Source organism: Paenarthrobacter sp. GQ52 (assembly GCF_059759005.1).
In genome coordinates, this window is sequence record NZ_JCAXEJ010000001.1 from 688,942 (window position 1) to 802,617 (window position 113,676).

The following is a 113,676-nucleotide window of genomic DNA, read 5'->3' on the forward strand; positions in this document are numbered from 1 at the left end:
CGTTCATCAATGGGGTTGTCGCAAACAGCCTGTCCTGTGAGGTGGTTGGCGATCGCATGGACGGTCAGCTGGTGCTTTTCCAGGATGTCCAGCTTGCCTTGCAGGTAGTTGTCGTCGGTGATGACGCGTTCGGGATCGAGGTGATCGCCCCAGCAGGCGATCTCCAATCCGTCGAAGCCCCACTCTCCAGCAAGCCGTGCCACTTCCTCGAACGGAAGGTCTGCCCACTGACCAGTGAACAGGGTGATGGGTCGAGTCATGTTGCTTCCTTTCACACGTTCTGCCAGCGGCTTGAGTTATCCGCGCTGGCCTCGACGGCGGCCAGGACCTTTTGCACCTGTAAGGCGTCAGCGAACGACGGCGTGGGCTGCTCGCCGGCGCCGATTGCAGTCACGAGGTCCACCACCTGATGCGTGAAGCCGTGCTCATAGCCGAGGCCGTGGCCGGTGGGCCACCAGTTGCCGGTGTAGGGGTGGGAGGGTTCGGTGACCATGATTTTTCGGAAGCCTGCGTCGGGTTCCAACGCGGAATCGTAGAACTGCAGGGAGTTCATATCCTCGAAGTCGAAGGAAATGGACCCCGTGGTGCCGTTGAGTTCCAGGCGCATGGCGTTCTTGCGTCCCAAAGCGAAACGGGTGGCTTCAAAAATGCCGATGGGGCCGGAGGCGCCTCTGTAGCGTGAGCCGGCGACAGCGCCGTCGTCGTGCTTGGCTTCAAAGCGGGCGGTGAACAGCGCTGCGTCGTCCACGGTCACCGGCCCTCGAGGACCATCTCCGCCGCCATGACCCCCAAGGCCAACAAAGTCGCCACCTACCGGGCGCTCCTTCACGAACGTCTCCAGTAGCGCCGAGACTCCGGTGATGTTGAGTCCGGTGATCCATTGCGCGGCGTCGATGCTGTGCGCGCCGATGTCACCCAGGGATCCGGACCCGGACTTGGACTTGTCCAGCCGCCACGTCAGCGGAGCATCCGCATCGCTGAGCCAGTCCTGAAGGTACTGGGCACGGACATGGCGGATCTCGCCCAAGCGACCGTCATCCACCATCCGCTTGGCCAATGCCAGGGCAGGCGTGCGTCGGTAACTGAAGCCGCACATGGAGAACACCCCGCGTTCGGCAGCTGCCTGGGCTACCAGGGTCATCTTTTCGGCTTCCTCCACTGAGTTGGCCAATGGCTTTTCGCACAGGACGTGCTTGCCGGCTTCGAGCGCTGCGATCGCTATCTCCGCATGGGTGTTGCCCGGAGTGCAGATGTCAATCAGATCGATATCGTCGCGCTCAATGAGGCGGCGCCAATCTGTCTCGGCGGAGGCCCAGCCGTATTTGTTGGCCGCTGCCCGTACACCTTCCTCGTTCCGGCCCGCCACGGCGGTCAGTTCCGGCGCGAGCGGGAGGTCGAAGAAGCGGGGCGCGGTCCTCCATGCATGGGAGTGGGCGGCGCCCATGAACGCATAGCCCACCATGCCCACACGCAGGGGTTGAAGGTCTGTCATCGGAAATCCTTTCTACTTGCTGAAGCCCGCGGTCAGGCCGCTGACCAGCTGGCGGCGTCCCAGGACGTAGATCACCAGGATGGGCAGGGTGCTCAGGACCACCGAAGCGAGGACGGCGGGGATGTTGACGCTGAATTCGCCTTGGAACGTCCACAGTCCCAAGGGGAGGACCCGCAGCTCCGGGCTCTGGGTCAGGACCAACGGAAGGAGGAAGCCGTTCCAGACGTGCAGGCCGTTGTAGATGGCTACGGTCACTATCGCCGGCCGCGTCAGGGGGAGTGCCAACCGCCACATGGTTTGCCAGTCGCTGCAGCCATCCAGCCGCATTGACTCGAAGAGTTCGTTCGGAACGTCCCGTATGAAGTTAGACAGGATCAGGACCGTCAATGGTATGGCGAACGCAATGGACGGAAGCATGATGGCCAGGAGGCTGTCGTACAGGTTCAATCGGATGATCATCAGGTAAATGGGAATGATGGTTGCTTGCAGCGGAATCGCCAGGCCCATGAGGAACACGCCGTTCACAAACTTCAAGTACCTGCCGCGGCCACGGACGATCGCGAACGCGGCCATGAAGGAGATCAGTACGGTAGGGATAACCGAGCCCAGCGTGACCATCACGCTGTTCATGAAGTAGGTGGAGAAATTGGCTTCAAGAACAAGCTGGTAGTTCTCCAGCGTCGGCGAGGTTGGCAGGGCCATCGGATTCTGCCCGAAGTAGCCCTCGGAGGTCTTCAAGCTGGTGATGACGATGTAGTAGATCGGAATGATGATGATGGCCAGCCAGATCCAGCCGCCCAGACCGCCGGGGACGTTGAGTCGCTTGAGGCTTGTGCCGAGGCTCTGCTTGGCCTTAGCCGAAGAGTCCGGGGAATTGGCTGATTCGATGGCCGAATCGCCCTTCAGGAGAGTGCTCACCTTACATACCTTCCAATTGGCTGCCCTGTTTGTCCTTGCCTCCGAGGCGTTGGAGGAACAAAGCAAGTGCAAGTCCGATGACGACGAGGATGACCGCAATGACGCTGGCGGGTCCCATGAGGTTGGCCCGGAAGCCGCGCAAGTACATGTCGAGCGCCAGGATGCGTGTGGAGTTGCCCGGACCGCCGCCAGTGAGGACGAAGATGAGGTCAAAGTAAGTCAAGGACCCCACCACCATGAGTGTTGACGAAGTGATGATGGTGTATTTCAGCTGAGGAAGGGTGATGTGGAAGAACTGCTTGATGATCCCGGCACCATCGATTTGGGCCGCTTCGTAGAGGGACTTGGGGATTTGCCGGACGCCACCTTGGTAAATGAGGGTATGAAAAGGCACGAACTGCCAGGCGATCACGAAAACGATCAAGCCCAGCGCCAACTGCGGGACCCCCAACCAGTCCTGAGCCAGGAAAGGGAGCCCCAAGCCCATGGCCAGCCCAAAGTTGGGGTCCAGCAAAGCTTTGTAGGCGATGGCCACGGCGGCCGAGGAAAGTAGCAGCGGTAGGAAGTACAGCACAGCCAAAGCTGCCCGGTAGCGTTGCGTTCCCGCTGTAAAGACTCCGAGCAACAGGCTGATGGGGGTCTGAACGAGCCAGGAAACAATCATGATCAGGAATGTCAGGCCCAGGGAGTTATAGAGATCGGGATCGGCCAGAACCGAGTTCCAATTCTCCATCCCGGCTGCGCCGATCGCGCCAATGCCGTCCCAGTTGGCGAAACTCAGGATCAGTACGCCTATCAGTGGTATGACCGCAAAGACGACAAAGAAGAACAATGCCGGCAGCGTCAGCCAAGCCAGTGCAGACTGCTGCTGCCGTGGCTGCTCGCTTTTCGGCGTGCCGGTCTCCGCCCGATGAGTGGTTGTGATGCTCATTTGCCCAGGGTGGCGTTCATGTTTTCAGCGAATTGCTGCGGGGTGATGGACTTGAGGAAGAGCTGATCGATGTTGTTCAGGAGGGCCTCTGCAGCGGTCGGACTGAGGGCCTGGTCCCAGGATTGCTGGAAATTGGGGGCGTTCTTGCCGAGGTCGTAAACGAAATTCAGGAAGTCCTTGTCCTCGGACGAGGCCAGCTTGTCCTCGATGCCGTTCACGATGGGCACCGAGCCGGAGTTGATGTAGGCGTCGATGACTGTCTCGGTCATGATCCCGTCCTTGAAGAACTTTTTGGCAGTCTCCTTCTCTGCATCCGAGGCCTTGGATGAGATGGACATGTACTGGGCAGGGTTGCCTACGCCGTTCTTGGGATCGCCCTTGCCTCCCGGGACCGTGGGGAAGTTGGCAAAGCCGAGTTTCCCGTCCTGTACGAAGTTCTGTCCGTCCTTTTTCATGGAGCCGTATGTCCAGGAACCTTGGAGCATCATGGCCGCTTTGCCGGTGAACAGCAGGGCCTGATCAGCTTTCGAATCAGCAGTGATGGAGGAGAAGCCCTTGATGAAACCGTCCGCGGAGACGAGTTCCTGGACCTTGGTGCCGGTTTCGATCACTGCCGGATCCATCCAAGCATTGGGTTTGCCTTCGAAAATGGCCTTGAACACCTCGGGCCCGCCAATGCGGTCCAGGAGATACTGCAGCCACATCATGGAAGTCCAACGCGACTGTCCGCCCAGCGAGAAGGGAGCTACGCCCATGTCGTTGAATGTCTTCACGAGGGACATGACGTCGTCCCACGTCTTCGGCGGCTGGGCGCCGGCCTTCTCGAAGAGGTCTTTGTTATAGAACAGCACGATCGGGGCAATGTACTGGTTGGGGAGGGCGTAGATCTTGCCGTTGACCGTGGCTGCTCCGAAGGACGACGGGAAGAACTTGTTCTTAAGCTCCGGGTTGGCCTCGAACCAACTGGTCAAATCCTCTACTTGTTCCGCTTCGGCATACGTCTTCAACGTTCCACCGCCCCAGCCGTAGACAATCGTGGGGGCCTGGCCAGCGCCGATGGCTGTCTTGATCTTCGTCTTGAACGCGTCGTTTTGGAAATACGTCACAGCGATCTTGCTGTCCGGATTGGACGAGCCGAAGGCGTCGACGGCTTTCTGGATGGTGGTCTGATTCGGTTCTCCGGAGAGGAACCACATGCTGGCTCCTCCGCCCGCGCCGCCGGGCCCGGAGGTGCCACAGGCGCTGGTTGCCATTACTGCAAAGGGCGTCACGGCCGCGAGGGCGAGGAAAGAACGCCGGGATGATTGGAACTGCTTCATTGCTTCTCCAGGGGTAGTCGCACTGCTGAGCAAGCTTCGGTGCTCACTTCCGAAACGTGCCTAGCTCCGAAAAATGTCGAAATATTTCGCCAACATGATTTAGGTCACGGTCCAAACTAAAGGGTGTCCGGCAGTCCGTCAAGCGATTTTCCACGGCAAGTTTGTGCTCATCTATGAGCAAGAAATTGAAGTTTAGATGGAGTCGAGTCATACTCAAGAGACATCGAAATATTTCGAAAGCAGGAGTGCCGTGGATCGTGACGCCCGCCCATCCAAACTGACCCTTGCGGCCGTCGCTGCCGAAGTGGGTGTTTCGGCACCCACCGTGTCCAAGGTCGTCAACGGCCGAGAGGATGTGGCTGAAGCTACTCGTGCCCGGGTGATGGCGGCGCTTCAGCGCACGGGTTACAAGTCACCGCTGCAGCGCAAGAGCGCCCCGGTGCACCGTGCGGTTGAAGTAGTCTTCGACTCCTTGAATTCGGCCTACGGGGTGGAAATCCTGAACGGCCTGATGGAGCAGGCCGCGGTGTCCGACATGGAGGTGATCCTCTCCATCACCGGACGGCAGGCTGCTTCGTCCTTGGGCCCCGAAGCGCGGGCCCAGCGTATGCTCGACGAAGGCCGTGCCGGCATGATCGTGGTGACCTCCGCATTCGGCTCCGCCCAACTTGAGGCCTTCAACCGCAGGCAGATTCCCATCGTGGTGGTTGATCCGCTGAATCCACCGCCTGCTGACGTCTTCAGCGTGGGCGCGAGCAACTGGGCTGGAGGTAAGGCGGCGGCATCTCACCTGCTGGAGCTGGGGCACAGAAAGATCGCCTATATCGGCGGCCCGTCCGCCGCGGAGTGCAGCCAGGCCAGGCTGCACGGCTACATGGCTGCCCTGATGGCCGCCGGAATATCGGTAGACGACGAGTACGTTTCCGCCGGCCCCTTCAAACCGGAGAACGGAGTCCGCGGCATGAAGGCACTGCTGGCCTTGGAAAATCCGCCCACTGCCATATTTGCTGCCAGCGACAGCATCGCGCTGGGCATCCTCGCCGAGGCACGGCGGCAGAACGTGCGGATTCCTGAAGAAATGAGCTTGGTGGGCTTTGACGGAACGCCCCAGGCGGAGGAATCAGTGCCTCCGTTGACGTCCGTATCGCAGCCGCTGCAGGAGATGGGGCGCTCCGCCCTGAGTTTCATCCTTCGGCAGATGCGTGGTGAAGACATCGATTCCCGCAGGGTTGAACTGGCCACCCACCTAGTGGTTCGCGAGTCCACGGCCCCGCCGCGATAGTCGCACCGGCATCAGGCGGGCGTCGAACGCTAGGGCAGCCGCCGCCGTCGAGGACTAAGCGAGAGCGGCGGGATCGCGTCATAGAGCAGCACCCGAACCCAACGCTCGCCCGTCTCGCGGAACTCCGCGCGGCTGGCGAAACGGTAGAGGTAGCTGCGCGCCCTCACCCAGTGGGGGCGTTCGCCGTCGAACGGGTCATGGCGCAGCAGTCCAAGCGTGGGCTTGTCGGACTCCAATAATCTGTGCAGGAACATATAAAACCAGTCCTCGTGGACGGTCCGCAGCGGCAGGAACCACATCAGCCAATCCAAGCGCAGGTGGTACGGCGCCCATTGCCGGGGGAGTCGCCGCACGTCGCCGGGCTTGCCCTTGAAGCCGTACTCAAGCCAGTGCTCGTCCGGTGCGTCCGGCTCCTCAGCCAAGGTGCCCTCCACTACGATCTCGATCCGTTGCTTGGTCACCGTCCCAAAAGCCCCGTAGGCGTTCACCAAGCGCCACCGGTTGAAACTGGCGTTCATTAACTGATGACTGGAGAACAGGTTGAGGAGCGGCCGGTAGCTGAACACCAGCAACAGAACAGTGACAAGCACGACGACGGCGAGCCACCACGCCGGGGTAGCGGCACCTTGGTGCCACTCCAGCGGGATGAACGGAAAAACCGCATGGGCCACGGGATCACTGACGGCCGCGAAAGCCAGGACGATCGCCACCCAGTTCAGCCAGGCAAAGTTTCCGGTACCCACCAACCACAGCTGCGTCACGATGATGATGCCGACGGCAATGCTCGCCAGCGGTTGAGGCGCGAACAGGAAGAACGGCACTACCAACTGCGCGAAATGGTTGCCCACCACTTCCACCTTGTGCAGCGGACGCGGCAAAAGGTGCGCCTGCCTGCTGAGCGGGCCTGGCATTGGCTGTGTTTCATGGTGATAGAACATCGCCGTCAGGTCGCGCCACTCGCGGCCGCCCCGGATTTTGATCATTCCAGCACCGAATTCAAGCCGGAATACCAACCACAGAATGAGAATGAGGATGGTTGTGGGCGGCGGAGTCTGGTCCGAGCCAAGGAATGCCACCGTGAATCCGGCCTCAAGGAGAAGAATCTCCCAACCAAACCCATAGAACGTTTGGCCGACGTTAACGATCGACATGTAAAGGAACCAGAGGGCGAGGAAAGCGAGCATAGGCAGCCACGGAGGACCCATTTGGGGGAGGCCGGCCACCAGCAGGATGGAAACGCTGATCCCCGTCCAGCACACGGCCTTGAGCAGCGCGTCGGAGTAACGCCACTGGAACAGTGTGGGCCTGGCCAGCTTGCGGGCCATGTCCAGGAAAGCCGGTACAGGCAACAGACCGCGCTCGCCGAGGAGTGCCGGGAACTGGTTCAACGTCGAGAGGAACGCAACTGCAAAGAGCGCGGCGGTGCCGCGCTGCAAGACCTGCCGGGCGAACTCGTAGTCCCGCGCATCAAACCAGGACATCCATTCCACGATTCCACGGTACGCGCGGGCGTGCGGGGGTCAAGCGGTACCGGTTTTCCACTTATGCCCGCTTCCGTTCGCGGCCCCCGGTGGCGACTGGGATACTTAAGTAATGCAGCCGCGCAAGATCGTCATCCTCGGGTCCACCGGTTCCATCGGCACACAAGCAATTGACGTCGTCGATGCCGCCCCACACCGTTTCGAGGTGGTGGCCCTCAGCGCCGGCGGAGGAAACCTTGAACTCATTGCGCAGCAGGCCGTCCACACCAGGGCGCAAGCCGTGGGCATTGCGCAAGGGGATCCAGGAGAGCTTCGGCGACTGATCGACGCCCAGGCCGCCATTGCTGGTGTGCAGGACTTTGCTCCGGAGATTTTTGTTGGTCCTGACGCTTCGTCGGTCATTGCAGCCATTGAGTGTGACGTGGTCCTCAACGGCATCACCGGGTCCATCGGACTGGCCCCAACCCTGGCCGCGCTCGGCACGGGGGCCACCCTGGCACTTGCGAACAAGGAATCGCTGATTGTCGGCGGTGCCCTGGTCAAAGCCGCTGCCGGCCCCGGCCAGATAGTGCCCGTCGACTCCGAGCACTCCGCCATCGCCCAATGCCTCCGTTCGGGCACGGACAGGGAAGTTGAAAAGCTGATCCTGACCGCGTCAGGCGGCCCTTTCCGCGGCCGCACACGGGAACAACTGCACAACGTCACACCGCAGGAGGCGCTCGCCCACCCCACCTGGGACATGGGCCTCATGGTCACCACAAACTCAGCCAGCCTGGTCAACAAGGGCCTTGAAGTCATTGAGGCCCACCTGCTGTTCGACGTTCCCTTGGACAGGATCGATGTGGTGGTCCACCCACAGTCGGTGGTCCACTCCATGGTCCAGTTCGTGGACGGATCCATCATTGCCCAGGCATCGCCCCCGGACATGCGGCTGCCGATTGCGCTCGGGCTGGGCTGGCCGGACCGTGTTCCCCACGCTGCCCAGGCATGCGATTGGACCCAGGCGACCAGTTGGACCTTCGAACCGCTGGATACCGTGGCCTTCCCAGCAGTGGACCTCGCCAAGGACGCTGCCAAGCAGGGCAGTACGTTCCCCGCGGTGTTCAACGCGGCCAACGAGGAAGCCGTAGAGGCCTTCCACTCCGGTCGCATCCGCTTCACGGACATTGTGGATACCGTTGAATCCGTCCTCAGCGAACATTCAGGCTCTTTTGAGCTAACAGTGGAGTCCGTGCTGGATGCTGAGAAGTGGGCACGCGCCCGTACCCTTGATCGTTTAGCCAGCAGCGCCCTGTAGCTCACAACCCTTATGGAAGCAGTCCCACCGGCATGAGTCCCGTCCTTCTCTTCATTCTCGGAGTCGTCTTCGTCGCGATAGGCGTAGCTGTTTCCATTGCGCTTCACGAGGTGGGCCACCTGGTGCCTGCCAAGTTGTTCAAAGTGCGCGTCACCAAGTACATGATTGGTTTCGGACCCACCTTGTGGTCCAAGAAGAAGGGCGAGACCGAGTACGGCTTCAAAGCGCTTCCGTTGGGCGGCTACGTGTCCATGATCGGCATGTACCCGCCGAACAAGGAAGACGGCGCTGTCCGCCCCTCCAGCACAGGCATGTTCCAGACGCTCGCCACTGAGGCGCGCTCCATGGCGCACGAGGAAGTGGGACCCGGGGACGAAAACCGCGTCTTCTACAAGCTTCCTGTGTGGAAAAAGATCATCGTCATGCTCGGCGGTCCTGCCATGAACATGCTGATCGGGTTGATTTTGCTGGCTGTCCTGCTCATGGGCTTCGGCATGGCCACAGCAACCACCACCATCGCGGACGTTTCCAAGTGCCAGGTGGCCGCAGGGGAGACCGTGGACCCCGACTCGGCCGATTGCAAGCTGACTCCCGCCGCGGCTGCGGGCCTCCAGCCGAACGACACCATTACTTCCTTCGACGGAAAAGCCGTCACCAGCTGGGACGAACTCACCAGCTGGATCCGTGCGTCCGCCGGAAAAGACGTGCCCATCACCGTGGAGCGCAACGGATCAACGGTCGAAACCACAGTGACGCCCGTACTCTCCTCGCGGCCTGTGGTCGGTGCCGACGGCCGGCCTGAGCAGGACTCCAATGGGGTGCTGAAATACCAGGAAGTCGGATTCCTTGGGATCGGGGCCCAAAGCGAACTGGTTCCCCAGCCGGCGTCGGCCGTTCTGCCCATGGCTGGAGAGAACATCAAGCAGATATCCGGTGTGATCTTCAACCTGCCGGCCAGGGTGGTTGGTGTGGCGAAAGCGGCCTTCAGCGAAGAGCCCCGCGACCCGAACGGACCCATCAGCGTGGTGGGTGTAGGCCGGGTTGCCGGTGAAGTCGCGGCCATGGAACAGGTACCCATGCAAGCCCGCATTGGCACCCTGATCGGGTTGCTCGCCGGGCTCAACTTTGCCCTGGCGATCTTCAATCTCATCCCCCTCCTGCCCCTCGACGGCGGCCATGTAGCAGGCGCGCTCTACGAAGGGGCCCGACGCCGGGTGGCCAAGCTCCTGGGTAAACCGGACCCGGGCGCGTTCGATATCGCCAAGCTGCTGCCAGCCACTTATGTGGTCGCAGCGCTGCTGATGGCCATGGGCGCCCTCCTGATCTATGCGGACATCGTGAAGCCCGTGAACATTTTCGGCTGAGTAGGCGGGATAGGCTAGCTCCATGACTGTTTTCGCTGTTGAGTATGTATACGTCGCCGAATCCGACGCCCTCCGCGATGAAGCCCGCCCCGCACACCGTGCCTGGCTCGGCGACCTGGCCGAGGAAGGCAAACTGCTTGCCAGTGGCCCTTACGGTGACGGTGCAGGCGCCCTGCTGATCTTCAAGTCCGCGGACGAAGCCGAACTCAATGACCTCCTCAAGCAGGATCCGTTCGCCGAAGCCGGAGTTGTCGCCGGCATCCGCACCACGGAATGGGCGCCTAACACCGGCGTCCTGGCTGCCTACGCGTCCTAGTCCGGACGTTCTCCACCACAACGATCCACCCCAACCCAAGGAGTCCACGTGACCTCGGTCAGCCTGGGAATGCCAGCAGCCCCACCGCCCGTTCTTGCCCCGCGCCGTAAGACGCGGCAGATCAAGGTAGGGTCCGTTGGCGTCGGTTCTGACTCGCCCATCAGCGTGCAGTCCATGACCACCACGCCCACCACGGATATCAACGCCACGCTGCAGCAGATTGCTGAGCTGACGGCTTCAGGCTGCGACATTGTGCGTGTTGCCTGCCCGTCAGCCGACGATGCCGAGGCTTTGCCGATCATTGCCCGCAAGTCCCAGATTCCCGTGATTGCGGATATCCACTTCCAGCCGAAGTACGTATTCGCCGCAATCGAAGCCGGATGCGCCGCGGTTCGCGTTAACCCTGGCAATATCCGCAAGTTCGATGACCAGGTCAAAGAAATCGCTGCAGCCGCGCGTGACCATGGAACATCCATTCGGATCGGCGTTAACGCGGGCTCCCTTGAACCCGGGATCATGAAGAAGTACGGCAAGGCCACCCCGGAGGCACTTGTTGAGTCCGCAGTCTGGGAAGCCTCGCTGTTCGAAGAGCACGGTTTCCATGACTTCAAGATCTCCGTTAAGCACAACGATCCTGTGATCATGGTGGCCGCGTACGAGATGCTGGCCGAGAAGGGCGACTGGCCCTTGCACCTTGGCGTGACCGAGGCCGGACCGGCATTCCAGGGCACTATCAAGTCGGCAACGGCTTTCGGTGCGCTCCTGTCCCGCGGCATTGGCGACACCATCCGTGTTTCCCTCTCGGCTCCGCCAGTGGAGGAAATCAAGGTGGGCAACCAGATCCTGCAATCCCTGAACCTTCGCCCGCGCAAGCTCGAAATCGTCTCCTGCCCGTCCTGTGGTCGCGCGCAGGTGGACGTGTACACGCTGGCCGAGCAGGTAACCGCAGGTTTGGAAGGCATGGAGATCCCGTTGCGCGTAGCCGTCATGGGTTGCGTCGTTAACGGACCCGGCGAGGCCCGTGAAGCGGACCTCGGTGTGGCCTCCGGAAACGGCAAGGGCCAGATTTTCGTGAAGGGCGAAGTCATCAAGACTGTGCCTGAGAGCGAAATTGTTGAGACACTGATCGAAGAGGCCATGCGCATCGCCGAAGAGATGGGGGAGGCCGATGGCGAAGATGCTGTCAAGGGTAGCCCCGTGGTTAGCGTCTCGTAACGAGAACGGGTTGGGAGTCAGGGTGCTCGGCAGTGCCGACACCCTGGCTCTTCGCGCCCTGGCCAGGGAAGACGTGGTAGCCAACGTTTTCATCCTCGCCCACTTGGAAAGCACCGGAACAGCGGCGCCCACCAGCGGCGGTGCCTGTATATTCGGAGTCTTCGACGGCGGTACGCTCCTTGGCGCGTGTTGGGCGGGAGCCAACCTGGTGCCTGTGCAACTCGATCCCGGCCTGGCGGGGTACGTGGCCAGTGCGGCCCACGACACAGGCCGCCGCTACGCGTCCATTTTTGGTCCGGCGGAAACTGTTTTGGCCCTCTATGCGCGGTTCGAGCAATTGGGGCACGGTGCCCACGAAGTTCGCTCCCAGCAACCGCTACTCACCATTTCCAGCCCACCGGTTATCGGCGCCAATCCTGCCCTGACCTTCGGCACCATGACGGACTTTGATCGCATCCTGCCCGCCTGCGCAGCCATGTTCGAAGAAGAAGTCGGCTACTCGCCTTTCCTGGGAGGGCAGGAGTTCTACAGCAGGCGCGTCGCAGGCCTTATTCGTGAGGGCCATTCCTTGGTCCACATCGATGCCAACGGCACTGTGGTCTTCAAAGCCGAGTTGGGTGCAGTCACGCGGGACGTCACTCAGGTTCAAGGCGTGTGGATGAACCCCGAATTGCGGGGCCGCGGCCAAAGCGGTGGCTACATGGCCGCCGTCGTGAATCTCTCCCGAACCTTCGCCCCGGTGACGAGCCTCTACGTGAATGACTACAACGCCAAAGCCCGCGCCACGTATGAGCGCGTCGGCTTCGAACAAGTGGGCACCTTCGCGACGGTCCTGTTCTAGCCACAACTGACAGCTACTTGGACGAGTCAAGGTCTCCTGTGAGGTAGCGCTGGATGTTTGGTGCGACGAAGCGGACCACGTCTTCCTGATCCGCCGAGGCCAGGGGCTCGAGCCGGATCACGTAGCGGACCAGCATGAGCCCCACAACTTGCGTGGCCACAAGATTGCCGCGCACGCGTACTTCTTCGGGCGAACCGGGCAGCCCCGCCATGATCCTGGACAGAATGGTGCGGTTCACCATTTCGCGCATGAGTGCCGTCTTGGCCTTGGAGCCGATGGTTCCCCGGACAAAGGCAACCAGGCCATGCTGGGCCGGGCTTTCCCACAGCCGCAGCACTGCCCGGACAATCGCTTCCGCCCTTACGGCCGGGTCCAGGGTTTCGACGCCGGCAAGAACCTCGGCCGGGTCGGCGGGCAGTTCCACGCTGGCGGCAAAAAGCTCGTCCTTGCCCCCGAAAAAGTGGTGGACCATGGCCGGATCCACCGACGACTCGCGGGCTACTTGCCGCAGGCTCGTTCCCTCGAACCCCTGTTCAGCGAACAGTTTCCGTGCAGCTGCGAGGATGGCTTCCCGCGAATGATCTCCTGCATTTCGGCGGCCCCGACGCGCCTGCGGGAGGCTCATCGGGTTTGCCGCCGAAGTGTTAGTGATGCCAGGACCAGGACTCCAACAACAATCCCGCCCATGATCAGGGCGTCTTGCCACATTACCGACGTGGCGTCGGCATTTCCGGCGATCTCCTTCAGGGCATCCACGGAGAACGTGAGCGGCAAAACACCGGCGATTGCTTCCAGGACCTCGTTCATATCGTCCCGGGCCACGAACAAGCCGCACAACAGGATCTGGGGCACCACCACCACCGGCATGAACTGCACGGCTTGGAACTCGGTGCGGGCGAACGCTGAACACAACAACCCCAATGCGACGCCCAGGACGGCGTTGATGACAGCGATCATCACCACCAGGCCGGGACTTCCTTTGATGTCCAGATCGAAAATCCAGTAAGCCACCGCTGTCGCCACCAAGGACTGCAGGGCGGCCATGATGGAGAAGGCCACGGCATAGCCGAACAGCAGGTCCGCCTTGTGGATCGGGGTGGTCAGAAGGCGTTCGAGGGTCCCGGAGGTGCGTTCCCGAAGCATGGTGATGGACGTGACCAGGAACATGACCACGAAGGGGAAGATCGCCAACATCATCAGGCCCACGCGATCGAAGGTGCGGGGGAACCCTGGTGGAAGGGTTTCGTTCTCGAAGAGGAAATAGACCGCGGTCAGGAGCAGCGCCGGGACCACGAGGATCAATGCGACGCTCCGGTGGTCGTGCCTCAGTTGTCGCAGGACCCGGGTGGCGGTGGCAAATGTCATGCGGAGATTCACGGGGTCACCTGGCTCTCTTCCTGGCCACGATCGGCGGCTTTGATGATGGTAAGAAACGCCCGCTCAAGATCTTCGCTCCTGCCGCGTTCGGCCAGCTCTGCGGGAGTCAGTTGCGCCAGGAGCAGGCCATCGCGCAGCAGCAGCAGTGACGAGCAGTGGGATGCTTCCTCCATGACGTGGCTGGACACCAGCAGGGTGGTTCCGCCAGCAGCCATGGCGGCGAAACGCTCCCACAACTCGGCACGGAGTACGGGATCCAGCCCCACAGTGGGCTCGTCCAGGATCAGGAGCCGCGGATGGGCCACCAGCGCACAAGCAAGGGACACCCGGCTGAATTGCCCGCCGGACAGGTCCGCCGCCTTCTGGCGGGCAAACTCCTGAAGCCCGACGGCGGCAATTGCCTCCGCGGCGTCAGCCGCCGTTGCGCCGTGCATGGCTCCGAAGTACCGGACGTTCGCTTCGACGCTGAGGTCTCCATAAACGCTCGCGCCTTGGGTGACGTATCCGACGTCGTGCCTGAGCGGTGCGCTGCCTGCCGGCTGGCCGAGGACGGTAACGGTTCCCCGAGTGATCCGCTGGACGCCGACGATTGCCCTCATGAGCGTCGTTTTGCCGCTGCCGGAAGGGCCCAGAAGCCCGGTGATGCGACCGGCGTCAACCGTGAAGTCCAGGCCTCGCAGGATCTTGGTGCGTGAACGGGCGACATGAAGTCCGGTCGCCTCGACGGCCGATGGTGCGTGTGTCATGAGGGCCTCCGATGGCTCCATTAATTCACCAACTGATGAATTAAAATTAGATCCAGCGAAGATGCAGGTCAAGGGGCCCGCCAGAGAAGGCAGTCCTTGAAAATGTGTCTGCTATCACATAGGTTCTTCCCAAGCCGTGTCGTTGGGGTGCGGGTGGTACAGGGGGAGTCATGACCAAGACCTTGAAGGGCGCCATTGGCGGCCGTGCCATCCGTGTTTTCGGCAGTGACCAATACCTCCCAGCCGCAGGCGATCCCGTTCCGCTGGAGGGAACGGCGATCTAGTCCCAGGACAGAGTCTGCGGCCGGCCGGCCGCTGAGCCACGCCATCGCAGGATGACCAGCCGGTTGCGGCCAGGGGCTTCCAAACGCGACGGCGTGGCTCTTCTGTGTTCAGGCTGCCCGAACGTCATGCGGCCCGGTTCAAGCGGCCCCGCCGTCAGCCGGTAGATTAGTAGGCAGTTGTTTTTGCCACATCTGCCATAGAAACGGATACGTACCCGTGGTCCTTCGCCTTTCCCAGCTGTTCCTGCGCACCCTGCGTGAAGATCCCGTCGACGCCGAGGTCGCAAGCCACAAGCTCCTGGTGCGCGCCGGCTACATCCGCCGCGCTGCACCCGGTATCTACACGTGGCTGCCGCTGGGGCTGAGCGTCCTGCGGAAGGTGGAGGAGATCATCCGCCAGGAGATGTCCGCCATTGGTGCCCAGGAAGTCCACTTCCCTGCGCTGCTTCCCCGCGAGCCCTATGAGGCCACGAACCGTTGGACCGAATACGGCGAAGGCCTGTTCCGCCTCCAGGACCGCAAGGGCGCGGACTACCTCCTTGCCCCCACGCACGAGGAAATGTTCACGCTCTTGGTCAAGGATCTGTACTCCTCGTACAAGGACCTGCCGCTGAGCCTCTACCAGATCCAGAACAAGTACCGCGATGAAGCACGTCCGCGGGCAGGACTCCTCCGTGGCCGCGAGTTCATCATGAAGGACTCCTACTCCTTCGACATTGACGACGCCGGCTTGGACGCAAGCTACGCCGCCCACCGCGGTGCTTACCTGAAGATCTTTGCGCGCCTGGGCCTGGAAGTCATTCCTGTTGCCGCCACCGCTGGTGCCATGGGTGGCTCCAAGAGCGAGGAATTCCTGTTCCCCACCGAGATCGGCGAGGACACGTTCGTACGCTCGGCCGGCGGCTACTACGCCAACGTTGAAGCCGTGACCACCGTGGTTCCGGACGATATCGACTTCACCAACGCTCCGGCCGCTGAGGTCCTGGACACCCCGAACACCCCCACCATCGATACTCTGGTGGACGCCGCCAACCAACTCGCTCCCCGAAGCGAGGCCGACGGCGGCGCCTGGACTGCCGCTGACACGCTCAAGAATGTTGTCCTGGCCGTCACGCTGCCCACGGGTGAGCGCCAGATCGTGGTTATTGGCGTTCCTGGCGACCGCGGCGTAGACCTCAAGCGCGTGGAAGCCAACATCGGATCCCACCTGCCCATCGCCGGTGAAATCGGCCTCGAGGCTGCCAACGAAGAGGACCTCAAGAAGCTGCCGTGGCTGGTCAAGGGCTACATCGGACCGGGACTGTCCCTCGACGAACCCGTCCTTGGCCTTGAAGGGTCCTCCAAGGTGCTCTTCCTTGTGGATCCCCGCGTTGTCTCCGGCACCAGCTGGGTGACCGGTGCCAACGCTGACGGCAAGCACGTCTTCGGGTTGGTCGCCGGCCGCGACTTCACATGGGACGGCGTCATTGAGAGCACTGACGTGCGTGCGGGCGATCCCGCCCCGGACGGTTCCGGACCGCTGGAAACCGCGCGTGGCATCGAAATGGGCCACATCTTCCAGCTCGGTCGTAAGTATGCCGAGGCCCTGGACCTGAAGGTCCTGGATCAGAACGGCAAGCAGCAGGTTGTCACCATGGGCTCCTACGGCGTTGGCGTGACGCGTGCTGTCGCGGCGCTGGCCGAAGCAAACCATGACGACCGCGGCCTCGTGTGGCCGCGCTCCGTGGCTCCGGCAGATGTGCATGTCGTGGCAGTCGGCCGTGGCGATGAGATCTTCGATACCGCTGAAAGGCTCTCGGCTGAGCTCGAAGCTGCCGGCTTGGACGTCATTTTCGACGACCGCCCGAAGGTATCTCCCGGCGTGAAGTTCGGTGACGCCGAACTCGTAGGTGTGCCCACCATCCTGGCCGTTGGCCGCGGGCTGGTAGACGGTGTGGTTGAAATCAAGGACCGCCGCAGCGGCGAAGCCGAGAACATTTCGGTGGACAAAGCCGTGGATTACGTGGTCAACGCTGTACGAACCCGGTGATTTCCGGCTTCGAATCGATCCAGCTCACCACACTCATCCTGATTGTGGTGGCCGGATTCGCGGCAGGCTGGGTTGACGCCGTAGTTGGGGGCGGGGGACTGATACAGCTCCCCGCCCTGCTGCTGGTCCCCGGCATCACGCCGGTCCAGGCCTTGGCCACGAATAAGATGGGCTCCATCTTCGGGACCACCACAAGCGCGGTCACCTACTATCGCCGCGTCGGCCCGGATCTCAAGACCGCGATTCCCATGGCGGTCATCGCACTCGCCGGGAGCTTCGGTGGGGCCATCCTTGCTGCGTCTCTTCCGGCCAGCGTCTTCAAACCGATCATTGTGGTGGCGCTGATCGCCGTCGCTGTTTTCACGGCCTTGCGTCCCGGCGCCGGTGAACTGACAGCCCTACGCCACGATGGCCATAAGCACTACGTGGTGGCCTGCCTTATTGGCGGCGTCATCGGCTTTTATGACGGCCTGATCGGCCCCGGTACTGGCTCGTTCCTGGTGATTGCCCTCGTTTCGGCGATGGGCTACGCCTTCCTCGAGGCCAGCGCCAAAGCAAAAATCGTCAACATGGCAACCAACGCCGGAGCCTTGATCTTCTTCCTGCCGCACGGCTCATTGCTCTGGGGCGTGGGACTGGTCCTGGGCCTGGCAAACATGGCGGGGGGCTATCTCGGGGCCAGAACCGCCGTTGCGAAGGGAAGTAAATTCGTGCGCCTCGTTTTCCTGGTGGTGGTGGCGGCGCTGATCATCAAACTTGGCATGGACGTCTGGAATGAGAACTTCGCAGCGTAGCAGCGCTGCGCATGGCAGGACCTTGGGATCAGGCCGCTTCGCCGGGATCGGGGAGATCATGGGCCGATGGCAAGGTGTCCAGTGTGCTGCCGGCGAGGGTGCTGGCGACCCATAGGGAGCGGGCAAGGTCACCGCCGTGAGGTACAGAACGCTTGGCGGCATACCACAGAGCGTTTTGCACCTCTCGGGCGATGCTCCATTGCCGGGCAACCTCAGGGTCCAATCCAGCCGCTTGGCTGAAGTCATGGCACCGCTCCAGCAACCCGGCCTCCGGGTCGGTCCGCGGAAAGTCCTGGATGCGGTTCCACAGGATGGGGGCGACGGCGAACTCCGCTTCGCCTATCTGTGGCTGGGGATCTATGGCCAGATAATCTCCGCGGAGGGACAGTCTTTCGGCAGTTGTGGTGGCAAGGATATTCATGAAGTGAAGGTCGGTGTGCACCAGGACATCAGTGCCGGAACGGCGTCCCACGGCTCCACGCGTCTGGCACACCTCCAGTGCCGCTTCAAGGAGCCACCTCGGGAAGGGGCGGTCAAGGCGCTCCCATTCTGCAGGGAGCTCATCGCTCCACCGCTCGGCGGTTGCCGCAACATGGTCGAAAGCCCGCCACTCAAGTCGGTCATCGGGCTGGATGGAGAGCTCGCGCATGATGGTGCCCCATACGTCCCTGGCTTCGTCCAACGGGGCGTCCTGGAGCCAGCGTGAGGCGTCCAGGCGTTCAAGCAACATGGAGCAACTTGCGTCGTCGGACGCCAGGAGGCGAACCGCGCCGCGGCCATTCCAAAGCGCCAGCGCGTGGCGCTCCACCAGAGCTTCTTCATGGGGGAAAGCGATCTTCAGTGCTGCGGGTGCGCCGCTCTGAAGAACAGGCACCACCAAGGCTCCGTGACCGTTCCAGGGCTCAGTGCCTGGCGCCAGGTCCACTGATAGCTGCCAGCGGTCCAAAGCGGCCGCGATAAGCCCCGGGAGGCTGGCCAGCCAATCCCTGCCCGCGGAGTCGCGGTTGTACCGGGCGTGGAGGTCGCCTGGAATGGGAATAATCGCGTGAAGGGTCACGCCAACAGCCTAACTCCGAGTCAACGCGAGCCTCCTAGAAAACGCCGCTCGCGCCCAACAGGGTTCCGATCGAGTATGTAGCGGCCAGCGCCAAAGCACCGCCGAGCACTACCCGGACTGCCGCGCGGAAGCGGGAAGCGCTGCCTATCCAAGCACCAACGGCGCCGGTGATTGCCAAGGCCAGGAGAACTGCGATGAACGTCAAAGGGACCCGCAACTCCGGGGGAGGAAGCAGGATGGCCAGCAGAGGTAGCACCGCTCCCAAGATGAATGCCACGGCAGAAGCCAGGGCTGCGTTCCAAGGACTGACGATGTCGTCCTCATTGATATTCAGCTCGGCCGAGAGGTGGGCGGCCAACGCGTCGTGTTCGGTCAGTTCCTGCGCAACGGCCCGGGCTGTCTTGGTGCTGAGCCCCTTGGCCTCGTAGATCGCGGCCAGCTCTTCGAGTTCATCCTCCGGTTGCTCCGCCAGTTCTCGTTTTTCTTTTTCGATCAACGCTTTTTGGGTGTCGCTTTGGCTGCTGACTGACACGTATTCACCCAAAGCCATGGAGATGGCGCCACCCACCAAGCCGGCCGTGCCTGCGGCGAGGATGCTGCCAGTGCTGGTCGTGGCGCCTGCTACACCCACCACAATCGCGGCGACGGACACGATGCCGTCATTGGCACCCAGGACTCCTGCCCGCAACCAGTTCAACCGGTGGGCCAGATCGTCCCGGTGAGGTTCGTTCTCGTGTGTGGTGGCAGTTTCTGTGGAAGCCATGCATCAAGCCAAGCACTGGCAATCCGCCCTGACCAGCATGGCTAGGCTGGCCTATCCGCCGTTGGAAGAGGAAGTGGGTGTAGTGGTGGGCTTGGGCAGGGAAGGCAGCTCGCCGGCGTCGAGCATGAGTCCTGGCAACGCAGGCAGGGGCGCGCCCCAGGCAGCGCTCCTCCGGGCAGCGGCCAGGAGGCCGTCAACGGCCCACGTCCGGGTCTCGTCCGTAGACAGGGCAACCAGGTCACCGAGGCGAGGCAGGGAAGCAAGTTCAACGGAACCCAGGAAAGCGGCCGGGTCTTGGGCGAATTGTTCCGGCAGCTGGTAGCCCGCCTCGCCTGGAGGTGCGTCCGCGCAGTTGGCGCTGGTCAGCGATTCTGCCTGCTGGAGCAATACCTCGTGCATTTGCAAGTACTTGGCAGCAGCCGCCGAGTTCGAAGCGTCCAGCCGCTTCAGCGCCACCTGGTAAACGTAGATCGCTTCCTGCTGCGAGCGAACCACCGCAGCCAGGGCGGTGTCGGTAGTGGCGGAGGTCGGCTCCGGGGTGGGGCTGGCTGACGGACAGGAGGCCGCAAGGGGCGTTGCCGCAGGAGCTTTGGTGCCTGCTGCTGTTGGCTGCTGTGGCATCGGTAGCTGCCACTTCGCAGCCAGCCTTTCCGCCTGAAGCAGTTGCGCGGTTCCGACGGCGGCGAGCAGGCGGGCGATCCCGCCGTCGGCTTCGCGGGCGTCGTCGAGTCGCTTCCGGCCGCTGCCGGCCAACCCGGCCAGGAAAGAGGTGCGGCTGGTTGGTGTGGCTGCAGTTTCCTGACCAGCAATGGCCGAACTGCCGGATGACGTGGCGCGCGGCGCAGCGGCGTGAGGGCCCTGCAAGGCCTGCGCATGGGTTGTCAGCAAAGTCACAGCGTTGCCGAGCGTCGAATTTCCGGCATCAGGAGCCGGCATGTCCGCCAGCTTGGCGGCCGATTCCCGCAGCAGGAGCGTGTCCTCCAGCGCCACGACGCGGGCCTTTTCGGAGAAGGGAACCGCCGGGGGAGTGCCGGAATCACGCGGAATAAGTACCATTCCGGTGCCCGCAACAAGCAGCGCCACCACGGCAACCAGCAAAACCCGGCCCCAGGGTGGTGTTCGTCTTTTTTCGCTTGTCTGCCCGTTCACAACAGACCATGGTGTCACGTGGGCAGGGAAGTCCGTGCACCATGTTCCCGGGAAAATCGTTAGGCTAGTAGTCACAACAACATCTAAAGGGAGGCGGCGGGCAACGTGAGTGACTCGGAAGCCACGACTTCAACAGACCGTTCTGAATCGAACTCAGCGGCCACCATCCACAACCCGGAAGAGAGCAGGCTTAGGGCGCTGCTTGAACCGGCCGTCCTTGCCAGCAGGCTCTACCTCGAGGATGTTTCCATCCACGTTGCCGGTTCACACCGCACGGTCCACGTCGTCGTGGACCTTCCGCAGGAAGAGACCGGCGGCGTCAGCCTTGACGCCATCGCTGAAGTCTCCCGCGGCCTGTCCGATATTCTGGACAACGATCCCCATGACGACGGCCGTCCGTACGACCTTGAGGTTTCTTCCCCGGGAGTAGGCCGTCCCCTGACAGAGCCGCGTCACTGGCATCGCGCCCGCGGCCGCATGGTCAGGGTCAACGTCATCCAAGGGGATAACCTCCTGGGCCGTATCGCATCGGTTGGGGATGATGCCGTGACGCTCATCCCCGAGCATGAGGTCAAAAAGGGCATGAAGCCCAAGCAGGGCGAACCCATCACTATTCCTTTCGACAGGATCCGCCAAGGAAAAGTCGAGATTGAATTCAGCCACCTCCACGAGGCTGCGCTGGAAGACGAGCACAACGGACCTTCCGAGGAGGCCTAATGGATATTGACATGAGCGCACTGAGACTCCTGGAGCGTGAGCGTGAAATCCCGCTGGATCTCCTGATTCCCACCATCGAGCAGGCGCTGTTGGTGGCGTACCACAAGACGCCCGGCGCCTTCGAAAAGGCCCGCGCTGAACTGGACCGCAAGAGCGGTCACGTGACTATCTGGGCGACGGAAATCGACGACGACGGCGAGCCCATCGGCGAGTTCGAGGACACCCCGGCCGGTTTCGGCCGCATCGCCGCAAGCACCGCGCGCCAGATCATCCTGCAGCGCCTTCGCGACGTGGAAGACGATAACGTGCTGGGCGAATTCAAGGGCCGTGAAGGCGAGCTTGTAGCCGGCATGATCCAGCAGGGCAACAACCCGCACATGATTCAGGTCAACCTGGGAGCTGTGGAAGCGTTGCTGCCGCCGCCCGAGCAGGTTCCGGGTGAGAAGTACCTCCATGGAAGCCGCTTGCGTGCCTTTGTGGTGGATGTACACCGCGGGGCCAAGGGACCATCCATCACGTTGTCCCGCTCGCACCCCGGCCTGGTCCGGAAGCTGTTCGAAATGGAAGTTCCGGAAATTGCGGACCACTCCGTGGAGATCGTGGCCCTGGCCCGCGAAGCCGGTCACCGCACCAAGATCGCAGTGAAGGCAAACACTCCCGGCGTCAACGCCAAGGGTGCCTGCATCGGTGAAATGGGTTCCCGTGTCCGGGCTGTCATGACCGAATTGAACGACGAGAAGATCGACATCGTGGACTTCAGTGATGACCCCGCGACGTTCATTGCCAACTCGTTGTCGCCGTCGCGAGTGAATTCCGTCACTATCACGGACGAAGCCACCCGCTCCGCCCGCGTGGTTGTGCCTGATTACCAGCTTTCACTGGCGATCGGGAAGGAAGGCCAGAACGCCCGACTCGCAGCCAAGCTGACGGGCTGGCGCATTGATATCGTCTCGGACGCGGCTCCGGCCAAGACGGACTAGCGGTTCAACCGGCGGCCGTGCCGCCGGTTCTGCGCCGCGCTGGTGGCTTACTTGGTTTCGGGAGACCGGGGCCGGGGGGCTAGACTAGATGGAACCGGGCTTACGTCCGGTATCCGCGCGCTTTGGCGTGCCTCAGCTGCATGCGCAGGACCGGGGCCCGTCGGGTGCCAGTAGCGTAAGGCAGGTTGGACACGTCGTGGCTGAACTGCTTGAACATGGCCACGGGCCTGTTCGCACGTGCATCGGATGCCGGAAGCAAGGCTCCCGGTCCGAGCTTGTCCGGCTAGTCGCCCAAGGCAGCGGTTCGTCCGCCGTCCTGGTGGATGAACGACGCCGGATGGCCGGCAGGGGTGCGTGGCTGCACCCCAGCGAAAAGTGCTTGGCATTGGCGATCAAGCGGCGAGCTTTCGGAAGGGCCCTTGCGGGTGCATCCGATACACGCGCCGTAGAGAGATACCTGATGTCCGGTACGCCACTTGTGGAGGCCCAGGCCGCCGCAGGAAAACCGTCCAAACCTGAAAGCGGGTCAGAAAACTGATGGAAACCCGATGAGTTCCCAGCGATGAGTGCGTAACGATGACAACTTTGTTGCGCTCTGCAATGGGCCTTTCAATCGCGCAAGCGGCGAAGGCCCGCAGTAAGAAGTAGACGGTTCGTGCCTGGCTCGGTGCGGACCGAGACAGGAGAAATGTGGCCAAGGTCCGCGTACATGAGCTCGCCAAAGAGCTCGGTATTACTTCCAAAGATGCAGTAACCAAACTGCAGGAATTGGGCGAATTCGTTCGCTCCGCCTCTTCAACAATTGAGGCCCCCGTCGTGAAGAAGCTTCGCGACGCCTACCCGGGTGCCGGCGCTGCCAAAGCCGCCGCGCCCGCTGCAGCCCCCAAAGCTCCCGCAGCATCCCGTCCGGCAGCTCCGGCACCGGGTCCTGCAGCGCCGAAGGCTCCGGCCCCGGCACCTGCAGCCCCCGCTCCGGCAGCTCCGGCCGCCACTACACCGGCAGCTCCTGCTGCCACTGCTCCGGCAGCACCCGCGCCGGCAGCCCCTGCGGCTCCTGCCGCATCCACCCCGGTTTCGGCCAAGCCCGGCGCCCGTCCTGCTCCCAAGGCAGAGACTCCGGCTCCGGCACGTCAAGGTGGCCAGGCTCCGCGTCCCGGCGGACCCCGTCCGGGCAACAACCCGTTTGCTACGTCCCAGGGCATGCCCCGGGGCCGTGGTGGCGACGGAGACCGTCCGCCGCGTCCGGGTAACAACCCGTTTGCACCGTCCCAGGGCATGCCCCGGGGCGAACGCCGCAACGATGGCGAACGCCCCGGTGGTCCGCGTCCCGCGGCTGGCGCAGGCGGCCCCCGTCCCGCAGCAGGTACCGGTGGACCCCGTCCGGGCGCTCCGCGTCCCGGTGCACCCCGTCCGGGCGCTCCGCGTCCCGCCGGCGGTCCGGGTGCCGGAAACCGTCCTACCCCGGGCATGATGCCCAACCGCACTGAGCGTCCGGCTCCCGGTGGCGCAGGCCGTCCGGGTGGCGCAGGCCGTCCCGGTGGCGGACCCGGTCGTCCCGGTGGCGCACCTGGTGCAGGCACTGGTGGCGGAGCTCCCGCCGGCGGTGGCTTCGGCAAGGGTGGCCGCGGTCGCGGTGGTACCCAGGGTGCCTTCGGCAAGGGCGGCGCCGGTCGTGGCAAGCAGCGCAAGTCGAAGCGTGCGAAGCGCCAGGAACTGGAGCAGATGAGTGCTCCGTCACTGGGCGGCGTATCAGTACCCCGCGGTGATGGCGAGACCATCATCCGCCTGCGTCGTGGTTCGTCCATCACGGACTTTGCCGAGAAGATTGACGCGAACCCCGCATCGCTGGTGACCGTTCTGTTCCACCTCGGTGAGATGGCAACGGCTACGCAGTCCTTGGACGAAGACACCTTTGGCCTGCTTGGCGCCGAACTCGGCTACAAGCTCCAGGTTGTTTCCCCCGAGGATGAAGAACGCGAGCTGCTGGACCAGTTCGACATCAACATCCAGGACGAACTCGACGCCGAAGGCGACGACGTCCTCGAGGCCCGCGCACCGGTTGTCACCGTCATGGGTCACGTTGACCACGGTAAGACCCGCCTGTTGGATGCCATCCGCAACTCGAACGTTGTGGCCGGCGAGCATGGTGGCATCACCCAGCACATTGGTGCTTACCAGATCAGCCACGTCCACGAGGGCACGGCCCGCGATATCACCTTCATTGACACCCCCGGTCACGAGGCCTTCACGGCCATGCGTGCACGTGGTGCCAAGGTCACCGACATCGCGATCCTGGTTGTCGCAGCCGACGACGGCGTTATGCCGCAGACGGTGGAAGCACTCAACCACGCCCAGGCAGCAAACGTGCCGATCGTCGTCGCCGTGAACAAGATCGACAAGGAAGGCGCCAACCCTGACAAGGTCAAGGGCCAGCTGACCGAGTACGGCCTGGTTCCCGAAGAATACGGTGGCGACACCATGTTCGTTGAGGTCTCTGCCCGCCAGAACCTCAACATCGACGAACTGATCGACGCCGTCCTGCTGACGGCCGATGCCGCACTGGATCTGCGCGCCAACCCGGACAAGGACGCTCGAGGCATTGCCATCGAAGCGAACCTCGACAAGGGCCGCGGTGCCGTTGCTACCGTCCTGGTGCAGTCCGGAACCCTGGCAGTGGGCGACACGATCGTGGCCGGTACGGCTCACGGCCGCGTCCGCGCCATGTTCGACGAGAACGGCGAGGCACTCGATGTCGCACTGCCGTCCCGCCCGGTCCAGGTCCTCGGCCTGTCCAACGTGCCGCGCGCAGGTGACACCTTCCTGGTGACCCCTGACGAGCGTACGGCCCGCCAGATCGCTGAGAAGCGTGAAGCTGCCGACCGCAACGCTGCACTGGCCAAGCGTCGCAAGCGCATCAGCCTGGAAGACTTCGACCAGGCCGTTGCCGAAGGCAAGATCGACACCCTCAACCTCATCCTCAAGGGTGACGTGTCCGGTGCCGTGGAAGCCCTCGAAGACGCCTTGCTCAAGATCGACGTCGGAGACGACGACGTTCAGCTTCGTGTCATCCACCGCGGTGTGGGTGCCATCACGCAGAACGACGTCAACCTCGCCACGGTGGACAACGCCATCATCATCGGCTTCAACGTCAAGCCGGCCGAGCGTGTTGCTGAACTGGCTGACCGTGAAGGCGTGGACATGCGCTTCTACTCGGTTATCTACGCAGCAATCGATGACATCGAGATGGCCCTCAAGGGCATGCTCAAGCCGGAATACGAAGAAGTCCAGCTCGGTACTGCCGAGGTTCGCGAAGTCTTCCGTTCTTCCAAGTTCGGAAACATCGCCGGCTCGATCGTCCGCACGGGCATCATCCGCCGTAACACCAAGGCACGTGTCAGCCGCGACGGCAAGGTCATCGGTGACAACCTCACCGTTGAGACGCTCAAGCGCTTCAAGGATGACGCCACCGAAGTCCGCACCGACTTCGAGTGTGGTATCGGTCTTGGCTCCTTCAATGACATCACTGAAGGCGACATCATCGAGACCTTCGAAATGCGCGAAAAGCCGCGTAGCTAGGTTCCGTTTGGAACGGGTCCGTCGGGTAGCCCCGGCGGACCCGTTCCTTCCCCTTTTCTACTTACCAGGAGGAAGTCATGGCTGATCCCGCACGCGCTGCCAAGCTGGCACAGCGGATAAAGGTCGTCGTCGCTGAGGCCCTCGGACGCCGGGTCAAGGATCCGCGCGTCGAGTCCATCACGGTCACGGACGCCCGCGTCACCAACGACCTTCAGCACGCCACCATCTATTACACCGTTTTTGGTGACGATGTAGCCCAGGCAGATGCTGCCAGGGCGCTGGAGAAGGCCAAGGGTGTGCTGCGCCAGGAAGTCGGCCGCAACATCACTGTTCGCCTCACTCCGACACTCGAGTTCGTGGCTGACCAGATTCCGGTCAATGCCTCCAACCTTGAGGAGCTCCTCCGTGAAGCCAAGCGTCGCGACGCAGAGGTAGCGGCTTTGGCTGCCAGTGCCAAGCACGCAGGCGAGGCAGACCCTTACAAGGGTGAATCTCCGGAGGACGTTGACGAGGACGACTTCGACGAAGAGGACACTGACCTCTCCGGCGATAACGAACTCGACGAAGACGCCAACCGCTAGTTTTTGAGCAACTAATGCCCCTAAGAAGCCTTCTTAGGGGCATTTGCTGTACTCAAACTCGCTATGATCGGGAGCATGTCGCCGCACAGTGCTCAGCAACGTGATGAATACCTGAACCTGGCCATCAAGCTGGCCGTGCAAAACGTTTCCGACGGCGGCGGCCCTTTCGGCGCCGTCGTGGTCGCCCCGGACGGAACCGTCCATGAGGGAGTCAACCGGGTCACGCGGGACCACGATCCCACAGCACATGCCGAAGTGGTGGCAATCCGCCGTGCCGCAGCTGCGACCAAGAGGTTCGACCTCACGGGATCCGTTCTCTACGCAAGCTGTGAACCATGCCCGCTGTGCCTATCCGCCACGCTCTGGGCCAGGATCGGACATGTCTATTTCGCGGCAGACCGGCACGGCGCGGCCAGGGCGGGCTTCGACGACGCTGTGTTCTACGAGTACTTCGCAGGCACCAGGCCGGAGCTGCTGCCCGTGGAACATGCCGAGTTGGCCGCTTCAGATGAACCCTTCGAGGCATGGCGGAGCCACGCGCACAGGACGAGCTACTGAGCCCGATACTGAGAAACAGCGCGACTAGACCTTGGCTGGGAGGCGGCTGACGCCGTCGAGCAGGTCTTGTTGACCGCCACAAAGGGCGATCCTGATCCAGCCCTCGCCGATCGAGCCAAATGCCGTACCGGGAGCGAAGGACACTCCGGACTCAGCCAGGAAGGCCCGCACCCAGGCCCTGACATCCCCGCCGCTCAGATGCGAGACGTCGGCCCACAGGTAGAACGCCCCCTGGGCGCCCAGGAACGGAATTCCCTTCTTCGCCAAAACAGCTGAGGCTGCATCCCGGTTACTCCGGTAGTGGTCGCGAGCCTGGGAAACATAGTCCTGGGGTCCTGTCAGCGCGGCCAAGGCGGCGTACTGCGAAGGAGACGCGACGCAGGACACGATTGACTCCATAACGTTGTTCATCTTCGGCTCCAACCCGGGCGGGCAGATCAACGCTCCAATCCGAAGGCCTGTTAGCCCGTAGGTCTTGGACAGTGTCAGGGAAGTGAAGACCCGGGCTTCTCCGGGGATGTCGCTGTCGAAGCGCACAGGGCTGACATGGGGGACATCGAACGTGAAGGCTTCATAGCACTCGTCGGAGATGATCCAAAGGTCATGGCGAACGGCAAGCTCCACCAGTTGGCGCGTGGATTCTTCGCTGAACACGGCGCCCAAGGGATTGGACGGGGAGTTCAACATAAGGACCCGGGTGCTTGGCGTGATGAGGGTCTCGATGTCCTCAATGCGCGGCTGGAAGTCGTTCTGCGGGTATAGCGGATACTGCACCGGCACGGCGTGCAGCAACCTGCTGGTCATGGCGAAGGTGGGGTAGCCGGGGTTGGGGATGAGAATCTCATCGCCGGGGGAGAGGAGGAGGCTCATGGCGAAGTGCAGTCCCTGTTGGGCGCCGTCCACTACGTACACACGATCCGCGCCGATATCCACGTTTTGCTGTTCCCGGAAGCGGGCGGCAAAGGCTTCACGGAGGGCGGGGATCCCGGCGTTGGGTGTGTAGTTGGTCTCATCCCGATCCAGGCAGTCAATGCCGGCGTCGAGGATGTGCCGGGGTAAGGCAAAGCCCGGCTCCCCGATGCTGAGGACGATTGCGCCGGGGGTGGACCACGCAGCTTCGGTGATCTCACGGATCTGGTTCACAGGGACGTCGCGGACATGCGCGGCAAGCTCAGGCATGGGAGCCATCCTAGCCACCCATATACTGGTAAGCGTGCTTTCTGGACTGGTAATCGTTGACAAACCGCAGGGATGGACCAGCCATGATGTGGTTGGCCGGATGCGGCGGCTGGCCGGCACCCGGAAAGTGGGCCATGCGGGCACGCTTGATCCCATGGCAACCGGCGTTCTGGTGCTCGGCATCAACAAGGCCACGCGCCTGCTGACCTACATTGTGGGCACGTCCAAGACGTACACCGCCACTATCAGGCTGGGCGAAACCACCATCACCGACGACGCCGAGGGCGAGGTCACGGAGGCCCGCACCGCAGCGGACATTACTGATGACGCCGTTGCCTTCGGTGTTGCCGCGCTCACCGGGCCCATCCAGCAGGTTCCCAGCAGCGTCAGCGCCATCAAGGTCAATGGCGAACGCTCCTACGCCCGTGTCCGCTCGGGCGAAGAGGTCAAGCTCGCGGCTCGCCCGGTCACAATCCACCGCTTCGATGTCCACTCCATCACCAGGATCGACGGCGGCAGGGTAGTTGACGTCGACGTCACCGTTGAGTGTTCTTCCGGCACGTACATCAGGGCGTTGGCCCGGGACCTCGGCAACGCCCTGGGCGTCGGTGGGCACCTCACAGCCCTGCGCAGGACCCAAGTTGGCCCGTACTCCCTCGATCAAGCGCGCACGCTCGAGGAGCTGGCAGAAGAGCTCGAGGTTTTGGAGATGTCCTTGGCAGCACGCTCGCTGATGCCCAACCGGGAGTTGAGCGAGGAAGAAACCACCGAGATATCTTTTGGCCGCCGCATCGCTGCCGGACCAGGAGCAGGAACGCCGGACGCTGCCACGGCCGAAAAGCCTGCCGCCGCGTTCGCGCCGTCGGGGGAGCTCGTGGCATTGCTGGCAGACACGGGCAGCTTCGCTAAACCCGTGCTGGTCTTTGCTCCGGGAACTGGAACAGGGCAGGCAAAATAGGCATGGACGGATACTTTTACGCCATCCTCATCGTTGGACTGGTGTCCACGATCATGTGCGTCGTGGCCGGCTTGATGAAGAAAGCCCCGAATGACCCCACCATCTTTTCCGTGCTCGCTGTCGAGCTTGTACTCGTCGTGTATTTGGTGGGCTCGATCGTCCGTGTTGCCATGGGTGAGCAGATGGCCGGTGAAGCATGGGAGTTCTGGGGCTACCTCATTGTTGCCCTGATGATTCCTCTGGGGGCCGTCTATTGGGCCATCCTTGAACGAACCCGCTGGAGCAACTTCGTCCTTGCGGCGGTGGGCATAACCGCATTGGTGATGGCTGCCCGCATGAACCAGATCTGGTACTGACCATGAAGGAAGAACACAACGTGACTGGAACCGAGACCAATCCGGCGAACCGGCAGGCCGGGCAGAAGGACACCCGGAACACAGGACCCGGACGCTTGCTGATCGCGGTCTACGCCGTGTTCGCGTTGTCCGCGACGGCACGTGCCGGCTACCAGATCGCCACCAAATTCGCCGAAGCTCCGTTGGCGCACATCCTGTCGGCGTTCGCCGCCGTCGTTTACATTGTGGCCACCATCTCGCTCGCAAAGCCGGGCCGTACCTGGTTCAAGGTTTCCTTGGCGGCCGTGCTCACTGAGCTCGTGGGGGTGCTGGTGGTTGGCGCGATCAGCCTCTTTGATCCTGTTGCTTTCCCGCATGACACTGTGTGGTCCCTCTTTGGCCGCGGTTATGGCTTTGTCCCGCTCGTCCTGCCGGTCCTTGGCCTTCTATGGCTCAACAAACGCCGGCCGTCCTGAGTCAAACACCCTAGCGGGTAACCTTAGAATGTTCCGGCGCCGGGAGGTTGCCGGGCGGAACGAACATCTGCAGTAAAAAGGCGAGGTTGATGGTCCACATCTGGAACGATCCCACCGAAGTCCCCAAGGACTTCGGACCTACTGTCGTTACCATCGGGAACTTTGACGGCGTCCATCGTGGCCACCAGCACGTTCTGTCGCAGTTGACCGACACAGCAAAGCGGCACAACATTCCCTCGGTTGCCGTGACGTTTGATCCCCACCCCGCCCAGGTCCACAGGCCCGATTCTGCTCCGGAGCTCATCATGGGGCTTCAGGACAAACTTGAGGCCCTCGGCGATACCGGCGTGGACGCCGTCCTGGTGATGAAGTACACCTTGGACCTCGCTGCGATGACCCCGCTGGAGTTTGTCCGTGAGGTCCTTCTCGACGGACTTCACGCCGCACACCTCGTTGTAGGGCACGACCTCCGCTTCGGTGCCGGCAATGCCGGCGACGTAGTCACCATGCAGGAGCTGGGTGATCAACTCGGTTTCGGGGTGCAGGTTGTCAACGAATACGGCGCGGGAGGCTTTCCGGTCCACGACGACGGCGATGCCGACCGCCGCTGTTCCTCCACTTGGGTGAGGGAAGCCTTGTCCGAAGGAGATGTGGTCACTGCTGCCGCAATACTGGGCCGGCCCCACCGCATGCGCGGGGAAGTGGTGCACGGTGCTGCCCGCGGCCGGGATCTTGGTTTCCCGACTGCCAACCTTTCCCATGATTCCACCGGTTATGTCCCGGCGGACGGCATCTATGCGGGGTGGCTGATCGACCAGGCCGGCACGCGCTGGCCCGCCGCCATCTCCGTTGGCTCCAACCCCACGTTCGATGGCGTCAGTCGACAAGTTGAGGCACACGTGATTGACCGTCCTGAAGAGAACGTTGAAGACTTTGACCTCTACGGGCAGACCGTTGCAGTCGAATTCACGCAGCGCCTCCGGGGCATGGTGGCCTACCGGGGGCCGGAAGCGTTGGTCGAACAAATGTGCCTGGACGTAGCCCAGGCCCATGAGCTGTTGACCCGGCAGTAGGGGCATTTCGACAACACCGCTGACGTGCCGGTAAACTGATGAGTGGATCCGGCTGCAGTCCGTGGCGGCTGGACCTGTTTTTGTGTGCGGCAACGTACCAAGGACAACCCGTCAGCGAGGCGCTGCACCGGGAGGCACGGCACAACTCTAGGAGTTCACGTGGCACTTGACGCCGCTGTAAAGCAGTCCATCATCAAGGAATACGCAACCTCTGAAGGCGACACCGGTTCGCCTGAGGTTCAGGTTGCAGTCCTGACTCAGCGGATCAAGGATCTGACTGAGCACATGAAGGAGCACAAGCACGACTTCCACACCCAGCGCGGTCTGCTGGCCATGGTTGGTCGTCGCAAGCGCATGCTTTCCTACCTGAAGAACACTGACATCGCCCGCTACCGTGCGCTCATCGAGCGTCTCGGCCTGCGCCGCTAGTCTGCCTTTAGGGGCGGCCCGCTCCTTATCGGAACGGGCCGCCTTCTTTACCAACAACTAAAAACAGGAATCAACCGCATCGCGCATTCGCGGTCCTCGGTAGTGATTCCCGGGAAGCCATCTGTGACGATGAGCCCGTGGATCTCGATCGATGACCGGGTGTCGTACAGGCCAGGAATAAAGAAGAGGCCTGGGTTGATGCGGCGGACTTCCGCTAACAGAAACGGAGGTGACTCTCTATGGAGGGTCCCGAAATCCAGTTCTCCGAAGCCATTATCGACAACGGACGTTTCGGCAAGCGAGTTATTCGCTTCGAAACCGGCCGCCTTGCCAAGCAGGCAGCCGGCGCCTCGATGGTCTACATCGACGAAGACACCGCACTGCTCTCGGCAACCACCGCGGGCAAGCAGCCGCGCGAAGGTTTCGACTTCTTCCCGCTGACGGTTGATGTCGAAGAGCGCATGTACGCTGCCGGCCGTATCCCGGGTTCGTTCTTCCGCCGCGAAGGCCGCCCCTCCACGGAAGCCATCCTGGCTTGCCGCCTGATGGACCGCCCGCTGCGCCCCGCCTTCGTGAAGGGCCTGCGCAACGAGGTTCAGATCGTGGTTACAGTTCTGGCCATCAACCCGGATGAGCTCTACGACGTCGTCGCCATCAACGCGTCCTCGATGTCCACGCAGCTTTCCGGTCTCCCGTTCTCCGGCCCGATCGGTGGCGTCCGCGTCGCCCTCATCGCCGACGAACAGGGTTCACAGTGGGTCGCCTTCCCCAAGCACTCCCAGCTTGAGAACGCCGTGTTCAACATGGTTGTTGCCGGCCGTATCGCCGGTGACGACGTCGCCATCATGATGGTGGAGGCCGAAGCCACGGACAACTCCTGGAACCTCATCAAGGAACAGGGCGCAACCGCTCCTACCGAAGAGGTTGTTTCCGAGGGCCTCGAGGCTGCCAAGCCGTTCATCAAGGCACTCTGCGAAGCACAGGCAGACCTGGCAGCCCGCGCTGCCAAGCCCACGGTTGAGTTCCCGGTCTTCCTGGACTACCAGGACGATGTCTACGCCGCTGTTGAAGCCGCTGCCGCTGACAAGCTGGCTGCTGTCTTCCAGATCGCTGACAAGCAGGACCGCGACAACGCCTCCGACGAGCTCAAGGATGAGGTCCTTGGCTCACTTGCCGGCCAGTTCGAAGGCCGCGAGAAGGAACTGTCCGCAGCTTTCCGCTCGGTCACCAAGCACGTTGTGCGCCAGCGCATCCTCAAGGACCAGGTCCGCATCGACGGCCGTGGCCTGACGGACATCCGCCAGCTGACCGCCGAGGTAGAGGTTCTGCCCCGCGTTCACGGTTCCGCGATCTTCGAGCGCGGCGAAACCCAGATCATGGGCGTCACCACGCTGAACATGCTCAAGATGGAGCAGCAGATCGACTCGTTGTCGCCGGTAACGCGCAAGCGCTACATGCACAACTACAACTTCCCGCCGTACTCCACCGGTGAAACCGGCCGCGTCGGTTCCCCGAAGCGCCGCGAAATCGGCCACGGTGCCCTCGCTGAGCGCGCCCTGGTACCGGTTCTGCCTACCCGTGAAGAGTTCCCGTACGCCATCCGCCAGGTATCCGAGGCCCTCGGTTCCAACGGTTCGACGTCCATGGGTTCGGTCTGTGCTTCGACGCTCTCCATGCTCAACGCAGGTGTGCCGCTGAAGGCAGCTGTCGCCGGTATCGCCATGGGCCTGGTTTCCGACCAGGTTGACGGCCAGACCCGCTACGCAGCCCTGACCGATATCCTCGGCGCCGAAGACGCATTCGGTGACATGGACTTCAAGGTTGCCGGTACGTCTGAGTTCGTCACGGCCATCCAGCTGGACACCAAGCTCGACGGCATTCCCGCTTCCGTGCTGGCAGCAGCACTGAAGCAGGCCCGCGAAGCCCGCCTCCACATCCTCGAGGTCATCAACGCAGCGATCGACACCCCGGACGAGCTCTCCGAGTTCGCGCCGCGCGTCATCGCCGTCAAGATCCCCGTGGACAAGATCGGCGAGGTCATCGGCCCCAAGGGCAAGATGATCAACCAGATCCAGGAAGACACGGGCGCGGACATCTCCATCGAAGATGACGGCACGGTCTACATTGGCGCCACCAACGGTCCGTCTGCAGATGCAGCCCGTTCCGCCATCAACGCCATCGCCAACCCGCAGGTGCCGGAAATCGGCGAGCGCTACTTGGGTACGGTCGTCAAGACCACCACCTTCGGCGCTTTCGTTTCCCTCACTCCGGGCAAGGACGGCCTGCTGCACATCTCCGAGCTCCGCAAGCTGGCCAATGGCAAGCGCGTGGACAACGTTGATGACGTTGTCTCCGTGGGCCAGAAGGTCCAGGTTGAGATCACCAAGATCGACGACCGCGGAAAGCTCTCCCTCTCCCCGGTAGTTGCCGAGGAAGAAGGAGCAGCCTCCGAGGACGTTCCGGCCGAGGCCGCTGAAGAGTCCGCAGAGTAGTCTGTAAGCAGTACACCCGGCAGGGCCGGTGGGCTTGAAAAAGCTCCACCGGCCCTTCCGGCCTTAACCTGAAAGGCCTTAATGACTGTCGTACCCTTGCCGCTGGAGCAAACCCTTCCCGGTGGCGAACTGATCCATGGTGCCGAGGGCGGTTCCGTCGTACGGCGCTCCGTCCTCCCCGGCGGCGTGCGCGTCCTGACCGAGGCAATGCCCGGTCAGCGTTCGGCCACCATCGGGTTCTGGGTCGCAGTGGGTTCACGCGATGAAGCTGACGGCCAGCATGGTTCCACACACTTCCTTGAGCACCTGCTGTTCAAGGGCACCAAGAGGCGCACAGCCCTGGAGATCGCTTCCGCCTTTGACGAGGTAGGAGGCGAATCCAATGCGGCCACCGCCAAGGAAAGCACCTGCTACTTCGCCCGGGTCTTGGATACGGACCTTCCCATGGCCATTGATGTCATCGCTGACATGATCACCGGCGCGGTGCTCGATCCTGCGGAATTGGAGCAGGAACGCGACGTCATCCTTGAGGAAATCGCCATGGACAGCGATGACCCCACGGATGTAGCCCACGAGAAATTCGTAGCGGCCGTCCTCGGCAATCACCCGCTGGCGCGGCCAATCGGTGGAACCCCGGATGCCATCAAAGCCGTGGCAAGGGACTCAGTCTGGGCGCACTATCAGCGTTACTACCGCCCGGAGGAACTGGTCATCACCGCGGCCGGCGGCCTCGATCACGACGTCGTCTGCCAGCTTGTCCTTGATGCCCTCAAGGCTGCCGGGTGGAACCTTGATGATGGTGCTGCGCCTGTAGAGCGCCGGGGTACTGACCGGGCAGTCATCACAGGTACATCAGGGCTGCACGTGGTGAAGCGTCCCGTGGAGCAGGCCAACATCATCATGGGTTGCCCCACGATCGTTGCCACGGATGACCGCCGTTTTGTCATGAGCGTACTGAACGCCGTTTTGGGTGGTGGCATGTCCTCCCGCCTGTTCCAGGAAATTCGGGAAAAGCGTGGCTTGGTGTACTCCACGTACTCGTTCACGGCAGCGTATGCGGACGCCGGATACTTCGGTATGTACGCCGGTTGCACGCCTTCCAAGGTTCGCCAGGTATTGGAACTCCTGGGCCTCGAGCTGGATAAGCTCGCCAAGGAAGGCATCACGGACGAAGAGCTTCGGAAGGCTGTAGGTCAACTCAGCGGCGGGATTGTCCTTGCGCTCGAGGACACCGGTTCGCGGATGTCGCGGCTTGGCCGGGCGGAACTGGTGTCCGGTGAGTTCCAGGACATTGACGAGACCCTCGGCCGCATCAAGGCCGTCACGGTGGAGGACGTTCAGGAACTTGCCCGCGAACTCGCAGCGGCGCCCCGCACCATCACCGTTGTTGGTCCGTTCGAAGAAACCGAGACCTTCGGACTTTAGTAGATTCCGTCCGGAATCTCTGGACTCGCGCATTGTAAACAGGGCAGCATGATCACACAATGATGCTGCCCTGACTACATTGGAGACCTGATGGATCTGCCCTCAAGCGGCCATGCTGCGGAGATGCTGCGGGACTTCATCGGTCACTGGCGGGGCATTACGGAGATTGCTGCGTCACCGTGGGGAACAGCGCGGACAGCTGAGGCCGAAGCGGTATTCACCAAGGCGGCCGGCGGCTATGCCGTGGTCCAGAGCTACAGGCACCGCGAAGCCGACGGCACGCACTTCGAAGGCCACGGCATGTTCACGGTTGACCGGGACCACGGCGACACTCTGTGGTATTACGTGGACAGCATGGGACGGCCGCCAGCCAGCCCGGTCCGCGGGACATGGCACGCAGGAACGCTGACCCTGGACCGGAGAACGGCCGACGGCGTAGCCAGGCATACGTTCCGCGTCGAAGACGGCGTATTGGTGCACACCGCTGACTTGAGGCTCGAAGGAACTGCCGAGTTCAGCCCGTTGTTGAAGAGTGTGTTCCGGAAGGCATGATCTTGCGGTAATCCGGGTTAATAGCTTCTGGTGTAAACCGTTTCCATGATGCGCGTCTTCGGATTACCGATGAGGGCGGGGGCGCGTTCAGTCGAATTCCATACGGTGGACTGTAAGCGTCCAAGCATGTCCTCGGCTTTTTCGAACGTTTCGAAGTCCAGTTCCACAACAACCACCCCGGAGTCTTCCGCCGGCCTGCTGACACGGAACTGTTGAACACCGGAACCGGCCCTGTCCAAAGGATCGCGGTCGAAGGCTGCCTTCCACATGTCAAAATCTTTGATGCCGTGCTCAATCTGGAGCGTGTACATGGCGTTCCTTCCCGGATGTTGCCTGATGACGCTTCCAGAGTAGGACTGCGCTGCGGGAGAAGATATGCCCGGGCCGTCTTTGGTGGGTGGGCCTGTACTTGGCCTAGCCCCCGGCGAAGGGGGGCAGGACGTCAATGATGTCGTCGCTTCCCAGGGGAGCCGCACGATCCCGGACAGCCACCTCGTTGCGGAGAAAACTGCTGCGCGCCACGATCCTGGCCAGCGGAGGGGTGCCTTCGGGAGGCAGTGGACGTTCGACGGCGAGCGCAGCTTCCAGCAGCGCCTCCAGGCTGGTGCCTTCCGGGAGGACGTGAAGTTCTTCTTCCACACCGGCGGCCGCGCGTGCGGCAGCGAAGTAACGGACAAGCAAGGGTTTAGCCTCCGATTGCGCTCATGCTGCGGTCTGGCTGGACGAAGTCCGCTGCGCCGAGACCTGTGTGATCCATGCCGTGGGCTTTGGGTTTGACCCACATGGCGTCCTGCCACCGCGATGCCAGTTGGTCATCCGTGGCGCCCCCACGGAGGATGCCCAGGAGATCGAATTCTTCGCGGGAGAAAAGGCAGCTCATGATCTTGCCCTCAGCAGTGATCCGGGTACGCCGGCAGTCGGAACAGAACGGCTCAGTGACGGAGGCGATGATGCCCACTGTACCGAGGACCGGACCCGTAGCCACGCCCGTTGCCGTGTCCCGGCGTCGTACTTCAAAGCGCTCGGCTGGTGCGCCATCCCGCTCACGGGGGTCGTTGTCCAGCACGAAGTCGCGGGAAAGCAGCTCACGAATCTCGGCGGCAGTGATCATGTTGCGCCGGGTCCACCCGTGGTCGGCGTCCAGCGGCATCTGCTCGATGAAGCGGAGCTCGTAGCCGCGGCCCAAGGCCCACGCCAGGAGGTCCGGTGACTCCGCGTCATTGATCCCGCGCATCAGCACAGCATTCAGTTTCACCGGGCCCAACCCGGCTGCCCAGGCGGCGTCGACGCCGGCCAGGACGCGGTCCAGGAAGGGGCGTCGGGTGAGTTTGGTAAATGTCTCTTCATGGAGGGAGTCGAGCGAGACGTTGATCCGGGTGAGGCCCGCCGCTTTCAACGCAGCGGCCTTCTTATCCAGTCCCACACCGTTGGTGGTCATGGAAATGGGGAGGTCCGGGTGGTCGTTCCGGATGCCGGCAATAATGTCCACCAAGTCAGCGCGGACCAAAGGCTCACCGCCGGTGAGCCGGAGCTCCCGAACGCCCAGAGCATTGACGCCCACGCGGACAATGCGGACGATTTCGTCCCTGGTCATCACGGCTTGTTTCGAAAGCCATTCAAGCCCCTCGGCAGGCATGCAGTAGGTACAGCGCAGATTGCACTTGTCCGTCAGGGACAGGCGCATATCCGTCGCTCGCCGACCATAGCGGTCCCACAGCCCGGCGGGCGTACCTGCGGGACGTAGGGGCGGAACTGCCACGCCGCTTTCCGTGCTGCCCACAGCACCGCCCGAAGGGGGTACCGGCATGCCCAGCTGAACACTCATAAATTCAGGCTACGCCACCGCGGCTGGATCAGTGACACCCATTACAGTCATTGAGTTCTTACGGATTCCATACACTTGTGCCCTCAGGGCCCGGATCGGGTGCTGCGCAACGTCCGCAAACCTATGCTGAAAGCGTGACCACTAATACGGCATCATCAGCGGAGCCCGGGAATCGTCGCATCCTCCTGGTGGAGGATGAACAGACCATAGCCGACGTTGTCCGCGATTACCTGCTCAAAGCAGGATTCCAAGTGGACATGGCGGGGGACGGCTTCACCGCCCTCAAGCTGGCAGCCTCGCGACAACCTGATCTAGTGATCCTGGACCGGATGCTGCCGGGACTGGACGGTGTTGAGGTGTGTCGCCGACTCCGCCAAAGCATGAGCGTGCCCGTCATCATGGTCACGGCACTGGGAACCGAGGACGACCGGATTCTGGGCTTGGAGATGGGAGCTGACGACTACGTCACCAAGCCCTTCTCTCCCCGGGAGCTGGTCCTTCGGGTGAAGTCGGTATTACGCCGGAGCATCAAGGAATTCGCGCCGGAACCGCCGGTTGAAGCCGCAGGTCTCGAGCTCGATCCCGCTTCCCGGACAGTCACGCATGGTGGAGTTCCCCTGGCACTGACCGTCCGCGAGTTCGACCTGCTGGCTTTTTTGATGCGAAGGCCCCACCAGGTCTTCAGCCGGGAAGAACTGATCAAGGCCGTGTGGGGATGGGACTTCGGCGATTTGTCCACGGTCACGGTCCACGTCCGGCGCTTGCGGGAGAAGATCGAAGCCAACCCCACCAAACCCGAGCTGCTGAAAACCGTATGGGGCGTCGGCTACCGCTTCGACGGCAAGCGGTATGCCGCCGGGCCTGAGGGCCTGGACGATGAAGAAGGTGAGCATGGAGGGCAGTGAGCTGTGGACCATCCTCGCATGGGTCCTGTTCTGGGCCGTGTTCATCGGGGCCACCACCTGGGTGCTCCTCCGGCTGCTTCGCCGGGCCTCGGTACTCACCCAGATCTGCTTGGTGGTTGTGGCTACTGTCGCCGTGCTGGTGGCGGGCATGGTCAGTGCTTTCAATGCGATGTTTATTTCCGCGAGGGACCTCGAAGTCATGTGGTACATCCTGGCCACTGCCTCGGCGGTTGCCGTTGCACTGTCCCTGATGCTGGGTGCCGGTGTCTCCAGGAACGCTGCCCACTTGGTTGACGCCGCCCGGCGACTGGGCCGAGGCGAAACCCTGGAACACACAGCGGGCCAGGGGCGGGGGAGCGTTCCGGCCATGACGTCCGAACTCGCAGAACTGGCCAAGGAACTTGAGGCTAGCAGCCGTAGCCTGGCCGAGTCCCGGGAACGCGAAGCCGCCCTGGAGACTGCGCGACGCGAGCTTGTGTCGTGGATTTCCCATGATCTCCGAACACCCCTGGCCAGCATGCGCGCCATGACCGAAGCCCTTGAGGACGGCATGGCATCAGATGTGCAAGGTTATTACCGGAAGATCATCGGGCAGACCGAACAAATGACGGCCATGGTCAACGACCTCTCGGAACTGTCCAAGATCCAGGCCGGCACCCTCCGCCTGCGCGCTGAACCCTTGGACCTCTACGACCTCGTCAGCGATGCCCTTTCGGACCTGGCGCCGCTGGCCGCTAAACGCGGCATCAGGCTCGACGGCGGCGGGGAACGTGAGTGCATGGCCGTCGCCGACGGACCAAGCCTCGCCCGGGCAGTGCGGAACATACTCCTCAATGCCATCATCTACAGCGAGCCAAGCAGCGACGTCCATATCAGTGTCGGACGGGACGGCGTCGGACGGGACGGCCCTGAAGGGAAGAACGCTGGAAATGCCGTTATCGCCGTCCAGGACCAATGCGGCGGCATCCCGGACGAGGACCTCCCGCACTTGTTCGAAACGGGCTGGCAGAAAGATCCCGCCCGCCGCACCAGCGAAGCATTACAGGGCAGCTACAGCGGGGCCGGCATCGGTCTCAGCATGGTGGCCGGCATCGTCAAAGCTCATGGCGGATCGGTCACAGTGGACAACGTCGAGGGTGGCTGTCGCTTTGTGTTGTCACTTCCGGCCGGGGCAACCCCACCCGGGTCTTCGATGCCTCCCGACCATCAACCCATCGCAATGGACAACCGCCTCGGAGGCACGACATGAGCACGCTCGCACCCGGTACCACCAAGCAGCGGCGCCTCACGGGTAAGCCTGCGCTGTGGGCTGCTGCCGCGGGTGTGGCTGCCGGCGCAGCCGGGATCGCTGCAGGCGAACTGACCGCCGGCCTCTTGAGCCCTTTGGTTTCGCCCGTCACGGCCCTTGGCGGAGCGGTAATCGACGCCGTGCCGCCAGGGGTCAAAGACTTGGCAGTGCAGTTATTCGGAACCGCAGACAAGATCGTGTTAGTAGCTTGCATCGTGGGCGTGGCAGGAATTCTTGCAGCGCTCGCCGGTATCTTGGAGCGTCGCCGCAATGGCTGGGGCCTGGCCCTTGCCGGACTGGCGGGTGTCGCAGGGCTGACTGCCGTCGTGACCCGGGCCCAAGCCAGTCCCCAGGCAGCGCTTGCGCCGATTGTTGCCGCGGTACTCACCATGGTGCTGCTGCGAAACCTCTTGCGTCGGCTGGCAACCTGGGCTCCGTCGGAAGAAACCCCCGGCCGTGAGGAAGCGCCACTGGCTCGGCGGAGCTTCCTGAACGCCTTGGCTGGAACTTCCCTTGCCGCCGTCGTAGCCGGAACGGTGACCACCGTCCTTACCCGGGCCACGGCGGTGGCTTCAGGCTTCCGGGGCTCCATGACGCTCCCGGAACCCGCCACACCGCTGCAAACCATCCCGGCCGGCGCGTCCCTGTCCGTGGATGGCATCAGCCCTTTGGTTACACCAAATGCCGATTTCTATAGGATCGACACAGCATTGACCGTCCCGGCCATCGACCCCCCTGCTTGGAAACTGAGGGTCACCGGAATGGTGGAACGCGAGGTTGAAATCGACTTTGCTACCCTCCTCGCCAAGCCCATGACAGAACGCCATGTCACTATCGCCTGCGTGTCCAACAACGTCGGTGGTGACCTCATCGGCAACGCCCTATGGCTGGGTTGGCCCGTGAGGGAACTATTGGCAATGGCAGGGCCCAAAGCCGGTGCTGACATGGTCCTGTCCACCAGTAACGACGGCTGGACGGCCAGCACTCCCTTGGAGGCCCTCACCGACGACCGTGATGCGCTCCTGGCCGTCGGCATGAACGGTGAACCGCTTCCGCTGGAACATGGCTTCCCGGTGCGGATGATTGTGCCGGGACTCTATGGTTTTGTTTCTGCCACCAAATGGTTAACCGAACTGAAAGTCACACGTTTTTCCGACGACACCGCGTACTGGACGACTCGGGGTTGGAGCGATCACGGACCCATCAAGACGCAATCGCGCATCGATGTCCCCCGCAACGGCCGAAGCGTCCAAGCAGGCAGGGTCCAATTCGGCGGCGTGGCGTGGGCCCAGCACAGGGGCATCAACGGCGTAGAGCTTCGCGTCAATCGCGGACCATGGCAGCAGGCTACGCTGGCCGGCGCGATCTCCACCGACACTTGGTACCAGTGGCAATGCGGCATCGACCTGACGCCAGGTGAGTACGAAGTGCAGGTCCGGGCCACCGATTCCAAGGGTGAACCGCAAACTGAAGACAATGCACCAGTAGCTCCCGATGGCGCCACGGGCTATCACACCATCAACGTCAAGGTGGGCTGAGGCCCTAGTCTGGGTACGTCCGGAGAATTTCCCGGAAGCCAGCGTGTCCACCCAGGAGGATGTCCGTGCCCAGATCTGTTGCAGTCCACCGCCAGGCAGTGGTGGAACTGCTCACCGACGTTTCTGCGGGCAAGGGCAACATCACCCTGCCACTGCTGGAGGCGCTTGGTAAAGCGCTCGCCGTCGATGTCTACGCGCCGCTCTCCTTGCCCCCGTTCGCCAATTCCCAAATGGACGGTTTCGCCGTCCGCTCAGCAGATATTCCCGACGGCGGTGCGGAGCTCCAGGTAGCGGAGCCGGTTCCGGCAGGCGCCGCGCCGGAAGCACTGAAGCCCGGCTTTGCCGCCCCCATCATGACCGGGGCCATGATCCCCGACGGAGCCGACGCCGTCGTGCCCATTGAAAAGGCGACGCCAAACACTTTTCCGGACCCTGCCGCAGTGGAGGCTGTCGTGGAACTGCCTCCGGTCGCTCCCGGCACCTACGTGCGGGACAGCGGCAGCGACATCAGGAAAGGCACACTGGCGCTGCCTGCCGGTACCCGGATGGGACCCGCGCAGTTGGGGCTTTTGGCGGCGTTGGGGCTGACAACCGTCGAAGTCCGCGAACCTTGGTGCGTCCTGCTGGTCACCACCGGGGACGAGGTAGTGGAACCGGGGGAAGAACTCACGACCGGCAAGATTTTCGATTCCAACGGAACACTGCTCGAAGCCTCCCTACGACAGGCCGGCCTGGACGTGGTCCGCACTGGAATATCCGATGACGACCCCTCCAAGCTGCTGGCGGTGCTCCGACGTCACACCGCGCAAGCGGATAGCCGCGTCGATGTCATTCTCACCACCGGGGGAGTGAGCAAGGGAGCCTACGAAGTGGTCCGGCAAGCCATGGCGAACCAGCCGGTGGATTTCCTTCCGGTGGCCATGCAGCCAGGAGGACCGCAGGGACTGGGCACCTTTGACGGTGTTCCGTTCCTTGGCTTTCCGGGAAATCCGGTCAGCTGCCTGGTGTCATTTGAGATGTTTCTCAGGCCGGCCCTTTCGCAGGTACTGGGAACGCCCGCGCCGAGGCCGGTGCTGAAGGCCCGCTTGGCCGAACCCCTGGCCTCGCCGGAAGGCAAACACCAGGTCCGTCGGGGAACCGTGGACGCGGACGGAACGGTCCGGATGGAAGGAGGTGCGGGTTCGCACCTCGTCCATGCCTTGGCCCGGGCGAACGCCCTGGTTCAGATACCTGGCGACGTCACGGAACTCACCGACGGAGACGAAGTGGAAGTATGGATGCTGTGAAGCAAACTCCCGCGACTACAGAACACTCCGGCGGACTGACCCACCTCAGGCAGGACGGCACTGCACAGATGGTGGATGTCTCCGAAAAAGCAGTCACTACCCGTGTTGCAACGGCTACAGCCACTGTCCGCAGCACCCCCAACGTACTGGCCCTCCTTGGTGCCGGCGAATTGCCCAAGGGCGATGCCCTCGCCGTGGCTCGCGTTGCAGGGATTATGGCGGCGAAGAAGACTCCTGAGCTGATTCCGCTGTGCCATCCGTTGCCGATCTCCAAAGTCACAGTGGACTTCGAGCTGGGCACTGACTCGGTTGAAATCCTGGCCACCGTCAAGACCCGGGGTGTGACCGGCGTCGAGATGGAAGCACTGACGGCGGCTTCCGTAGCGGCCTTGAGCGTCTACGACATGATCAAAGCCGTGGACAAGCACGCAGTGCTGACCGATATCCGCGTGCTGGCTAAGAGCGGCGGCAAAAGCGGCGACTGGGACATTTCCAAAGAATCAACCGTAGAGGGGGCCGGCGCATGAGCGCGTGCGAGCCGAACGCTCAGCGGAAGGCCGGCGTCGTCATAGCATCCACCCGTGCAGCCGCAGGCGTGTATGCCGACGAAACGGGTCCGATTATTCTCGATTGGCTCAGCGAGCACGGCTTCGATACCTTCCCCACCATGGTGGTGCCGGACGGTGAGCCGGTTGGTGCTGCCCTGAGGGCCCTCCTGACGCAGGAACCCGCAGTGGTCATCACCAGCGGTGGAACGGGTCTTAGCCCGGATGACCGCACACCCGAAATGACGCTGCCGCTGCTCGAACGTGAGATTCCGGGCATCATGGAGGGAATCCGGCGCGCCGGTGCCACCAAAACCCCCATGGCCATGCTGAGCCGTGGCCACGCCGGGGCAGTGGGGAAGACGTTCGTCATCAACCTGCCCGGATCCCCGAAGGGCGTCATGGACGGGTTAGCTGTCCTGGACCCTGTGATCGGGCACCTCTGCGAGCAATTGGAAGGAAACCATGGGCACTGAAACAAACTTTGAGGTGGTCAGCGCTGTCCTTAGCGCCGAACCCATTTCCGTGGACCAAGCCATCAGGGCGGTCGAATCCGATACCGCCGGGGCAGTGGTCAGCTTCAGTGGCGTTGTTCGAAATCACGACGGCGGCAAGGCGGTGGACCGCCTAAGCTACAGCGCGCATCCCACGGCACACCAGGTGATGTCAGATGTCGTTGCGCAGTTGGTCTCCGAGCACTCCGGTGAAGCTGCGCAGCCCGTTCGGATCTGGGCTGCCCACCGGATCGGCATGCTGGAGATCGGTGACCCCGCGCTGGTATGTGCTGTGGCTGCTGCGCACCGCGGCCAGGCGTTCGCTGTGTGCGCTGAGCTCGTGGACCGCGTCAAGGAGCAAGTCCCCATTTGGAAGGAACAGTTCTTCACTGACGGCACCGTGGAGTGGGTTGGAGCAGGGGAGTAGGCCGGAGTAACGGTTCCTGCCGGGCCGCGGCCCGGCGGTAGGGTTAACGGCATGACCGAACAACTTGCTGTTGCAGTGCTGGGCGCCCACGGGCGTATGGGAATTGAAGCCGTTAAGGCTGTTGACGCAGCCGACGACATGACGCTCGTAGCCGCTCTCGGCCGCGGCGATTCCCTGGAGAAACTGCTCGACGCCGGTGCGCAGTACGTTGTCGACCTCACCGTTCCCGACATCACGGAGACCAACGTCCGGTTCGCCGTGGAGCATGGCATCCACGCCGTTGTAGGTACCACTGGTTGGGATGCCCGCCGCCTTGATTCCTTGCGGAGCCTCTTGGAGCAGAAGACGGACACCGGCGTTTTGATCGCCCCGAACTTCGCCCTCGGATCGGTGCTTGCGTCCGCGTTCGCTGCGAAGGCGTCGCAATATTTCGAGTCCGTGGAAATCATCGAACTGCACCACCCCAACAAAGTGGACGCTCCATCCGGCACGGCAGTGCGCACGGCACAGCTGATCGCCGAAGCGCGTCAGGAAGCCGGCGTCCCGGCGAGCCCGGACGCCACGGAAACATCGTTGGACGGTGCCCGGGGCTGCGACGTGGACGGGGTTCGTGTCCACAGCGTTCGCCTCCGTGGCCTGGTGGCTCATCAGGAAGTGCTTTTTGGCGGTCCAGGCGAGCAGCTGACGCTGCGCCATGATTCGTTCGACCGCGCCTCTTTCATGCCCGGCGTCCTGCTGGGGCTTCGGAAAGTTGCAGCCAACCCAGGCCTCACCGTGGGCCTGGACGGCTACTTGGACTTGGGGCTCTAGGACCATGGGGAATTTCTGGACTTCCTTGAAGAAGAACCGCACCAAAATCTGGGTAGGAGCCATCACCCTGCTGTTGGTGCTTTACCTGGTGGTTTCCGTGCAGCGCTCGTTCCTCTTGCTCGCCGACCCCAACCTGGTAGCCAAGGGGATCGGTGCGGCCTACCTGGTCCTGCCCGTGGTTGGAGCCTGGGCACTCATCCGTGAGCTGCTTTTTGGTGCCCGTACCGAGCAGATGGCCAAGGTCCTGGAGGCCGAGGGCGGCTTGCCGGTGGATGACCTTCCGCGCACTCCGGGCGGGCGAATAGTCCGGGCTGCCGCTGACGCCGAGTTTGAGAAGTACCGGGCAGAGGCCGAGGCCGCTCCGGAGGACTGGCGCTCCTGGTTCCGCCTGAGCTGCGCCTACGATGCCTCAGGCGACCGCAAACGTGCCCGTGCCTCCATGCGCGATGCCGTGAAGCTTTTCCGCTCTCAACCCACCGCAGCGGGCCGGTGACTGCCCAGGCTTGATGCGGTGTGGGCGACCCATTCCAGTGGTCCACGGCGTCGGAGAACGGCGAAACAGACGCCAATGACAACCGCAGTGAGTGCTTGGGCCCAGTACATGCCTTCGTCCGTCCACCCCGGGGGCAACGGCTGGTTGGTGAACCCGGACACTACCCAGACATGGGCTGAGTAGAGGCTCAACGTCATGGCCCCGGGCCCGCTCAGCAGGATCAGGAAGTTGACCTTGATCCGCTCCGCCAGGGTGCCGAGCAGCAGGAACAAGCCGACCACGGCCGCAGCCACGCCACCACTATGCAGCAGGTCCAGGCTGGTCCCGGCATGCGGGGCTGCCGTCGCCAGCCACCACCAGGAACCGGTCTGTTCCAGGCCGGTGACATTGACTTCAAGCATGCTCTCCAAGGGGTAGCCCCTGGTGACCGGGAGGGCTGACAATGCAGCCCGCCCGCCCCACGCCTCCATGGCCAGGATCCCGACGACCTTTGCCAAGCCGGCCACCGCTATTCCGCAAGTGAGCAACAGAACCTGAATCCTCGCCGTCGTCAGCGCCAACCGTCCGATCACCAATCCGATCAGCAGGTACGAGATCCACTGGAAGACGGGGTAATACCCGGTGAAGAAGAGGTCGGCGACGAGGCGTCCAGGCGTCCCGAAATCCTCCCAGTTGGGGTTGTGACCCAATGTCAAGGGAGGGTTCGCTTCCAGTAGTAGAGGCCGTACCAGATACGCCAACAACGGGGACAGCAGGACCCAGCCAAGCGCCCAACAGCAGAGCGCCTTGAGTCGGAGTCCAAGGAACGGCAGGATGCACAGGAACAGGACGGCGTAGTGAACCAGGATGATGGCGACGTTCACATCCAGGCCGCCCAGCATGAGCCCGACGACGGCGATCACCAAGGCGCGCATGGCAACACCACCTCGTGCCGCCCACAGTTCCGTGCCGTTCCTGGGTTCCTGCTTGCCTGTGCTTAGCGCCAGCCCAATACCGGCAAGCACGGCGAAAAGGGCGGCGGATCGGCCTGAGAACATCAGCCCCACAAACGTTGGCTCCCATTGTGGGGAAGGTCCGAACGTCGGCATCACGTGAGTGGCCATCATTCCCAACAATGCCGCACCCCTGGCAGCATCTATCCCGGTAAGCCGGGAGGAGATCGGTCGGCCGCCGGGTGCTTTTCGCATCGGGGCCGTCTCTTGCGAAGTCATGCAGCGATCGTCTCATAAGGCTCTGTGCGGCAACTGTGATGTGACACAAACCCCTTGAATTCGAATATATGTTCGAATAGCATTGCCGCATGAACGATGTTCCAAAGCCGCCGGAAGGCCTTCAAGGACCCATGAAAGCGATGAGCCCCGGCGTCGTCGATTTCCTGTTCAGGCAGCTCGTGGCCGGCGAGCCTCCGGAAGACACCCAGTGGCGCCGCGAAGGTACCGCCCTGGCTGAGCAGACTCCGGGAGCCGAGCTGGCCCGCCGGTTATCCGAGACGGACCTGGCATCGTTGACGCCCCTTGAACTCTTCGAATACGTTCGGGCCTCGCAGCGTCTGGTGGCGTGGGCGGAGCAACTCAAGGACCGGGCTGTGGCGCGCTACTGTGCCGAGGAGCCTGCGACGTCACCGAAACCCGCGTGATAACCGCCGAATAGGATGGCGGGGTGAGTAACCCACCGCCGGTGAATGAGGACCATCACGCGGGACCCATTCTTCCAACACGCCTCTCACAGGGTAACGTTTTTCATATGTCTGACTTGCGCGCCCCCGTTCCCGCCCTTGGTACCCTGCTGACCGCCATGGTCACCCCGTTCACTGAGGACGGCAAGGTGGACTATGACCAGGCTGCAGCCCTGGCGGAAAAGCTCGTTCAGGACGGTTGCGATGGACTCGTGGTCACCGGTACCACTGGAGAGACCTCAACCCTCACGGATGATGAGAACCTCGGCATGTTCCGGGCTGTCAAAGAGGCCGTTGGCGGCAAAGCCGCCATCATTGCCGGGACCGGCACCAACGACACCGCCCACTCCGTGCACCTCTCCCAGCGCGCGGCAGAACTGGGCGTCGATGGTCTGCTGATCGTCACCCCGTACTACAACAAGCCCAGCCAGGCAGGCGTTCGCGCGCACTTCGAGACGATTGCGTCGGCCACGGACCTGCCCGTTATGCTCTACGACATTCCGGGCCGTTCCTCCATTGCGATCGCTCCCGAGACCATGATTGCGCTTGCGAAACACCAGAACATCGTGGCCGTCAAGGACGCCAAGGCGGACTTTGCTGCCGCAACGCGGGTCATGGCTGAGACGGACCTCCTCTTCTACTCCGGTGATGACGGATTGACGCTGCAGTGGATGGCGCTGGGCGCCGTCGGCCTGGTGGGCGTTACCACCCACGTCGCAACACGCCGCTTCCGTGAGCTTATCGACGCCGTCAACGCCAGCGACCTCACCAAGGCAAGGGCCATCAACTTTGAACTGGAACCCGTCATTCGCGCAACCATGACGCGGGTCCAAGGCGCTGTAGCCGCCAAGCAGATTCTCAAGTGGCAGGGAGTCCTGCCCAACTCGGTTGTCCGTTTGCCCCTCGTGGAGCCGGACGCGGCCGAGATCGAAATCATCCGCGGGGATTTGGCAGAAGCCGGAATGGACTTCGACGTCCAGGACGGTTCCGCCGGAAAGTAGCAAAACATGACCCAAACCGCCCTTCCCGGACTGGTTACTCCGCCGAAACTGCCGAAAGGCACGCTGCGGATTGTCCCGCTCGGTGGACTGGGAGAGATTGGCCGCAACATGGCGGTCTTCGAAATCGACGGCAAACTGCTGGTGGTTGACTGTGGCGTGCTCTTCCCCGAGGAGACCCAGCCCGGCGTTGACTTGATCCTGCCTGATTTCTCCTACATTGAGGACCGCCTGCAGGACATCGTCGGCGTCGTGTTGACCCACGGCCACGAGGACCACATTGGCGCTGTGCCCTACCTCCTGCGCCTTAAGGCTGACATTCCCCTGATCGGATCCCAGCTGACCCTTGCCCTGGTGGAAGCCAAGCTTCAGGAACACCGGATCAAGCCGTACACGCTGACAGTGACGGAGGGGCAGGTGGAGCAGTTCGGCCCCTTCGAGTGCGAGTTCGTTGCCGTCAACCATTCCATTCCGGATGCGCTGGCCGTCTTCATCCGCACAGAGGGTGGAAATGTCCTTCACACAGGCGACTTCAAGATGGATCAGCTGCCGCTTGACGGCCGTATCACGGACCTCCGGCACTTCGCCCGCTTGGGTGAAGAAGGCGTGGACCTGTTCATGGCAGACTCCACCAACGCGGACGTACCGGGCTTCACCACTGCCGAGAAGGAAATCGGCCCCACCTTGGATCGATTGTTCGGACAGGCCCGGAAGCGCATCATCGTGGCTTCCTTCTCGTCACACGTGCACCGCGTCCAGCAGGTTCTGGATGCGGCAGCCAAGCATGGCCGCAAGGTGGCATTCGTAGGCCGTTCCATGGTCCGCAACATGGCCATCGCAGCCAAGCTCGGATACCTCGATGTCCCCGAAGGCATCCTGGTGGATATCAAGAACATCGATAACATGCCGGATGACCGCGTGGTCCTCATGTCCACCGGTTCGCAGGGTGAGCCAATGGCTGCACTTTCCCGTATGGCCAACGGTGACCACCGTGTGATCGTGGGCAAGGGCGATACCGTGATCCTTGCCTCCAGCCTCATCCCGGGCAACGAGAACGCCGTTTTCCGTATCATCAACGGCCTGCTCAAGCTCGGTGCCGATGTGATCCACAAGGGCACTGCAAAGGTTCACGTGTCCGGGCACGCAGCGGCCGGTGAACTGCTCTATTGCTACAACATCCTCGAGCCCCTGAACGCGATGCCCGTCCACGGCGAAACCCGCCATCTGATTGCCAATGGCAACATCGCGCTCGAATCGGGCGTTCCGTCCGAGGGCATCATCCTGAGCGACAACGGCACAGTTATCGACCTCAAGGACCACAAAGCGAATGTCGTCGGCCAGGTGGAAGTCGGTTTCGTCTACGTCGACGGTTCCAGCGTGGGCGAAATCACCGATGCCGACCTCAAGGATCGTCGCGTCCTGGGGGATGAGGGCTTCATTTCCGTCATTACGGTCATCAGCCGCACCACCGGCAAGATCGTGTCCGGCCCGGAGATCCACGCCCGTGGTGTGGCCGAGGATGACTCCGTCTTTGACGAGATCATTCCCAAGATCAACGCCGCGCTCGAAGAAGCTGTTCTTAACCACACTGATCACACCAACCACCAGTTGCAGCAGGTGGTCCGCAGGATTATCGGCACGTGGGTGAACCGCAAGCTTCGCCGCCGTCCCATGATCATCCCGGTAGTCCTGGAAGCGTAGCCAGCCAGCAACATTCATGCCCAAGGGGGCCTGAAATCCGCGGATTTCGGGCCCCCTTGGGGTAGCGTGGCACTTATGGCGACCCGTACTACCTCCACGCCACGAGGCAGCTCCAGCAGTAAATCCGGCGGCACAGGCCGGAGCACAGCCGCATCCAAAACCAGCGGAGCTGCTTCGAAAAGCAGCGCAGCCGCGACCAAGAGCGGTCGTGGCAGCACTGCCCGTACCAAGCAAACGGCCGCCGTCGAGCCCCAGGCTCCGCTGCCGCTGCGGATGCTCTCAGGTTTCTGGCAGGGGATCGGCCATGTGGTAGGCGCCGGGGTCCGGCGAATCGGTTATGACGTCAGCGATCTCCACCCCGACGATCGCCGGGATGGTGCAGCCCTGTTCAATTTGGTGTTGGGCATCGCGATCGCCACCTTCGCCTGGTGGGGTCTGACCGGGTGGCTCCCGGACATGGTTTACAGCGTGGTCAACGGCACGTTCGGTTGGATGTCCCTGATCCTGCCCTTCATGCTGTTCGTCTGTGCTTTCCGGCTTTTCCGAAAGCCACAGGACGGCCGTGGGAACAACCGCGTGGGCATCGGCTTCATAATCATGACCCTGGCCGGTTCGGGCCTGGCCCATGTCATTGGTGGCCTCCCCACCGTTGCAGAAGGCTTCGACGGCCTGCGCAAGGCCGGTGGAATGCTGGGCTTCCTCGCAGCCGCACCTCTGGCTGCAATCCACGTGGCTGTTCCCGTAGTCCTCTATGGGCTGTTGGCGTTCGTGTCCGTGTTGATCGTCACGGCCACGCCGTTTGGTGCCATTCCGTCCCGGATCAGGGGTGCCTATGAACACCTTATGGGCGTTGACCTTATGGACGAGTCCGGCAAGGACGCCCACGACCGCAGCTACCTGTATGAAAACGACGCTGCCGCCAAGCCCAGGAAGAAGAAGCGTATGCGCTTCTTTGGCAAGGATGAGGAAACAGATACGAGCTTGGAGGGTTACGTCGGGGACGAGGCCTTCGAGCATGCAATAGTCGACGACGACGAAACTCCAGGTGCGTCCGCACCGCGCGTTCCGCCGGGTGTACGTCGTCCAACGCAGGCAGAGATCGCCGTCGGGAAGATCAAGGCCGCCCAAGGCCTGGGCGCCACGCCTGGGATCGAGAACCCCACCGAAGCCATTCCGATTCTTACTCCGGACATGACCGAACCCGCGGCTCCCGTAGTCCAGGTTCCGGCGAAGCCCGCAGGGGCGCCCCTCCCACAGACACCCATCCCGCAGCGCACGGAGCAACTGTCCCTGGCAGGTGATGTCACCTACACCCTGCCGGCATCGGACTACCTGACGCCCGGATCCATTCCGAAGGAGCGCACGGAAGCCAACGACGCCGTCGTCGCCGCACTGACGGACACCCTCACGCAGTTCAACGTCGAGGCAGCTGTGACGGGCTTCAGCCGCGGTCCCACTGTGACCCGCTATGAGATCGAGTTGTCTCCGGGTACCAAGGTGGAGCGTGTCACCGCCCTGTCCAAGAACATCTCTTACGCCGTGGCGTCCAGTGATGTCCGCATCCTGAGCCCGATTCCCGGCAAGTCCGCCATCGGCATCGAGATTCCCAACACAGACCGTGAGACCGTGTCGCTGGGCGATGTGCTGCGCAGCCAGAACGCACGCCGGACCGACCACCCGATGGTCATGGGTGTCGGCAAGGACGTTGAGGGTGGCTACGTGGTGGCCAACCTCGCCAAGATGCCCCACTTGCTCGTCGCCGGTGCCACCGGTGCTGGTAAGTCGAGCTTCGTGAACTCCATGATCACCTCCATCCTCATGCGCGCCACACCGGATGAAGTGCGCATGGTCATGGTGGACCCCAAACGCGTGGAACTCACGGCATACGAGGGCGTACCGCACCTCATTACGCCCATCATCACCAACCCCAAGAAGGCCGCCGAAGCCTTGCAATGGGTGGTTCGCGAGATGGATGCCCGCTACGACGACCTCGCAAACTACGGCTATAAGCACATCGACGACTTCAACAAAGCGGTCAGGGCAGGCAAGGTTGTCCCGCCGTTGGATTCCAAGCGCGTCATGAAGCCATACCCGTACCTGCTGGTGATCGTTGACGAGCTCGCCGATCTCATGATGGTGGCCCCGCGGGATGTTGAAGACTCGATTGTCCGCATCACCCAGCTGGCACGTGCCGCCGGTATCCACCTGGTACTTGCAACGCAGCGCCCGTCCGTGGACGTTGTGACCGGTCTGATCAAGGCGAACGTCCCGTCCCGTATGGCGTTTGCTACGTCTTCCGTAACTGACTCCCGTGTTGTGCTGGACCAGCCTGGCGCTGAAAAGCTCATTGGACAGGGTGACGCCCTGTTCCTTCCGATGGGTGCTTCCAAGGCCATGCGTGTCCAAGGTGCCTGGGTTACCGAATCCGAGATCCATAAGGTCGTGGAGCACGTCAAGGGACAGCTGCAGGCCGTCTACCGCGACGACGTCGCTGCCGAGGCACCCAAGAAGCAGATCGACGACGACATTGGGGACGACCTCGAGGTCCTGCTCCAGGCAACAGAGCTTGTGGTGACCACGCAGTTCGGCTCAACGTCCATGCTCCAGCGAAAGCTTCGTGTGGGATTCGCCAAAGCCGGCCGCCTTATGGACCTCCTCGAGTCCCGTGGCGTCGTTGGTCCTTCGGAGGGCTCCAAGGCGCGCGACGTCCTGGTCAAGCCCGATGACCTCGCCGCGGTGCTAGCAGCGATGAAAGGCCAGGAGTCACCCGCAGCGCCCGACGCGCACACGGCGGCCCTGAGCGATAACGCGAACTCGAACATCGCCGTCGGAGGTTATGCCGAAGACCTTGTCCAGGCGGACCTGGACAACCGGACGCAAGCCATCGAATACTACGACGGCGCTGACGGCCCGAACGACGACGAAGAGGGCGGAGAGGACGCCTGGTCGCTCACGGGAAGGTAGCCCAAAGAAGGTAGCCTTGTTGGGTGACTACAGCCGAGGGTGATAACGCGACTTCCAGCAGCTCCGACGTCTGGAACCTGCCCAACATCCTGACGATGCTCCGCATCGTCCTGGTTCCGTTCTTCGTATGGTTCCTTGTGGCCGACGACGGCGAGTACGGGATCTGGCGCTGGGCGGCTGTTGTCGCCTTCGCGGTGGCCATCTATACGGACAAGCTCGACGGCGACATCGCCAGGGCGCGTGGTCTGATCACCAATTTCGGCAAGATTGCCGATCCCATCGCCGACAAGCTGCTTATCGGTTCCGCGCTGGTTCTCCTATCCATCCTGGGAGAGTTGCCCTGGTGGGTCACCATCCTCATCCTGGTGCGGGAGTGGGGGATTACCGCTCTTCGGTTCGTCGTTATCAAGTACGGCGTCATGCCGGCTTCCCGCGGTGGCAAGCTGAAGACAGTAATCCAGACCGTAGCCATATTCCTCTACATCCTGCCGCTGAAGGCGATCGCTCCCTGGCTGGGCGACGTCGCCTTCTGGGTGATGATGGTGGCGCTGGCCATCACCTTGTGGACCGGCGTCGAATATGTCATCCAAGCGCTGAAGCTTCGCGCGGCCGGGCGGCGTGCATGACGCTGAATGACGGCGCTTCCGCCGCCGCGCAAACGGCGACGGCGGCAGTCGCTATTGCCATCGGTAACAAGCTCACTGTGGCTACAGCCGAGTCACTGACAGCCGGGATGGTGGCGGCAACGCTGGCCAACACACCGGGAGCATCAGGGATGCTGCAAGGCGGCGTGATTGCCTACCAGAACTCAGTGAAGGCCGGTGTGCTGGGAGTTCCGCAGGAACTACTTGCGGACGCCGGCTCAGTGGACGGGCAGGTGGCCGAGGCAATGGCCGACGGCGCCCGGCGCGTCTGCGGCGCCGATCTCGGGATTTCCACCACGGGTGTGGCGGGACCCGAGCCCCACGACGGCAAAGCAGTAGGAACCGTGTTCATCGGAATAGCCGGCAGATCCGGAACCGAATCGTTTGAGTACAGTTTTTCGGGGGACAGGCAGTCCATCAGGGAGCAGGCCTGTGAGGCCGCCTTGGCGCGTCTGCTTGCTGCACTGAGTGGCGTTGGTTACCGTTCGTAAAGTAGTCGGGAACAAAAACTGATTGCCAATAGTTGTGTCATTGTGTCGCTTCGGAAGAGCCGGGGCGCCTAGGATGTAAAAACCAACCCGGTCCGCCAGCCAGCGAACCGGATGAATGAGGGAGCAAGGCGATACAGATGGTAAAGCAGCCCGTATCCGTGAACGGCGTTGTCCGCTGGAAGGATGTGGGCTTGGCTGATCAGGCACAGAGCGAACAGAAGGAGCGCAAAATGGTTGTACTACGCCACGAGATCGGTGATGTACTGCGCGATGTCCGCCAGCGTCAGGGCCGTACCCTCCGCGAGGTTTCGCACAGCGCCCGCGTCTCACTTGGTTACTTGAGTGAAGTTGAACGCGGCCAGAAGGAGGCTTCTTCCGAGCTCCTGTCCTCTATCTGCACAGCCCTGGATGTTCCGTTGTCCCACATGCTTCGCGAAGTCAGCGATCGCGTGGCCGTCGCAGAAGGTGTTGCAGTTCCGGACACCGTTCCGCAGGAATTCTCCCAGCGTTACGGTCGCGATCTGGACCTCACGGATGATTTCCCGCAAGGAATGCTCTCCGGAGCCCGGTAAGCGTTCCAGCAAAACCATGGAAAAGGTCCCCAGCCTCAGGCTGGGGACCTTTTTCGTTGAATTTGGGGTGTCGGTTGCGGAGGGTGCTGCTCAAACGCCTGCGGGCTTGTCCTCGACGTCGATCTCCGGTTCCTTCACGTTGAGCACGCCGTCCCCGTAAATGGCGTTGAGGCGGCCCATGTAGTCAGCAAGCGTCTGGACATCCTCGAGGGGCCATTCGCCGAGCCGTTCACGGAAGACCTGCCTGCGGGCATCTTGAACCTGGTGCATCTTCTCTTCGCCCTTTTCCGTCAAACGGATGGACTGCGCCCTGCCGTCCTGGGGATCGGCCTCCTTGTAGACGAGGCCGATGCTTTCCAGGAAGGCAATCTGGCGGCTCACGGAAGGCTTGCCCACTCCGATGCAGGTGGCGAGGTCGGTGAGTCGGATGGGACCTTCCCTGCGGATGACCGTGAGGAGCCCATAGGCGGCCGGTTCCATGTCCGGATGTACCTGGCGTGACAACTGATGCGAGATGGAACGGGCGCGGCGCCAGAGCAGGCTCAGCTGGTGTTCCACCTGCTGGAGGGCGTCGTCTGCGGCGTCGCCTGGCACGGCCGGACCTGGCGTGCTCTGGAGAGGATTGCTCATGGCAACCATTCTAGAGTCCGGCGCCATGAGAGACTCTATCCGTGAGGGCAAGTGACTTTTGGCGATTAATGCACGACGAATTCGGGGCAGGCTACTCCCGGGTCCTGGCCAACTCCCTGGTACTCGCCGGCGTTGGCGGGCGAACTGCCGTAGAGGCTTTGGCCTCCGGTCACCAACCCCGCGAAGTCTGGTTGGCCGTGTGCGAGGTCCAGGATGTTCCCCCCGAACGCAGGCTGGGCAGGGACATCAAGCCGGCTTCCAGCTGAACTCCGGCACACGATGCGGACTGCCGTCCGAGGTGGGACACGCCGGAACATTGTTCGAATATCTGTTCGGATGGGGATATGCTCCTGTGAGAGGAAAATTGATCTCGAAAGACGCATTCCAGAGCTTCCGGCAGCCCGGGTTATCCACATAGCCGGTGCCGGCTACTAAAAATGTCAGAGCACCGTAATAGCGTCAGACATGACAGGAAAGCGGCCTTTCGGGCCACTCCACAGCGAGAAAGCATCAGAGGTGTGAACCATGGCGGCAACCCCGGATCGTGAAAAGGCGCTCGAAGCAGCGCTTGCCCAGATCGACAAGCAGTTCGGCAAAGGCTCCATCATGCGCCTGGGTGATGACACCCGCGCCCCGATTGAGGTCATTCCGACCGGCTCCATTGCATTGGATGTCGCCCTTGGCATTGGCGGCCTGCCCCGGGGGCGCGTGGTGGAAATCTATGGTCCGGAATCCTCGGGTAAGACCACCGTGGCCCTTCATGCTGTTGCCAACGCACAGCGCGCAGGTGGCATCGCAGCGTTCATTGACGCCGAGCACGCACTTGACCCGGACTACGCCGCCAAGCTTGGCGTGGACACGGATGCACTCTTGGTTTCCCAGCCGGACACCGGTGAGCAGGCATTGGAGATCATGGACATGCTGGTGGGCTCCGGCTCGCTGGACATCGTGGTCATTGACTCCGTAGCCGCCTTGGTACCCCGTGCCGAAATCGAAGGCGAAATGGGCGACTCCCACGTTGGCCTCCAGGCTCGACTCATGAGCCAGGCCCTGCGTAAGATCACGGGCCGCCTGAGTCAAACCAAGACCACCGCCATTTTCATCAACCAGTTGCGTGAAAAGATCGGTGTGTTCTTTGGATCCCCGGAAACAACCACTGGTGGCAAGGCCTTGAAGTTCTACGCCTCAGTGCGAATCGACGTTCGACGCATCCAGACCCTCAAGGAAGGTGCTGACTCCGTCGGTAACCGCACCAAGGCAAAGATCGTCAAGAACAAGATGGCTCCGCCGTTCAAGATCGCCGAGTTCGACATCATCTACGGTCAGGGGATCTCCCGTGAGGGAGGCATCATTGACATGGGTGTGGAGCACGGCATCATCAAGAAGTCGGGCTCGTGGTTCACGTATGACGGCGATCAGCTGGGCCAGGGCATGGAGAACTCGCGTCGATTCCTGCGAGACAACCCTGAGCTCGCCCAGGAACTGGAGCGCCTCATCAAGGAAAAGCTTGGCGTGGGCGTTGTAAAGACTGAAGAAGATTCCCCGAAGCTGAAGGCCGTTGACGGCTAGGAGAGGGCCGGAGCCGGATTCTTCCGTTGCGGCCGATCCCGAACCTGATCCCGAATCCGTGGCGCGTGCCATCGTCCTGAGGCAGTTGACGATGGCGCCGCGGAGCCGGCTGCAACTGTCCCGGAAACTCGCTGAACGGAACGTTCCCGAGCACGTGGCGGAGGCAGTTCTGGACCGCTTCGAAGAAGTTCAGTTGATCGATGATGCTGAGTTCGCCAGGATGTGGGTCCGCAGCCGTTCGCAGAGCAAGAAGCTTGCCAAAGGCGCCATTCGTCGGGAACTGGCAGACAAAGGCATAGAGCTGGATACGGCAGAGGAAGCCCTGTCGAAACTCAGCGACCAGGACGAGGAATCGGCTGCCCGGGAGCTCGTTCAGCGCAAACTGCGGCCCAGCATGGATCTGTCAGATCGGGCAGAGCGGGACAAGTACACCCGCCGGCTTGCATCAATGTTGGCCCGCAAGGGGTACGCCCCCTCCATGGCGTTCAGGATCGTCGGTGAGGTGCTGGCAGAAGCCGGTACCCTTGAGTAGTGAGTTTGACCATTCCCTCCCCAACAGCTGCCGCCACTCCTTCTGCCGAGCCCAGGACCTATCAGGTTCGTACTTTCGGCTGCCAGATGAACGTCCATGATTCAGAGCGCATGGCGGGACTCCTCGAAGAAGCCGGTTATGTGGCCGCTGAAGGTGAAGTGGCCGACGTCGTGGTCTTCAATACATGCGCTGTGCGGGAGAACGCAGACAACAAACTCTATGGAAACCTTGGCCAGCTTCGGCAGGTCAAGGAAGCAAACCCCGGAATGCAGATTGCTGTTGGTGGCTGCCTGGCCCAGAAGGACCGGGAAACCATTGTGAAGAAGGCGCCGTGGGTGGACGCCGTGTTTGGAACGCACAACCTGGGAGCGCTGCCGGCCCTGCTGAACCGCGCCCGGCACAACAATGAGGCGCAACTCGAGATTCTCGAATCCTTGGATGTATTCCCGTCAACGCTCCCCACCAAGCGAGACTCTGTGTATGCAGGTTGGGTGTCAATCTCCGTGGGTTGCAACAACACCTGCACGTTCTGCATCGTGCCCTCGCTTCGTGGCAAGGAGAAAGACCGGCGTCCCGGCGAGATTCTGGCGGAAATTCAGGCTCTCGTGGATGACGGGGCTGTGGAAGTCACGTTGCTTGGCCAGAATGTGAATTCCTACGGTGTGGAATTTGGTGACCGCCAGGCGTTCTCCAAACTCCTCCGCGCATGCGGTGAAATCGAAGGCCTGGAACGTGTTCGTTTCACCAGCCCCCACCCGGCCGCATTTACGGATGATGTCATTGACGCCATGGCCGAAACACACAACGCCATGCCCCAGTTGCATATGCCACTGCAGTCCGGCTCGGACAAGGTACTGAAAGACATGCGCCGTTCGTACCGTTCCAGCAAATTCCTGGGAATTCTGGACAAAGTGCGGGAACGCATCCCGCATGCTGCCATCACTACCGACATCATCGTCGGCTTCCCCGGTGAAACCGAAGAAGACTTCCAAGCGACCTTGGATGTCGTGGAGAAGTCGCGGTTTGCCTCCGCCTTCACGTTCCAGTACTCCAAGCGGCCCGGCACGCCGGCTGCAGACCTTCCAGAGCAACTCCCCAAGGCCGTGGTGCAGGAGCGCTACGAACGCCTCACGGCCCTACAGGACCGTATTGCCGCAGAAGAGAACGCCAAGCAGCTGGGGCGGAAAGTTGAAGTCCTGGTTACAGCGCAGTCAGGACGGAAAGCCGGCGAAACACACCGGTTGTCCGGTCGTTCGAAGGACCAAAGGCTGGTGCACTTCTCCGTGCCGGCCGGAGCCGGAACCCCGCGGCCGGGTGACTTCGTCACCGTGACCATTACCGAGGCCGCAGCCTTCCACCTTGTGGCTGACCCGGCAACAGCAGAGGATTACCTTTTGCGCCGCTCCCGTGCAGGCGATGCCTGGGATCGCTCGCAGGCTGATTCGTGCGGCGTCCCGGCTGCAGGATCGGCGTCAGGCAAGACGGGCGTGGCGTTGGGCATGCCGGCCTTGCCGGTTCGCCGCGCCTAGGCCCGTGAGCCAGGACAGCATGTCGTTTGCCAGTTCGGAACCCCATCAGCCTGTCATCGCCGTTGTTGGTCCCACAGGTTCCGGTAAGTCGGATCTGGGCGTCAACCTCGCTCTGGCCCTGAACGGCGAGGTGATCAACGCCGACGCCTTGCAGTTCTACCGTGGCATGGATATTGGAACTGCCAAGATCACAGTGGAAGAGCGCAGGGGTGTGCCACACCACTTGTTGGACACCATGGACGTCACGCAGGAAGCCAGTGTGGCCGACTTCCAAAATGAATGCCGCGCGGCCATCCATGACATCCATTCACGGGGAAAGCGCGCCATCCTTGTGGGCGGATCCGGGCTGTATGTGCGGGCGGCACTGGATGTGCTGGAATTCCCGGGCACCGATCCGATGCTCCGCAGTCACCTGGAAGAAGAATGCGAAATCAAAGGGCTTGCGCCGTTGCGGGCCCGCCTCGAGGAAGTCGATCCCGTCTCGGCTGCCCGCCTTGGAGACGCACGACGAGTGATCCGGGCATTGGAAGTGCACGGTCTCACTGGCCGCCCTTTCAGCTCGTTCATGCCACAGCGCGAGTATTTCCAGCCAGCACTTCAGATCGGCCTGGAGGTCGATCGGGAGCAACTGCGGGAACGTCTGGGACTGAGGGTGCATCGGATGGTAGATGCAGGACTCCAACAGGAAGTCGAACGACTCGACGCCGTCGGTTTGAGGAGCGGCAAGACAGCTTCGCGCGCTTTGGGATACGCCCAATTCCTTAAGGTCCTGGACGGCGGGATGACTGCGGATGCCGCCGCCGAGGAAACCATCGTGGCAACCAGGCAATTTGCGCGGCGCCAGCTGACATGGTTCCGGGCCGATCCACGAATCACTTGGCTCGACTGGCAGGATCCGGAGCTTCTGGCTAAGGCAGCCAATGCTGTCAATGGGGCCAGCGCGCCCACGACCTAACCGCTGCAATTTCTGGCCAAAGAGCCGTGGCAGGTAGCCTAGATCCATGGACGAAACCGCCGCAGTTCCCGCCCCGCAGCCCGCAACTGCCGGTGCTCCAGTGCCACTTTCCAGCCTCGCCGGGCTGGAGTTCTCCAAGGGTCACGGAACGGGCAATGATTTTGTCCTCATCGCTGATCCCGGTGACGCCCACGAGATCACGGCCGAGCAGGTCGCGCAGTTGTGCGACCGCCATGTGGGCATCGGGGGTGACGGCCTCATCCGGGCAGTTCCTTCCCGTTTTCTCCCTGAAGGTCGTGTCGCCCTTGAGCAGGATCCCGAAGCCGAGTGGTTCATGGATTATCGCAACGGAGATGGTTCGCTGTCCGAAATGTGCGGCAATGGCGTACGCGTTTTCGTCCATTTCCTGATTGCGGAGAACCTGGTGAACCTGGGGCCCGGTCAGACGCTCACCATCGGCACTCGTGGCGGCGTCAAAAAGGTTGTAAGGACAGTCAACGGTTATGCCGTGGATATGGGCCCATGGGAGTTCATCTTCCCCCGGGAGGCCACCAGCAAGGCCATGGATGCGCTGGTAAGCGCTGACGGCCTGGAAGTGGCAAGGCCCGGTCTGTCAGTCAGTATGGGCAACCCCCACACGGTAGTTGCCCTCGCAGAACTCAGCGAGCTGTCAGCCACACAATTGTTCAAGGCCCCCGTGGTGGATCCCAAGCCCGCAAACGGAACCAACGTTGAGTTCGTGGTTCCCGCCGAGCCCCTGGTGGAGGACGGCGTAGGAACCATCACCATGCGCGTTCACGAGCGTGGCGTGGGGGAGACACAATCCTGCGGCACAGGCGCGTGCGCCGCCGCCGTTGCGATTCGTCACTGGGCGGGTGACACGGCTCCCAACGACTGGCACGTGAAGGTACCGGGCGGCGTCGTAGGTGTGAAGTTCTTCCCTGGTGCGGGAGGCCGCGAGCACGTTGAACTTAGTGGCCCAGCCGTCATCGTGGCTACTGGGACGGTTTCCTGACACGGATGATCCTGAACGTCTTGGATGTGCTCTCACGGGAGACCGTGTAGGAGCTGTCCAGCTCGGTGGCCAGCCACCGCTGGAGGGAATCGGAGCCCAGGTTCTTCTGGACAACCAACCAAGCGTTACCGCCCGGCGCCAGCCGGGGCAGCCACGTCAGCAGGAGGGTATGCAATTCGTCTTTTCCGATGCGGATGGGCGGGTTGGACCAGATGGTGTCGAACTCGACGGCGGGGTCTACCTCGTGCGGGAGGCTGGCAGTGACGTTGGTGAGTCCGAGCGCCGCCGCATTCTCGTTGGTCAGCGTGATGCAACGCTCATTCACATCCACCGCATGGACCTTGGCATGTGGTGCCATCAGCCCCAAGGTGAGGGCAATCGGACCCCAGCCGCAGCCGATGTCCAGCAGGTGGCCCTTCGGTGACGGCGGTGGAACCTCGGAGAAAAGTACTGCCGTGCCTTTGTCCACGCCGTCGGGACTGAAGATTCCCGACGAGGTCTGCAGCTGGCGTGTGGCTCCTGCGAGTTCCACAGTGAGCGGCTTGCGGGTGAATGGTCCGGCAGGTTGGGCAGTGAAATAGTGTGCAGACTCCATAATTTGCCAGATTAGTTGGCTATCGTCGGCTTGGGAAACTGCCTCGTTCCGCAGCAGGTTTGACAATGGCTGCTAAAGTGGAACGCATGTTCTTGATCTTCGAGTAATCAGCCCACAAACACCGGAGTCATCCGGCGTTTGACGGTACCGCCCGCGACGCAGGCCCGCTTGGCATTTCAGCCCGGCCGGCTTTTCCGCCCGGCAGGTCCCACTGGCTCAGTCCGGCAACTCCAGAATTTGGAGCCGGACGCTCTGAAGATTCCGCTCCGCACCCTAGTGGACAGCTGTATCCATCCGGCTAAACGCGTAGGGCAGGCAGAGCATCCTCACGTTGGCCAAAGGATCCTCCCCGCGGAGTCAATCACGCCACATTCCAGCAGCCCCTGCCTCCGAAAGGCACCGACTGCCCAGTACACAGGAGGCCCTTTTGGCCGATGTCCGTCAGCCGAGCGCGAATAGCGCCCCATCGAGCACGAAACCGCACTATTCTGGAATTGCCGAACAGTCTAAGGAGACCATGACCACCCAGAAGCACTCCGGATCCGATTCCGACGCCCAGGACATGAGTCCTGAACAAATCCAGGCCGTCATCGACCGGATTCTTTCCAAGGATGTACCTGCGCAGGCATCCGACGACGACGACGCCAACGGTGTGTTCGGCAAGGCGCAGGCGATTTCCACGCTGGACCGTGAACACAGTATCTACGACGGCGACCAGGAAGATTTGGCCGAACGCCGCGCCCTTCGCCGTACCGCAGGACTGTCAACCGAACTTGAAGACGTCACTGAGGTCGAATACCGGCAGTTGCGCCTGGAGCGCGTCGTACTGGCCGGTCTGTGGACTGAGGGGACTCTCGCGGACGCTGAGAACTCCCTCCGCGAGCTGGCGGCACTTGCAGAGACCGCCGGATCCGAGGTGTTGGACGGTTTGGTTCAGCGCCGGCAGAAGCCGGACCCCGGGACCTTCCTTGGTTCCGGTAAGGCCCAGGAGCTCAAGGACATCGTCGCTGCCACGGGCGCAGATACTGTGGTTGTGGACACTGAGCTCGCGCCCTCGCAGCGACGCGGCCTGGAGGACATTGTGAAGGTCAAGGTAGTTGACCGCACCACGCTGATCCTGGATATCTTTGCCCAGCACGCAAAGAGCCGCGAAGGCAAGGCGCAGGTGGAGCTCGCACAGCTCGAGTACCTGCTCCCGAGGCTTCGCGGTTGGGGCGACTCCATGTCCCGCCAGGCCGGTGGCCAGGTGGGTGGAGCAGGCGCTGGAATGGGTTCGCGTGGTCCTGGTGAAACCAAGATCGAACTTGATAGGCGCCGAATCCGCACCCGCATGGCCAAGTTGCGTCGCGAAATCGCCGCGATGAAGCCTGCGCGCGAGACCAAGCGTGCCAACCGCCGTCGTAATGCGGTTCCGTCTGTTGCCATCGCCGGGTACACGAACGCTGGGAAGTCGTCCCTGCTGAACCGCCTGACTGACGCAGGTGTCCTGGTGGAGAACGCCCTGTTCGCCACCCTGGATCCCACAGTCCGTAAGGCGCAAACCCCGGACGGCATCGGCTATACACTCGCAGACACCGTTGGGTTCGTTCGTTCACTCCCAACCCAGCTCATTGAGGCTTTCCGCTCCACGCTGGAGGAAGTTGCGGATGCGGACTTGATCCTCCATGTGGTGGATGCATCGCACCCCGATCCTGAGGGACAGATTGCAGCGGTAAGGGCCGTTTTCACCGAGGTTGATGCCCGCAAGGTTCCCGAGATCATCGTCCTCAACAAGGTGGACGTCGCGGATCCCTTCGTGGTGGAGCGCCTCAAGCAGAAAGAGCCCCGCCATGCTGTTGTGTCCACCCGCACGGGCCAGGGCATCGCGGAACTGCTGGAAGACATCAGCCGGTCCATTCCCCGGCCCGGCGTGCGACTTGAACTGCTCATTCCCTACGACCGCGGGGAAATGATCAGCAAATTGCACAGTTCCGACTCGGAAATCCTCAGCACTGAGCACGAGGAGAACGGGACCCGGGTAGTTGTCATGGTGCGCGAAGGCCTGGCCGCTGAACTGGAGTCATTCGTCAGTAATGGTTGAGAAGGTGGCGGCGGACGCCGTCGAATCGGTGGGGGAGAAGACCACCCTCGAACTGTTGGATCGGGCTGTTGCCGGCATGGGCGGACAAAGCCGTGCCGGCCAGCACGAAATGGCCAAGCATGTCACCCGGGCCATCGAGACCGGGGAGCACCTGCTGGTCCAGGCGGGAACGGGAACAGGTAAGTCGTTGGCTTACCTGATTCCGTTGATCGCTCATTCCATGGACAGCGATAAACCGACTCTCGTGTCCACCGCCACCCTGGCACTCCAAACCCAAATCGTTGGCCGGGACCTTCCCAGGCTGCTGGAGACCATCAACCCTGCCCTTGAGCGCCCGGTCAATGTGGCGCTCGTCAAGGGCAGGGCAAACTATGTGTGCCTGCAGAAGCTCGAAGGCGGGTTCCCCAGCGAAGAGCCCTCCGAAGGGCAGCTGTTCTCCCTCGGCGAGGACACCAGCGTGCCCCACTTTGCTGCTTCCATGGGCGGTCCGCAGTCACAGCTGGGTAAGGAAGTAGTCCGTCTCCGGGAATGGGCTGAGAAGACCGCTACCGGAGACCGCGATGAACTCATGCCAGGGGTCACCGACAGGGCCTGGCGTCAGGTATCCGTGACGTCCATGGAGTGCTTGGGCGCCCAGAAGTGCCCCGTAGCAGAAGAGTGCTTCAGCGAGCTGGCACGCTCACGGGCGGGTGAAGCCGACGTCGTGGTCACCAACCACGCCATGCTGGCCGTCAGTGCCTTTGAAGGCCTGGCCGTGCTGCCTGAGTACGACGTTGTGGTGGTTGACGAGGCGCACGAACTTCAGGACCGCGTGACCGGTGCTGTTTCAGGCCAGTTGTCGGTGGCCATGGTTCACGCGGCGGCATCAAGTGCACGCAAACACACGGCCATTACAGTGGACGCGCTCAACGCTGCCGCGGAGCGATTGGATATGGCCATCGCCGGTGTGCCCAATGGGCTGTTGCCCAACGGCCTCAACGACGAACAGCTGGATTGCCTGGACCAGTTAAGGGACGCCGCTCGCGCTGCGCTCTCGGATTCGAAGACAGATTCATCAAACGCAGTCGACGGCGGACGGCAGTTGGCGCGTTCACGGCTCATGCTGATCCTGGAATTGTGCGAACGCATGCTGGCCGCCAAGGAGAACCGCGAAGTTGTATGGTTCTCCAGGAACAGCACGTTCGACCCGCACCAAGGCTATTCCCAACCGGACGAGACTGCTCCCGCCTTGCTCAACATCGCCCCGCTCAGCGTTGCCGGGCGGCTTCGCGAGGGTCTCTTCGCCGGCCACACGGTGGTGCTGACCTCCGCCACGCTGGCCATCGGCTCGGCTTTCGAACCGGCAGCAGGTGGCCTCGGCCTCATCGGCGACGGTGCCCCGAGCTGGACCGGGATCGATGTGGGTTCGCCCTTTGATTATCCCAAACAGGGTGTCCTGTATGTGGCCAAGCACCTCCCAAAACCCGGTCGTGGTACTTCCCCCGAGGCGCTCGACGAATTGGAAGACCTCATCCGTGCCTCCGGCGGGGGAGCCTTGTGTTTGTTCTCCTCACGGCGTGCGGCCGAAGAAGCAGCCGACGCCATGCGGCTCCGGCTGGACGTGGATATCCTCTGCCAAGGCGAATCCACCATGGCGGCCCTCGTGAAGCAGTTCGCGGATGAGCCTGACACATGCCTCTTCGGGACCATGTCACTGTGGCAGGGCGTAGATGTTCCGGGTGGCTCGTGCCGCTTGGTGATCATTGACCGCATTCCCTTCCCGCGGCCCGATGATCCCCTCATGACTGCGCGCTCACGTGCGGTGGCGCAATCAGGTGGAAATGGCTTTATGGCCGTATCGGCTACGCATGCTGCCATCCGACTGGCGCAGGGTGCTGGCCGCCTGATCCGTTCAACAGGAGACAAAGGAGTAGTTGCAGTGCTCGACTCGCGGCTCTCGACGGAACGCTACGGAGGCTTCCTGCGTGCCGCCCTGCCGCCGTTCTGGGCAACGACGGACCGGGCAGTGGTCCGTGGCGTCCTGGAGCGCCTGGGCTCGGCTAAAGCCCCGTAGGGCGCCTAAAGGGAGCGCAGTACCGAAACTACCTTGCCCATGATGGTGGCTTGATCGCCCAGAATGGGTTCGTACTGCGTGTTCTGCGGAAGCAGCCACGTATGGCCATCCCTCTGACGGAAGGTCTTTACGGTTGCTTCGTCATCCAGCAGGGCTGCCACGATGTCGCCGTTGATGGCGTCATTCTGGCGGCGGACCACAACCCAGTCACCGTCACAGATGGCGGCGTCAATCATGGAATCGCCAGCCACCTTCAGCATGAACAATTCGCCATGCCCCACGAGCTGGCGGGGGAGCGCCAGCACGTCTTCCACCGTCTGGTCAGCCAGGATCGGTCCGCCGGCCGCGATCCGGCCCACCAGCGGGACCATGGCGGTATCACTGGCACTGGCCAGCTCTGTTACGGCAAGGCCCCCCGCGCTGCGAAGGGTGGTGGGCGCTTCCACGCCCGGAATGGTGCCACCATCAAGGGTCAGCGGCATCAGGACTTCCATGGCGCGGGGACGCTTGGGATCCCTGCGGAGGTAGCCAAGCTTCTCCAATTGGGACAACTGATGAGTGACGCTCGACAAACTGGCCAGACCCACGGTGTCACCGATCTCGCGCATGCTGGGCGGGTATCCGTTGTCGTTGACCGACCGTTGGATGGTCTCCAGAATCTTTTTCTGCCGGACAGTCAGGCTCTTGGGACTCTTCTGAGGCTGCTGGCTCCGCAGGGGTGCCCCGCCGCCTGTGGCTTTCGCTGCCATGTTCGCCAATGCCTTTCCATTCCGCCCGAGGCGAGCCCCGGGTTGTCGGGTCTGCAAAAAATGTCAGACCCTCCTGTTCCACTGAAACAGTGCTGTTTCTTCACTCAAACGTAGGGCAGGCACAGGCGTTTATCAAACATTTGTTCTAGCGAGTCTCGACACCGTTCGTTGATAAGTGCTAAAAATGTCATAGCAAGGTTCGAACATGTGTTCTATAAACCTGACGCTGGGGCTGGATGTTCGAACAGAGTGTTCGAACATCCGGGATCAGAAGAGGGGAACACAAAGAATTGGCCGCCAGGCACCGGGCACCCCGGAACCTGGCAATAGCTCAGAAGGGCTCAGCTCATGTCCGCAATCACTACGTTCGCTGAATTCCGCACCACTCAGGCGCCCGCTCGCCTGCGTCTGACCCGGCGGGGACGGATTGTCTTCTTCGGCATCCCGGCAATGCTGTTGGTGGCGGCGCTGCTGACCCTCGCCGGTTTTATCAACTCCCCGGCCAAGGCGTCGGACTCCCAGTCCCAATTGCGTCCGCCCGTCGCAGTCTCTGTCACCGTCCAGCCGGGGCAATCCCTCTGGGGCATCGCCGGCGCCGCCGCTCCGGAGCGGGACCCGCGTGATGTCATCGCGGAGATCATCCAGCTGAACGACCTCCGCGGCGGCCGCATTCTGCCCGGCCAGCAGCTGTTCGTCCCTGCAAACTGAGTCGTCCACCATCCGCAGGAACCGATCGCCCGGCGTCACAGTTAGTCGGCAGTCCCGGGCGCCCCTTAAACTGTGTTGGTGAGTGACCAGCTTGAGCGACTTGACCGACTTCCCCTCCGGACCAATCTGCGTGGACTGAGCCCCTATGGCGCACCGCAGCTTGACGTCCCCATCCTGCTCAATGTCAACGAAAACACCCATGGCGTCCCGGCGGATGTCCAAGCCGCCATCACCGAGGCTGTCGCCGCTGCGGCCACAGGACTGAACCGCTATCCGGACCGCGAGTTCACTGAACTACGGGAAGCGCTGGCCGAGTACCTTGGCCACGAACTTTCTCCGGACAACATCTGGGCCGCCAACGGATCCAATGAAGTCCTGCAGCAAATCCTCCAGGCATTTGGTGGACCGGGACGCAAAGCGCTCGGTTTCCCGCCCACGTACTCCATGTACCCCCTTCTGGCGAGTGGCACGGACACGGAGTATGTCCGCGGAGTGCGTGCTGACGACTACGGGCTGGACGCCGAATCGGCCGCCGCGCAGGTTCGGGAAACGGGCGCCAACATCGTGTTCCTGTGCTCACCGAACAACCCAACCGGTACAGGGTTGGGCTTGGACGTTGTCGAAGCCGTCTACGAGGCCGGAGAAGCGAGCCAGGCCATCGTGATCGTGGACGAGGCGTATCACGAGTTCGCGCACGACAATACTCCGAGCGCCTTGACGTTGTTGCCAGGACGCGAGCGGTTGATCGTCTCGCGCACCATGAGCAAAGCGTTCGCCCTTGCAGGTGCCCGGCTCGGCTACATGGCGGCAGCCCCGGAAGTCACAGACGCCATCAGGCTGGTCCGCCTTCCGTACCACTTGTCTGCCGTCACTCAGGCAACGGCCCTGGCTGCGCTCAACCACCGTGAAGCCCTGATGGCCGACGTCGAGGACATCAAGGTACAACGCGACCGGATTGTGACTGAGCTCCTTCGCATGGGCCTCAAGCCCTCGGCCTCCGACTCCAACTACGTCTTCTTTGGCGGCCTCGAGGAGCCGCACAAGATTTGGCAGGGCCTGCTCGATGCCGGTGTGCTGATTCGCGACGTCGGCATCCCTGGGCACTTGCGTGTTACCGCCGGAACCGAACCGGAAACCACCGCCTTCCTTGAGGCCTTGGAAGCACTGCTGGACGGCACGGCGCCGCAGCGCGCCTAAACTTGTCCATAGACCCAACCCACCCTCCGTGTATAAGGACGTCCCAATGAGCGAAACCGGCACCACGCCGACCGCTGCCCGCACCGCGCGCATGGAGCGCACCACCAGCGAGTCTTCAGTCCTGGTGGAGATCAACCTGGACGGTTCCGGTGTCTCGGACATCAGTACCTCGGTTCCGTTCTACGACCACATGCTGACGGCACTGTGCAAGCACTCCCTGATCGACATGACGGTGAAGGCCACGGGCGACACCCACATCGACGCGCACCACACCGTGGAAGATGTCGCCATCACTTTTGGCGAGGTCCTGCGGACGGCATTGGGCAACAAGGCCGGCATCCGTCGCTTCGGCGAAGCAACTGTTCCTTTGGATGAAGCGCTGGCGCACGCCGTCGTGGATGTTTCCGGGCGTCCTTACCTGGTGCACGGTGGTGAGCCGGCCGGGCAGGAGTACCACCTGATCGGTGGACACTTCACGGGCTCGCTGACACGCCACGTTTTTGAAGCCATCACGCTGCATGCCGGAATCTGCCTGCACATGAATGTCTTGGCTGGCCGGGACCCGCACCACATCGTTGAGGCCCAGTTCAAAGCTTTTGCCCGCGCTTTACGTGCAGCCGTGGAATCCGATCCCCGCGTGGAGGGCATCCCTTCCACCAAGGGCGCACTATGAGCGGCCAGTTTCTGAAGAATGGAGCGGTGGCTGACGCCACTGCATCCGTGAAGCCGGAGTCGCCCGAAGGCAAGCCCACCGTCACTGTGCTGGATTATGGATCGGGCAACGTACGGTCCGCCGTCCGTGCGCTTGAGCGCGCCGGCGCCCACGTTGTTCTGAGCTCCAAGCCTGAGGACGTGCTTAACGCTGACGGCTTGGTGGTGCCCGGGGTTGGTGCCTACGAGACGGTGATGAAGGAGCTCAAGTCCGTCGATGCCATCCGCATGATTGGACGGCGGGTTGCTGGTGGCCGCCCTGTGCTGGCCATCTGCGTCGGCTTGCAGGTCCTCTTCGAAGCCGGTGTAGAGCACGGCACCGAATCCGAGGGTATGGCCGAGTGGCCGGGCAAGGTTGAACTACTTCCCGCTCCCGTGGTGCCGCACATGGGCTGGAACACCGTGGACGTACCTGAGGGCTCAAAGCTGTTCGCCGGCGTTGAGCAGGAACGTTTCTACTTTGTGCACTCCTACGGTGTCCAGGAGTGGAACTTCGACGTCGTCCAGCCCCGCATGGCTCCTCCCATGGTCACGTGGTCCGAACATGGTGCGCGTTTCATTGCTGCTGTCGAGAACGGCCCACTCTGCGCTACCCAATTCCACCCGGAGAAGTCAGGCGATGCCGGAGCCCGGCTCCTGCGAAACTGGGTGGACAGCCTCCGTAAGCCCGCTCCGGAAGCATCCGGAAGCGATACCGCCTAGATGTGGGGCTCAGTATTGCTGATGGCCCTCGCCGGCCTGCTGATTGGCGGGGGTATCTCCTTCCACCAGCAGAAAAAACCGCGCTGGGTTTCCATTTGTTTCTATGTGCTGGCCGGGATGTCCCTGTTGGCCGCCTACCTCCTGACGCTGGGTAACTAAACCAGTCGCTCAACAAACCGCGTCACCTTCGAACTCCAAGGACACACATGACCACCTCCGCCCAGTCCGTTCTGGAACTCCTGCCCGCCGTCGACATCGTTGACGGCCAGGCAGTCCGCCTCCTGCAGGGAGAAGCCGGCTCGGAAACCAGCTACGGTACGCCCCTGGAAGCAGCCTTGAACTGGCAGGACGCCGGTGCCGAATGGGTGCACATGGTTGACCTGGACGCTGCTTTCGGCCGCGGAAACAACGCCGCGCTGATCAGCGATGTCGTATCGCAGCTCAACGTCAAGGTGGAACTCTCCGGCGGTTTGCGGGACGACGAATCCCTGGAGCGCGCGCTGGAGCTGGGCGTCGCGCGCGTGAATCTCGGAACGGCAGCGTTGGAGAACCCGGAGTGGACCCGAAAGGCAATCGACCGCTTTGGTGACAAGATCGCCGTCGGGCTTGACGTCCGCGGGACAACTCTTGCCGGACGCGGTTGGACCAAGGAGGGCGGTGACCTTTGGGAGGTTCTGGCACGCCTTGAAGACGCAGGGTGCGCCCGCTACGTTGTCACAGACGTCACCAAGGACGGAACCCTTCAGGGCCCGAACGTGGAACTGCTTCGCCAGATGGTGGAGAAGACCGGCAAGCCCGTTGTCGCTTCGGGCGGTATCTCCAGCTTGGAAGACCTGCGCGTTCTGCGCGAACTGGTACCGCTGGGTGTTGAAGGCGCGATCGTAGGCAAGGCTCTCTACGCCGGTGCCTTCACGCTGCCCGAGGCGCTGGACGTTGCCGGCCGCCGCTGATGCCCCACAACGCAGGACATCAGCACGACGATCATGGCCACGGCAGGCGTGAGCTTCCCGGCCACATAGCGGCCGCCTTGGCCGGTGCCGGTGGAGCTACGGACTCTGCCGGCCAGCCTTGGTCCGGAAGGAGCCTCAGTGGTGATGACGCCAAAATTCACAATTTTGAGGACGACGACGGCTCGGCAGATGCCGGTTATGTAGCCGCCATCGCGGCACTGATCAACGGAACCGGCAGCGAGGAAGACGTTGTTGCCTCCTTGGCGACGGCAAGGGTTTTCGTTCCGGTAGTTGCCCAATTGGCTGAGGAAGCAGAAGGCGTCGATGGCCTCCACGCTGACAAGCAGGCCGATATGGCTTTGGTCACACTGAAGGCCCCCGATGGACGCACGGCCATGCCGGTCTTCACCTCGGCAGCTGCCCTCGAGGCATGGCATTCGGAGGCGCGGCCCGTGGCCGTATACGCTGCGCGCGCAGCGCTTTCTGCAGTTTCCGAGGGCGCGCAGCTGTTGGTGATGGACCCAGGCTCCGACTTTGCATTTGTTGTTCGGCGCCCGGCGATGTGGGCCCTTGCCCAGCAGAAGGACTGGACGCCGTCATACCTTGATGATCAACTGGAGGCTGCTCTCGTTTCAACGGTCTCGGCATTTCGGACCGTCCGTCGCTTGGAGACGCAACCCGGTGGCGGTGTTGCGTCCCTGACGGCCGACGGTCGAAGTGTACATGGCGGCGGTGCAGGGCCGGAACTGCGTGTGGTGCTCTTCCTCGAAGATGGGCTCGACGCCGTGGCTGTGCAGACGCTCCTTGCCCAACTGAACGATGCGTGGGCAAGGATGGATTCCTTTGCCGAGGGCGTTGATTCCATGGAAGTAAAACTGCAGCGCGCAGCACAGGAGCCCGCGCGGCATTAATGGCAGTGCCGGTTCCCCGGGGCTGCCCTGGGGAACAAGAGGATTTAGCCAGTGAACTTCGCTCTCTATAAGGAGATGCTGTCCATCCGCCCTGTCCGGCGTCTGTTGGTTGTGGGCATGATTGCGCGCATTCCACACTCGGCGGCGGGCGTGCTCCTCACTCTGCACATCGTGCTGACGCTGGGCCAGGGCTACGCCGCCGCCGGTGCAGCGGCCGCTGTCATGACCATCGGCATTGCGCTGGGTGCACCCTGGCGTGGTCGCCGGGTGGACATAGTGGGGCTGAGGAAGGCTCTGATCCCTTCGGTTGTGTCCGAAACCGTCATCTGGTCGATAGTCCCGCACGTTTCGTATGAATGGCTGCTGCCATTGGTGTTTGTCGGCGGTCTTTTCACCCTGCCGATTTTCAGTGTTGTCCGCCAGTCGCTGGGTGTCATGGTGGATGGCGAGCAGCGGCGATCGGCCTTTGCCCTCGATTCCATCGCCACCGAGCTGGTGTTCATGATCGGCCCGGCTGTCGGTGCCATCGTGGCAACCAGTGGCTTCTCGGCGATCGGACTGACGGCAGTAGGAATTTCGGTCTCCGTTGCCGGGCTGTTCCTTATGTGGTTCAACCCGCCAACCCGGAGCGAAGTGGTCTGTACCCCGCAGGAGACCGCGGACAGGGCGGCGGCTGACCTCGCTGCTGCGGAGGCTGCCATGGTGGCCTCAGCGCCTGCCCACGTCCAGGAGGCGGCCTCTGAAATGGCGTCGGCAACTTCGCGCACATCAGCCTTCCGGAGTCGCGTCGCCAGGAACTTCACCTGGTTCACGGTTTCCGTTGCGGCACTCTTCGTCGTAGCCGCGGGATCCGGGATGGTGCTCAGTGGTTCGGATGTCAGCATCGTCGGGCTGCTGGAACGTGGTGGACACGAGAATGAAATCGGCATCGTGTTCTTCTTCTGGTGCGCAGCGTCCGTGGTCGGTGGACTCATCTACGGGTCAATGAAGCGGACCATCTCGCCAATGCTCTTGCTCCTGGGCATGGCCGCTCTTACCATTCCGATGGGCTTTGCCCAGGACACTTGGACCCTCGCGTTCCTCTCGCTCCTGCCCGGCCTTTTGTGCGCACCGGTTTTGTCGGCGTCGTCTGAGATGGTGGCTGACCTGGTGGACGAGGAGCGCCGGGGTGAAGCGATGGGCTGGTACGGCTCGGCACTGACCGCAGGCGTTGCCTTGGGCGCGCCTTTGGCCGGGGTCTTCATCGACACCGTGGGTCCGTCGGGTGGCTTTGCCGCGGTCGGCATCGCGGGTGTCGCTCTCTGCGCTACCGGACTCATCCTCACGTCCTTGCGCCGCCGGGCCGCCCGCGTCTGAAACCCTGACGCGCTGAACCTCAACAACAAACAAACAAACAACGACGGCGGGTCGACCACACGTGGTCGACCCGCCGTCGTTGACTATTGCGGAAGTTGGGGCTAGTTCACCGGTCCGGTGAACTTTTCGCCCGGACCCTTGCCCGGGGCGTCAGGAATGAGGGAAGCCTCGCGGAATGCCAGCTGCAGTGAACGCAAGCCATCGCGCAACGGGCCGGCGTGCTGTGAACCGATTTCCGGGGCGGCTGCTGACACCAGGCCGGCGAGGGCCGTGATGAGCTTGCGGGCTTCGTCCAAGTCCTTGAGGTCCTCGGCATTGGGATCATCGGCCAGGCCCACCTTGACGGCGGCCGCGCTCATGAGGTGAACGGCGCCCGTTGTAATGACTTCCACTGCGGGAACTTCAGCGATGTCACGGATCTGCTGGGACACTCCGGCATCAGCGGCGGGGGAGGCGTCTTCCCCATAGGAGTTACGGGAATTGCTGTCTTCAGTGCTCATACTGGTAAGCTTGTCACAGACCGACTGGAAGTCGTTATTCACAGTCAACATCTGCAGTTCTTGCTCCCGCCTTCCGCAATGTGCGCTTGGCGGGTTGTTTCTGTAGAATTGACTTTCAGTTTGCAAGCGGAGTTCTCTCCCACCCGCGTCAACCGTTCCCTTCGGGGACAGGATCCCTTTCGGGACAAGAGGTTGCCGGGTACCTGGTCGGACACTTCCGGAGGCATTGCTTCCGAGGGTGCGTACTTCCCGCGGGGAGGTGCAGCCGATCTTCGAGGCCTTCGATTGCACCAGCAATTGGGGGCCTTCTCTTTTTGCCGGTGACATCACCACAACCACAGGAGCTTTAACATTAGCGAGCCAAGAATCAATGAGCGTATCCGCGTCCCCGAGGTGCGGTTGGTCGGTCCTGCCGGCGAACAGGTAGGAATTGTCCGCATTGAGGACGCCCTGCGTCTTGCTGCCGAGTCCGATCTCGATCTCGTTGAAGTTGCCCCGCAGGCTAAGCCTCCTGTTTGCAAGTTGATGGACTTCGGCAAGTACAAGTACGAAGCCGCCGTGAAGGCCCGCGAGGCCCGCAAGAACCAGACCAACACGGTTCTGAAGGAAATTCGCTTCCGCCTTAAGATCGACAAGCACGACTACGAAACCAAGCGCGGTCACGCACTTCGGTTCCTGGGCGCCGGTGACAAGGTCAAGGCCATGATCCAGTTCCGCGGCCGTGAGCAGCAGCGTCCCGAGATGGGTATCCGCCTGCTGCAGCGTTTTGCTGAAGACGTTGCCGAGGTTGGCATCATCGAGTCCAGCCCGCGCATCGATGGCCGCAACATGGTCATGGTGATCGGACCGCTGAAGAACAAGGCTGAAGCGAAGGCCGAAGCCCGTCGCGCTACGCAGCGTGCTGAAGCCAAGGCTCAGAATGAGGCCAAGGCATCCGGACGTGTAGACACCACAGGCGAACAGGCTCCGCTGACGCAGAGCCTCGCCGACCTTCTTCCCGAGGGCTTCAAGGTCACCGAAGAGGAGACCAAGCAGGAAACTGTCGAAGCCCCCGAGGCCCAGGCCGCGGTTGCTGAGGAAGCTCCCGTTGCTGAGGAAGCTCCGGTTGTTGAAGAGGCTCCGGTTGTTGAAGAGGCTCCGGTTGTTGAAGAAGCTCCGGTTGTTGAAGAAGCTCCTGCTCCGGTTGTAGAAAAAGCACCCGTGGTCGAGGCTCCTGCAGCCAAGGCAGCTCCGGCAAAGGCAGCGCCTGCGCCGGCGAAAACTGCACCGGCCGCCAAGGCAGCACCGGCAGAAGCGGCTCCGAAGCCAGTTGTTCCGGCAGCCGCCCCGAAGCCTGCAGTTCCGTCGGCTCCGAAGCCCGTCGCCAAGCCGGCAGCTCCCAAGCCGGCAGCTCGGCCCGCGGCCCCCAAGGCTGCGCCCAAGCCTGCATCACGCAAGACCAACTAGTTCAACGCCTCGGAGGCCCGCCTCCAACGGCAAGCAACCAGCACGCCGGCCCTCGTAGGCCGGCTGCGCGAAAGAATCGCGGACTCGTCCGTGGATACGTAAGGAGATCGGTTCCCATGCCGAAGATGAAGACCCACAGCGGTGCTAAGAAGCGCTTCAAGCTGACCGGCACCGGCAAGCTGAAGCGTCAGCAGGCCAACCGCCGTCACTACCTTGAGCACAAGTCCTCAAGGCTGACCCGTCGCCTCGCCGGCGACAAGCTCGTCTTCAAGGGCGATGCCAAGGTCATCAAGAAGATGCTCGGCGTCTAAGTTCCAAGTTCTTTGGTTACTGCCATCCGGCAGGGACCGACTACACCAAAAGCCTTCTCAGGCCGGCCGGGTTTCCGGCAGTAGCAGCTTGGGATAAAGATTTCTGAAGGAGTACGCACGTGGCACGTGTGAAGCGGGCGGTAAACGCCCACAAGAAGCGCCGGGTTGTCCTCGAACGCGCAAAGGGTTACCGCGGACAGCGTTCGCGCCTGTACCGCAAGGCCAAAGAGCAGCTGCTGCACTCGTTTGTGTACAGCTACGGCGACCGCCGCAAGAAGAAGGGTGACTTCCGTCGCCTCTGGATCCAGCGCATCAATGCTGCATCCCGCGCCAATGGCCTCACCTACAACCGCTTGATCCAGGGCCTCAAGGCCGCTGAGGTTGAGGTTGACCGCCGCATGCTGGCCGAGCTGGCTGTCTCTGACGCCAACGCTTTCGCCGCCCTGGTGAACATTGCCAAGGCTGCACTTCCGGCTGACACCTCCGCGCCGACCGCTGCTGCTGCTCCCAAGGCCGCCAAGGTTGCTCCGGCTGCTGCCACCGCAACGGCTGTCAAGGCTGTTGTTTCCGAGAAGCCGGCTATCGACGGCGCAGTTGCTGCTGATGGCGACGAAGCTCCGGAAGGCTACGCCATCAAGGGCAACGCCGAGTCCAAGAAGTACCACGTTCCGGGTTCCACCTGGTACAACACCACTGCTGCTGAGTACTGGTTCTCCACCGTTGAGGCTGCAAAGGCCGCTGGCTTTGAGCCTGCAGGTGGCGAAGCCCGCCAGCAGATCAAGAACTAGTCGCAACTGCCACTAAAGTTCTTTATATGAACGAAACCGGGCGCCCGCAAGACTTTCCGATGACCAACCCCCGAGCTGATCGGGTGAGGGACGTCGCCAGGCTTGCCGGGCGCCCGGCGCGTTTAAAACGCGGACGCTTCCTTGCTGAGGGTCCGCAGGCGGTGCGTGAGGCTTTGAGCCTGCACCGTGAGCGCACTGCGGCAGGAGGACCCGCCGTCGTGCATGAAGTTTTTGCCAGCGAAGCGTGCCTTGAGCGCCTCCCTGAGCTTGCCGACCTGGCGCAGGAAACGCAGCTCCGGCTTGCAAGTGACGAAGTCCTTGCCGCCATGGCGGATACCGTCAATCCGCAGGGGATTGTGGCTGTGTGCAGTTTTGTGGATGTCAGCTTGGAGTCGGTGCTCGACGCCGGTCCACGCCTGATCGCCGTCATGTGCCAGGTGCGCGATCCCGGTAACGCCGGGACTGTTCTCCGCGCTGCGGATGCTGCCGGCGCCGACGCAGTGGTCCTTACTGGTTCGAGCGTGGACATCTACAACCCCAAGGCTGTCCGGTCGACAGCTGGCTCCCTTTTCCACTTGCCGGTGGTGCTGGGCGCCGATGTCGAGGAGTTGGTGGCACGCTGCCGGGATCGCGGTATCGGTGTCCTGGCTGCTGACGGATATGGAACCGTCAACTTGGACAAACTGCAGGATGAGAATGCGGCGCGGAGACTTGGGAATGAATCTGTAGCGTCGGACTATGCGCTTGAGGCACCTACGGCCTGGATGTTCGGCAACGAAGCACAGGGTTTGTCGGAGACCGAGCTTGCGCTGGCTGATCATCGCGTGGCGGTTCCTGTCTACGGGGCAGCCGAAAGCCTGAACCTGGGTACCGCCGCCACTGTGTGTCTTTACGCCAGCGCGCGTTCCCAGCAGGGCGCCCGACTGGAGAATGTGTAAACAGCGCATCGCCGGGTACGGTATTGGATGCAAGATCGGACGATGACGACTCTTCTTGGTACATCCCATTCTTTCCCCGAACCCAAAGAGGTGAAGTTTTCGTGGCTGCAGGTGGCGGTACCAAAGCGATTGTGGCGGCCCTGGCCGCCAATCTGACTATTGCCGTATTGAAGTTCACTGCATTCTTCCTGACGGCGTCATCGTCCATGCTGGCTGAAGCCATCCACTCGGTGGCGGACTCCGGAAACCAGATCCTGCTGCTTGTGGGAGGCAAACGGGCCAAGCGGGCCGCCAGCCCCGAGCATCCGTTCGGCTATGGCCGTGAGCGGTACATCTACGCGTTCATCGTCTCCATCGTGCTGTTCAGTGTGGGTGGCCTGTTTGCCCTGTACGAGGCCTGGGAGAAGTTCCAGCACCCACACGGTATCGAGGGGGCTTTCTGGTGGGTCCCGTTGGCCGTCTTGGTCGGTGCCATCATTGCTGAGTCGTTCTCTTTCCGCACGGCCATCATTGAGTCGAACCACATCCGCGGCAAGCAATCATGGGTCAAGTTTGTCCGCAACGCCAAGCAGCCGGAACTGCCAGTGATCCTGCTGGAGGACTTTGGCGCTTTGCTTGGCCTGATTTTCGCGCTCTTCGGTGTGGGAATGACGCTGGTCACCGGTGACGGGGTCTGGGATGCACTCGGCACAGCGATGATTGGCCTCCTGCTGGTGGCCATCGCAGTGGTCCTTGCCCTGGAAACCAAGTCCCTGGTGCTGGGGGAGTCTGCCACCAGGGAAGATGTCCAGCGCATCACGGAGGCACTGGAAGCTGACGGCACCCGCATCATCCACCTCAAAACCCTGCACCTGGGTCCGGAAGAGCTGCTTGTAGCTGCGAAGATCTCCATGGAGGCCTCTGAGACGGGCGAAGAGATTGCGAAGGGGATCGACGCCGCCGAGCAGCGTATCCGTGCGGCAGTCCCCATTGCGCGGGTCATCTACCTCGAACCTGACATAGAACGCGTCCAGGCGCCGCAGGGTTAGCCGTTCCGGAAATGTTCCTTCCGGATTAGTAAGTTCGATAGGTGCTTAACAAGCATGGGCTCCGCCGTGGCGGAGCCCATGCTTGTTGTGTGTGGTTTTCCGGCCAACCAGCGCTCTTCTGGTGGATCAGGAGGAAAGCGGCTTTTTTCGCTCCAGCAAACCACTGACCAGGGCCACTCCGAGGCCCAGAATGGCAAGGACCGCGCCAACCAATGCGGGAGCCACATATCCCCAACCCCAGGCAATAACTGTGCCGCCCAGGAAGGCGCCGAGCGCGTTGGCGATATTGAGGGCGGAGTGGTTCAGCGAGGATGCCAGCGATGCGGCGCCCGGGGCAGCGTCCAGGAGGCGGGTTTGCAGCGCGGGAGTGAGCATGGAGCCCACACCGCCCACCACGAACGCCATGATGAAGGCGGCCCAGGCCCAGTGCGCAGCAATGGCGTAGACCACCAGGGCCACGGCGATTCCCGGCATGACCCAGTAGATGGTGCCCATCACGGACTTGTCGGCAAGGCGTCCTCCGAAGATGTTTCCCACCACCATGCCCAGTCCGTAGAGAGCCACAACCGCGGGGATCAGGTTCTCCGGTATGCCAGCCACAGAGGTCATGGTGTGTGCAATGTAGGTGTAAACGGCGAAGAAGCCACCAAACCCAATGATGCCGATCAGGAGCGCCAGCCAAACTTGGAGCCGTTTGAGGGCTCCAAGTTCGCGTCGGATGCTGGCCTCGGGGTGGGCTGCCTCGAAGGGGACGAATTTCCACACCATGGCGACGGTCAACAATCCGATGGCGCCCACAATGACGAAGAGGAGCCGCCACCCGAAGGTCTGCCCAACCCATGTGGCCAAAGGAACCCCGATGACGTTGGAGACCGTGAGTCCTGCCATCACCATGGAGATTGCCCAGCCCCGTTTGGTTGGGGCTACGAGTCCGGCTGCGATGACGGCTGCCACTCCGAAGAAAGCTCCGTGGGGAAGTCCGGAAGCAAAACGGGAGAGCAGCATGAAGCCGTAATCCGGTGCGACGAAGGACGTCAGGTTTGCCAAGGACAGGAACAGCATGAGCCCCAACGCAAGGTGCTTTCTGGGAAGCTTTGCCCCGAACGCAGCGAAGAGGGGAGCGCCGATAACGACGCCCAATGCGTAAGCCGAGATGAGGTTGCCCGCTTCGGGGGTGCTGATGCCCAGCCCCTCCTCGATTTCCTTCAGCAGGCCCATCATGGCGAATTCGGTGGTACCGATGGCGAACCCGCCCATGGCCAAGGCCAGGATGGCCAAGCCAAGGTGTTTCCTTGCTGCTTTGGCGGTGGCGGGGGTGGACACGGTGGTAGTCATAAGCCTGCTTCTTAAGGGTGCCTTGTGGGCTGGAGAAATTGGAGAAAATCCGATAACAAGTTTAGTCCGGGGCCCCGTGACTTGTCGCAGCTATGTGACGATGCCCATTCATCGGGCCCCATAGACTGTTTCGGTGACTGCACTGATCAACGTCGTGGGCGCCGCCGTCGTCGACTCCTTGGAAGCCCCCGCCCGCCTTCTTGTTGCGCGCCGCACTGCGCCGCCCCAGTTCGCTGGCATGTGGGAATTTCCGGGCGGCAAGGTGGAAGCCGGTGAGACTGCGGAGGCTGCCCTGCACCGTGAACTCGCGGAAGAACTGGGCATTGAAGTGCAACTCGGGGCCGAGCTGGACTCGGGCAACACCACTGGGTGGACGCTCAATGAGCGTGCCTCCATGCGTGTGTGGTTCGCCGAGCTGACGTCGGGAGAGCCGCGGCCGCTGGAGGATCACGACGAATTGCGTTGGGTATCGTTGGCTGATCGTGACGAAGCTCTCAGCCTTCCGTGGATTCCGGCGGACCTTCCAATAGTCCGGGCGTTGCTTAGCCGGCTGGCCGCTCCCGCGTGAGAACCGGGCGCTTGGATGGAAAAGATGGTTGCGTCGCGTAGCCGGTGGCCTTCAACCTAGAAAAGCGGCTGCTGTCCAGGAAGGGGAGCTGAGGCGTCCACGGTTGCCGCCGCCGACCCAGAGGCAGTGCGAGCATTCCGGTGGCTGAATCCGGATGTTCCGGTGAAGCCGTACTTCGCCTTGAAGTAGGTGATCCTGCCGGTGAGCCACGCGCGATACTCCTTGGAAGCATAGGAGCCTTGTCCATAGAGTCGCCGGTACTTGCCCACCAACTCCGGGTGTTGGGTGGCCAGCCATTTCATGTACCACTCACGGGTTCCGGGCTTAAGGTACAGGGCGCCGGCGGTGACTCCTGTGGCGCCCGCTTTGGTCAGTTCCGCGAACAGGGAATCGAGGGCTTCGTCCGAGTCCGTCAGCCATGGCAGGATGGGCATGGCCATAACGCCGCACCCCAGGCCGGCGTCGCGGAGCCGGGCGATGAGCTTGAGCCGTGCCTTGGGTGAAGGCGTGCCAGGCTCTATGAGTTCTGCGAGGTCCTGGTTGGTCATCGCCAGGGAGATGCCAAGGTCCACGGGGACCTGGGTGGCGGCGTGCTTGAGGAGGGGAATGTCCCTGGACAGCAGCGTGCCCTTGGTCAAGATGGAGAAAGGCGTGCCGGAATCTGCGAGTGCCCGGATGATTCCGGGCATGAGCATGTAGCGGCCCTCTGCGCGTTGATAGGGATCCGTGTTGGTGCCGAGGGCGACTTGGGGCCGTTCCCAAGAAGGCTTGGCCAATTCCTTTCGGAGAACTTCGGCGGCATTGATCTTGACCACCACTTGCGAATCGAAGTCCCGCCCGGCGTCGAACTCCAAATACGTGTGGCTCTTCCGCGCGAAACAGTACACGCAGGCATGGCTGCATCCGCGATACGGGTTCACGGTCCACTCAAACGGCATATTGGAACCCGAAGGCACCTTGTTGAGCACTGACTTTGCGGTGACCTCATGGAAGGTGACTCCGGAGAATTCGGGTGTCGAGATGGAACGCACAAGCCCGGCAAGCGGCAGCAAGGCGTCCAAGGCCGGGGCAGGGCCTGGCGCCTCGAAACCACTGGGTTCTGACACCGGTCCACGTTTAGGTGAAAGTGCTTGTGCGTCCCATCTCATGGACTCTATTCGAATGTATGTTCGAACGAATGTCAAGGTCCCGGAAGGCAAGCTCTGCGGACACCGGGACTGGAGCGTTGCTAAGGTTGGGCCATGATTCTGCTGACTGGCTTCGAACCGTTTGGCGAGGACGATGTGAATCCTTCCTGGCTTGCAGCGCGGCGGGCGGCAGGGTTGCTCGACTCGGAAGGCATCGCCGTTGAAGCCGTGCAGCTGCCGTGCGTCTTTGGTGAGTCGGGGACAGTCCTCACCGACGCCATAACCCGCGTGAACCCGGACATAGTTCTCTGTGCCGGCGTGGCGGGAGGCCGTGGACGGATCTCCTTGGAACGCGTCGCCATCAATTGCGATGACGCCCGGATACCGGACAACAAAGGCCAGCGCCCCATCGATGAGGAAGTCATCCGTGGCGGGCCTGCAGCATACTTCTCAAGCCTGCCTATTAAGGCCGCGCTGAGGGCCCTCCAAGTGGCGGGAATCAGGGGAGAGGTTTCGCAGTCCGCGGGAACCTACGTGTGCAACCACGTCTTTTATGCCTTGATGCATGCCCTCGCATCCAGGCCGGATATTCGTGGCGGGTTCGTCCATGTTCCCTATTTGCCGGAACAGCTGCCCGATGGCAGCCCAACTCCGTCCATGCCTTTGGAATTAATGGCGGAGGGTCTTGCCGTCATTGTCCGGACGACGCTGCACACACAGGCGGACGTGAAAATGTCAGCCGGAGCTATTCGCTAAACGAGTTCCCATTCCACTTTGATGCTGGCCGAGACTGAGGACTCTCCAGCTTCCACGGGCAACGCCTCCGCAGTGAAGGATGCCCTCACCATGACACCCAGGGGAATGGGTCCGCCGTGCAGGGGCTCCTGGGATACGGACACCACCTGCCCAAGCCGGGCAGATGCCAACGAAGCGTACTGTTCGGCCCGGGCCACGGCGTCCTGCCACGCAGCCTCCTGAGCCCGGGCTGTGACCGCAGCGGCATCCGCAAATCCTTGTTCGATCCCGTTGATCCGGATGTCGTCTCCGCCAGCCGCAACAGCTGCGGCGATAGCAGCAGGAGCACCCGCCTGGGAACGGATTCCCACCTGCAGGTTGGTGGATGCCACGTATGCAGTCACCTTCTGCCCTTGCCCTTCCACCCAGGCCAGATCGGCACGAAGGTTCAGCCCGCTGGTCCGGAGGTCTACGTCGGAAACACCCGCTGCCCGCAAACTGGCTGCGACAGCGTTAGCTGCTTTGCCGGCGTCGTCGTAGGCTTTCGCGGCTGTATCCCGACGCGTTTCCACGCCGAGCGTTAATGTCACCAGGTCCGGGACGGCCTTTGCGCTCGCGGTCCCGGTAACAGTGATGGTTCGGTTCATGTTCAGGCCTCGATTCGCTTGCCTGCACGGCTGTCCTGCCGGCGGGGATGAGTGTCAATGTAACCGCCGGCCACGAGGCCGGCCTGCCGTTCGAAGAAATTCCGCGACGCCGGGTTCCCGCTGCGAAGCATGGACCAGCCAGCGGCGACGCCGTAAAAGGCCAGGAAAGGAAGCCCCAGGCAGTACGCGTACTGGGTGCTGTGCCGCTCCTCATGCCCCAGGAGCACTGCGTTGGTTCCGGCGACACCATGCGGCGCCCGGTACAGGACTACGTTCCCCAGCGTAAACGCGCCTGCATGGGGGAGCTTCCAGTTGTACCCGGCAGCGATCAGAAGCCCCCGCGGGCCGTGGGAAACGGTGGAACGGGACGCGGCTGCTACCGCCAGCCCCAGCGGGGTGGACAGGTTCAGGACGTTTGCGATCTGCCGAAAGCGTTGCGCCGGAGTCATGATGCCATGCTAGCGCCGTAGTGTGTGCCCGGCGTTAGTAGAGATACGCTGTTCGAGCACCCGCAGGTGCCAAAAATAAAAATTGGGGGACGAGGGATATGAACTCGAAACGCGCCTTGGGCGTAGTCGGTGTACTGATCGCACTCATGCTGGCATTGACGGGTTGCGTCAAGCTCAACATGTCCGTGAAGGTCAACAACGAAAAGAGCGTGGACTACGAGGTTGTCTATGCCATCCAGAAATCCGTGCTGGGCGAGAAGTCCTTCGACGAATTCATGGAGTCGAACGGTACCGGAAGCCAGGGGATGGACATCCCCGACGGCGCTACCGTGGTGGACTACGAGGACGAGAAGTACAAAGGCAAGCGGATCACCGCCGCCAACCTCGACCCTGCAAAGCTTGCTGACTCCTCCAGCTCCGAGAACCCCTTCGAACTGAAGAAGGAAGGGGACTTCTATATCATCTCCATGGGTGGAGTGACCGGTGCTGAAAGCAGTGACGCATCGTCGTCGGCCATGGCAAAGTCAATGTTCGACGAAGCCTCCGTCAAGTTCACGTTCCCGGGCAAGGTGGTGGAGGCCAATGGCGCCACCGTGGATGGCAACACGGCCACGTTTGACATGCTGGCGCTCAACGGGACAGTGGTTCAAGCCAAGGCCGAGGCCAACGCTGGAATTCCGATGTGGATCATCTGGATCCTCGTAGCTGTGCTGGTCATTGCCGGTGCGCTGGTCCTGCTGTTCGTTCTGCTGCGCAAGAGGTCTGCCCGGCAGGAGCCGGCGCTCGCAGGTGCCACTCCTTATGGCCAGCCGGGTTACGCGCCTCAGCCGGGGCAGGCAGGTTACGCTCCTCAACAGCAGTCGGCTTACAACCCGCAGCAACCGTACGCACCGCAGCAGCCGCCGTATTCGCCGCAGCCGCCGGTACAGCAACCCCCAGTCCAGCAGCCGGGCCAGACGCGCGACGATGGCCTGTGAGGTTCAACTAGACTGAAGGGTAGTGCCTGCCGTCCGCGGCGAGCACTACCCTTTCGTTTTGCAGGTCCGCCTAGCCGGGCCGCTCCCTACTCGTAGCTAAGAACAGTAGATGACTGACACTTTGCCAGGCGCTGCCATCCCGAATCCGCTGGATGAAGCCGCCATCACCGCCGCCGTCGAGGACGCCATTGCCGCCATTTCGGCTGCTTCCTCCCTCGAAGAACTCAAGGCTGTCCGCCTCGCCCACACCGGCGAGAAGTCGCCTCTGAGCCTGGCCAACCGTGAAATCGGTGGCTTGGCGAAGGAGCACAAGGCCGCCGCCGGCAAGCTCATGGGTTCCTCCCGTGGCCAGGTCAACAAGGCGCTCGCAGCCCGGACCGAAGCTCTCGAGGCCGAGAATGACGCCCGCATCCTGGTGGAAGAAACCGTCGACGTTACGGCCGCTCCGCGTCGTCGTCGCGCCGGTGCCCGCCACCCGCTGTCCACGTTGCAGGACCGCGTCTCGGACATTTTTGTTGGCATGGGCTGGGAAATCGCCGAAGGCCCCGAGGTGGAGTCCGAATGGTTCAACTTCGATGCCCTGAACTTCAAGCCTGACCACCCCGCACGCGAAATGCAGGACACGTTCTTTGTGGAGCCTCCCGAAGCGCACCTGCTCATGCGGACGCACACGTCCCCGGTGCAGGTCCGTTCCATGCTGGAACGCGAAGTGCCCATCTATGTGCTGTGCCCCGGCAAGGTCTTCCGCACGGATGAACTGGACGCTACGCACACCCCTGTCTTCCACCAGTTCGAGGGACTGGCGATCGACAAGGACCTGAGCATGGCGGACCTTCGTGGAACGTTGGAGCACTTCGCCCGCCAGATGTTCGGCGACGAAGCTTCCATTCGCCTGCGCCCCAACTACTTCCCGTTCACGGAGCCTTCCGCTGAGCTGGACATCTGGCACCCGGGTGCCAAGGGTGGTCCCCGCTGGATTGAGTGGGGCGGCTGCGGCATGGTCAACCCCAACGTCCTCCGGGCAGCCGGCATCGATCCGGACATCTATTCAGGTTTCGCCTTCGGCATGGGCATTGAGCGCACGCTCATGTTCCGCAACGAGGTCGGCGACATGCGCGACATGATCGAAGGCGACGTACGTTTCAGCGAGCACTTCGGGATGGAGATCTAACAGTGCGTATCCCACTTTCCTGGCTGCGTGAATTCGCGCAGGTTCCGGCCGATGCTACGGCCGAAGACGTCATGGCTGACCTGGTCAAGGTCGGTTTCGAAGAAGAGGAAGTCCACCGTCCCACGGACGAGCTCACCGGTCCCGTTGTGGTGGGCCAGGTACTGAGCTTGGTCAAGGAACCGCAGACCAATGGCAAGACCATCAACTGGTGCCAGGTTCGCGTTGTTCCGGAAGGCCAGGAGCAGACCCTCACCGGCAAGGGTATCGATCCTTCGGGTGTGCAAGGCATCATTTGCGGTGCGCACAACTTTGTGGAGGGCGACAAAGTTGTTGTCACCCTCCCCGGTGCCGTGCTGCCTGGAAACTTCCAGATCTCCGCACGGAAGACCTACGGTCACCTTTCCGCGGGCATGATCGCCTCCGTCCGTGAGCTCGGCATCGGCGATGACCACGACGGCATTCTGGTGCTCTCACGCATCGGCCTGGATCCGGAAATCGGCACTGATGCGATGGAACTGCTGGGCCTGTACGACCAAGCAGCGGAAATCAACGTCACGCCGGATCGCGGTTATGCCTTCTCCATCCGTGGTGTGGCACGCGAGTACGCCCACGCCACCGGAACAACCTTCGTGGACCCGGCTTCAAAGGTCACGGCTCCGGCCACCCTGCAGGGCGGCCACGGCGTCAAGCTCAACGACGACGCTCCCATTTACGGTAAGCCTGGCTGCGACCGTTTCGTGGCCCGCACGGTTCGTGGCGTGGATGCTTCCCGTCCCACCCCGCCGTGGATGTCCGCGCGCCTTCGTTTGGCTGGCGTTCGGTCCATCTCGTTGCCGGTTGATATCTCCAACTACGTCATGCTTGAGCTCGGACAGCCGAACCACTGCTACGACCTCGACAAGCTCGCGGGCGACATCGTGGTGCGGCGCGCAGTGGCGGGGGAGAAGATCACCACCCTGGACGACAAAGAGCGCACACTCGACGTCGAGGACCTGCTGATTACCGATGATTCCGGTGCCATTGGCATTGCCGGTGTAATGGGCGGTGCCCACACCGAGGTTTCCGACTCCACCACGAACATCCTGGTGGAAGCGGCGCACTTCGATGAGGTCTCAATCGCGCGTTCCCGTCGCCGCCATAAGCTGCCCTCCGAAGCTTCCAAGCGCTTCGAGCGTGGCGTGGACTGGCATGTGGCCCACATTGCTGCCCAGCGCGTAGTGGATCTGTTGGTAGAGCTCGCCGGTGGCACGGCGGACGAGGCAGGGACCGACGTCGGAACCGCACCTGATGCCGTGACTATCGACTTGCCTGCTGAGTTCGCTGCCGCCCGTATCGGCATTGACTTCACGGAAGAGCAGATCATCACATCGCTCAAGGACCTTGGCGCTGCGGTGGAGAAGACATCCAGCGGTTACCGGGTTACTGCTCCGAGCTGGCGCAACGACCTCGAAACCAAGGAAGACCTGTCGGAGGAAATCGCCCGGCTTGTTGGCTACGACAACATCCCTGCCACTCTTCCGGTTGCGCCTCCGGGTCGTGGGCTCAGCCGGAGCCAACAGCAGAAGCGCCGGGTTGTCCAGGCGCTGGCAGATGCGGGGCTCACCGAGGTATTGTCCTACCCGTTCGTCTCCAAAGCTGCCAATGACACTTTCGGTGTTGCTGGTGAAGGCGAACCGCGTCCGGCGTTGAAGCTGGCGAACCCGATCAGCGAAGAACACGGCTTCCTCCGTACGTCGATCCTGCCGGGCCTGATCGAGGTTGCCCGCCGCAATCACTCACGCGGCTTCCGCGATCTGGCATTGTACGAAGCCGGTTCGGTCTTCCTCCCTGGCGACAAGCTGGGCACGGATTCCATTCCGCCGCTGGGCGTCAAGCCGGCCGACGAGGTTCTGGATGCACTGTACGACGGCGTCCCGCACCAGCCGCTGCACATCGGCGCTGTTATGACCGGCCACGATTCTCCGGCCGCTGCTACGCATAGCCCGCGTGCTTGGGACTGGGCTGACGCCCTGGATGTGGCACGCCTCATGGCGGATGTCCTGGGTGTGGAACTGGTCGTTAGCCAGGGTAGCCACCAGGCGTTCCACCCGGGACGCGCGGCTCAGCTTTCGCTGCGCAACGGCGACGTTGTGGGTTACGCCGGGGAACTTCACCCGAAGCTCCTCGCTGCCCACGATATGCCTGCGCGTTCTGTAGCTGTTGAGGTCAACGTGGAAGCGTTGTTTGAGGCGGCCGCTGACGTGATCGTGGCCAAACACATCTCCGGGTACCCCGTGGCGACACAGGATGTTGCCTTGGTTGTCCCGCAGGATGTCCCGGCAGACCAGGTCCTGGCCGCCCTCCGCGAAGGAGCTGGAGTACTTCTTGAGGATGTCTCGTTGTTCGACGTCTACGTTGGTCCGGGCATCGAGGATGGCAAGAAGTCGCTGGCTTTCGGCCTCCGCTTCCGTGCAGACGACCGCACGCTGACGGCGGACGAGGCGTCTGAGGCACGGGCAGCAGCGGTGGCTGTGGCTACTGAGCGCTTCGGTGCAGTCCAGCGCTGATCCCTGCCGCAACTGATCAAGATCCCCGGGACCTGTTGGTCCCGGGGATTTTTATTTAACGAGATTGCACTCCCAGCATCTTGACAGACTATTCACATGTGTATGACAGTTTTGTCATACACATGTGAAGCATGTGTATCACATCCCTCGCACGGTTCGCTGAGAGCCGTCCCTTGAAAGGTACCCATGAAGAAGCAGAACGTTGCTTTGCTTGTCGGGGCTGCAGTAATGGCTTTGACGTCCTCGCTTGGCGGAGCCGCAGTAGCGTCAGAGTCGACGCCACAAGTGGCTGCAGCAGAGGTCCAGCCCGTGTCGCACACCGTCGACCAGTCGCAGGTTTCCGGTTCCCCAGCATCGCCGTTAGCGGACAAATACACCATCGCCGTGCCGTCCAAGGCTGGAGGGGCTTCCACGGACTCAGTCATCGGCGCGGATGGCCGGGTTCGGATCACCAACACCACGGCTGCCCCCAACCGCTCCATCGTGCAGATCGAATTCAATGGTGGCTACATTTGCTCCGGCGCCCTGATTTCCGACGACACCGTGTTGACCGCAGGCCATTGCGTGCACGAAGGCGGCACCGGATCGGAAGCCGACTACTCCTGGGGCGTCAAAGTGGCTCCGGGGCGCAACGGGTCAACCGACCCTTACGGCACTTGCGGAGCAACAGAGATCTTCACGGATCAGCGCTGGATCGACTCCGCAAACACCAACGCTGACTGGGGTGTCATAAAACTCGACTGCACCATCGGCAACACCACCGGCTGGCTCAACTACACCGGCACCACGGCCAGCCTGAACGGAACCAGCACGACAGTCCGTGGCTACCCGGGGGACAAAGCGTTTGGCACCATGTGGTCCATGACCGGCCCCATTGAGAGCACGACGACCGAAAAGGTCTACTACAAAATGGACACCTACGGCGGCCAGAGTGGAGCGCCCGTCTACAACAGCTCCAACACGATCATGGCCATCCACACCAACGGTGGTAGCTCCAACTCAGGCACGCGCATCACACCCACGCTGGCGAATTACCTGACCTCGGTGAAGTAGCCCGGCTGGGTTAGTCCGCCCAAAGTGTTCCCCGCAGCGTTACCTTAGCTGCGGGGAACACTGCTGACCGGAGCCATAGGCGCTGAGCAGATAGAGTTTTGCTTGAGGCAAGCCGGCAACATCTGCGAGAGAAACTGAATGACAAGTCCTAGTCCTGGTCCACGTCCCTTCCCGGTCGCCGGGCCCGTGCATCCCCTCGACTACTGGCTCTCCCCGGAGCTGGCCCGGATCAGCCCGTCTGGAGCCCCTTCCCGCTTACGGCAATTAGCCGATGCCCAGGGCGCCCGCGCTGCAGCTTGGAGCAGCGCGGTCAGCGGCGGCATCCTCATGGTCCTTACGGGTGTCTTCTTCTCAGCGATAACAGGCAACCTGGTAGTCATCTTGACTCTTGGTCCGTTGGGAGCCGCTCTGACGATTTTGGGCCTCTTCTCCTGGAATAGGGTGCGTGCTTCGCTGCCCGATACTAACCGGCTCCTCATTTCGCGCGGCCCTGGCTCTGTTCGAAGCGCCCTTTGGACGGTGGCGCTGATTGCCGCAGTGCAAGGCGGCATCATGGCCACGGTAATGCCTGGGGCCACTGCCCGGGATGGTAATGCCGTCATCACCCTCGCCGGTTGTTACGTCTTAATGGTGGCTCTGTTGGTGGTCTGCATCCTCATACCCTCGGCAGTCATAAGCAGGGCTCGTCAATCCTTCCGGCAAAAGGTGCAAGAGGATCCTGCTTTCCGGAAGGCAGTCGAGGAGGATCTGGCTACGTGGCAGGACCCGTATGGAAATGCCGGGTATGGTCCGCTCTAGAAGACGACACGTGGCTTGGAAGTCGTGATGGACAGCCCAATAGTTGAGCTGTGGAAGCTCGACGACTTGCTGGTTCCGGACATCCGCGTCGAAACCCTCGGCCGGCCAGCCCTGGATCGTGCAGGCAAGTTCGATAACCCGGCGTACCGGGATGAGTTCATTGCCGGCCGGCTAGCTTTGCTGCGCTTCGCCGCCTCACTCCTGGAGGTTGACTCCGCCCGCCTCGTGCCCGACTATCGCTGCCCGCAATGCGGCCCGGGACAAGACCACGGCCGTCCCGGCTTCATGCTCGACGGCGTTCCGGCACCTCTGGCGCTCAGCGCGTCCCGGGCGTCGGGCTGGGTGCTGCTGGCCGCCGTCGTGCATCCTACGGATGGCCTCCGGCTGGGTGTGGACCTTGAATCGGTTGACGGGGTTGGCTTTGGCGGCTTCGACGACGTCGCATTGACCTCAAACGAGCAGCGTTTCCTGGCGTCAGTTCCGGAGAGTGAGCAGACCAGACAGCGCGCCCGACTCTGGGCGCGCAAAGAAGCTTGGCTGAAGATGACAGGGGAAGGCTTGCGCCATAACCCTGCAAACCTGGATGTGCTGCACATCAAAGGTCTGCGCGACATCACCCACACTAAACTGCCTGACGGATTAGTCGCCGCTCTGGCCCTCGGCTAACGCGCAGATGGCAATGGCGGCAGGGAAGTTTCGTAGAGCCATGGCCGGAGGATTCCCGCGGCATCGAATCCATGAATGAACGAATCCGCAGCCTCAACGAACGTCGCCGTTGAAACCGACCCGTGACGGTTAGCCGCCGTCCAATGCTGAAGGAAACTGAAGAACGCCTCATCGCCGGCCGCCATTCGGACTGCATGAACAGCAAGCGCACCGCGTTTGTAGACGCGATCGTCGAACATCAGCTCAGGGCCGGGGTCTCCCACCAGAAGGTCCTGCGGCCCGGCGTCGAGCCTTTTCCACGCAGCCGTTGCTCGGGCGGCGACCGTCATGGTGCGGGATTCCTCGGACCACAACCACTCTGCATAGCAAGCGAAGCCTTCGTGCAGCCAGATGTCCTTCCAGCTGCTCACCGTCAGCGAATTACCAAACCACTGGTGGGAAAGCTCGTGCGCGATCAGGCGCTGCGCTTCCCAGGACTCGCGCATATGGTTTCGGCCGAAAATGGACACGGTCTGGGCCTCAAGGGGAATTTCCAGCGCATCCTCAGTGACCACCGAGGTGTAGTCGGCGAAAGGGTAGGGGCCGAAGCAGTCCTCGAAGGTGCGCATCATGTCCGGCTGCCGCCTCAGGCCCTGGAGGGCGTCCACTGCCATTTCGGCTGTGACTGCCACGAACTGGGGGACCCTCTGGTGGGTGTCGTCCACGTGCAGGGGAACCTTGGCGTAGCGCCCGATCTGCACAGTGGCGAGGTAGGTGGCCATGGGTTCAGCCTGTTCGTAGACCCACGTTTCCCGGCTGGACTTGCGGGAGTGCGAGACGAGGCTCCCGTTGCACACTGGCCGGTAATTATCGTCAGTGGTCACCGAGATGCGGAACGTCGACTTGTATCGTGGATGATCATTGCAGGGGAACCAGGACGCCGCACCGTTGGGCTGTCCGGCGACCAATACGCCGTCGTTCAGTTCCTCCCAGCCGACATCGCCCCAAAGGCCGCGGCGCGGCTGGGGATTTCCGTCGTAGCGGATCTCGAGGGAGAACTGCTGGCCGGGCTTAAGCGGGGATGCCGGCGTCAGGACGAGGTGTTCGGCCCTGTGACTGAACTTCTGCAGCTTCTTGCCGTCCAGCTGAACCTTGCTTGCCCGAAGGCCCACTAAGTCAAGGACTATCTGAGTGGACGGTTCCAAAGCCGTGCACCGCAGGACCGCCTTGCCCATCAGCTTGTTGCTGCCCAGCCTGACGTCGAGATCCAACTCGTACCTGTCCACGCGGTAGCTGCTGCTGCCGTGGTTCAAGGCGTAGGGATCGGCTTCGGTCAGGGGGGGAGTGATTGGTGCGGTCATGATCCGTCCAATCTACTTGAGGCGCGGCGCTTGTGCAGACGGACCCACCCACGGGCTCACCGGATTGCCCATCCAGTACGTCCCGGCAGGGACAGTTTCGCCACGCATGACCAACGACGCCGGCCCAACAGTACCGCCGTCGCCGATGCTCGCCGCGGGAAGGATGACGCCGTGCGGACCCATCGTGGCACCGTTGCCGAGCGTCACCGTGTCCAGGCTCATGACACGGTCGTGGAAGAGGTGCGTCTGGACCACGCAGCCACGGTTGACTGTGGAGTTCTCGCCCAGGGTCACGAGGTCGGCTTCGGGGAGCCAGTAGCTTTCGCACCACGTTCCGCGTCCGATCTTGGCTCCGAGTCCGCGCAACCACCACACCAAGGCGGGAGTTCCGGCAGCCGACCGGGCAAACCACGGCGCACTGACCATTTCGATGAAAGTGTCCACAACCTCATTGCGCCAAATAAACGAACTCCACAGCGGGTGTTCGCCGGAGCGGATGGTCCCCACCAGAACCCACTTGGCCACGATGGAGCTGAGCGCGGCCACAGCCCCTGCTGCCAACATGACAACACCGCCCAGGACGGCAGCTATCCAATAGCCCCATCCGCGCGCCATCCAGTCCAACACAAGCATCACGCTCACGGCGATGGCCACTGTGAGGATGACAGGGAACAGGCGGCACAGTTCCCAGAGCGCCCTGGCGATTTTCAGCTTCAGGGCCGGGCGGAACGTCCGGGTTTGGTCGGCATCGACGGCGGTGCGGCGCAATCTGACGGGCGGACTGCCCAGCCATGACGTGCCGGATTTCGCCTTGGCAGGGGTGGCAGACAAAACAGCGACGAGGGAGTTCTTGGGCACGTTTCGTCCCGCGGCGGTCATGCCCGAATTGCCCAGGAAGGAACGCTTGCCGATTTTGGCCGGAGCGATTTTCATCCAGCCCCCACCGAGTTCGTAGGAGGCCACCATGGTGTCGTCGGCAAGGAAGGCGCCATCGCCGATGGTGGTCATTTTGGGAACCAACAGCACCGTTGACGCTTCCACGTTCTTCCCCACTTTGGCGCCTAGGAGGCGCAACCAGAGCGGAGTGAAGAGGCTCGCGTAGACGGGGAAGAGGAGGTCTCGAGCCATGTCCAGGAGGCGCTCCGTGGCCCAAACCTGCCAGCCGATACGGCTGCGAACCCGGTAGTAGCCCTCCTTGAGGCCCAAGCCCAAGAGCCTTGCAACGATCAGGATGAGCACCAGATTGCCGAAGAACCACACCAGGGCGGCAAGTGGAACGGCCAGGGCGATCTGCGGAAGAGCTGTTTCCAACGACTCATGACCCTGGATAAAAGCCAGGACCACCAAGGCTCCGGCGAACGCCGAAATATAGGGGATCAGGGCCAGCAGGGCCGAAGCGCTGGCAAACGCTGAGAACCAGAGTCGGTCAACCACTGGCTGTCGGCTGCTGGTTTCCGGCCATTCGTGCTTGGCTTTTCCGCGGCGCTCCGCGGGGGAGCCGGCCACGAGGTGTCCGGCTTTCACTTTGCCAAGCACGGCGGATCCAGCGTCGACGTGGGCACCCGCGCCGATGGTGGCACCCGGCATCAGGGTGCTTCTGGCGCCTACTACTGCACCGGCTCCCACATGGATTTGGCCGATGTGGACTGAATCGCCGTCCACCCACCAACCGGAAAGGTCCACTTCGGGCTCGATGTTTGCCCCGCTGCCCAGCGACAGCAGACCGGTAACCGGGGGCAACGAATGCAGGTGGACATCCTTGCCGATCTTGGCTCCGAGGGCACGGGCGTAGTACGGGACGAACGGGGCGCTGGCCAAGCCGATAGCACCCGACAGGTCTTGTATTTGCTCGGCCAACCACAATCGCAGGTGGGTTTTGCCGGACCGCGGGTAGGTACCGGGCTGAATCCTGCCAAGCAGAACCCTGGCTGCAATCACGGAGATCGCCATCCGACCCAAGGGGCTGACGAAGACCAGCCACGACGCTGCGATCCACCACCAGGAGACCACGGGGGCGGCCGCGAATCCGGCGAAGTCTGCCAGGAGTTTGTTGGCGGCCATGAGGTAGGTCAGCCAGCGCATTCCCACGAGTATGTGCAACGGCACGCCCATGAGGACCTGGAAGATTTGCGACTTCAAGGCGGTAGGGCGGACGGTGCGCTCAGCAGCGGGCCCCGGCGATCCGCCGTCGGGAATTGACTGCCTTGCAGTGTCAATCAGCGCCCCCACGCGGGGCGTTGCATAGATATCAGCGACGGTGATGGTGGGGTAACGGACGCGGAGGGCAGAAACAAGTTGGGCCGCCGCCAAGGACCCGCCGCCATAGGCGAAGAAATCGGCGTCGAGCGAACTGACGGGGCTGCCCAGCACGGACTCCCACTGGTCCACCACCCATCGGGCGTCGTCGGGCAGGTTCAGCGGTGCGTTGCCGGCCTCGGTGGCGCCGGCCCCGGCCAGAGGCCAGGGGAGTGCGTGCCGATCCACTTTGCCGCTGGTTTTGGTGGGGAGGGAATCAACGGTGGTCAGCAGGGGGATCAGGGCCGCCGGGAGGCTTTCGCCAAGCAGCTTGCGGGCCTCGTCCATGTTCAACTCGTGACCGTCAACGGGAGCCAGGTAACCTACCAGGATTTGGTTGCCTGCCGCCGTCGTTTGCACCGCAGCAGCAGCGCCGGCGACGCCAGGCAAGGACTGCAGTGCCGAATCCACTTCGCCCAGTTCGATCCGGCGTCCACCCAGCTTGACCTGTTCATCTGCGCGACCCATGAAGATCAGGCCCTCGGCTTCAAATCGCACCAGGTCACCTGAACGGTATGCGCGTTCCCATCCAAGCGTTGTCATAGGGGCATATTTCTCGGCGTCCTTGGCGGGATCGAGGTAGCGGGCCAGCCCCACGCCGCCGATGATCAGTTCACCGATCTCACCTTCTGCGACCGGAACCCCGGTGGAATCGACGACGGCGAGGTCCCACCCATCCAGCGGCAGGCCGATCCGTACGGGGCCGGGTCCGCCCAGCGGAGCGGCACAGGCAACGACGGTTGCCTCCGTAGGCCCGTAGGTGTTCCACACTTCACGACCGTCCACGGCGAGGCGCTCGGCCAACTCAGGCGGGCATGCTTCCCCGCCGAAGATGAGCAAGCGAACATTTTCCAAGGCCTCAGCCGGCCACAGCGCGGCAAGGGTGGGCACGGTTGAAACCACAGTAATGCCGTGGTTGATGAGCCAGGGACCGAGGTCCATGCCGGTTCGAACAAGGGCCCGTGGTGCCGGTACCAGGCAGGCTCCGTGCCGCCAGGCCAACCACATTTCCTCGCAGGAAGCATCGAAGGCCACAGAAAGGCCGGCGAGTACCCGGTCCTGAGGGCCGATGGGCTCAGCCTGAAGGAAGATACGGGCCTCAGCGTCGACGAACGCTGCTGATGAACGATGCTTGACTGCAACGCCTTTGGGCGTCCCGGTGGACCCGGAGGTGAAGATGATCCAGGAGTCGTCGTCCAATCCGGGGATGGCTGGCGTGGAGACAGCTTCCCGAGCCAAACCGGAGAGCTGAATGTCCAGGCCCCCAGCGATGACGGCCCCCACCTTGGCTTCGCCGAATACCAAACGGGCCCGCTCTTCCGGGTCGTCCGCATCCACGGGCACATAGGCGGCGCCGGCCATGAGAATTCCCAGGATGGCGATATAGAGCTCATTGGTGCCTGAGGGGATCCGGACGCCGATTTTGTCTCCCCGGCCAAGCCCCGCACGGTTCAACTGTGTGGCAAAAGCGCGAACGGCCTTGAGTAACTCGGTGTAGCTCAAGGACTTTTGGCCATCATCCAAGGCCGAGGCCTCGGGGAACGATGACGCGGTCTCTTCCAAGATGTCGACGAGAGTACGCTCGGCGGGTGCGGCAGCGCCTCCCGGTAGCTGGGGACGGTACGTCATCAGGGCAGGCGTAGTGCCAGCCCCAGCGGGATGTTCTGTGCTCACAACCTCAGCTTTCCGCAGAAAGATGAACAAAAGGTGTCTGACGTTTCCCACTCGTCACACTTTGTTGCACCATTGTTCGCTTTTTGCACATGCGGAGTTCAAAAAGGGTTCAGGGAACCAGCAGGACTTTCCCGGTTGTGCGGCGACCCTCAAGGTCCCTGTGAGCCTGGGCGGCTTCCGCGAGGGGGTACGTTGCGCCCACCCTGACAGCGAGGGTGCCGTTGGCGGCGGCGTCGAAAATCTCTGCTGAGCGCCAGCGGCGTTCCTGGGCGTTCTGGACAAAGTGCGCCATGGTGGGCCTGGTCAGCGTCAGCGAACCTGCGGCATTTAGACGCTGGGGATCGAACGGCGGCACCGGGCCGGAGGCTGCGCCGAAGAGCACCATGGCACCGCGGATGCGCAGGCTCTTAAGGGAGTCGTCGAACGTGTCCTTGCCTACGCCGTCGTACACCACGTTGACGCCCTCGCCATCGGTGAGTTCACGGACCTTGTCAGCGAAGTCCTCGTACCGGAGCACTTCATCGGCGCCCGCCAGCGTGGAGAGGTCCGCCTTCTCGTCGGAGGAGACGGTGGTGATGACGCGGGCGCCGCGGGCCTTCAGCAGTTGTGTCAACAGCAGACCAACGCCACCTGCGCCCGCGTGAAGCAGAACGGTGTGGCCCGGCTCTACCCGGAACGATGAGTTCATCAGGTAGTGGGCGGTGATGCCCTGCAGCGGCAGGGCTGCGGCGGTGTGGTCATCGACGCCGGCAGGAACCGGAAGCGCCTTGCTCGCGTCAACGAGGGCGTACTCCGCGTAGGTCCTGGTTGCCTCGGCCGTGGCAATACGGTCGCCGACGGAAAATTCCTCAACCCCCGCTCCAACGGCCTCCACGGTGCCGGCTGCCTCGGCTCCTGGCGTGAAGGGGTAGTCCACCTTGTAAGTGCCGCTGCGTTGGTAGGTTTCAATGAAATTGACCCCGGCAGCTGCGACCTTGATCAACAGCTGGCCGGGGCCAGGCGACGGTGTTTCCACGGATGCGTACTCGAGGACCTCAGGTCCTCCGGACTGCTTGGCAACGATGGCGTGCGTCATGGTGGCTCCTTACTTCGGGGCGGTCCTTCCGGTGCCCGGTTTCAGAATCCATCCTAGGGAGGTTGGGGCCTCCGGTGTCGAACGCCTAGCGGCGTCCGTGCGTCGACGCGACGGGGCAGTCGAAGCCGCGGCCTGCTGCCAGGCCTACTTCATTGAGGTACCTGACCACGATGCCGTATGACTGCATCAGCGTGGTTTCGGTGTACGGGATGGAGTGTTTGGCGCAGAACTCGCGCACGATCTTTGTGGCCTTGTACAAATGGGGGCGAGCCATGTCCGGGAACAGGTGGTGCTCAACCTGACGGTTTAGCCCGCCCAGGAGGAAGTCCATGAAGATGCCACCGGAGATGTTGCGCGAGGTCAGGATTTGGCGGTTGAGGAAGTCCACGCGGCTGTCCTTGGGAAGGACCGGCATGCCCTTGTGGTTCGGGGCGAACGAGGCGCCCATGTAGAAGCCATAAACCATGATCTGTACGCCCAGGAAGGCGAATGCCATGCCGATGGGCAGGAACGTGAAAGCCAGAATCGGAAGGGCGGCCAGCCTGGTCACGAGGATGGGGGTCTCAACCCAGCGGTGGCGCACGTTCTGCTTGCCGAACACGAAGCGTAGGGAGTCGAACTGAAGACTGATGCCAAGGAGCATCAGGAGCGGGAAGAAGAACCAGCCCTGCCTGCGTGTGAGGAACGCGAGGCGGCCCTTGCGCTCTGCTGCTGCCTCTTCGTGGAAGACCAAGGCGTTGTTCCGGATGTCCGGGTCCTTGGAAATGACGTTGGGGTGGTTGTGGTGGGCTCCGTGCTTCTGCTCCCACCAGGAGTAGCTGATGCCGGCCACGCCGGTGGCCAGGAGGCGGGCCGACCAGTCGTTGGCGCGCCGTGAAGCGAAAATCTGCTTATGACCTGCCTCGTGGGCAAGGAAGCTAAGCTGCGTGCACAGGATGCCCACGGCCGCAGCGATCAGGAGCTGGTACCAGGAATCGCCTATGAGTGCGAAGCCGAGCCAGGTGCCGGCCATGAGCAGTACCAAGGCCACGAAGACCCAGATGTAGAAGCCGCTACGGCGTTCGAGGAGTCCTGCAGCCTTGACGCTCTTGAGGAGCTCTGAGTAGCTCTGGACGACGGGATTTGGCTGAATTGCGCGAGCTTTGGGGCGCTCAGCGGTGGACGTGGGTGACATAAATGTGCCCCGTATCGCTAACGGGCAACGCTGCAGCCGACGTTCGGACTGCACGGTCTGGATCACCCTTCACTAAGCATACGTGCAATCCCCTAAAAAATGAGACTGCTCACAACTGCATGCATAAATATCGGACAGCATGAATATTCTTGCTGTACAGTAGGGGCATGACTATTTCAGTTGCCGTCTCCGGTGCCAGCGGCTACGCCGGGGGAGAAGTGCTGCGCTTGCTGGCAGGCCATCCAAACGTCACCATCGGTGCCATCACCGCGCACAGCAACGCCGGTTCCAGACTAGGGGAGTTGCAGCCGCATCTCCACGGTTTGGCCAGCCGGATTCTGGAAGACACCACCGTGGAGAACCTGTCGGGCCATGACGTCGTGTTCCTTGCCCTGCCGCACGGTGCCTCAGCCGAGATCGCTGCGCAGTTGCCTGAAGGCACCGTAGTCATCGACGCCGGTGCTGACCACCGTTTGCAGGACGCCGCGGCATGGGAAAAGTTTTACGGCTCCGCCCACGCGGGCACCTGGCCTTACGGTCTTCCGGAGCTCCCTGGTCAGCGCGAAGCCCTCAAAGGTGCCACGCGCATCGCCGTTCCCGGGTGCTACCCGACGTCGGCCCTGCTCGCCTTGACGCCCGGGTTCGCCAACAACCTCCTCCTGACGGACGACGTCGTGATTGTCTCTGCATCAGGGACCTCAGGCGCGGGCAAGGCTGCCAAAGTCAATTTGATTGGCGCTGAAGTCATGGGTTCCATGAGCCCTTACGGCGTCGGCGGCGGACACCGGCACACGCCTGAGATCGAACAGGGACTGGCCAACGCTGCCGGCGAGCCGGTAACAGTCTCCTTCACGCCAACACTGGTTCCGATGAGCCGCGGCATCCTGACGACGGCGACGGCCAAGGTGCGGCCGCAGGCAGGACGCAGTGTTACTGAAGCCGAACTGCGCCAAGCCTGGACAGACGCCTACGACGACGAACCGTTCGTGCACCTCCTTCCGGAGGGCCAGTGGCCCACCACCAAGTCGGTCCAGGGCTCCAACCACGCCGTAATGCAGTTGGCTTTCGACGCCCACACGGGCCGCGTGATCGTGACGTGCGCTATCGACAACCTCACCAAGGGGACCGCCGGCGGAGCCGTGCAGTCCATGAACATTGCCCTCGGCCTGGATGAAACCGCCGGCCTGAACCTGCAGGGAGTTGCACCGTGACCATTACCGCCCCCAAGGGATTCCGCGCCGCAGGCATCAAAGCCGGCATCAAGGCTTCGGGCAACCCGGACTTGGCCCTTGTAGTCAACGACGGACCGCAAAAGTCCGCCGCCGCCGTCTTTACCTCCAACCGCGTGGCTGCTGCACCGGTCCACTGGTCGCGTCAGGTGGTCAGCGACGGTCGAGTGGATGCCGTGGTCCTGAACTCCGGTGGAGCCAACGCCTGCACCGGTCCACAGGGCTTCCAGAACACCCACGCCACGGCCGAGAAAGTGGCAGACGTGCTGGGAGTCTCTGCTTCCGACGTCGTGGTCTGCTCAACCGGCCTGATCGGCGAGCAGCTGCCCATGGACAAGGTTCTTCCCGGCGTCGAGTCCGCCTTCCGTGAACTGTCGGAAGATGGCGGCTCCGCTGCGGCCACGGCGATCATGACCACGGACAGCGTGTCCAAGGAAGCGGTTTTCACGGGCACCGACGCCGAGGGCAAACAGTTCACCGTCGGTGGCATCGCCAAGGGTGCCGGCATGTTGGCGCCGGGCCTGGCAACGATGCTTGTGGTCCTTACCACCGACGCCGAGGTTCCTGCGGATGAGCTCGACGTCGTCCTCCGGGACGCCACGCGCGTCACCTTTGATCGGGCGGACTCGGACGGCTGCATGTCCACCAACGACACCGTGGTGCTGTTGGCATCAGGGGCGTCCGAGGCGTTGCCGTCTGCCGAACAGTTGAGCGAAGCGGTCACCCAGGTCTGCGCCGAACTGGCACGCAAGCTCATCGGTGACGCCGAGGGCGCCAGCCACGACATCGCTATCCGGACGTTCAACGCCGCCAGCGAACGCGACGCCGAAATCGTCAGCCGCAGTGTTGCCCGCTCCAACCTGTTCAAAGCCGCCATCTTCGGCAAGGACCCTAACTGGGGCCGCGTGCTCTCGGCTGTGGGAACAACTGACGCCGTATTCGAGGCGGACCAACTCAACGTCGCAATGAACGGTGTGCAAATCTGCCGCAACGGCGCAATCGGCGAGGACCGCAACCTGGTGGACCTGGAGCCGCGCGAAGTGTTGGTCGAAATCGACCTGCAGGCCGGCGATGCCGAGGCCACCATTTGGACCAACGACCTCACGCACGATTACGTGCACGAGAACAGCGCATACTCGAGCTGAGCGGATGACCATGACTGCGCACACCCGCGAAACCACCTCCATGAGTGACGCCCAGGACAAAGCCGGGACACTGATCGAGGCCCTCCCGTGGATCCAGCGTTTCGCCGGTACCACCATGGTGATCAAGTACGGCGGCAACGCGATGGTCAACGATGACCTTCGTCGTGCCTTCGCGGAGGACATTGTGTTCCTCCACCACGTTGGCATCCACCCCGTAGTGGTCCACGGCGGTGGCCCCCAGATCAACTCCATGCTCGGTCGTCTCGGCATCGAGTCCGAGTTCAAGGGCGGCCTTCGCGTCACCACCCCTGAAGCCATGGACGTGGTCCGCATGGTCCTCACGGGCCAAGTCGGTCGCGAACTCGTCGGCCTCATCAACTCCCACGGTCCCTATGCCGTGGGCATGTCCGGCGAAGATGGCGGCTTGTTGCGTGCCGTCCGCACGGGCACTGTTGTTGACGGCGAAGAGGTGGACCTCGGCCTGGTGGGAGAAGTGGTGGGCGTGGATCCCGCCGGAATCAAGGACATTCTCGACGCCGGCCGCATCCCGGTCATCTCAACGGTCGCCCCGGAAATTCTCGACGACGGCAACGGTTCCGGTCCTACGACGGGACAGGTCCTCAACGTCAACGCGGACACTGCAGCTGCCGCCGTCGCATCCGCCTTGGGCGCCACCAAGCTTGTCATCCTGACCGACGTCGAGGGCCTGTACGCCAACTGGCCGGACAAATCGTCGCTGATCTCTTCGCTCACCGCATCGGAACTCCGCGAGATGCTGCCCAAGCTCGAGTCGGGGATGATCCCAAAGATGGCCGCTTGCCTCAAAGCCATCGACGAAGGCGTGGAACGCGCACACATCGTTGACGGCCGCCTCCCGCACTCGATGCTGCTGGAAACTTTCACCACCGCAGGCATCGGCACACAAGTAGTACCCAATGAGGAAGTGAACGCATGAGCGAAACTGTTGGCCTCAACCCGACCGGCGATGGACCCCCCGCCCGTCCCCAGCCGCTCCCCATCCTCGCAAGCTCGGACGGGGGCCCCGGCGGCAGTGGGCCCATCGCGGTGCCCGACCACACCCGGGGGTCCATCGCCGGATCGGAGGCCAAAGCTTCCGTCATTACTGGAGTGAGTAATGGCGCTGACTGGCTTGCCCGTTACTCGTCGTCCCTCATGGGTGTCTTTGGCACCCCGCAGCGGGTACTGGTTCGCGGCGCAGGCTGCCTCGTTTGGGACGCCGACGGCAAGGAATACCTGGACCTCCTGGGTGGCATCGCTGTGAACGCACTGGGTCACGCGCACCCCTTCGTCACGTCAGTGATCTCCAGCCAGTTGGCCACGCTCGGGCACGTCTCGAACTTCTTCACGAGCCCCACGCAAATTGCTTTGGCTGAAAAGCTCCTCGCCCTCACCAAAGCTCCGGCTGGTTCCAAGGTCTTTTTTGCCAACTCCGGTACTGAGGCCAACGAGGCAGCGTTCAAGCTGGCACGACGTAACAACTCCGATGGAAAGCGCACCAAGGTCATCGCCCTGGAGGGCGCCTTCCACGGCCGAACCATGGGTGCCTTGGCGCTCACGGCCAAGGAGGCCTACCGTGCGCCCTTTGAACCTCTGCCCGGTGGTGTGGTTCACATCCCGTTCGGCGACATCGAAGCCTTGCGTGCCGCCGTCGACGATTCCACAGCGGCCGTGTTCCTGGAACCCATCCAGGGCGAAGCGGGCGTCCGCCCACTTAGCGCCGAATACCTGCAGGCAGCCCGCGAGGTGACCACCGCAGCGGGAGCCCTGCTGATCTTGGATGAGGTACAAACCGGCATCGGCCGGACCGGTAAATGGCTCGCCAGCGAAGACGCCGGAATTGTTCCCGACGCCGTGACCCTCGCCAAGGGGCTCGGCGGCGGTTTTCCTGTGGGTGCCTTGGTCACGTTCGGAAGTACGACGTCGGCCCTGCTCACCGCCGGGCAGCACGGCACCACTTTCGGTGGGAACCCAGTGGCTACGGCCGCCGCTTTGGCCACGCTGCACGCCATCGAAAGCCAAGGTGTGCTGCAGAACGTGTTCACTGTCGGCGCCCACCTTCGTGAGGGACTGGCCGCCATCGAGGCTGTCACTGAAGTTCGCGGCGAGGGTCTGTTGATTGGCTTCGATGTGAATACCGACATCGCACCTGCCATGGTTACCGCAGCTTTGGACGCAGGCTTCATCATCAACAGCCCGGGCCCGAGGACTATCCGCCTTGCGCCGCCGCTGATCCTGACCATCGATCAAGCGGATCGCTTCCTGGATGCATTACCCACCCTGATCGCTACGGCTACAGCCAACACCGCTAAGGACGCACAGTGACTACTACCAACACCACCCGTCACTTCCTCAAGGACACGGACCTGAGTCCCGCCGAGCAAGCTGAGGTTTTGGAACTCGCCGCACGGATGAAGGCAGCGCCGTACAGCGTGCAGCCCTTCGCCGCCGAGGGCAACGGCCGTAAGACGGTGGCCGTGATCTTTGACAAGACCTCCACCCGCACGCGTGTTTCTTTCGCCACCGGCATCGCGGACATGGGCGGCAACGCACTGATCATCAACCCGGGTGAAGCCCAGATCGGCCACAAGGAATCCGTGGAGGATACGGCGAAGGTCCTGGAGCGCATGGTGTCCACCATCGTCTGGCGGACAGGTGCCCACTCGGGCCTGGTGGGCATGGCGGAAAACTCCAAGGTCCCCGTCATCAACGCCTTGTGCGACGACTACCACCCCTGCCAGCTCCTGGCCGACCTCCTGGCCGTCAAGGAGCACAAGGGTGAACTGGCCGGCTTGAGCATGGCCTATCTGGGTGACTCCGCCAACAACATGGCCAATTCCTACCTCCTTGCCGGTGTGACGGCCGGAATGCATGTGCGCATTTCCGGTCCCGAAGGCTATCTTCCGGCGCCGGAGATCGTGGCGGCTGCCGAGGAGCGTGCGGCCGAGACAGGCGGCTCAGTGCTCATCACCAGCGATGCTGCAGAAGCCCTCAAGGGCGCCGACGTCGTAGCAACGGACACGTGGGTATCCATGGGCCAGGAAGCCGAAAAGGAAGCCCGGCTGCAGCTCTTCCGCGACTACTCCGTGGATGAGGCCGCCATGGCGCACGCCGCGCCGGACGCCGTCGTGCTTCACTGCCTCCCGGCCTACCGCGGCTACGAAATTTCCGCCGGAGTGATCGACGGCCCGCAGTCGATTGTCTGGGACGAGGCGGAGAACCGCCTGCACGCTCAGAAGGCACTGATGGCCTGGCTGATGCACCGCTCCGGGCTTGCTTTCGTGGATGGTCTTTCTCCCGTCGAGGGAACCGGGGAGAGCACGTTCTAGTGTCCACCAATCCTTCCGTGCCGGGCGCCAGCCCAGCCACAAAGACTGCCCGCCAGGCGCGTATCACCGCGATCCTGACGGGTGAGTCCGTGCGTTCACAAGCAGAGCTTGCAGCCCTGCTGGCGGACGACGGCGTCCAGGTCACCCAGGCCACCCTGTCCCGCGACCTCGTGGAACTGGGCGCCGTACGGGTCCGGGGCAAGGAAGGCGCACTTGTTTACGCTGTCCCGGGGGAGGGTGGGGACCGCAATGCCAAGAGCGGCGTCACCCAGGAAATCCTGGATGCGCGGCTGACGCGGCTTTGCGGCGAACTCCTGGTGACAGCTGAGGCATCGGGCAACATCGTGGTCCTCCGCACCCCACCGGGAGCAGCCAACTTCCTGGCCCTGGCCGTTGATCACTCCGTGATGCCGTCGGTATTGGGTACGATCGCAGGCGACGACACTTTGCTGCTGGTCGCACGGGATCCCGATGGCGGGGCGGAACTGGCAGCGCGTTTCCTGCGCATGGCCGAAGAAGCCGGGCCTGGCAACTAATTGATCTTTTTCAGCATTGATTCACACAGCATTGATTCGAATGAACCAAGCAATAACAAAGGAGCACTCTCGTGACTGAGCGCATTGTTCTGGCCTACTCCGGTGGCCTTGATACTTCCGTAGCCATCGGCTGGATCGGTGAAGCCACCGGCGCCGAGGTCATCGCCGTGGCCGTCGACGTCGGACAGGGCGGCGAGTCGCTGGAGACCATTCGCCAGCGCGCTCTCGGTTGCGGCGCGGTTGAGGCTTACGTGGCCGACGCCCGTGACGAGTTCGCCAACGAGTACGCCATGCCCACCCTGAAGGCCAACGCCCTCTACCAGGGCCACTACCCGTTGGTTTCGGCTATCTCCCGTCCGGTCATCGTGAAGCACCTCGTGAAGGCTGCCCGCGAATTCGGTGCCACCACCGTTGCCCACGGCTGCACCGGCAAGGGCAACGACCAGGTCCGTTTCGAAGTTGGCATCCAGACCCTCGGCCCGGACCTGAAGTGCATTGCACCCGTCCGCGACCTCGCCCTGACCCGCGACAAGGCCATCGCCTTCGCCGAGGAAAAGGGACTGCCGATCGAGACCACTAAGAAGAACCCGTACTCGATCGACCAGAACGTCTGGGGACGCGCCGTCGAGACCGGTTACCTTGAGGACATCTGGAACGCTCCTACCAAGGACATCTACGACTACACCGCCACCCCGGAATTCCCGCCGGCGCCCGATGAGGTCACCATCTCCTTCCAGGCCGGTGTTCCGGTAGCGATCGACGGCGTAAAGGTCACCCCGCTGCAGGCCATCCAGGAGCTGAACCGCCGTGCAGGCGCCCAGGGCGTTGGCCGCATCGACGTCGTTGAAGACCGCCTCGTCGGCATCAAGTCCCGCGAAATCTATGAAGCCCCGGGTGCCATGGCGCTGATCACCGCGCACAAGCACCTCGAGGACATCACTATCGAGCGCGAACAGGCCCGCTTCAAGGCAACTGTTGGCCAGCGCTGGGCAGAGCTGGTCTACGACGGACAGTGGTTCTCCCCGCTCAAGCGCTCCCTGGACGCCTTCATCGAAGACACGCAGCAGTATGTTTCCGGCGACATCCGCATGGTCCTCCACGGTGGCCAGGCAATCGTCAACGGTCGCCGCTCCGAGACCTCGCTGTACGACTTCGACCTCGCCACCTACGACACCGGCGATACCTTCGACCAGTCCATGGCACGTGGTTTCATCGAGCTGTGGGGCATGTCCTCCAAGGTTGCCTCCGGCCGCGACCTGCGCGTCGCAGGCGAGTAATGACGTCGGCAACCAACGAAGGTGCACTGTGGGGCGGCCGGTTCGCCGGCGGCCCCGCGGATGCGCTGGCCGCACTGAGCAAGTCCACGCACTTTGACTGGCGTCTGGCCCGCTATGACATCGCCGGTTCCAAGGCGCACGCCCGCGTGCTGGCCAAGGCCGGACTGTTGGACGACGCCGAGCTCGAAGGCATGCTCGCCGCCCTCAACCAGCTGGACGAGGACGTCGCGAGCGGCGCCTACCTCCCGGCTGAGAGCGACGAGGATGTGCACGGCTCACTTGAGCGTGGCCTGATCGAGCGCGCAGGAACCCAGTTGGGTGGCAAGCTCCGCGCTGGCCGTTCCCGCAACGATCAGGTTGCCACCTTGGGCCGCATGTTCCTGCGTGACCACGCCCGGATCATCGCCGGCGGCGTGCTTGCCACCATCGACGCACTGGTTGAGCAGGCAAAAGCCCACCAGGGCGTCGCCATGCCGGGCCGGACACACTTGCAGCACGCGCAGCCGGTGTTGCTGAGCCACCACCTTCTGGCGCATGCCTGGGCACTGCTTCGCGACGTGCAGCGACTCCAGGACTGGGACAAGCGCGCCGGTGTTTCGCCCTATGGTTCGGGTGCGCTGGCCGGTTCCTCCCTGGGACTGGACCCCGAGGCTGTTGCCGCGGACCTTGGTTTCTTCTCGGCGGTCCACAACTCGATCGATGGCACCGCCTCACGCGATGTTTTCGCCGAGTTCGCCTGGGTGTGTTCCATGATTGGCGTGGACCTCTCCCGGATCTCCGAGGAAGTCATCTTCTGGGCAACCAAGGAGTTCTCCTTCGTGACGCTGCATGATTCGTACTCCACGGGGTCCTCGATCATGCCGCAGAAGAAGAACCCGGACGTCGCCGAGCTCGCACGCGGCAAGGCAGGTCGCCTCATCGGCAACCTGACTGGCCTGCTGGCGACGCTCAAGGGCCTGCCGCTCGCGTACAACCGCGACCTGCAGGAGGACAAGGAACCGGTCTTCGACGCCGCGGACACCCTGGAGCTGCTGCTTCCGGCCGTGTCCGGCATGATAGCCACGCTGAAGTTCAACACGGAGCGCATGGAATCGCTGGCCCCTCAGGGCTTCGCGTTGGCCACGGACATTGCTGAGTGGCTTGTCCGGCAGGGCGTTCCGTTCCGTGAGGCCCATGAGCTGTCCGGTGCGGCGGTCAAGCAAGCCGAAGGCCGCGGCGTGGAGCTGTGGGACCTGACGGATGAAGAGTACTCAGCGATCTCCGAGCACCTGACTCCCGAGGTCCGCAGCGTTCTGAGCACCGAAGGTTCGCTCAACAGCCGCAACTCGCAGGGCGGAACGGCACCGGCCGCCGTCGAACGCCAATTGGCTGCCCTTGAAGCGGAACTGGACGCAGCGCGTTCCTACGCCAGCTAGACCACTCGGGACGGCACGTCGCGGCCATGCCTTCGGGCAGGGCAACGCGAGGTGCCGTCCCGCGGTGCGTTAACATGGCGCTATGACTCAGATCACCCCCGAGATGTTGCCCGCAGAGCTTCACAAAGCCGCCGGCACCGTCACCCGCCTCCTCGCCAAACTGGACGACTCATCCGTCGCTGAACCGTCAGAGCTTCCAGGCTGGACCCGGGGTCACGTCCTGGCCCACCTTGCCGGAATCGCGAACGCCATGGCTCGGCAACTTGAGTACGCGCGCCGCGGCGAAACCGGGGAACTGTACGACGGCGGCATGGACGGCCGTAACAAGGCCATCGCACTCGCTGCAGGGCACAGCCTCACGCAGCACACGGAGGCCGTCACCACCGCCTTGGATGCGGCGATTGCCGCGTTCGATGCCTTGGGCCCGGAGGACTGGCAGGCGCGGATCGCGTACCGGGACGGCACAGTGCTCGACGGCGGCCTGGCCCTGTGGCGCGAACTCACGATTCATGCTGCCGACCTTGGCTTGGGTTACGGTCCGGAGACGTGGAACAGGCCTTTTTGCGAACACCTGATCGGCTTCCTCGCCGCTCGCGTTCCTGACTCGTACAAATTCGTTCTGCAGCCCACAGGTCTGCCTCAGGGGACGATCGGCAGCGGCGGCACCTCCATCGCGATTACCGGCATGCTGACCGACATCGCCGCGTGGCTAGCGGGCCGCGAGCCAAGCCTTGGGAGCCTCAGGGCTACTGCAGCCGCTGACGGAGTGGACCTGCCGGAGCTGCTGCCTTGGCCGGCCGCGCAGCCGGCGGCCCGCTGACACACGGTCGCTCTCTCATGTCCCTCGGGTTTGAGCTGGATGCTCTCTCATGTCCCTCGGGTTTGAGCCGGTCGCTCGCTCACCTTCAGGGAGCAATTTGCTCTTGGTCTTCACGGCCGCTGCCCTCCACAGGTGCATGGTGGCGTACGAACGCCACGGGCTGACCTCCCTGAAGTCTGAGCTGAGTCCCGGGCCCGCGGGCAGCGCCTTCACGCCGTTCCTAATTGCCGCGTCGTTGGCCAGGAACACATCCGGAGCGCCAAGCACCCGCATGGCAACGTACCCCACGGTCCACGGCCCAACGCCTGGTAACGGAAGCAGTTTGCTGCCGAGGCTGGCCGGATCGTCGCCGTAGCCGAAGTCGAGCGCCCCGCTGGCCATGCCCTCGGCTGCGGCCACGATGGAGTCGATGCGGCGCTGTGGTCCTCGGAGTAAGGCACGCCCGTGCTCGGCGAGTTCAGCTGCCGTTGGAAATAGTCGATCAAGGTCTGGCGCAAAGCCATCGACGGAGGTTCCGGCAGCCGCTAAGTGGGTAAGGGCAGTTCGGGCAGCGGCGACGGTGATCTGCTGTCCGATCATTGCCCGGATGAGCAATTCCTGGGGATCCACAGCACCCGGCACGCGCATCCCCGGGAGCGCGGCGACGCTAGCCGTAAGCCTCAGATCCGCTGCCAGGGCGTCATCTATCGCCTGCGGATCGGCGTCCAGGTCGAATAGCCTGCGGACCCGGCTCAACAGTGCCGGGAGGTCGTGCAGGTCCACGGCCGTGGCTGTGAGTTGCAAGGGTTTGCCGGGTGTTGAGGGGCTGTAGGTAACCGAAAAGGATGCGCTGCCTCGGGGGAGCCGCAGCGTGCGGGCGTAGCTCCTGCTTCCGTCGCTGTCAGTCGTTGCTTTTTCGATGCCTGGTATCGCACGAACTGCCAGGAAGTCGAAAATGCCCGGATCGAAGGGGTCCCTGTAAGGCAGGTTCAGAGTCAGCGCGGATGGCGCCGGCCCAACTGCCCCGGTACCTCGGCGAGAAGCGGACTTCGCCCCGGTGGCACGCACCGCCGTCGGGGTCATTGCGAACACCTCGCCAATGGTGTCGTTGAATTGCCGCACGCTGTTGAACCCCGAGGCGAACGCAACGTCGGCGAGGAGCATGTCGGTGGAGACCAGCAAGGTCCTGGCGGTCTGCGCCCTGCTTGCCCGTGCCAGTGAGAGGGGACCCGCGCCGAGTTCGTTGCTGAGAATGCGGTTGAGTTGCCGCGCGGAGTAGCCCAGGCGGTTCGCGAGGCCGTCGACGCCTTCGCGAGTGATCACGCCGTCGTTAATCAATCTCATCGCGCGGCCCGCAATGTCGGAACGGATGTTCCACGCGGGCGTTCCGGGCACAGCTTCGGGCAGGCAACGCTTGCAGGCGCGATACCCGGCCTCATGGGCGGCCGCGGAGGTTTCGTAGAAGGTGACGTTCTCAGCCTTGGGCGTTCGGGCAGGGCACGACGGCCGGCAGTAGATGCCCGTGGAGCTGACGGCAGTGAAGAATTGACCATCAAACCGGGTGTCGCGGGCGTCGATCGCCCGGTATCGCTGCCAGAAGTCCATGGCTTCATCCTTCCAGTCGTCCGAAGCCCTCGCTAGCGGAAATCGGACATAGCCGTGGCAGGAAATTCTGCTAGGGTCTGCTCATGAGCCCGTCCATGGACAACGGAGTCAGCAGCCCGTCCCAAGTGCGCAAGTTCCTTGGGGGTGATCCACGTGTCATCGCCCCGCTGATACTTGGCGCGGTACTTACCCACAGCTCAGAAGCCTGTCCAGTCTCGGTCAGGCTCACAGAGGTGGAGGCCTATATGGGCCCGCGCGATTCAGAGCATCCCGACCCCGGTTCCCATACCTTCGGTGGTCCTACCGCCCGGAATGCACCAATGTTCGGGCCGCCGGGTTTCCTGTACGTCTACTTCACCTACGGCATGCACTACTGCGCCAACATCGTCTGCGGTCCTGACGGCTCAGCGTCTGCGCTGCTTCTGCGGGCAGGAGAGATTGTTGACGGGGATGAGCTCGCTGCCCTTCGCAGGCCGGCCTCCAAGTCGCACAAGGAACTGGCTAGTGGACCTGCCAGGCTCGCCTCCGCGCTGGGACTCACGACGGCGGATACTGGCCGTGACGCCCTCGCCTCACCGTTCAGCCTGTGGTTGCCGACGACGCCCGCAGCCGCCGTCGCCAGCGGACCGCGGGTGGGCGTAGCGGGTCCAGGTGGAAGCACCGAATATCCTTGGCGGTTTTGGATTGAGGACGATCCCACCGTGTCCAGGTACAAGGCTGCCCGGCCCCGGACCCGTAGCGCTGCCGGGTGAATTTCGACGTTGGTGGATCAGTGAAACATGAACTTTTTGTGACGCAGTCCGCCGTATGACGTGGACCCCCCACGTTTACCAAAATCGCTGTAGAATGGACGGTCTGTCTTTTGCGATAGGGGTTACGGTTCGATGCACGACGCTGATTTGGTCCACGAGCAGGAATATGTTGCCGGGCTGTATGCCCGGCTTGATGAGCTGCGCGCCGAAAAGCGCGCCCAGCTGGCGCAGGTGCGCAAGGCCGGCGCGGTGGGAACCATGCAGAACGTCTCAGAACGTGACGCGTTCGCGGCACTGTACGAAGACCGTCTGGCCCAGCTCGACGCCGTCGACGATCGCCTGGTCTTTGGCCGCCTTGACCTCGACTCCGGTGAGGCTCAGTACATTGGCCGCATCGGGCTGTCCACCGCCGATCTGCAGCGCCTTATGGTCGACTGGCGTGCGCCGGAAGCCGGCCACTTCTATCAGGCAACCGCGTTCGACCGTCAAGGCGTGCGTCGTCGTCGCCACCTGATCCTTCAGGGGCGGGACGTAAAAGCGATTGAAGACGACGTCCTGGACGCAGGGATGCTCGCGGACAACGACTCGCTTCAGGGCGAAGGCGCCCTGCTGGCTGCGCTCAATTCCAAGCGCACGGGCCGTATGTCGGACATCGTGGGCACCATCCAGTCCGAGCAGGACCGGATCATCCGTTCCTCCATCTCCGGAGCACTGGTAGTGCAGGGCGGTCCCGGAACAGGCAAGACCGCCGTGGCCCTGCACCGTGCCGCCTACCTGCTGTACACGCACCGTGAGCGGCTCAAGAGCGCCGGCGTCCTACTCGTGGGCCCGTCGTCGTCCTTCATGCACTACATCGAACGAGTGTTGCCATCGCTCGGCGAGACGGGTGTGGTCATGGCCAGCCTGGGACGCCTCATGCCCGGGATCCACGCTATTCCCGAAGAAGATGCGGATGTTGCTGCCCTGAAAGGCAAGCTGGACATGGCAACCGTGGTGGCAAATGCCGTGGCCAACCGGCAGCGGACGCCCGCCGAGGACCGCATCCTCGAAGTCGATTCGCGGAAGCTGACGCTGACGGTCCGCCAGGTGCGCCGTGCCCGGGAGAAAGCCCGCGCCACAGGAAAGCCCCACAACGAAGCCCGACTCACGTTCGTCAAAATCCTCCTGCGCGAGCTCACGGAACAACTCACGGACCTGGTCGAGGAAGGCAACATCGGCAACAACGCCGATCGGGCCTACCTGGCGGAAGATGTTAGGTCTGCCCGCGACGTACGTATTGCACTGAACCTCTGCTGGATGCCCATGACGCCCGAGAAACTTATCTCTGAACTCTTCAGCAAACCGGCCATCCTCGAAGCCTGCACGCCGCACCTGACTGCGGGACAGCGCGCCCTGCTGCAGCGTCCTGTGGATGCCCCTTGGACGGAAGCGGATGTTCCGTTGCTGGATGAGGCTGCAGAGTTGCTGGGTGAACTGGATCCCGCCGCCGGGAGGGGATTGGCACAGCAGGAAGCCGACCGTGCCCGCGATCTCGCCAACGCCAAGCAGACCCTCGCCAACATGGAAGCGATGGGCGTGGACGTACTGGTGACAGCTGAAGAGCTTGCCGAGCAGAACCAGGAACGTGAAGGTCGGCTGACCGCTGCCGAACGCGCTACGAGTGATAGGTCGTGGGCCTTCGGCCACATCGTGGTTGACGAGGCCCAGGAACTCTCGCCCATGCAATGGCGGCTCCTGGTGCGGCGTTGCCCGCTGAAGTCCTTCACCATAGTGGGGGACATTGCACAAACGAGTGCAGCGGCCGGTGCCAATTCGTGGCAAAGTGCGCTGGCGCCGTCGTTCGGTGACCGCTGGACGCTGGAAGAACTTACCGTGAACTACCGCACGCCGTCGCAGATTGCCGAGGCGGCTGTCCGCATGGCCAACCGCGCAGGCCTGGTTGTCTCGGCCCCCAAGGCCGTACGCGAAGGCAAATGGTCGCCCATCGTGGACCATGTGGAGGCGGACGGCATCGTCAAGCGCTTGGTAGAGGTCCTGCCGGAGGAAGTGGAAGCGATCGACGGCGGCCTGCTGGCTGTCATCGCCGACGGACCGCTGCTGCCGCAGGCCACCGCCGCGCTGCGTGAGGTCTACGGACGCCGCATCGGCAGCGGCGCAGGCAGCTACCAGCAAGACATCGTGGTGATCAGTCCCAAGGAAGCCAAGGGCCTGGAATTCGACGGTGTTGTGGTCCTGGAACCGGCCGCCATGCTGAACCATGAGCACGGCAAGGTAGGCGACCTCTACGTCGCCATGACCCGTGCCACGCAACGCCTGCGCCTCATCGCGGCCGCGCCGGTACCCGCCGGCATCGAGCGCTAGGAAAAACGGACCCTGCAATCCTGCTAACTTAGATCTCGTGTCACACGTAAACAACCTCGAGTCCCAGCACAACGATCCCGCCTTTGCCAACGTCTGGCAGGAGCTCAAATGGCGCGGCCTTGTCCACGTTTCCACTGATGAAACTGAACTGGAAAAGCTGCTCGCCGGGGACCCGATCACGTATTACTGTGGCTTCGATCCCACTGCGCCATCGCTGCACCTGGGCAACCTGGTGCAGTTGCTGGTGATGCGTCGCCTGCAGTTGGCCGGCCACAAACCGCTCGGTTTGGTGGGCGGTTCCACCGGCCTGATCGGTGACCCCCGTCCGACGGCGGAGCGCACCTTGAACACCAAGGACACCGTCGCGGAGTGGGTTGGCTACCTTCAGGGCCAGGTGCGACGCTTCCTCAGCTTCGAGGGCGGGAACCCGGCCCGCATGGTCAACAACCTGGACTGGACAGCACCGCTCAGTGCCATCGATTTCCTCCGGGAGATCGGCAAGCACTTCCGAGTAGGCACCATGCTTCGCAAGGATGCCGTGGCGTCACGTCTGAACTCAGACGAAGGCATCAGCTACACAGAGTTCAGCTACCAGATCCTGCAGGGCATGGACTACCTCCAGCTCTTCCGTGACTACGGCTGCGCCCTGCAGACAGGCGGCTCGGACCAGTGGGGCAACCTCACCAGCGGGACCGAACTCATCCGCAAGGTGGAAGGCAAGAGCGTCCATGCCCTGGGCACGCCGCTCATCACCAACTCTGACGGCACCAAGTTCGGCAAGAGCGAAGGCAACGCCATTTGGCTGGACCCGGACATGTGCAGCCCGTACACGTTCTACCAGTTCTGGCTCAACACCGCCGATGCTGATGTGGTTGATCGACTCAAGGTGTTCACCTTCCTGTCGCGCGCCGAGATCGAGGCGCTTGGTCAGTCTGTGGAGGAGCGCCCGTTTGCCCGGGAAGGCCAGAAGAAGCTTGCCTTCGAAGTGACCTCCTTGGTGCACGGCGTCGACGCAACCGAGAAAGTCATCGCCGCTTCGGCTGCGCTTTTCGGCAACGGCGACCTCACGGTACTGGATGAGCGCACCCTTGAAGCAGCCACTGCGGAACTTCCCTCCACCACCGTTGGCGCCGACGGACTTGGCATCATCGACCTCTTGGTCGCTTCGGGGCTCTCGGACAGCAAGTCTGCTGCTCGTCGAACTGTTGGCGAGGGCGGTGCGTACGTGAACAACACCAAGGTGTCCGATCCCGACGCTGTCATTGCCCGCGACGAACTGCTTCACGGCCGCTATTTGCTGATCCGCCGCGGCAAGAAGAACCTGGCAACCATCAAGGTTTCGGCCTAGGTTTCATCAGTAGTCCAGTTCCGAAAAGGCCGGCAACCGTTATGGTTGCCGGCCCTTTCTGCGTTTGAACGTGGTTGGGGAAGTGTTGGGATGGCTGGGTGCCGCCTCCTCCCGACGCTCTCCCACATCCCGCGGGTTTGGGGGGCATGGCTCTCTCACATCCCGCGGGTTCGTCCGGGTGACGCGCTTCACAAATGTCTCTTTGAGCTGATTGGAGCGCTTTTGGGCGTGTTTTCCTTGTGTTTGCGGGGTTTTTGCGTGGTGTTGGGGTGGATTTGGTGTGGGGGTTGGGCGCGTGTAAAGTTATTCGAGTCGCCGCCGCTGATGCGGAAAGATT

Annotated in this window: 109 protein-coding genes (1 of these 109 only partly in view); 79 read left to right on the top strand and 30 right to left on the bottom strand. The window is 62.6% G+C overall.

Features of this window, described 5'->3' with window-relative positions; genetic code table 11:
• The 5 genes in view from AC6CH8_RS03025 to AC6CH8_RS03045 are tightly spaced (at most 12 nt apart) and all read right to left on the bottom strand, a layout consistent with a single transcriptional unit that may run on beyond the window.
• Positions 1-260: the 5' portion of a sugar phosphate isomerase/epimerase family protein gene (locus AC6CH8_RS03025; RefSeq protein ID WP_498188584.1), read on the bottom strand. 745 nt of this gene lie to the left of the window's left edge; 260 of the gene's 1,005 nt are visible here — the first part of the coding sequence; it begins with the start codon at positions 258-260; the stop codon falls past the left edge of the window.
• A gap of 11 nt (positions 261-271) precedes the next feature.
• Positions 272-1,492, bottom strand: coding sequence for a Gfo/Idh/MocA family protein (locus AC6CH8_RS03030; protein WP_498188585.1), 1,221 nt, complete (start codon positions 1,490-1,492; stop codon positions 272-274).
• Positions 1,493-1,504: 12 nt separating this feature from the next.
• The gene (locus AC6CH8_RS03035; protein ID WP_498188586.1) at positions 1,505-2,410 is read right to left on the bottom strand and encodes a carbohydrate ABC transporter permease; all 906 of its coding nucleotides are present in this window, start codon (positions 2,408-2,410) and stop codon (positions 1,505-1,507) included.
• A gap of 1 nt (position 2,411) precedes the next feature.
• Entirely contained in the window at positions 2,412-3,341 is a 930-nt protein-coding gene (locus tag AC6CH8_RS03040) for a carbohydrate ABC transporter permease (protein ID WP_498188587.1), read from the bottom strand.
• On the bottom strand, positions 3,338-4,660 hold the full coding sequence (locus AC6CH8_RS03045; protein WP_498188588.1) for an extracellular solute-binding protein: 1,323 nt from the start codon (positions 4,658-4,660) through the stop codon (positions 3,338-3,340). Before AC6CH8_RS03045 ends, AC6CH8_RS03040 begins: the two co-directional genes overlap by 4 nt.
• A gap of 250 nt (positions 4,661-4,910) precedes the next feature.
• On the opposite strand from AC6CH8_RS03045, the gene AC6CH8_RS03050 reads away from it, so the two are divergent.
• Positions 4,911-5,942 carry a LacI family DNA-binding transcriptional regulator gene (locus AC6CH8_RS03050; RefSeq protein WP_498188589.1) on the top strand — a complete coding sequence of 344 codons (1,032 nt, stop codon included), beginning with the start codon at positions 4,911-4,913 and terminating at the stop codon, positions 5,940-5,942.
• Positions 5,943-5,971: 29 nt separating this feature from the next.
• Here the strand turns inward: AC6CH8_RS03050 and AC6CH8_RS03055 are convergent, their stop codons facing one another.
• Entirely contained in the window at positions 5,972-7,432 is a 1,461-nt protein-coding gene (locus tag AC6CH8_RS03055; protein WP_498188590.1) for a lipase maturation factor family protein, read from the bottom strand.
• 103 nt (positions 7,433-7,535) lie between these two features.
• On the opposite strand from AC6CH8_RS03055, the gene dxr reads away from it, so the two are divergent.
• The 5 genes from dxr to AC6CH8_RS03080 are packed head-to-tail and all read left to right on the top strand — an operon-like array spanning position 7,536 to position 12,456.
• On the top strand, positions 7,536-8,720 hold the full coding sequence (dxr, locus tag AC6CH8_RS03060) for a 1-deoxy-D-xylulose-5-phosphate reductoisomerase (RefSeq protein ID WP_498188591.1): 1,185 nt from the start codon (positions 7,536-7,538) through the stop codon (positions 8,718-8,720).
• 32 nt (positions 8,721-8,752) lie between these two features.
• A complete protein-coding gene (locus tag AC6CH8_RS03065) occupies positions 8,753-10,084 on the top strand; it encodes a M50 family metallopeptidase (protein ID WP_091466419.1) in 1,332 nt (443 codons plus the stop codon).
• Positions 10,085-10,106: 22 nt separating this feature from the next.
• Positions 10,107-10,400, top strand: coding sequence for a YciI family protein (locus AC6CH8_RS03070; protein ID WP_054808403.1), 294 nt, complete (start codon positions 10,107-10,109; stop codon positions 10,398-10,400).
• Positions 10,401-10,448: 48 nt separating this feature from the next.
• On the top strand, positions 10,449-11,615 hold the full coding sequence (ispG, locus tag AC6CH8_RS03075) for a flavodoxin-dependent (E)-4-hydroxy-3-methylbut-2-enyl-diphosphate synthase (protein WP_011774258.1): 1,167 nt from the start codon (positions 10,449-10,451) through the stop codon (positions 11,613-11,615).
• Entirely contained in the window at positions 11,578-12,456 is an 879-nt protein-coding gene (locus AC6CH8_RS03080) for a GNAT family N-acetyltransferase (RefSeq protein WP_498188665.1), read from the top strand. The genes ispG and AC6CH8_RS03080 overlap by 38 nt, the downstream gene beginning before the upstream one ends.
• Before the next feature lie 13 nt (positions 12,457-12,469).
• Here the strand turns inward: AC6CH8_RS03080 and AC6CH8_RS03085 are convergent, their stop codons facing one another.
• From AC6CH8_RS03085 to AC6CH8_RS03095, 3 genes are read right to left on the bottom strand one after another with little or no spacing between them, the layout of a single operon-like run.
• Positions 12,470-13,081, bottom strand: coding sequence for a TetR/AcrR family transcriptional regulator (locus AC6CH8_RS03085; RefSeq protein ID WP_498188592.1), 612 nt, complete (start codon positions 13,079-13,081; stop codon positions 12,470-12,472).
• Positions 13,078-13,821 (bottom strand): ABC transporter permease, encoded by a 744-nt coding sequence (locus AC6CH8_RS03090; RefSeq protein ID WP_091466422.1) that lies wholly within the window; start codon positions 13,819-13,821, stop codon positions 13,078-13,080. Before AC6CH8_RS03090 ends, AC6CH8_RS03085 begins: the two co-directional genes overlap by 4 nt.
• An 8-nt stretch (positions 13,822-13,829) precedes the next feature.
• On the bottom strand, positions 13,830-14,579 hold the full coding sequence (locus AC6CH8_RS03095) for an ABC transporter ATP-binding protein (RefSeq protein WP_498188593.1): 750 nt from the start codon (positions 14,577-14,579) through the stop codon (positions 13,830-13,832).
• A 501-nt stretch (positions 14,580-15,080) separates the two neighbouring features.
• Here AC6CH8_RS03095 and AC6CH8_RS03100 point away from each other — a divergent pair.
• Both AC6CH8_RS03100 and AC6CH8_RS03105 read left to right on the top strand, forming a co-directional pair.
• Positions 15,081-16,892: a proline--tRNA ligase gene (locus AC6CH8_RS03100; protein WP_091466425.1), complete on the top strand. Its 1,812-nt coding sequence runs from the start codon at positions 15,081-15,083 to the stop codon at positions 16,890-16,892.
• Entirely contained in the window at positions 16,889-17,686 is a 798-nt protein-coding gene (locus AC6CH8_RS03105) for a sulfite exporter TauE/SafE family protein (RefSeq protein WP_091466426.1), read from the top strand. Before AC6CH8_RS03100 ends, AC6CH8_RS03105 begins: the two co-directional genes overlap by 4 nt.
• Positions 17,687-17,714: 28 nt before the next feature.
• Here AC6CH8_RS03105 and AC6CH8_RS03110 read toward each other — a convergent pair whose 3' ends face one another.
• Genes AC6CH8_RS03110 through AC6CH8_RS03120 form a run of 3 tightly spaced genes read right to left on the bottom strand, consistent with a single transcriptional unit; the run spans position 17,715 to position 20,730 of the window.
• Complete coding sequence (locus AC6CH8_RS03110; protein WP_498188594.1) at positions 17,715-18,743, bottom strand: aminoglycoside phosphotransferase family protein; 1,029 nt, start codon at positions 18,741-18,743, stop codon at positions 17,715-17,717.
• Between the two features lie 34 nt (positions 18,744-18,777).
• Positions 18,778-19,506, bottom strand: a complete 729-nt coding sequence (locus AC6CH8_RS03115) for a VIT1/CCC1 transporter family protein (RefSeq protein WP_498188595.1) — start codon at positions 19,504-19,506, stop codon at positions 18,778-18,780.
• Positions 19,507-19,557: 51 nt separating this feature from the next.
• Complete coding sequence (locus tag AC6CH8_RS03120) at positions 19,558-20,730, bottom strand: DUF4439 domain-containing protein (RefSeq protein WP_498188596.1); 1,173 nt, start codon at positions 20,728-20,730, stop codon at positions 19,558-19,560.
• A gap of 30 nt (positions 20,731-20,760) precedes the next feature.
• Here AC6CH8_RS03120 and rimP point away from each other — a divergent pair, with 30 nt between their 5' ends.
• From rimP to AC6CH8_RS03150, 6 genes are all read left to right on the top strand, one after another.
• Positions 20,761-21,372, top strand: a complete 612-nt coding sequence (rimP, locus tag AC6CH8_RS03125; protein WP_178996349.1) for a ribosome maturation factor RimP — start codon at positions 20,761-20,763, stop codon at positions 21,370-21,372.
• Positions 21,372-22,352, top strand: coding sequence for a transcription termination factor NusA (gene nusA / locus AC6CH8_RS03130; protein WP_091466435.1), 981 nt, complete (start codon positions 21,372-21,374; stop codon positions 22,350-22,352). Before rimP ends, nusA begins: the two co-directional genes overlap by 1 nt.
• A gap of 196 nt (positions 22,353-22,548) precedes the next feature.
• Positions 22,549-22,890: a YlxR family protein gene (locus AC6CH8_RS03135; RefSeq protein WP_474662173.1), complete on the top strand. Its 342-nt coding sequence runs from the start codon at positions 22,549-22,551 to the stop codon at positions 22,888-22,890.
• Between the two features lie 152 nt (positions 22,891-23,042).
• Positions 23,043-25,928, top strand: coding sequence for a translation initiation factor IF-2 (gene infB, locus AC6CH8_RS03140; RefSeq protein WP_091466438.1), 2,886 nt, complete (start codon positions 23,043-23,045; stop codon positions 25,926-25,928).
• A gap of 77 nt (positions 25,929-26,005) precedes the next feature.
• The gene (gene rbfA, locus AC6CH8_RS03145; protein ID WP_474662174.1) at positions 26,006-26,509 is read left to right on the top strand and encodes a 30S ribosome-binding factor RbfA; all 504 of its coding nucleotides are present in this window, start codon (positions 26,006-26,008) and stop codon (positions 26,507-26,509) included.
• Positions 26,510-26,584: 75 nt separating this feature from the next.
• A complete protein-coding gene (locus AC6CH8_RS03150) occupies positions 26,585-27,067 on the top strand; it encodes a nucleoside deaminase (RefSeq protein WP_420180657.1) in 483 nt (160 codons plus the stop codon).
• Between the two features lie 24 nt (positions 27,068-27,091).
• Here the strand turns inward: AC6CH8_RS03150 and AC6CH8_RS03155 are convergent, their stop codons facing one another.
• Positions 27,092-28,246: a pyridoxal phosphate-dependent aminotransferase gene (locus AC6CH8_RS03155; protein WP_498188597.1), complete on the bottom strand. Its 1,155-nt coding sequence runs from the start codon at positions 28,244-28,246 to the stop codon at positions 27,092-27,094.
• A 34-nt stretch (positions 28,247-28,280) separates the two neighbouring features.
• On the opposite strand from AC6CH8_RS03155, the gene truB reads away from it, so the two are divergent.
• From truB to AC6CH8_RS03195, 8 genes are all read left to right on the top strand, one after another.
• Positions 28,281-29,204 carry a tRNA pseudouridine(55) synthase TruB gene (gene truB / locus AC6CH8_RS03160; RefSeq protein WP_498188598.1) on the top strand — a complete coding sequence of 308 codons (924 nt, stop codon included), beginning with the start codon at positions 28,281-28,283 and terminating at the stop codon, positions 29,202-29,204.
• A 2-nt stretch (positions 29,205-29,206) separates the two neighbouring features.
• Entirely contained in the window at positions 29,207-29,560 is a 354-nt protein-coding gene (locus AC6CH8_RS03165) for a hypothetical protein (protein WP_091466448.1), read from the top strand.
• Between the two features lie 2 nt (positions 29,561-29,562).
• Positions 29,563-30,015 carry a hypothetical protein gene (locus AC6CH8_RS03170; protein WP_420180660.1) on the top strand — a complete coding sequence of 151 codons (453 nt, stop codon included), beginning with the start codon at positions 29,563-29,565 and terminating at the stop codon, positions 30,013-30,015.
• A gap of 89 nt (positions 30,016-30,104) precedes the next feature.
• Positions 30,105-31,088 carry a bifunctional riboflavin kinase/FAD synthetase gene (locus AC6CH8_RS03175; RefSeq protein WP_498188599.1) on the top strand — a complete coding sequence of 328 codons (984 nt, stop codon included), beginning with the start codon at positions 30,105-30,107 and terminating at the stop codon, positions 31,086-31,088.
• 159 nt (positions 31,089-31,247) lie between these two features.
• A complete protein-coding gene (gene rpsO / locus AC6CH8_RS03180; protein WP_017198030.1) occupies positions 31,248-31,517 on the top strand; it encodes a 30S ribosomal protein S15 in 270 nt (89 codons plus the stop codon).
• Between the two features lie 239 nt (positions 31,518-31,756).
• Entirely contained in the window at positions 31,757-34,009 is a 2,253-nt protein-coding gene (locus AC6CH8_RS03185; protein WP_498188600.1) for a polyribonucleotide nucleotidyltransferase, read from the top strand.
• Between the two features lie 81 nt (positions 34,010-34,090).
• Positions 34,091-35,434: a M16 family metallopeptidase gene (locus AC6CH8_RS03190; RefSeq protein WP_364305559.1), complete on the top strand. Its 1,344-nt coding sequence runs from the start codon at positions 34,091-34,093 to the stop codon at positions 35,432-35,434.
• A gap of 90 nt (positions 35,435-35,524) precedes the next feature.
• Complete coding sequence (locus AC6CH8_RS03195; protein ID WP_091466458.1) at positions 35,525-35,986, top strand: DUF1579 family protein; 462 nt, start codon at positions 35,525-35,527, stop codon at positions 35,984-35,986.
• A gap of 17 nt (positions 35,987-36,003) precedes the next feature.
• Here AC6CH8_RS03195 and AC6CH8_RS03200 read toward each other — a convergent pair whose 3' ends face one another.
• The 3 genes from AC6CH8_RS03200 to moaA all read right to left on the bottom strand — a co-directional run bounded on the left by AC6CH8_RS03200 (position 36,004) and on the right by moaA (position 37,811).
• A complete protein-coding gene (locus tag AC6CH8_RS03200; protein WP_498188601.1) occupies positions 36,004-36,297 on the bottom strand; it encodes a hypothetical protein in 294 nt (97 codons plus the stop codon).
• 103 nt (positions 36,298-36,400) lie between these two features.
• Positions 36,401-36,667 carry a MoaD/ThiS family protein gene (locus AC6CH8_RS03205; protein ID WP_017198026.1) on the bottom strand — a complete coding sequence of 89 codons (267 nt, stop codon included), beginning with the start codon at positions 36,665-36,667 and terminating at the stop codon, positions 36,401-36,403.
• 4 nt (positions 36,668-36,671) lie between these two features.
• A complete protein-coding gene (moaA, locus tag AC6CH8_RS03210) occupies positions 36,672-37,811 on the bottom strand; it encodes a GTP 3',8-cyclase MoaA (protein ID WP_498188602.1) in 1,140 nt (379 codons plus the stop codon).
• Between the two features lie 134 nt (positions 37,812-37,945).
• On the opposite strand from moaA, the gene AC6CH8_RS03215 reads away from it, so the two are divergent.
• From AC6CH8_RS03215 to AC6CH8_RS03255, 9 genes are read left to right on the top strand one after another with little or no spacing between them, the layout of a single operon-like run.
• Positions 37,946-38,716 (top strand): response regulator transcription factor, encoded by a 771-nt coding sequence (locus AC6CH8_RS03215; RefSeq protein ID WP_498188603.1) that lies wholly within the window; start codon positions 37,946-37,948, stop codon positions 38,714-38,716.
• Complete coding sequence (locus AC6CH8_RS03220; RefSeq protein WP_498188604.1) at positions 38,703-39,965, top strand: sensor histidine kinase; 1,263 nt, start codon at positions 38,703-38,705, stop codon at positions 39,963-39,965. Before AC6CH8_RS03215 ends, AC6CH8_RS03220 begins: the two co-directional genes overlap by 14 nt.
• Positions 39,962-41,542, top strand: a complete 1,581-nt coding sequence (locus AC6CH8_RS03225; RefSeq protein WP_498188605.1) for a molybdopterin-dependent oxidoreductase — start codon at positions 39,962-39,964, stop codon at positions 41,540-41,542. Before AC6CH8_RS03220 ends, AC6CH8_RS03225 begins: the two co-directional genes overlap by 4 nt.
• Before the next feature lie 59 nt (positions 41,543-41,601).
• Positions 41,602-42,828: a molybdopterin molybdotransferase MoeA gene (locus AC6CH8_RS03230; RefSeq protein WP_498188606.1), complete on the top strand. Its 1,227-nt coding sequence runs from the start codon at positions 41,602-41,604 to the stop codon at positions 42,826-42,828.
• Positions 42,816-43,355 (top strand): cyclic pyranopterin monophosphate synthase MoaC, encoded by a 540-nt coding sequence (moaC, locus tag AC6CH8_RS03235; protein ID WP_476117536.1) that lies wholly within the window; start codon positions 42,816-42,818, stop codon positions 43,353-43,355. Before AC6CH8_RS03230 ends, moaC begins: the two co-directional genes overlap by 13 nt.
• The gene (locus tag AC6CH8_RS03240) at positions 43,352-43,849 is read left to right on the top strand and encodes a MogA/MoaB family molybdenum cofactor biosynthesis protein (protein ID WP_498188607.1); all 498 of its coding nucleotides are present in this window, start codon (positions 43,352-43,354) and stop codon (positions 43,847-43,849) included. Before moaC ends, AC6CH8_RS03240 begins: the two co-directional genes overlap by 4 nt.
• The gene (locus AC6CH8_RS03245) at positions 43,839-44,294 is read left to right on the top strand and encodes a molybdenum cofactor biosynthesis protein MoaE (RefSeq protein ID WP_364305542.1); all 456 of its coding nucleotides are present in this window, start codon (positions 43,839-43,841) and stop codon (positions 44,292-44,294) included. The genes AC6CH8_RS03240 and AC6CH8_RS03245 overlap by 11 nt, the downstream gene beginning before the upstream one ends.
• Before the next feature lie 51 nt (positions 44,295-44,345).
• Positions 44,346-45,104, top strand: coding sequence for a 4-hydroxy-tetrahydrodipicolinate reductase (gene dapB / locus AC6CH8_RS03250; RefSeq protein ID WP_498188608.1), 759 nt, complete (start codon positions 44,346-44,348; stop codon positions 45,102-45,104).
• A 4-nt stretch (positions 45,105-45,108) separates the two neighbouring features.
• Positions 45,109-45,597 carry a hypothetical protein gene (locus AC6CH8_RS03255; RefSeq protein ID WP_178996311.1) on the top strand — a complete coding sequence of 163 codons (489 nt, stop codon included), beginning with the start codon at positions 45,109-45,111 and terminating at the stop codon, positions 45,595-45,597.
• Here the strand turns inward: AC6CH8_RS03255 and AC6CH8_RS03260 are convergent.
• Positions 45,573-46,808, bottom strand: coding sequence for a heparan-alpha-glucosaminide N-acetyltransferase domain-containing protein (locus AC6CH8_RS03260; RefSeq protein WP_498188609.1), 1,236 nt, complete (start codon positions 46,806-46,808; stop codon positions 45,573-45,575). The genes AC6CH8_RS03255 and AC6CH8_RS03260 overlap by 25 nt on opposite strands.
• A gap of 89 nt (positions 46,809-46,897) precedes the next feature.
• On the opposite strand from AC6CH8_RS03260, the gene AC6CH8_RS03265 reads away from it, so the two are divergent.
• The 7 genes from AC6CH8_RS03265 to AC6CH8_RS03295 all read left to right on the top strand — a co-directional run bounded on the left by AC6CH8_RS03265 (position 46,898) and on the right by AC6CH8_RS03295 (position 54,642).
• Entirely contained in the window at positions 46,898-47,233 is a 336-nt protein-coding gene (locus AC6CH8_RS03265) for a hypothetical protein (protein WP_498188610.1), read from the top strand.
• Between the two features lie 107 nt (positions 47,234-47,340).
• On the top strand, positions 47,341-48,273 hold the full coding sequence (gene dapA, locus AC6CH8_RS03270) for a 4-hydroxy-tetrahydrodipicolinate synthase (protein ID WP_091466479.1): 933 nt from the start codon (positions 47,341-47,343) through the stop codon (positions 48,271-48,273).
• A 6-nt stretch (positions 48,274-48,279) separates the two neighbouring features.
• Positions 48,280-49,971, top strand: coding sequence for a ribonuclease J (locus AC6CH8_RS03275; RefSeq protein WP_091466481.1), 1,692 nt, complete (start codon positions 48,280-48,282; stop codon positions 49,969-49,971).
• A 75-nt stretch (positions 49,972-50,046) separates the two neighbouring features.
• Positions 50,047-52,935, top strand: a complete 2,889-nt coding sequence (locus AC6CH8_RS03280; protein ID WP_498188611.1) for an FtsK/SpoIIIE family DNA translocase — start codon at positions 50,047-50,049, stop codon at positions 52,933-52,935.
• 23 nt (positions 52,936-52,958) lie between these two features.
• On the top strand, positions 52,959-53,561 hold the full coding sequence (pgsA, locus tag AC6CH8_RS03285) for a CDP-diacylglycerol--glycerol-3-phosphate 3-phosphatidyltransferase (RefSeq protein ID WP_498188612.1): 603 nt from the start codon (positions 52,959-52,961) through the stop codon (positions 53,559-53,561).
• Positions 53,558-54,070, top strand: coding sequence for a CinA family protein (locus AC6CH8_RS03290; protein ID WP_498188613.1), 513 nt, complete (start codon positions 53,558-53,560; stop codon positions 54,068-54,070). The genes pgsA and AC6CH8_RS03290 overlap by 4 nt, the downstream gene beginning before the upstream one ends.
• A 137-nt stretch (positions 54,071-54,207) precedes the next feature.
• On the top strand, positions 54,208-54,642 hold the full coding sequence (locus AC6CH8_RS03295) for a helix-turn-helix domain-containing protein (protein ID WP_014921288.1): 435 nt from the start codon (positions 54,208-54,210) through the stop codon (positions 54,640-54,642).
• Between the two features lie 90 nt (positions 54,643-54,732).
• On the opposite strand, the gene AC6CH8_RS03300 is transcribed toward AC6CH8_RS03295, so the two are convergent.
• Positions 54,733-55,272, bottom strand: coding sequence for a MarR family winged helix-turn-helix transcriptional regulator (locus tag AC6CH8_RS03300; RefSeq protein WP_178996299.1), 540 nt, complete (start codon positions 55,270-55,272; stop codon positions 54,733-54,735).
• Positions 55,273-55,313: 41 nt separating this feature from the next.
• Here AC6CH8_RS03300 and AC6CH8_RS03305 point away from each other — a divergent pair, with 41 nt between their 5' ends.
• The 6 genes from AC6CH8_RS03305 to dapF all read left to right on the top strand — a co-directional run bounded on the left by AC6CH8_RS03305 (position 55,314) and on the right by dapF (position 60,872).
• Positions 55,314-55,538 carry a DUF3046 domain-containing protein gene (locus tag AC6CH8_RS03305; protein ID WP_498188614.1) on the top strand — a complete coding sequence of 75 codons (225 nt, stop codon included), beginning with the start codon at positions 55,314-55,316 and terminating at the stop codon, positions 55,536-55,538.
• Positions 55,539-55,797: 259 nt separating this feature from the next.
• The gene (gene recA, locus AC6CH8_RS03310) at positions 55,798-56,841 is read left to right on the top strand and encodes a recombinase RecA (protein ID WP_011774305.1); all 1,044 of its coding nucleotides are present in this window, start codon (positions 55,798-55,800) and stop codon (positions 56,839-56,841) included.
• Positions 56,831-57,373, top strand: a complete 543-nt coding sequence (locus tag AC6CH8_RS03315; protein WP_498188615.1) for a regulatory protein RecX — start codon at positions 56,831-56,833, stop codon at positions 57,371-57,373. Before recA ends, AC6CH8_RS03315 begins: the two co-directional genes overlap by 11 nt.
• Positions 57,373-58,902 carry a tRNA (N6-isopentenyl adenosine(37)-C2)-methylthiotransferase MiaB gene (gene miaB, locus AC6CH8_RS03320; protein WP_498188616.1) on the top strand — a complete coding sequence of 510 codons (1,530 nt, stop codon included), beginning with the start codon at positions 57,373-57,375 and terminating at the stop codon, positions 58,900-58,902. The genes AC6CH8_RS03315 and miaB overlap by 1 nt, the downstream gene beginning before the upstream one ends.
• A gap of 19 nt (positions 58,903-58,921) precedes the next feature.
• Positions 58,922-59,857 carry a tRNA (adenosine(37)-N6)-dimethylallyltransferase MiaA gene (miaA, locus tag AC6CH8_RS03325; protein ID WP_498188666.1) on the top strand — a complete coding sequence of 312 codons (936 nt, stop codon included), beginning with the start codon at positions 58,922-58,924 and terminating at the stop codon, positions 59,855-59,857.
• 46 nt (positions 59,858-59,903) lie between these two features.
• Complete coding sequence (dapF, locus tag AC6CH8_RS03330) at positions 59,904-60,872, top strand: diaminopimelate epimerase (RefSeq protein WP_498188617.1); 969 nt, start codon at positions 59,904-59,906, stop codon at positions 60,870-60,872.
• Here dapF and AC6CH8_RS03335 read toward each other — a convergent pair.
• Positions 60,853-61,467 carry a class I SAM-dependent methyltransferase gene (locus AC6CH8_RS03335; RefSeq protein ID WP_498188618.1) on the bottom strand — a complete coding sequence of 205 codons (615 nt, stop codon included), beginning with the start codon at positions 61,465-61,467 and terminating at the stop codon, positions 60,853-60,855. The genes dapF and AC6CH8_RS03335 overlap by 20 nt on opposite strands.
• Before the next feature lie 517 nt (positions 61,468-61,984).
• Here AC6CH8_RS03335 and hflX point away from each other — a divergent pair.
• Together hflX and AC6CH8_RS03345 are read left to right on the top strand one after the other, a co-directional pair.
• Positions 61,985-63,547 carry a GTPase HflX gene (gene hflX, locus AC6CH8_RS03340; RefSeq protein WP_498188619.1) on the top strand — a complete coding sequence of 521 codons (1,563 nt, stop codon included), beginning with the start codon at positions 61,985-61,987 and terminating at the stop codon, positions 63,545-63,547.
• Positions 63,540-65,600, top strand: coding sequence for an ATP-dependent DNA helicase (locus tag AC6CH8_RS03345; RefSeq protein ID WP_498188620.1), 2,061 nt, complete (start codon positions 63,540-63,542; stop codon positions 65,598-65,600). The genes hflX and AC6CH8_RS03345 overlap by 8 nt, the downstream gene beginning before the upstream one ends.
• A 5-nt stretch (positions 65,601-65,605) precedes the next feature.
• On the opposite strand, the gene lexA is transcribed toward AC6CH8_RS03345, so the two are convergent.
• On the bottom strand, positions 65,606-66,349 hold the full coding sequence (gene lexA, locus AC6CH8_RS03350; protein WP_026005367.1) for a transcriptional repressor LexA: 744 nt from the start codon (positions 66,347-66,349) through the stop codon (positions 65,606-65,608).
• Between the two features lie 348 nt (positions 66,350-66,697).
• On the opposite strand from lexA, the gene AC6CH8_RS03355 reads away from it, so the two are divergent.
• The 8 genes from AC6CH8_RS03355 (at position 66,698) to AC6CH8_RS03390 (ending at position 72,884) form a co-directional block, all read left to right on the top strand.
• On the top strand, positions 66,698-67,057 hold the full coding sequence (locus AC6CH8_RS03355) for a LysM peptidoglycan-binding domain-containing protein (protein WP_498188621.1): 360 nt from the start codon (positions 66,698-66,700) through the stop codon (positions 67,055-67,057).
• Positions 67,058-67,135: 78 nt separating this feature from the next.
• Positions 67,136-68,254 (top strand): histidinol-phosphate transaminase, encoded by a 1,119-nt coding sequence (locus tag AC6CH8_RS03360; protein WP_420180682.1) that lies wholly within the window; start codon positions 67,136-67,138, stop codon positions 68,252-68,254.
• Between the two features lie 46 nt (positions 68,255-68,300).
• The gene (gene hisB / locus AC6CH8_RS03365; RefSeq protein WP_091466505.1) at positions 68,301-68,927 is read left to right on the top strand and encodes an imidazoleglycerol-phosphate dehydratase HisB; all 627 of its coding nucleotides are present in this window, start codon (positions 68,301-68,303) and stop codon (positions 68,925-68,927) included.
• Entirely contained in the window at positions 68,924-69,667 is a 744-nt protein-coding gene (gene hisH / locus AC6CH8_RS03370; RefSeq protein WP_091466507.1) for an imidazole glycerol phosphate synthase subunit HisH, read from the top strand. The genes hisB and hisH overlap by 4 nt, the downstream gene beginning before the upstream one ends.
• On the top strand, positions 69,668-69,826 hold the full coding sequence (locus AC6CH8_RS03375) for a CG2302 family histidine operon protein (protein ID WP_420180684.1): 159 nt from the start codon (positions 69,668-69,670) through the stop codon (positions 69,824-69,826).
• Positions 69,827-69,873: 47 nt separating this feature from the next.
• Positions 69,874-70,617, top strand: coding sequence for a bifunctional 1-(5-phosphoribosyl)-5-((5-phosphoribosylamino)methylideneamino)imidazole-4-carboxamide isomerase/phosphoribosylanthranilate isomerase PriA (gene priA, locus AC6CH8_RS03380; protein WP_091466508.1), 744 nt, complete (start codon positions 69,874-69,876; stop codon positions 70,615-70,617).
• On the top strand, positions 70,617-71,528 hold the full coding sequence (locus AC6CH8_RS03385) for an SseB family protein (RefSeq protein ID WP_498188622.1): 912 nt from the start codon (positions 70,617-70,619) through the stop codon (positions 71,526-71,528). Before priA ends, AC6CH8_RS03385 begins: the two co-directional genes overlap by 1 nt.
• 51 nt (positions 71,529-71,579) lie before the next feature.
• Entirely contained in the window at positions 71,580-72,884 is a 1,305-nt protein-coding gene (locus AC6CH8_RS03390; RefSeq protein WP_498188623.1) for an MFS transporter, read from the top strand.
• Positions 72,885-72,985: 101 nt separating this feature from the next.
• Here the strand turns inward: AC6CH8_RS03390 and AC6CH8_RS03395 are convergent, their stop codons facing one another.
• Entirely contained in the window at positions 72,986-73,384 is a 399-nt protein-coding gene (locus AC6CH8_RS03395; RefSeq protein WP_498188624.1) for a DUF1844 domain-containing protein, read from the bottom strand.
• A 393-nt stretch (positions 73,385-73,777) separates the two neighbouring features.
• Between AC6CH8_RS03395 and infC the strand changes: the two genes are divergently transcribed.
• The 5 genes from infC (at position 73,778) to AC6CH8_RS03420 (ending at position 77,895) form a co-directional block, all read left to right on the top strand.
• Positions 73,778-74,830: a translation initiation factor IF-3 gene (gene infC, locus AC6CH8_RS03400; protein WP_498188625.1), complete on the top strand. Its 1,053-nt coding sequence runs from the start codon at positions 73,778-73,780 to the stop codon at positions 74,828-74,830.
• A 116-nt stretch (positions 74,831-74,946) separates the two neighbouring features.
• Entirely contained in the window at positions 74,947-75,141 is a 195-nt protein-coding gene (gene rpmI / locus AC6CH8_RS03405; protein WP_011774324.1) for a 50S ribosomal protein L35, read from the top strand.
• Between the two features lie 119 nt (positions 75,142-75,260).
• Complete coding sequence (gene rplT, locus AC6CH8_RS03410; RefSeq protein WP_498188626.1) at positions 75,261-75,929, top strand: 50S ribosomal protein L20, sunset domain variant; 669 nt, start codon at positions 75,261-75,263, stop codon at positions 75,927-75,929.
• Between the two features lie 26 nt (positions 75,930-75,955).
• Positions 75,956-76,867 carry a TrmH family RNA methyltransferase gene (locus AC6CH8_RS03415; protein ID WP_498188627.1) on the top strand — a complete coding sequence of 304 codons (912 nt, stop codon included), beginning with the start codon at positions 75,956-75,958 and terminating at the stop codon, positions 76,865-76,867.
• Between the two features lie 101 nt (positions 76,868-76,968).
• Positions 76,969-77,895, top strand: a complete 927-nt coding sequence (locus AC6CH8_RS03420; RefSeq protein WP_498188628.1) for a cation diffusion facilitator family transporter — start codon at positions 76,969-76,971, stop codon at positions 77,893-77,895.
• Positions 77,896-78,021: 126 nt separating this feature from the next.
• Here the strand turns inward: AC6CH8_RS03420 and AC6CH8_RS03425 are convergent, their stop codons facing one another.
• Positions 78,022-79,230 carry an MFS transporter gene (locus AC6CH8_RS03425; protein ID WP_498188629.1) on the bottom strand — a complete coding sequence of 403 codons (1,209 nt, stop codon included), beginning with the start codon at positions 79,228-79,230 and terminating at the stop codon, positions 78,022-78,024.
• 133 nt (positions 79,231-79,363) lie between these two features.
• Between AC6CH8_RS03425 and AC6CH8_RS03430 the strand changes: the two genes are divergently transcribed.
• Complete coding sequence (locus AC6CH8_RS03430; protein ID WP_498188630.1) at positions 79,364-79,798, top strand: (deoxy)nucleoside triphosphate pyrophosphohydrolase; 435 nt, start codon at positions 79,364-79,366, stop codon at positions 79,796-79,798.
• A gap of 56 nt (positions 79,799-79,854) precedes the next feature.
• Here AC6CH8_RS03430 and AC6CH8_RS03435 read toward each other — a convergent pair whose 3' ends face one another.
• Positions 79,855-80,946 (bottom strand): Rv2578c family radical SAM protein, encoded by a 1,092-nt coding sequence (locus tag AC6CH8_RS03435; RefSeq protein ID WP_498188631.1) that lies wholly within the window; start codon positions 80,944-80,946, stop codon positions 79,855-79,857.
• Positions 80,947-81,039: 93 nt separating this feature from the next.
• On the opposite strand from AC6CH8_RS03435, the gene pcp reads away from it, so the two are divergent.
• Positions 81,040-81,681, top strand: coding sequence for a pyroglutamyl-peptidase I (pcp, locus tag AC6CH8_RS03440; protein WP_429331743.1), 642 nt, complete (start codon positions 81,040-81,042; stop codon positions 81,679-81,681).
• Here the strand turns inward: pcp and AC6CH8_RS03445 are convergent.
• Entirely contained in the window at positions 81,678-82,307 is a 630-nt protein-coding gene (locus tag AC6CH8_RS03445) for an SIMPL domain-containing protein (RefSeq protein ID WP_498188632.1), read from the bottom strand. The two genes, pcp and AC6CH8_RS03445, sit on opposite strands and share 4 nt — an antisense overlap.
• Before the next feature lie 2 nt (positions 82,308-82,309).
• Complete coding sequence (locus AC6CH8_RS03450; protein WP_498188633.1) at positions 82,310-82,756, bottom strand: hypothetical protein; 447 nt, start codon at positions 82,754-82,756, stop codon at positions 82,310-82,312.
• A 98-nt stretch (positions 82,757-82,854) separates the two neighbouring features.
• Between AC6CH8_RS03450 and AC6CH8_RS03455 the strand changes: the two genes are divergently transcribed.
• The 6 genes from AC6CH8_RS03455 to AC6CH8_RS03480 all read left to right on the top strand — a co-directional run bounded on the left by AC6CH8_RS03455 (position 82,855) and on the right by AC6CH8_RS03480 (position 89,967).
• On the top strand, positions 82,855-83,733 hold the full coding sequence (locus tag AC6CH8_RS03455) for a resistance to Congo red protein (protein ID WP_498188634.1): 879 nt from the start codon (positions 82,855-82,857) through the stop codon (positions 83,731-83,733).
• Positions 83,734-83,842: 109 nt separating this feature from the next.
• On the top strand, positions 83,843-84,904 hold the full coding sequence (pheS, locus tag AC6CH8_RS03460; RefSeq protein WP_498188635.1) for a phenylalanine--tRNA ligase subunit alpha: 1,062 nt from the start codon (positions 83,843-83,845) through the stop codon (positions 84,902-84,904).
• Between the two features lie 2 nt (positions 84,905-84,906).
• Complete coding sequence (pheT, locus tag AC6CH8_RS03465) at positions 84,907-87,450, top strand: phenylalanine--tRNA ligase subunit beta (protein ID WP_498188636.1); 2,544 nt, start codon at positions 84,907-84,909, stop codon at positions 87,448-87,450.
• Positions 87,451-87,636: 186 nt separating this feature from the next.
• Positions 87,637-88,503 (top strand): trypsin-like serine peptidase, encoded by an 867-nt coding sequence (locus tag AC6CH8_RS03470; protein ID WP_429331748.1) that lies wholly within the window; start codon positions 87,637-87,639, stop codon positions 88,501-88,503.
• A 138-nt stretch (positions 88,504-88,641) separates the two neighbouring features.
• A complete protein-coding gene (locus AC6CH8_RS03475) occupies positions 88,642-89,301 on the top strand; it encodes a hypothetical protein (RefSeq protein WP_498188637.1) in 660 nt (219 codons plus the stop codon).
• Between the two features lie 27 nt (positions 89,302-89,328).
• Complete coding sequence (locus AC6CH8_RS03480) at positions 89,329-89,967, top strand: 4'-phosphopantetheinyl transferase family protein (protein WP_498188638.1); 639 nt, start codon at positions 89,329-89,331, stop codon at positions 89,965-89,967.
• On the opposite strand, the gene AC6CH8_RS03485 is transcribed toward AC6CH8_RS03480, so the two are convergent.
• The 4 genes from AC6CH8_RS03485 to AC6CH8_RS03500 all read right to left on the bottom strand — a co-directional run bounded on the left by AC6CH8_RS03485 (position 89,964) and on the right by AC6CH8_RS03500 (position 97,525).
• Entirely contained in the window at positions 89,964-91,307 is a 1,344-nt protein-coding gene (locus AC6CH8_RS03485) for a M1 family metallopeptidase (protein WP_498188639.1), read from the bottom strand. The two genes, AC6CH8_RS03480 and AC6CH8_RS03485, sit on opposite strands and share 4 nt — an antisense overlap.
• Before the next feature lie 12 nt (positions 91,308-91,319).
• Entirely contained in the window at positions 91,320-95,231 is a 3,912-nt protein-coding gene (locus tag AC6CH8_RS03490; protein WP_498188667.1) for a Pls/PosA family non-ribosomal peptide synthetase, read from the bottom strand.
• 154 nt (positions 95,232-95,385) lie between these two features.
• A complete protein-coding gene (locus tag AC6CH8_RS03495; RefSeq protein WP_498188640.1) occupies positions 95,386-96,351 on the bottom strand; it encodes a quinone oxidoreductase family protein in 966 nt (321 codons plus the stop codon).
• 85 nt (positions 96,352-96,436) lie between these two features.
• A complete protein-coding gene (locus tag AC6CH8_RS03500; protein WP_091466541.1) occupies positions 96,437-97,525 on the bottom strand; it encodes a fatty acid desaturase family protein in 1,089 nt (362 codons plus the stop codon).
• Positions 97,526-97,692: 167 nt separating this feature from the next.
• On the opposite strand from AC6CH8_RS03500, the gene argC reads away from it, so the two are divergent.
• From argC to AC6CH8_RS03545, 9 genes are all read left to right on the top strand, one after another.
• Positions 97,693-98,736, top strand: a complete 1,044-nt coding sequence (argC, locus tag AC6CH8_RS03505) for an N-acetyl-gamma-glutamyl-phosphate reductase (protein ID WP_091466543.1) — start codon at positions 97,693-97,695, stop codon at positions 98,734-98,736.
• Positions 98,733-99,899, top strand: a complete 1,167-nt coding sequence (argJ, locus tag AC6CH8_RS03510; protein WP_498188641.1) for a bifunctional glutamate N-acetyltransferase/amino-acid acetyltransferase ArgJ — start codon at positions 98,733-98,735, stop codon at positions 99,897-99,899. Before argC ends, argJ begins: the two co-directional genes overlap by 4 nt.
• A 10-nt stretch (positions 99,900-99,909) precedes the next feature.
• Complete coding sequence (gene argB / locus AC6CH8_RS03515; RefSeq protein ID WP_476117501.1) at positions 99,910-100,854, top strand: acetylglutamate kinase; 945 nt, start codon at positions 99,910-99,912, stop codon at positions 100,852-100,854.
• A complete protein-coding gene (locus AC6CH8_RS03520; protein ID WP_498188642.1) occupies positions 100,851-102,242 on the top strand; it encodes an acetylornithine transaminase in 1,392 nt (463 codons plus the stop codon). Before argB ends, AC6CH8_RS03520 begins: the two co-directional genes overlap by 4 nt.
• Positions 102,239-103,246 (top strand): ornithine carbamoyltransferase, encoded by a 1,008-nt coding sequence (argF, locus tag AC6CH8_RS03525; RefSeq protein ID WP_498188643.1) that lies wholly within the window; start codon positions 102,239-102,241, stop codon positions 103,244-103,246. Before AC6CH8_RS03520 ends, argF begins: the two co-directional genes overlap by 4 nt.
• Positions 103,246-103,782, top strand: coding sequence for an arginine repressor (locus tag AC6CH8_RS03530; protein WP_011774347.1), 537 nt, complete (start codon positions 103,246-103,248; stop codon positions 103,780-103,782). The genes argF and AC6CH8_RS03530 overlap by 1 nt, the downstream gene beginning before the upstream one ends.
• A gap of 71 nt (positions 103,783-103,853) precedes the next feature.
• Positions 103,854-105,059: an argininosuccinate synthase gene (locus AC6CH8_RS03535; protein WP_091466547.1), complete on the top strand. Its 1,206-nt coding sequence runs from the start codon at positions 103,854-103,856 to the stop codon at positions 105,057-105,059.
• On the top strand, positions 105,059-106,474 hold the full coding sequence (gene argH / locus AC6CH8_RS03540; RefSeq protein ID WP_498188644.1) for an argininosuccinate lyase: 1,416 nt from the start codon (positions 105,059-105,061) through the stop codon (positions 106,472-106,474). The genes AC6CH8_RS03535 and argH overlap by 1 nt, the downstream gene beginning before the upstream one ends.
• Positions 106,475-106,556: 82 nt before the next feature.
• Positions 106,557-107,294 carry a maleylpyruvate isomerase family mycothiol-dependent enzyme gene (locus tag AC6CH8_RS03545; protein ID WP_498188645.1) on the top strand — a complete coding sequence of 246 codons (738 nt, stop codon included), beginning with the start codon at positions 106,557-106,559 and terminating at the stop codon, positions 107,292-107,294.
• A 15-nt stretch (positions 107,295-107,309) separates the two neighbouring features.
• Here the strand turns inward: AC6CH8_RS03545 and AC6CH8_RS03550 are convergent, their stop codons facing one another.
• Positions 107,310-108,878: an AlkA N-terminal domain-containing protein gene (locus AC6CH8_RS03550; RefSeq protein WP_498188646.1), complete on the bottom strand. Its 1,569-nt coding sequence runs from the start codon at positions 108,876-108,878 to the stop codon at positions 107,310-107,312.
• A gap of 95 nt (positions 108,879-108,973) precedes the next feature.
• Here AC6CH8_RS03550 and AC6CH8_RS03555 point away from each other — a divergent pair, with 95 nt between their 5' ends.
• The 3 genes from AC6CH8_RS03555 to tyrS all read left to right on the top strand — a co-directional run bounded on the left by AC6CH8_RS03555 (position 108,974) and on the right by tyrS (position 113,339).
• Entirely contained in the window at positions 108,974-109,630 is a 657-nt protein-coding gene (locus AC6CH8_RS03555) for a DNA-3-methyladenine glycosylase (RefSeq protein ID WP_498188668.1), read from the top strand.
• Positions 109,631-109,762: 132 nt separating this feature from the next.
• Entirely contained in the window at positions 109,763-111,991 is a 2,229-nt protein-coding gene (locus AC6CH8_RS03560; protein ID WP_498188647.1) for a HelD family protein, read from the top strand.
• Positions 111,992-112,028: 37 nt separating this feature from the next.
• On the top strand, positions 112,029-113,339 hold the full coding sequence (gene tyrS / locus AC6CH8_RS03565; RefSeq protein ID WP_498188648.1) for a tyrosine--tRNA ligase: 1,311 nt from the start codon (positions 112,029-112,031) through the stop codon (positions 113,337-113,339).
• Positions 113,340-113,676: the final 337 nt, after the last annotated feature.

What these genes read in the sequence shown, in the direction of transcription:
- AC6CH8_RS03030 (WP_498188585.1), bottom strand. Translation starts at nt 1,492, where the DNA reads ATGACAGACCTTCAACCCCTGCGTGTGGGCATGGTGGGCTATGCGTTC.
- AC6CH8_RS03040 (WP_498188587.1), bottom strand. Translation starts at nt 3,341, where the DNA reads ATGAGCATCACAACCACTCATCGGGCGGAGACCGGCACGCCGAAAAGC.
- AC6CH8_RS03045 (WP_498188588.1), bottom strand. Translation starts at nt 4,660, where the DNA reads ATGAAGCAGTTCCAATCATCCCGGCGTTCTTTCCTCGCCCTCGCGGCC.
- dxr (WP_498188591.1), top strand. Translation starts at nt 7,536, where the DNA reads ATGCAGCCGCGCAAGATCGTCATCCTCGGGTCCACCGGTTCCATCGGC.
- AC6CH8_RS03065 (WP_091466419.1), top strand. Translation starts at nt 8,753, where the DNA reads ATGAGTCCCGTCCTTCTCTTCATTCTCGGAGTCGTCTTCGTCGCGATA.
- AC6CH8_RS03070 (WP_054808403.1), top strand. Translation starts at nt 10,107, where the DNA reads ATGACTGTTTTCGCTGTTGAGTATGTATACGTCGCCGAATCCGACGCC.
- AC6CH8_RS03080 (WP_498188665.1), top strand. Translation starts at nt 11,578, where the DNA reads ATGCTGTCAAGGGTAGCCCCGTGGTTAGCGTCTCGTAACGAGAACGGG.
- AC6CH8_RS03085 (WP_498188592.1), bottom strand. Translation starts at nt 13,081, where the DNA reads ATGAGCCTCCCGCAGGCGCGTCGGGGCCGCCGAAATGCAGGAGATCAT.
- AC6CH8_RS03090 (WP_091466422.1), bottom strand. Translation starts at nt 13,821, where the DNA reads ATGACATTTGCCACCGCCACCCGGGTCCTGCGACAACTGAGGCACGAC.
- AC6CH8_RS03095 (WP_498188593.1), bottom strand. Translation starts at nt 14,579, where the DNA reads ATGACACACGCACCATCGGCCGTCGAGGCGACCGGACTTCATGTCGCC.
- AC6CH8_RS03115 (WP_498188595.1), bottom strand. Translation starts at nt 19,506, where the DNA reads ATGGCTTCCACAGAAACTGCCACCACACACGAGAACGAACCTCACCGG.
- nusA (WP_091466435.1), top strand. Translation starts at nt 21,372, where the DNA reads ATGGATATTGACATGAGCGCACTGAGACTCCTGGAGCGTGAGCGTGAA.
- rbfA (WP_474662174.1), top strand. Translation starts at nt 26,006, where the DNA reads ATGGCTGATCCCGCACGCGCTGCCAAGCTGGCACAGCGGATAAAGGTC.
- AC6CH8_RS03150 (WP_420180657.1), top strand. Translation starts at nt 26,585, where the DNA reads ATGTCGCCGCACAGTGCTCAGCAACGTGATGAATACCTGAACCTGGCC.
- AC6CH8_RS03155 (WP_498188597.1), bottom strand. Translation starts at nt 28,246, where the DNA reads ATGCCTGAGCTTGCCGCGCATGTCCGCGACGTCCCTGTGAACCAGATC.
- AC6CH8_RS03165 (WP_091466448.1), top strand. Translation starts at nt 29,207, where the DNA reads ATGGACGGATACTTTTACGCCATCCTCATCGTTGGACTGGTGTCCACG.
- AC6CH8_RS03170 (WP_420180660.1), top strand. Translation starts at nt 29,563, where the DNA reads ATGAAGGAAGAACACAACGTGACTGGAACCGAGACCAATCCGGCGAAC.
- AC6CH8_RS03175 (WP_498188599.1), top strand. Translation starts at nt 30,105, where the DNA reads ATGGTCCACATCTGGAACGATCCCACCGAAGTCCCCAAGGACTTCGGA.
- AC6CH8_RS03185 (WP_498188600.1), top strand. Translation starts at nt 31,757, where the DNA reads ATGGAGGGTCCCGAAATCCAGTTCTCCGAAGCCATTATCGACAACGGA.
- AC6CH8_RS03190 (WP_364305559.1), top strand. Translation starts at nt 34,091, where the DNA reads ATGACTGTCGTACCCTTGCCGCTGGAGCAAACCCTTCCCGGTGGCGAA.
- AC6CH8_RS03195 (WP_091466458.1), top strand. Translation starts at nt 35,525, where the DNA reads ATGGATCTGCCCTCAAGCGGCCATGCTGCGGAGATGCTGCGGGACTTC.
- AC6CH8_RS03200 (WP_498188601.1), bottom strand. Translation starts at nt 36,297, where the DNA reads ATGTACACGCTCCAGATTGAGCACGGCATCAAAGATTTTGACATGTGG.
- moaA (WP_498188602.1), bottom strand. Translation starts at nt 37,811, where the DNA reads ATGAGTGTTCAGCTGGGCATGCCGGTACCCCCTTCGGGCGGTGCTGTG.
- AC6CH8_RS03220 (WP_498188604.1), top strand. Translation starts at nt 38,703, where the DNA reads ATGGAGGGCAGTGAGCTGTGGACCATCCTCGCATGGGTCCTGTTCTGG.
- AC6CH8_RS03225 (WP_498188605.1), top strand. Translation starts at nt 39,962, where the DNA reads ATGAGCACGCTCGCACCCGGTACCACCAAGCAGCGGCGCCTCACGGGT.
- AC6CH8_RS03230 (WP_498188606.1), top strand. Translation starts at nt 41,602, where the DNA reads ATGTCCGTGCCCAGATCTGTTGCAGTCCACCGCCAGGCAGTGGTGGAA.
- moaC (WP_476117536.1), top strand. Translation starts at nt 42,816, where the DNA reads ATGGATGCTGTGAAGCAAACTCCCGCGACTACAGAACACTCCGGCGGA.
- AC6CH8_RS03240 (WP_498188607.1), top strand. Translation starts at nt 43,352, where the DNA reads ATGAGCGCGTGCGAGCCGAACGCTCAGCGGAAGGCCGGCGTCGTCATA.
- AC6CH8_RS03245 (WP_364305542.1), top strand. Translation starts at nt 43,839, where the DNA reads ATGGGCACTGAAACAAACTTTGAGGTGGTCAGCGCTGTCCTTAGCGCC.
- dapB (WP_498188608.1), top strand. Translation starts at nt 44,346, where the DNA reads ATGACCGAACAACTTGCTGTTGCAGTGCTGGGCGCCCACGGGCGTATG.
- AC6CH8_RS03255 (WP_178996311.1), top strand. Translation starts at nt 45,109, where the DNA reads ATGGGGAATTTCTGGACTTCCTTGAAGAAGAACCGCACCAAAATCTGG.
- AC6CH8_RS03260 (WP_498188609.1), bottom strand. Translation starts at nt 46,808, where the DNA reads ATGACTTCGCAAGAGACGGCCCCGATGCGAAAAGCACCCGGCGGCCGA.
- AC6CH8_RS03265 (WP_498188610.1), top strand. Translation starts at nt 46,898, where the DNA reads ATGAACGATGTTCCAAAGCCGCCGGAAGGCCTTCAAGGACCCATGAAA.
- dapA (WP_091466479.1), top strand. Translation starts at nt 47,341, where the DNA reads ATGTCTGACTTGCGCGCCCCCGTTCCCGCCCTTGGTACCCTGCTGACC.
- AC6CH8_RS03275 (WP_091466481.1), top strand. Translation starts at nt 48,280, where the DNA reads ATGACCCAAACCGCCCTTCCCGGACTGGTTACTCCGCCGAAACTGCCG.
- AC6CH8_RS03280 (WP_498188611.1), top strand. Translation starts at nt 50,047, where the DNA reads ATGGCGACCCGTACTACCTCCACGCCACGAGGCAGCTCCAGCAGTAAA.
- AC6CH8_RS03290 (WP_498188613.1), top strand. Translation starts at nt 53,558, where the DNA reads ATGACGCTGAATGACGGCGCTTCCGCCGCCGCGCAAACGGCGACGGCG.
- AC6CH8_RS03295 (WP_014921288.1), top strand. Translation starts at nt 54,208, where the DNA reads ATGGTAAAGCAGCCCGTATCCGTGAACGGCGTTGTCCGCTGGAAGGAT.
- AC6CH8_RS03300 (WP_178996299.1), bottom strand. Translation starts at nt 55,272, where the DNA reads ATGAGCAATCCTCTCCAGAGCACGCCAGGTCCGGCCGTGCCAGGCGAC.
- recA (WP_011774305.1), top strand. Translation starts at nt 55,798, where the DNA reads ATGGCGGCAACCCCGGATCGTGAAAAGGCGCTCGAAGCAGCGCTTGCC.
- miaA (WP_498188666.1), top strand. Translation starts at nt 58,922, where the DNA reads ATGTCGTTTGCCAGTTCGGAACCCCATCAGCCTGTCATCGCCGTTGTT.
- dapF (WP_498188617.1), top strand. Translation starts at nt 59,904, where the DNA reads ATGGACGAAACCGCCGCAGTTCCCGCCCCGCAGCCCGCAACTGCCGGT.
- AC6CH8_RS03335 (WP_498188618.1), bottom strand. Translation starts at nt 61,467, where the DNA reads ATGGAGTCTGCACACTATTTCACTGCCCAACCTGCCGGACCATTCACC.
- hflX (WP_498188619.1), top strand. Translation starts at nt 61,985, where the DNA reads ATGACCACCCAGAAGCACTCCGGATCCGATTCCGACGCCCAGGACATG.
- AC6CH8_RS03345 (WP_498188620.1), top strand. Translation starts at nt 63,540, where the DNA reads ATGGTTGAGAAGGTGGCGGCGGACGCCGTCGAATCGGTGGGGGAGAAG.
- lexA (WP_026005367.1), bottom strand. Translation starts at nt 66,349, where the DNA reads ATGGCAGCGAAAGCCACAGGCGGCGGGGCACCCCTGCGGAGCCAGCAG.
- AC6CH8_RS03355 (WP_498188621.1), top strand. Translation starts at nt 66,698, where the DNA reads ATGTCCGCAATCACTACGTTCGCTGAATTCCGCACCACTCAGGCGCCC.
- hisB (WP_091466505.1), top strand. Translation starts at nt 68,301, where the DNA reads ATGAGCGAAACCGGCACCACGCCGACCGCTGCCCGCACCGCGCGCATG.
- hisH (WP_091466507.1), top strand. Translation starts at nt 68,924, where the DNA reads ATGAGCGGCCAGTTTCTGAAGAATGGAGCGGTGGCTGACGCCACTGCA.
- AC6CH8_RS03375 (WP_420180684.1), top strand. Translation starts at nt 69,668, where the DNA reads ATGTGGGGCTCAGTATTGCTGATGGCCCTCGCCGGCCTGCTGATTGGC.
- priA (WP_091466508.1), top strand. Translation starts at nt 69,874, where the DNA reads ATGACCACCTCCGCCCAGTCCGTTCTGGAACTCCTGCCCGCCGTCGAC.
- AC6CH8_RS03385 (WP_498188622.1), top strand. Translation starts at nt 70,617, where the DNA reads ATGCCCCACAACGCAGGACATCAGCACGACGATCATGGCCACGGCAGG.
- AC6CH8_RS03395 (WP_498188624.1), bottom strand. Translation starts at nt 73,384, where the DNA reads ATGAGCACTGAAGACAGCAATTCCCGTAACTCCTATGGGGAAGACGCC.
- rpmI (WP_011774324.1), top strand. Translation starts at nt 74,947, where the DNA reads ATGCCGAAGATGAAGACCCACAGCGGTGCTAAGAAGCGCTTCAAGCTG.
- AC6CH8_RS03415 (WP_498188627.1), top strand. Translation starts at nt 75,956, where the DNA reads ATGAACGAAACCGGGCGCCCGCAAGACTTTCCGATGACCAACCCCCGA.
- AC6CH8_RS03425 (WP_498188629.1), bottom strand. Translation starts at nt 79,230, where the DNA reads ATGACTACCACCGTGTCCACCCCCGCCACCGCCAAAGCAGCAAGGAAA.
- AC6CH8_RS03435 (WP_498188631.1), bottom strand. Translation starts at nt 80,946, where the DNA reads ATGAGATGGGACGCACAAGCACTTTCACCTAAACGTGGACCGGTGTCA.
- pcp (WP_429331743.1), top strand. Translation starts at nt 81,040, where the DNA reads ATGATTCTGCTGACTGGCTTCGAACCGTTTGGCGAGGACGATGTGAAT.
- AC6CH8_RS03445 (WP_498188632.1), bottom strand. Translation starts at nt 82,307, where the DNA reads ATGAACCGAACCATCACTGTTACCGGGACCGCGAGCGCAAAGGCCGTC.
- AC6CH8_RS03450 (WP_498188633.1), bottom strand. Translation starts at nt 82,756, where the DNA reads ATGACTCCGGCGCAACGCTTTCGGCAGATCGCAAACGTCCTGAACCTG.
- AC6CH8_RS03455 (WP_498188634.1), top strand. Translation starts at nt 82,855, where the DNA reads ATGAACTCGAAACGCGCCTTGGGCGTAGTCGGTGTACTGATCGCACTC.
- pheS (WP_498188635.1), top strand. Translation starts at nt 83,843, where the DNA reads ATGACTGACACTTTGCCAGGCGCTGCCATCCCGAATCCGCTGGATGAA.
- AC6CH8_RS03470 (WP_429331748.1), top strand. Translation starts at nt 87,637, where the DNA reads ATGAAGAAGCAGAACGTTGCTTTGCTTGTCGGGGCTGCAGTAATGGCT.
- AC6CH8_RS03475 (WP_498188637.1), top strand. Translation starts at nt 88,642, where the DNA reads ATGACAAGTCCTAGTCCTGGTCCACGTCCCTTCCCGGTCGCCGGGCCC.
- AC6CH8_RS03480 (WP_498188638.1), top strand. Translation starts at nt 89,329, where the DNA reads ATGGACAGCCCAATAGTTGAGCTGTGGAAGCTCGACGACTTGCTGGTT.
- AC6CH8_RS03485 (WP_498188639.1), bottom strand. Translation starts at nt 91,307, where the DNA reads ATGACCGCACCAATCACTCCCCCCCTGACCGAAGCCGATCCCTACGCC.
- AC6CH8_RS03490 (WP_498188667.1), bottom strand. Translation starts at nt 95,231, where the DNA reads ATGACGTACCGTCCCCAGCTACCGGGAGGCGCTGCCGCACCCGCCGAG.
- AC6CH8_RS03495 (WP_498188640.1), bottom strand. Translation starts at nt 96,351, where the DNA reads ATGACGCACGCCATCGTTGCCAAGCAGTCCGGAGGACCTGAGGTCCTC.
- AC6CH8_RS03500 (WP_091466541.1), bottom strand. Translation starts at nt 97,525, where the DNA reads ATGTCACCCACGTCCACCGCTGAGCGCCCCAAAGCTCGCGCAATTCAG.
- argC (WP_091466543.1), top strand. Translation starts at nt 97,693, where the DNA reads ATGACTATTTCAGTTGCCGTCTCCGGTGCCAGCGGCTACGCCGGGGGA.
- argB (WP_476117501.1), top strand. Translation starts at nt 99,910, where the DNA reads ATGACTGCGCACACCCGCGAAACCACCTCCATGAGTGACGCCCAGGAC.
- AC6CH8_RS03520 (WP_498188642.1), top strand. Translation starts at nt 100,851, where the DNA reads ATGAGCGAAACTGTTGGCCTCAACCCGACCGGCGATGGACCCCCCGCC.
- argH (WP_498188644.1), top strand. Translation starts at nt 105,059, where the DNA reads ATGACGTCGGCAACCAACGAAGGTGCACTGTGGGGCGGCCGGTTCGCC.
- AC6CH8_RS03545 (WP_498188645.1), top strand. Translation starts at nt 106,557, where the DNA reads ATGACTCAGATCACCCCCGAGATGTTGCCCGCAGAGCTTCACAAAGCC.
- AC6CH8_RS03550 (WP_498188646.1), bottom strand. Translation starts at nt 108,878, where the DNA reads ATGGACTTCTGGCAGCGATACCGGGCGATCGACGCCCGCGACACCCGG.
- AC6CH8_RS03555 (WP_498188668.1), top strand. Translation starts at nt 108,974, where the DNA reads ATGGACAACGGAGTCAGCAGCCCGTCCCAAGTGCGCAAGTTCCTTGGG.
- AC6CH8_RS03560 (WP_498188647.1), top strand. Translation starts at nt 109,763, where the DNA reads ATGCACGACGCTGATTTGGTCCACGAGCAGGAATATGTTGCCGGGCTG.